The sequence below is a fragment of the Streptomyces sp. NPDC037203 genome, assembly GCF_055605065.1.
This window is the reverse complement of the sequence record NZ_JBVJUC010000009.1, coordinates 120,062-233,290: the sequence shown is the minus strand read 5'-3', so window position 1 is coordinate 233,290 and position 113,229 is coordinate 120,062. Positions and strand designations below refer to the sequence as shown.

Below are 113,229 nucleotides of genomic sequence, written 5' to 3'. Positions count from 1 at the left end.
ACCGCGCCCGCGATGTCGGCCATCTGCTCCATCGTCAGGCCGAGGCCGTCCAGCGCGGTGAACTGCTGCTCCACAAGCGCCAGATGCGCGGGCGTCGGGGCGAACAGGATCCGGCCCGGCACCTCCGTCATCCACGGATGCCGCAGGACCACCTGGCGAAAGCGCAGCGCCGAGTCCCGCAGCACCTCGTGCCAGGATCCGCCCGGCCGCTCCAGGAGCATCTCCGCGCGGACCTTGTCGAGCATCAGCTCGATGATGTCCTCCTTGCCGGAGACATACCGGTAGCAGGTCATGGCGGAGACCCCGAGCTCCGTGGCCAGACGGCGCATGGAGACGGCGTCGAGACCGTCGGTGTCCGCGACGCGGAGCGCGGCCGCCACGATCCGGGCGTGCGTAAGGACCGGGCGCTGGGACGGGGTCGGCTGGGCCAGCCGCTGCCAGACGGACATCGCGGGCTCGGCCGCGGATCCGGCGGCGTCCCGCCCGGCGGCGCGGCTGTGGGCTCGGTCAGCATCCATGTGTACGACGTTACCGTGAATTTACGGCGTAAGCATGCCCGTGTACGGTGTAAGCATGACACCACAGCGCGTCCCCGCGAACGACGCCGGGGCCCTTGATCCCCGCCGCTGGCGAGCACTGGCGGTCTGCCTGATCGCCGGGTTCATGACCCTGCTCGACGTCAGCATCGTCAACGTGGCCCTGCCCTCGATGCAGCGGGGACTCGACGCCTCGCCCGCGGACGTGTCCTGGGTCGTCTCCGGATACACCCTGACCTTCGGGCTCGCGCTCGTCCCGGCGGGCAAGCTCGGCGACCTCCTCGGCCGCAAGACGATGTTCCTGGGCGGGCTCGCCTTCTTCACCGCGGTGAGCGTGCTGTGCGCCCTCTCGCCGAACCCCACCTGGCTGGTCGTCGCGCGGCTGCTCCAAGGGGTGGCGGGCGGACTGCTCAATCCGCAGGTCATCGGCATGGTCCAGCAGCTGTTCCGGGGTCCGGAGCGGGGCCGGGCCTTCGGTCTGTACGGTGCCTCGATCGCGATCTCCACCGCCGTCGGGCCCCTCGCCGGCGGGCTGCTGATCCAGGCGGCCGGGGTGCACAGCGGATGGCGCTGGGTGTTCCTGGTCAACCTGCCCATCGGTCTGCTGGCCGTGGTGCTCGGCGCCCTGTGGCTGCCGCGGACGGCAGCCCGCGGCACCGGTCGCGGCCTGGACCTGGTGGGCGTCCTACTGCTCGGCGGGGGCGTCGCCGCGGTCCTGCTGCCGATGATCGAACAGGAGCAGCGGAGCGCGTCGGTGCGCTGGTGGCTGCTCGGTCTCGCGGCCGTCCTGCTCGCCTGCTTCGTCGGATGGGAGACGCTGTGGCGGCGGGCGGGGCACGATCCGCTGGTCGACCTGTCGCTGCTGCGGGCCCGCTCCTTCGGGGCCGGCAGCGCCGTCGGCTCGGTGTACTTCGCCGGATACACCGGTCTGCTGCTGGTGCTGACGCTCTACCTCCAGCAGGGGCACGGTTATTCCGCCCTCGCGGCCGGCGCCACCGGGCTGCCCTTCGCCCTTGGCTCCGCCGTCACCTCCACCCTGGGCGGCCGTGCCGTCTTCCGGGCCGGCCGCACCATGGTCGTCGCCGGGATCGCCGCCGTCGCCCTCGGTCTCGGCGGCACCGCCGCCGTCATCGGCCATCACCCGCACGGCCAGGTCTGGCTGTACGTACTCGGCCCCCTGCTCGTCGCCGGTCTCGGCAGCGGCCTGGTCATCGGCCCCAACCAGACCCTCGCCCTCGCCGACGTACCCCCCGCCCGCAGCGGCACCGCCGCCGCCGTGCTGCAGACCGGACAGCGCGTCGGCACCTCGCTGGGCACCGCCGTCGCCGCCACCCTCTTCTACAACCGACTGGCCGCCACCCGCAGCGATTTCCCGCGCGCCACCAGCCACAGCCTCTACGGCGCCACAGCCCTCACCTGCGTGGCGCTGCTGATCGCCGGTGTGGACCGCTTTCTTCCGCGGCGCGCCGGAAACGAGACCATGCCTCCCCTTCCCGCCGAGTCGCCGAAAAACCCCCGGTCGGCGGACCCGGTGTGATCGGGAGGCCTCCCCTGGCACAGGGCCGTCCCCCGGGCGGCCCTGTGCCGTTTTCCCCGCGGCTTTCTCTGCGGGTCAGCCCCTGTGCAGTACGGCCTTCAAGGCGTCCCGGCGGGCGGTTTGGGGGTCGGGGAAGGCGCCCTGGGCGCGCCAGGTAACGAAGCCGTCGGGGCGTACGTGCCGACGCCGTGCAGCTCGGCCAGTCGTCGCCCTCTCCCTCGGCCGACCGACGTCATCACCGCCCCTCCGATGCTCTTGGTGAATCCGACGACCTGCAACGGCTGCCCGTTCCTGAAGTCCTCGATGTCCTGAGCAGGCGAGCGCCGACGGATCCACGTCCATCGCAGCAGCACGTCCACCGCGGTCTCGGTGCCCGCGGAACGCCGCGCCGACGGAACCCCTTGCGCCATCTTCTCCTCTTCCCTCGGCCGCGGGCATGCGCATCCGAAGCACAGGCGTGCCACAGCCCTGACCGGTACTCGAACACAGCTCCACACCGGAACTGCGGTGCCGCAGGCTATCTCCCGCTGTAGGTGCGCGTTGCTCGCGGGGCTCCTCCGCGAGGGGCCGCCCTTGGGGGCGGTGATCGAGAGAGCAGCGTGCAGGGGACAGCCTTAGCTCGTGCTACAACCTCCAGCACACTGATGGTCTCGGTCGTGCAGTCCTGCATGCCTCCTGCCCGCGGGACACTGACAAGCGATCGAGGAGGAACCTTGGCGCCTCCCGCCCAGGGACCCGCCAGATATGATCACAGCACATCCGACCCACTGTCCTACTTACTGATCGTTTCAGAATGATCTACGGCGCCGACGAAGGCAGATGATGCTGCACGCGAGCGTCACTCCCGAGCAGCCCACGACCTCACTGGGCACATCTCGCCAGGCCACTCCCTTGCGCAGGACGTAGATGATGCCGGCCAGGGCGACCCCGTCCGACACCGGCAGCCGTCCGGGGTGCCGCTTCCGCCGCGCAGGCCGCTTTGGCAGCAGCGGGGCTATTCGCTCCGACAGTTCATCGGGGACAAGGTCGGTAGCGTAGGAGCCTGTCAGAGAACCTGGTTGAGCCCACTAGGGCATCTCTTTCGGATCTTGCGTGGCCAGGCCGTGCCATTGCGCTGGGGTCCAGGAGCAACTGACGGCTTCGCCGGAGGGGGCCCGAGCAGAACGTCGCCATCAGGCAGCATCTTGAGTGCGGGACCTCAGCCGTCGAGCGCGACGGGTGGCGCCTACGAGGCGCGCGCCGGCCACGGTTATCCAGTGTTGTCAACCCGATCTCGCAGGTCAGCGTGCAGCTCTGCGGTTCTGGTGACCCGCGTTACGTCTGACTGTCATGTCCTGCGTCTTGACCCCTTGGTCCGGCAGTTGCGCCCCGTGGCCTCGGCTCCGTCCATCAGTCGCCCCACGACCTCATCCACCAGCTTCTGCTCGACCGCCTCAGCGATCGGCTTGCCAGACTCCGGACAGCGGTCTTTCAGGCGCGTTCGTCTATCACGTTGCGCAGAGCGCGGAGCAGGCGGTTGTGATCGGAGTCGGCTTGGGTGGGAATCAGGAAGCGGCGGCGCAGGAAGGCGTAGGACAGCTCGTTGCGTGGGTCGACGAGTGCCTGCTGGCCTCCTGCACCGCTGTGTCCGAACGAGCCTGCGGCCAATGACGGGTAGATCTCGGAATAGGTGTGGAAGCCGACGGCCCAGGCTTTCTGGGATCGCAGTACCAGGTCGAAGCCGTTGCTCTGGACTTGGGCGAATGCCGAAGCGGTGTCGGCGCTGAGGAGCGGTTGGTGACGGTCTACTGGGCTGGCCAGCGCGGAGTAGAGCTTGGCTAGGCCTCGGGCTGCGCCTATGCCTCCGAAGGAGGCGGTTCCTTTGGATCGGACGGCAGTGAGGTTGGGGAGTTCCCACACCTCACGATTGCCAGGAGCGTGACGGTTGAACGCCACGCCGCTGATGCTGTCCGGGGCGGTTGCTGTTGCGGCCAGACCGGCGAGTCGTTCGGGCGTATTGATCATCGGTTGCGCGGGAAGGTACCGGTGTTCCTGGTCTGCCGGCAGTCCCAGGTGAAGGTCGAGCCCGAGCGGGTCACGGAGCAGCTCGTTGAAGATCGTTTGCACGCTGGTTCCGGTGGCTCGGCGCACGACTTCGCCGCTGAGGGCGCCCATCACCAGGGCGTGGTAACCAGAGGAGGTGCCGGGTCGCCAGAGCGGGCGTTGCGCGGCGAGCCGCTGGGCAACGACTTGGTCGTCCGCGATGTCGTCCATGGTGAAGCCGTCGGTCGCGCCGGCAAGCCCCGCCTGATGCGAGACCAGCTCGCGCAGCAGGATGCCCTGCTTGCCCTTCGCGGCGAACTCGGGCCAGTAGCGGCTGACCGGTGCGTCGAGGTCGAGGACGCCCTGCTGCACGAGCAGCGCCACGACGATGTGGGTGATGCCCTTGCTCGCGGAGTAGATACCCAGAAGGGAATCCGCCGCGGTCTCGCTGCCCGCCCATAGGTCCACCACCGGCTGTCCGCGGTGGTACGCGGCGACCTGGGCGGACAGGTCGCCGCCCTCGCGGGTCACGATCTCGCGGAACCCCTCGCGCACGGACTCGAACCCGTCGGCGACGCTGCCGTGCACGGCAATCTCAGACATGTCTCCTCCTTGGCTTGTGATCGGGGCCTCGATCCTCGATGGGAGGCGCGCGCCCCACGCTACATGCGTTTGTGTCCAGTGGCCACAAATAGAGGCGGGGTGTGCCGCATGGCGTGAGGCGTCCGCGGAGACGCGGGCTCAGGTACCGTCGCGGTCATGAGCGAAGTCGCCGATACGCCCCGTCGGCCGGGCAGACCGGCACAGATCAGCCGCGAGCAGATCGTGGAAGCCGTGGCCACGTTCGAAAACATCGACGCGATCACGATGCGCCAGCTGGCGGAACGGCTGGAAGTTCGCCATGGTGCGCTCTACCGCTGGGTGAAAAGTCGCGACGAACTGTTCGACCTCGTCAGCGACGTGGTCGTCGACCGGGTACTGAGTGCGGCCGACCTTGAGTCATCGGACTGGCGCGCACAGCTTCGGCAGCTGGCGCTGCTGATCCGTGAGCACTTCCTGGGCCTTCCCGGCTACGCCTCGCACCTTTCGCGGCCGCATGCGCACAACGCGCACTCGGTGGACCGGCTTCGCCGCGCATGCATCGACGTGTTCATCAAGGGCGGCGTTTCGCACCAGAACGCAGAGCAAAGCTGGCTCATCTTCATCACGTCCATGATCAGCTGGCTCGCGGTGGAGGAGCAGCCGGTGACGATCGGCGACATCACGCCACGCTTCGACCTCTTCCTGGGCGTCCTCCTACGGGGACTTCCGACACAGGACAGCGACGCGTCGGCCTAAGCCGTGTCGCTGTTGCCGGTCGCGGTGCCGGGGCGGCCTTCGTTGGGCCGGCGCAGGCTGATCGACGGGATCCGGTGGCGGACGCGGACCGGTGCTCCGTGGCGGGATCTGCCGTCGGAGTACGGGCCATGACAGACCGTCTACGGGCTCTTCCGCCGCTGGCAACGCGACGGCACCTGACCCGAATTGCTGACCCGGCTGCAGGCCCAGGCGGTCGGACGAGAGAAGACAGTTCAGACCCACGTTGTGCGCGCCGATCTGTTCGGCAAGGCGTTCCCCGATTACCACGCCCGCCAGATGAGCGACCTGCTGCTCGTCGGCCTCACCCGGACGGATCCGGCTGCAGGAGAACACCGAGCACACCCGCTCCGACGCATCCCAGGGCCCGACGGCATCCCTCCGACCGGGGCGTGGCGTCGACGAGTTGACATGTTGACAGGTACACAACCCCTCCGTTACAACGTTGCAGAGATCGGGCCACACGGTGGCCGACGAACGCCGCGCCGTGGCCGCCGCCAGCACGACTCCCTTCGAGGTGATGCCATGAGGCGCGTCCTGTCGGTGCTGTCCGTCCTGCTCGCCTTCATCGGCCTGGGGATCGCCGTCCCGGCCGCCCGCGCCGTGCCGGGCGGCGGTACGCAGATGTGGTCCGGGTACTCGTACTACCCGCGGGTGATCCGGCTGGAGCACAACGGCGCGTCGAACGGCATGGCAGTGGCCGCGGTCGTCACCAACCAGAACGGCGACTGGGTCGGCGCCATCTTCCACAGTACCGACAACGGCCGGTCGTACACGCAGGTCGGCGCCGTCGACGATCCCGTCAACTCCACCGGCATGTGCTGCCAGACCCTCTACGAACTCCCCAGCGCCGTGGGCGGCATGCCCGCCGGCACCCTGCTGTGGGCGGCGTCGTTCGGTGCCGACGCGGGCAGCGGCAGACGCATGTCGATCCGGGTGTGGCGCAGTAACGACCTGGGCGTGAGCTGGTCGTACCTGTCCACCGTGACCACGGCGTCGAGCGGTCTCGGCCTGTGGGAGCCGGAGTTGACCGTCGCGTCCGACGGCCGGCTGGTGGTGTTCTACTCCGACGAGACCGATCCCGCGCACAGCCAGAAACTCGAACGGGCGCGTTCCGCCGACGGCGTCACCTGGACCGACTTCAGCGACACCGTCGCGCTCGGCGACTCCTCCGCCCGCCCCGGCATGGCCGTCGTCCGCCGGCTGCCCGGTGGTTCGTACCTCATGAGCTACGAGGTCTGCGGCGGCTCGCACGTCTGCGAGGTGTACGTCCGCAGCTCGCCGGACGGCTGGGACTGGGGCACCCCCTCGGACATCGGCACCCGCGTGCTCACCGCCGACGGCCGCTACCCGGCGAGCACCCCCACCATCACGGTCGCCGGCAACACCGTGCTGCTCACCGCGATGCGCCTGCGCAACCCGGACGGCGGCTTCGCCGCCGGCGACGGCAGAACGGTGCTCGGCAACGCCGCGGGCGGCAAGGGGCCGTGGTTCGACGTCGCCTCGCCGGTGCCGTTGTCCGACGCCGGCGGCGGCCCGGCACCCACCTGCCCCGGCTACTCCTCGCCGCTGCTCGGTTCGGCGGACGGCAAGTCGTTCCTCCAGATCACCACCGACCTCGACGCCTCCGGCCAGTGCCGCGCGTACGTGGGCCAGGCGTCGGCGCTGCCCAGCGGCAGCACCGGCTCCGCCTGGTCCGCCGAGGGCTCACAGGTCTACCTCTCGCCGAACCAGCAGCACTTCACGGACACCAACGCCGGCGGCGCGCTGCGCAACGTCTGGTGGGACAGCTCCACCGGATACGCGGCCAACACCTGGGCGACCGGGGTCACCGGCAAGCCGGTCACCTTCGTCGACGGCACCCAGCAGCACGTGTTCGTCCGCGGTTCGGACGGTTCGCTGCAGCACTACTTCTGGGACTCGGCGACCGGCTCGACCACCCACGACACCTGGGCCGGCAGCGGCCTCGCGGGCGACCCGGCCGCGATGATGATCGGCGACGCGCAGCACGTGTGGTGGGTGGACAGTGCCGGCACGCTGGAGCACTCCTGGTGGGACCCGGCCAGCGGCTCCCATCACGACACCTGGGCCACAGGGGTCGCCGGCCGACCCGGCGCCATGCTCGTCGGCGACGTGCAGCACGTGTTCGTCCGCACGCCGACAGGCGCGATCCGGCACGTGTGGTGGGACGCGGCGCAGGGCTCCCAGAGCGAGACCATTCCGGCCGACGCGGCCAGTGACCTCGCGGTCGCCGAGATCGGGGACGCGCAGCACCTTTGGTTCACCGACAGCGCCGGCCGTCTCCAGCACTGGTGGTGGAGTCCCGCGGCGGGCTGGAGCAACGACACCTGGGGCAGCGGGGACACCGGCCGTCCCACCTTCCTCCAGGACGGCGCCCAGCAGCACGTCTTCGTACGCGGCAGCGGCGGAACGCTCGAGCACTACTTCTGGCAGTCCTCCGACGGCCTGCACCACGACACCTGGGGCACCGGCATCAGCGGCGACCCCACCGCCCTGCTGATCGGGGACGCCCAGCACGTGTGGGCGACCGACCCGAACGGAACCGTGCAGCACTGGTGGTGGGACCAGGCGGACGGGCTGCGCCACGACTCCTGGGGCAGCTGACCGCGGCACCACGGCCCCCGCACCCGCGGTTCGACAGGGGCGGCACGGCCGTGCACGGGGAGAACGCGCCGAGCCGTCCCTGACTCATGGCCGCTCGACGGACAAGACCGCGGCCGCGCCGGCAACGAGTGCCTTCGCCTGTTTCTGGGACACCCGGCCCGACCTGACGAGTACGGCGATGCCCTGAATCGTGGCGATGAGGAGCAGCCCCAGGCGGTCGGGGCCGTCCGGCGGGAGCAGACCCGCGCGCCGCCCCGCCTCGACCAGGCCCCCCACGGTGGCGAACAGCCAGCCGAGGCCCTCGCCGAGGCCGGCCGTTCCACCGTCCGGCTTCGAGGCGAACATGACGTCCAGCACGGCCGCGTCGTGCAGGGCAAAGCGCAGGTACGCGACCGCCGCCGCGCGGAGCTGCTCCTGGTGGTCCTCGCCGGCGCCCGCGACGGCCCCGCGGACCTCGTCGGCCAGGCGCAGCGATCCCGCCTCCGCGAGGGCGTCCAGCAGCGCCTGGCGATCTGGGAAGGGGGGCGGGGCGCGGTATGGCTGACCCCGACCCGCCGCGCCAGTGCGCGCAGCGACAGGCTCTCCACGCCGTCCTCCCGAGGGCGCGCTCGGATTCGGCTGTCGGGGAGGATCACGCCGTTCTACCGCAGCTGACAGGCCAATCAGATCTTTGTTCGAATTTGGGATCCCATCGGACACGCCCGGTCGGCGTCGCGTGTCCTGTTGTCGGCGGAAGTTGATCAGTGCCGTGGGCGTCTGAGCGGCTCAGGTCACGTGCACCGTGGTCTCCGGGGTTGAGGCGGCTGTTGTGGCTGTGATGACCAGGGCGTCGGCGGGAAGGAGGATCCTTAACTTAGGGAGGCTGCGATGGGGCGTGACCGGGTCGGGCTGGCTGAGGTACTGGCAGCAGCGGAGGAGGCCGCGCCGGTGCGCTCCCTCGATGTGGTGGCGCAGAATCTGCGCGAGCGGTTCGGGGCGCGTTACGTGTCGTTCCTGTTCGTCGACGTCGTCGGCCGGCGTTTGCTGCGGGTCAATGACGAGGGGGCGGCGCCACAGGAGCACGGCGCCGATCAGGTTCTCCTGGCCGGCAGTGTCTACGACAGTGTCCTGCGCACTCAGAAAGCGGTGCGCGTGGCGGAGGGCGCGCAGGAGCAGCGCGTGCTCGCCCCGGTGACCAACCGCGGCGACACCATCGGTGTCCTGGAGCTGCACCTCACCCATATCACGCAGGACGTCCTGGAGCAGGTCGAGGAGGCCGCGCACGCGCTCGCGTACATCATCGTCACCGACCGGCGCTTCACCGACCTCTACCACTGGGGCAACCGCACCGCCACAGTCACGCTGGCCGCGGAGATCCAGCGTCAGCTCCTGCCGTCGGCTCCCTCGTGCGAGGCTCCCGAGTTCACCCTCGCCGGCGCCCTTGTTCCGGCCTCCGACATCGCCGGTGACACCTACGACTACAGCCTCGACCACGACACCCTGCACCTGTCCATCACCGATGCCATGGGCCACAACGTCGACGCCTCCCTCATGGCCACCCTCCTGGTCAACGCCTCCCGCGGTGCCCGCCGCGCCGGCACGGACCTCGCCGAACAAGCCCGCCAGACCCACCAGGCCCTCCTCGACCACGGCAGACGGACCTTCGCCACCGGACAACTGATGCGCATCGCTCTGGACGGGAGCAGCGCCCGGCTCGTCAACGCGGGCCACCCGTGGCCCCTACGGCTGCGCGACGGCACCGTCGACGAGATCAAGCTGCACATCAACCTCCCCTTCGGCGTCCCCGTACAGGGCGCCTACCAGGTACAGGACATCGATCTGCGCCCGGGTGACCGCCTCGTCTTCTGCACCGACGGCATGCAGGAGCGCCAAGCAGAAGCCGTCGACCTACCGCGCCTTGTCCGCGACACCGCAGCCGAGCACCCCCGCGAGGTCGTACGCGCCATGGTCACCGCCGTCACCAACGCCTGTCACGGCCACGTAAGAGACGACGCCACCGTCCTGTGCCTGGACTGGCACGGCCCTGCCCCCGCAGACCGAAGGTCGAAACACCGACGCTCTACCTAGCACGCAGCACAGTCACGCGCTCAAGGTTCGCTGTCACAGGACGCCCGCACCGCCCTGGAGGCGATGGGCGACCAGCGCCCGGTGCTGACGCATGCGGTGCACTCCGCACCCGGTGCGCGCCGCTGGGTGAGGTCATCCAGAATCGGCCGCATGGCCTGATTCAACCGTTCGTTTGGTTTCTTGTTCCAGCCGACCCGCCACTGCCCAGCCACCGGCTCAGCTGCCACTCGAGGCAACCCGCTCCATGGCGAGCGAGGCTTCGAGCCGACACCCGCCCGCAGCTCAAGGGCCGTCAAGGGGCAGCGCAGGTGCACCCACCTCGCCGTTCGAAGAGACAGGCCCGCCCGACGCAGGGCGTCGAACGCCGGACCGACAGCTCTGGTCACTGAGACCGGCACCGACTGAGCTACTCAGCTGGTGGCTGAGTGCGTTCGGTCTGCTACTTTCCGCACATGATTTACGAACCGACGCGTCGCCAGGCGCTCCGAGTGACGTTCGCCAGCCTTGCGGCGTCGTGCGTCGCAGGTATCGGGCAGTCCGCGGCGGCCACGCAGGTCCGCGGCAGCCGCAAGAGCCGTCTGGACTACCAGGGCCGCTACCGCGAGCTGTTCAACGCGTGCGGGAAGGACCCCGGGAAGAAGCTGCTGGTCGGGCGGCAGATGCTCGACGATTACGCCCGGGATGCGCGCGTCTATCGCGTACCGGACCGTGCCGCCGTGGTGCGCATGCACGCCGCACTTGTGCGCCAGCAGCACGCTCGCGGGACCAGCGCGAGGCTCTGAGCCCCTCCCCCGGTGGCTTCACCGGCCGGCGCGCCTCCTTTGGCGGCCGGCCGGGCAGGTTCACTTCCGGAAGTGGCTGGGGTAGTCGTTGGCCTCCACCTTGCGCCGGAGTTCCTCGTCGTCGGGGTGCAGGCTCAGGGCCCGATTGATCAGAACCTCCTCGCTCTCCACCCTGTTCGGATCGGGCACACAGCATTCCACCGGGCACACTGCCTGGCAGGCGAGGTGGTCGTAGAACCCCACGCACTCCGTACAGGCGTTGGGGTTGATCACGTAGATCTCGTCACCCTCCGAGATTGCCTCGTTCGGGCACTCCGGCTCGCACGCACCGCAGTTGATGCAGTCCTCGGTGATCTCGATGGCCACGGCCGCTCATTCCTCTTCGTTCGGGCTGGTCCGGTGATCAACGAGCGGGCGACCGAGCAGTACCGCACCCGACGGGCGGTCCGGAGCACCGCTTCGCCAGGCGCGGCAGGTGTGTTCACCAGGTCAGCAGGACGCAGCCGTCACCGCCTTTGCCCCCAGCACTTCCGCCACGGCCGGTGCAGCGTCCCGTCCGGGTTCGCACGCAGGTCGGGGAACCGGCCCTCCCGGCGGGCCTTCGCCGGCTGCACGGACAGACGGCGGTACATCGGCGCCGTGTGCGGCAGCGCCAGGAAACCAGGCGATACATGACCTGGCGCAGCGTGTCCTTCATCGGCGCGTACCCGTTCACGATCTCCCGCATCCGGTCCACCACCGACGGCCACCGCGCCCGCTCAGCCGCCATACCGGTTCGGCGCACCTCTTCGTCAGGGCCGGCGGCGGAACCAGCCGCGGCTCCGGCCCCGCTCCTGGCCGTCCTCCCCCGGCGGCGCGGCGGCCTGGAGGCGGGCGGCTTCGGCGGCGGCTGCGGCGCGGAACGCGGTGTGCGCTGCAGACCAGCAAGCTCAGGTGGGACGAAAGCTCCACCATCGGCAAAGCCACGCTCGTCAACGCCAGCGGGGTGAGCGTCACCGTCTCCGTCGGCGGCGGCAAGGGCGTCAAGACGGCTGTCAAATTCCCCCAGGGCTCAACCCTCGGCCGCGCCCGCACGGGGACCGTCGGCCATCCTCTGGGCGACGACCCGCACATGGCGCCGACCCAAACCGATCACGATCCCCGAGGATCTGGAGGCCACGGCCAAGCTGGCGCGGGAACGCACCCGTCGAGTCGTCATCGGCACTGTGGTCATCGTCGTGGCGGCCACGGCGATGGCCGCACCGCACATGCACCGGTCCGACGGCTACGTCAGCGCCGCAGCCAAGGGACCCGCGTATCTTACCGTCACACCGCCGACCACCCTCGGCAGCTACAGACTGATGACCGGCGAGCAAGCAGACCTGCTCAACGCCCGAACAGCCGGGAAACTGCCCAAACACTACGCCGTCGTGTTCTACACCAACGCAGGAAATCCCACTCAGCCCGTACTGGAAGTCTTCAGCGACACCAGCACCGCTGATCCACAGCTCGCCCAGGAGCTCACCCAGCAGTCGGCAGATACCGAGAACTCCGGGCTCATGGCCGGGGCGCACATCACCGACGCCAAGGTCTTCAACCCTGGCTCGGCCGGCGGGAAGGTGCGGTGCGGAGAGAACAACGCAGAACTGCTCTGTGCCTGGGCCGACTCCGGGAGCGTCGGCGGACTCCTCAGCAACCTGTCCAGCGGCATCAACGTCCAGCAGATCGCCTCCCTCACCCAGAAATTCCGGGCCGCCGCCGAACACTGAAACGTCACCGAGGACCTACGGCGGGCAGCACCTGCTCATATCGCTGCCCCGGCACGCCCTGCACGCCGAGGGCGCCGCCTCACCGTCACCAGCCTCGACCACGGCCCACGCGCCAGCTGCAGATCAGGAGGTCCGTTACCGGCTGGCAGAGCCCCAGCAGAACGTCTAGGGGCCGTGACCACGGTGACCACCGACGTCGCGTTTGATGCACAAGCCGTCGTCCTGGCCGTGACCGGCGAAGGAGATCTCGACTCCGCCCCGCGGCTCCGTATCGCACTCAGGCGGTGCCTGGTGCAGGCTCCGCAGCATGTGCGGATAGACCTCGGTGCGGTGCACTTTTTCGACTGCTCGGGCTTGAACGTGTTGCTGGAAGGCCGCTCGCTTGCAGAGGCCGCCGGTGTTCGTCCCAGCGTGCGGGTGACGGACGGATCGATCGCCGGGCGCGTGTTCCGGCTCACCGGGACCGAAGCACTGCTGGAGCCCAGCCCCCGCGGCGCTGGAGGCATTCGATGCCGCCCGTCCGGAGATCGCTGCGGCTCTCCGCGAGCAGCGGGAAGCCTCCCTGCAGCGCTTCCTGGACACCGATTGACCGCCCGTCCGATTGGGGGTGGGACGCGTCCCGGCGGCTGGGTGCACAGCTCGCCTCGCCGCGGGGCTGGTTAGTTGCCGGAGGCGGTTGAGATGTCGGGAGTGTCGTAGGGCCTGAGCTGGTCGGCCGGGCCACCACGGCACCACCCGGCAAGGCCGCCGGTCGTGGGACCAGCTCAGAACACGTCCCGAGGTCGGCCGAACCGGCAATGCCGCTGAGTAACCGAACGTGGAGCTGGGTGAGGAACTGGAGGGCGCGCCGCGCGGGTTCGGGCCATCTATGACGGTCCGTTCTCACGGGACACCAGGTGCTCTGGCTCCGTCAGACTTCCAGGAGATCTCAGACTTCCAGGAGATCGCAGACGAAGATCAGAGTCTCGCCCGGTTCGATCTTGCTTCCGGCACCCCGGTCAGCTGGCGGCGCCCGCCGACCTTCATGCCCTGAACACCTGCGTCCCATCCAGAGATCACCTGGCCGGCGCCGAGCTTGAACTGCAGCGCCGTGCCCCGGTTCCAACTGGTGTCCAGCTGCTCGCCGATGGAGAGCGAGACGCCGGCATAATCGACCTTCACCATGGCGCCGGCCTTCGCTACGGGCCCGTTCCCCCCGCAGACCCTTGATCTCCACAGCCGCTGTTGAAGCAGAGCGTCGTCGGGACCGAACCTACGGGGCGTTGGGCTGGTCAGGCAGGCTGGGTCTGTGCCGTGGCTGGGGCAGGCGGTTGCGTGCGTCCGCGCAGCCGCACGGCCGCCGCGCACACGCAGCCGGCCAAGACGCCGAAGACGAGGGCCGCCGGCACGCCTGATCCCATGGAGACGTAGTAGAGCAGGGGCCCGGCGGTACTCCCCTGGTAGGAGAGCAGCGAGGTCCAGAGCTCACCCACCACCACGCCGAGGGTGGTGACGGCGGCGCCGCCGAGCGCGCAGGCCGGGTAGGTCACGCGGTCGAGCAGGACGGGCAGCAGCCGCAGCCCCCACCAGACCAGGACGAGCAGCGCCACATCGCCGAGCCGGTACAGCAGCCAGTGCCCGAAGGTGGAGCCGGTGGGCATGGTCCAGGCGCTGAGCTGGATCCACTGCCGTATCAGGTCACCGGGCTCGGAGAGCCGCCCGCCGCCGTCGAACGCGGTCTGGATGTGCCCGGCGACCCGGTCGTTGGAGAGCACGACGAGGGCTAGGGCGACCACGGCGGTGCCCAGGGTGGCGGCGAGCCGTGCGGTGGCCGTGGTCGGCACGGCCGGGCGTGGTTCCGACGCCGCCTCGCGCCGCAGCAGTGCCATGAGACCCGTGGCCGCCACCGCGGCCACCAACGCGGCGCCCACCGGGAGTTCGCGGCCCTGGGACATGAAGCTCGCGAGGTGGGGCAGCAGCCGGAAGGCCGCTGATCCGCCGGAAGCGACCATCCAGGGCGCGGAGACGGCGACGGCGAGCATGGCCGCGACGACGCCCCACCCCCACAGGGCCGCCACGCAGACCGCGGTACGCCCGGCGCCGCGGCCCGAGAGTCGGCGCAGCAGTGGCAGCGCGCCGCACGGGAAGAGGAGGACGAGCGCGGCGTACCGCACCCGCATGGCGGTCTGCCGCAGAGCCGCGTAGTCCCCGCCGTGGCCGACCGCGCCGGCGGGATCGGTGAACTGGTCCGAGGACGGGAGGTCCGTCGACCACGGCATCGTCCACGTCACCAGTCGGTTCGCCTGGTCGGGGCCGAAGAACCGCGTGGCGCCGGGCAGACTGAGTGCGTGAGCGCTGGAGCCCGCCCACCAGAGCAGTCCAGCCAGCAACAGCGATCCGAAGATCGCCGGTCCAAGCACGCGCCGATACGTCATCCTGTGTTCCCACCCTCTACCCGCTCGTGCGGGCCCCCCGCTTCCGCCACCGGTCGACGGAGCATGACAACGGCGACAGATGTATCAGACACAGAAGGCCGGGTCAGCTTGCTACGCGGGATTTGAGTACGGGTACTCACGTGTACTCATGAGTACTCACTGCCGCCGCCACAGGTTCGCTGAGAGTGCGTTCGAGTAGCCGGGGGCGCCACGTGCCCGCCCCCAAAACAGCTTCGTCCGACGCGCGCGGTTCCTCGTCCGGCTGCCGGCTCGTCCCGGCGGGGGACGCGGGCTTCGAGGTCGGCTGGGCCCGTGCCGAAAGAGGAGGTCGGAGCGTGCGGCCTTCAGGCGCTGGTCGAAGCGGGGTTGCCGGCGGCAAGCCGGATGACCTGTTCCACGTCGGCGTCGGTGATCTTCCTGGGGACACCCGGCTTCGGCTTGTCGGACAGACCGCAGGCGAGCAAGCGCCTGCGCCACATGCGGACTGTGTCCGGAGCGACCTGCGGCCGCCTCGACGCCTCCGTGATCGAATGCGCCTGGGCATACTCCGGGCTCGGTCCTGGACCGCAAGGCCTCAGCCTGGGCTGGTGACCGACTGCGTACCCACCCCTCAAGTAAGTGTCGCCGGGCGTTTGTTGCCGATAACGGCGGGATCCTCGCTCCACGACAATTCGCACCAGGTCAACGACGAGCCTCTGACTCAGGTCAAAGAGATCCACCTCGATAGTCTGCACGGCGTGATCTACGTAGACGCGAGTTCCGATTACGCGCCGCATTCCGCGGAGAGGAGAACACGGGAATGGTCTGCGCGGGCAGGTGCACGCCGCGTGCAGGACGGGCAAGACCATCATCGCGGCGGCCTCCGCAAGCGACGGGGTCTCTGCGAGCGATCCTTCTTGAGCATCCTCCCAAGGTCTGTTACCGCTCCCTGGTCCTGATCAAGCAAGCCGACCGGGAAGTCGAGCATTTCCTGCCCGACGCGCTGCCGGAGGACTTCGACCGGATGGTGGTGACCGCCAGTGGTCTCCGGAGGCGTATCGGCTCCAGGTGCCTCCGGCTTCGGAGGCCAGCTTGGCCGTGGTGACCCGGTGGTAGCTCAGAGCCTCCGGGACAACCGGGGCGGGCATGTCCAGCACGTGCCGCCGGATCGCGGAGGTGCGGCCGGCGGTGGTGGTGGCGACGGCGGCTCGCCGAGCCGGAGGAGGGTCTGCTGCTGGGCGCGGGTGTGCGTCCAGCGTGAGGCGGACGACGCGGCTGAGCGGCTGGGCGTAAAGCAGGACGATGCTCCCCGCGGCCGGGGCCGCAGAGGCAGGCCCGAATCAGTGAGAAGGCGGCCGATCGGCTCCAGGCGTTCGGCCTGCGGCATCGGTGCGGCCCGGCTGATCTGCGCTGGAGGCAGCCGGAAGGGCCGGGTGAGTTTGCTGGCCGAACACCGCAGCAGGAAGTTCCTGATGGCGCGGGCGCGCTGGTTGCGTTCGGCGTGCCAGGCGTCGATGCCGGTCTGGCCGCAGGTGGCGCGGGTGTGGTCCCGATCAGCGAGCCAGTCGAGGAACGTGCTGGCCTGCTTGACCTGGTCCGCGACGCGTCTGCGGGCGACTGGTGTGACCGGCTTCTTCTCGGTGCGGGTCCGTAGCCGTGGCCGCACTTCCCAGGTGGCGTACCGGCGGATGATCTGAGCGTGGTCGGGGTCGGGGATGCTGGCGAGGTGCTCGATGAGCCATCGTTCGAACGAGCAGATCCGTTTGTCGATGGCAGGCAGGATGCCGCAGGTCATGAGGAGTTCCCGCAGGTGGGGGGCGGCCCGCCAAGGCTGGAGATGATGGAAGGCCACGTGGGTTAGCTCGATGTCGCCTTGGCCAAACCGCCCGGAGGAGGTCAGCGGTGGAGCCGGGCTTCCCCTTGTTCCTGTTCGGCCAGGCGAGGCCGGACAGCGGGCGGTCCATGGCCAGGAGCGAGTCGGCCAGCGGGAGGAGTTCCTCGACGACTACAAGCCCTACCTGAACGACCGCTGGAAAGCCGGCATCACCAACGCCTGGAAGCTCCTTCGCGACCATGCTGTCCAGGGCGAGCGCCTTGCGGCCTGGCTCGACGCCGTCCGACAGGACGATAGGCCCAGCCTCGACACCCTCGCCGCCGGCATCGACCGCGACACAGACGCCGTCACCGCCGGATTGACCCTGCCCTGGAGCTCGGACGCGGTCGAAGGCCATGTCAACAAGATCAGGATGCTCAAGCGCCAGATGTTCGGCCGTGGAGGGTTCCCACTTCTTCGCAAGCGTGTCCTACTGGCGTGACGGAGTGTGGTCGGGTCCCGGGGCGTTGAGCCAGATTCTTCGCAGTGAACGGAGCCGAGGGGGTCAGATGCTGGCACATTCGTCTACAACGGCGCAGGCGAGGCGGATGCCGCCCAGGTAGCTGGAGATGCTGTCATCGCCGTGCATGTGGGGGGCGTCCTGGAACCACTGCCGCCACAGCCCGCCCTCCTGGAGGAGGTGGCTGGCCCGGTCGCCGTGCAGGACGAACTCCGTGTAGGCCAGGGCGCCCATGGCTGTCGGCTGATCGTAGGCGAGATCGGGCCTACGCAGGTAGCGATCCAGGTAAGCGGCAAGCAGGTCGGCGTCCCGCGCGGTGCCGAAACTCGCCAGTGCCACACAGTAGGCCCCACCCGCGCAGCAGACTTCACTCTCCAGCAGCAGCGCACCCAGACGCTCACGGAAGTGGTCACGGCGCGAGACCGCGGCGAGCCATGCCGCGGTCCGGCGCTCGCGCCAGCTGCCTTCGAAGAGGATGGTGAGCTCGGCGTCGGTGACAGCCCTCGCATCAGCGGCCAGGTGCTGAACGAACGGCTCGTACTCCTCGCGCGACATGCGAAGTACCGCTCCGCCGAGCTTCAGATAGCGGCGCGCGGGGAGGCAATAGCGGCGGTACAGGGCCTGTACCTCGGTGTCGTAGCGGATCACCACCCCATCCTCTCGCGACGAGCACGCAGCTGAGGATGGGGGCGGAATACGCATGCAGTGGCCTGAGACGGGTGGGGCACCATTTGGGCCGGGTCGGGTGCGCAGGGTTACTGCTCCACAGAAGTTGAGCCAGAACCTGAGAACTGGCAGCACCCCAGCAGCAGTCCCGAGGGTTCCCCGCTATCGCTGCGGGGTGATGGTCCTCGGCGACGTGAAGCGGGACGGTCCATTGTGCGCAGTAGCCGCAGGCTCGTTCGGTCGCGTGGAAGGATGAGCGCATGGGCTTGCGACTGCCGTTCGGGGACGAGTTACGGGCCGAGCTGGGATCGCCCAGGCGCTCTCGCAAACTGGGCAGCAGCCCTCGTTCGCGCGTGTGGCGCGTCGAGTTGCCGAAGGCAACGGCAGTGGTGAAGCAGATCGTCGACGGTCCTGATGCCGACGAGCGATACGCCCGCGAGGTGGCCGCCTTGCGGCTCGCCGCCCGAGCCGAAAGTCCCGTGGTGCCCGCGTTATTGGCCATCGATCCCGGCGAGCGGGTGTTGGTGTTGGAGCACCTGGATCACCGACGCCCGGCCAGCGACTGGATCGTCGACTATGCAGCCGCATTGGCACGGCTGCATGCCACCGGCCGCCCGGAGGACGTCGGGGTGCTTACCCGGTGGCAGGGCCCGAACCCGTCTGATATCGAGTCTTTCCTGCGGCTGGCCGAGGCTCTGGAGGTCCCTGTCACCGCCGGTGTGTCCGGCGAACTCAGTGACCTCGTGGGCCGGCTCGACCAGGCACCAGGGCATGCCCTCCTCCATGGAGATCCCTGTCCCGGCAACGATCTCCACACGGCCACGGGGATCAGGTTCATCGACTTCGAGCAAGCATCGCTGGGCAGCGGTTTGATGGAGCTCGCCTACCTCCGTATCGGCTTTCCGACCTGCTGGTGTGTCACTTCAGCATCGGAGCCGCTACTGGAACGGGCGGAGAGCGCATACCGCAATGAGTGGCGCACCCTGACCGGCTCCGAAGCCCAAGACGGGCTCGCTGACGCGTGCACTGGCTGGCTGCTCCGCGGCGATGCGCTGGTTGAGCGGGCACGCCGTGAAAGCACTGATCACCTGGCGCGGATTCCGCACCGGGACTGGAAGTGGGGCACCGCGACCGCCCGACAACGGCTCGTCCACCGGCTCGGGGTCGTTAGCCAGATGACGGCCGGAGACACCTCGCTGAGCGGTGTGAGCAGCCTCAGCACCGCTATGCGGCAACGTATGCTCACTCGCTGGCCCGCGCTTCAGCCCGTCCCGGCAAGGCGACCATAGAGGTCGGCGAGCCCCAGAATCATCGACGAGTCGCTGGCATGCCGACCCATCTCCTTCCCGGCGCCAGTGTTGGTACTGCGAACAGGGCCTTTTTCCCTCTGCGACAACGGCAACACCAATCCCGGCATCACCGAGCACCTCTGGGGTTCCGCTCCAGGCGGCTGCTACGGCTACTCCCACGCCATGGGCGGCTTCGCCGGCAGCCACGCCGAGTACATCCGCGTCCCGTACGCCGACCAAGGCGCCTTCCCCGTACCGGACGGCCGGGACGACACCACGGCGCTTTTCGCCTCGGACTCTGCGCCCACCGGCTGGATAGGTGCCGACCTCGGCGGAGTAAAGCCCGGTGACGTGGTCGCCGTGTGGAGGTGCGGAGCGGTCGGTCAGATGGCCGCCCGCGCCGCGATACCGCTGGGTGCCGACCGGGTCGTCGCCATCGACCGCTTCGAGTACCGGCTGGACATGGCCCGTCGCCACGTCGGCGCGGAGACCCTGAACTACGGGAAGACCGACATCGACGCCGAGCTGCACGAGATGAGCGGCGGTCGTGGCCCGGACGTGTGTATCGAGGCCGTCGGCATGGAGGCACACAGCCCAGGAGCACAGCAGCTCTACGGTCTCGGGGTGGTGCGCGCCGTCGCGGGTGTCGATGACGGCCGCGGAGAGCAGCGGCGGGGCAGGCGGACGTGGTCATGCGTTTCCCGGTGCTCGGGCCGGTACGGTCGTCCGTCCGGTCGGGTGGTCTTCCGCCGTGGCGCTCACGCGGTCACCGCGCGTCCTCGGGAACAGGCGGTGCGCGTTGTGGGTGGTGAGGTGGCGGCGCCGGAGGGCGCGGGCGCGGCGTCGACGGTGGCGACCCGCGCGAGCGCGGCTTCGGCGGGCGTCCAGCAGTAGTCGCTGCCGTAGAGGAGGCGTTCGGTGCCGAAGGCCGCCTCGAAGCCGGGGGTCTGGCGGGGGAAGGGAGTGCCGGCCATGTCGTAGCAGAGGCGGCCGAGCTGTTCGACGACGCTCGGCGCGTCCTCGGGGCCGTTGCCGAAGTGGGTGCGGAAGAGTTCCATCCGGTCGGCGATCAGCGGCAGCGCTCCCCCACCGTGGGTGAGGATCCACCTAGAGGAACTCCAGCATCGGCCGGGGACGGCCCAGGGCGAGTTCGTCGGCGTGCGGCGGCGAGGTGGGGTGCACGAAGACGACGGCGCCGCGCCGGTTCAGTTCCTCCCAGAGCTCTACTCGCCCGCCACAGCTTCACCGCCGACGTCCTGGCACCCTGCGCCCTGCACCTGCTACGCGACCCGGACGGCCCGAGCCGGAGAGGACGACGACAGCGAGGAATGACCGCCCGAGGCCCTGCGGTGGTAGAGGCGGATCCACGCGCGGGTCCTCAGCGGCGGACCGTGAGGCCGTCCAGGGTGAGGTCGAGCAGGCGTTCCGCTTGCTGTCGGTGTTCAGCGCCCGCCGAGGTGAGGGCGATGCCTTCGAGGGCAGCGCCGATGTCGGTGGGCTGGATGTCCGTGCGGATCGCACCGGCGGCCGTGCAAGCGTCCATGAGTGAGGTGATGGCGGCCTGGATCATTTCCCGGCTTTGACCATACGGATTGCCTCCCGTCGCGGCGATGGCGCGCAGGGCGTCGATCATGCCGTACTTGGCGGTGACGTAGTCCAGGAACAGGCGTGTCCACGCGCGCAGGGCCTCTGCCGGCGGCTTCTGCGCAAGCAGAGCGGGGGCGGCATCGCACAGGTGGGCCACCTCGTTGCGGTAGACCGCCTCGATCAGGGCCTCCCGAGTGGGGAAGTTGCGGTACAGGGTCGCACTGCCCACGCCTGCCTCCTTGGCGATGCGCTCCAGGTGCGCATCCAGCCCCTCCGCCGTGAAGACGCGTGCGGCGGTCGTAAGGATCTTCTCCCTGTTCCGCCGTGCGTCGGCCCGCAGCGGCCGAGGCGTTCCGTCGGTCATCAGTGCTCGCCATCCCTCTTCGAAGCCCTCCGACCTTGCTAACCGGATGCGCCCCCACTTAGATTGAGCTAACTGGGGACACCTCCGGTTTAACTGTAGGTCACCGCACTGACCTGCGCGCATCCCACGAAAGGGAGCCGATCATGTCGGGCATCCAGGGCAAAGTCATTGCGATCACAGGTGCCAGCAGCGGCATCGGTGAGGCAACCGCGGCCTACCTCGCCGCGAAGGGCGCCCGACTCGTGCTCGGAGCCCGGCGCGAGGACCGACTGAACGCCGTCGTGGACGGCATCACGGCGAAGGGCGGCACCGCCACCGGCGTCATCGTCGACGTCACGCGCCGCGAAGACCTCCAGCGCCTGACGGACACGGCCCTCGACCAGTACGGTCGGCTCGACGTCCTCGTCTCCAACGCAGGCACGATGGCCGTCTCGCCGTTCGACGACCTGCGCCAGGACGACTGGGACGCCATGGTCTCCACCCACATCACCGGCCTGCTCAACGGCATCGGGGCGGCTCTGCCCATTTTCCGCCGGCAGCGCTTCGGCCAGTTCGTCAACGTCGGCTCCACTGCGGCCTACGTCGTCAAAACCCCCCAGGCGGTCTACGCGGCCACCAAAACGGCGGTGAAGGTGCTGACCGAGGGCCTACGCCAGGAGTCGGGACCCGACCTGCGCGTCACACTCGTCTCCCCCGGCTTCACCCATACCGAAGGCGTCGGCAAGGGAGCCAGCCCGGAAGCCGCGGCCGCGCTGACCCGGCAGCGGGACGAGATCGCCATGCCGCCTTCGGCGATTGCCTCCGCCATCGGCTACGCCATCGAACAACCCGACGGCGTCGATGTCAGCGAGATCGTCGTCCGCCCCACCGCGCAAGCCTGATAACGGCGAGTCGGGCTACTCCGTCGCCGACTTCCTGCCCGATCACACCGCCACTGAGGGGATTCGCCCCTACCCCAGAGCTGCCGATCACCCTCGGCATGCCCGGTAAGGCAGCGTGTGCGTCAGCGCCGTCCCCGCCGTGCGCCGCCAACTCCTCAACCGCTGCCAGCCGCTCGACAGAGCCCAGGGCGTCCCGACGGCCCCGGCCCAGGCCGAGGCCCCGCCCGGTCTTGCGATGTCAGTCCCGTGTCAGGGGCCCGTGCGATTCTCTTTCACGTGAACGACCCTGGCAATCACCGGAGTCGGGAGCGAGGAGAGGTGCCCGGAGTGGTTGATCGGGGACCAGCGAGCACGCCTCGAGGTCGGGTCCTTTCGGGGACCCACGCAGGTTCGAATCCTGCCCTCTCCGCATCACGCTGCACGCCGCTCACCGGGAGGCACCCCGGTGAGCGGCGTGCTCATACCGTGTAGCGCGCGCATCGGGTGCCGTCAGTAGTGCCGTTTCCGGTAGACGCCGTGGTCCTCGTCGGGCAGGTTGTTCACGGCCAGCAGCGGGAATCGCGGAGGCCCCTGGGCCTGATCGTCGGCGATGAGTCGGAGGGTGGTGTCGGGCCAGTCGTCCTCGTCGCGGCTGATCCGCGCCTGGAGCTGGTCCAAGGGCCGCCGGCGGATCTCTAACCAGAGGCCGTAGCGGTAGCCGGCGAGAACGAAGGCGCAGGCGGTGATCAGTGCGGCGGGCAGGGCCACGCCGCACACCTGAGCATCGAGACGTGCTCGGGCATGTCACCAAGTGAACGTCACGATCCGGGGCATCGGCCCCGGACCATGACGTATCGCGCAGGTGACGTGAACTGCTCACAGCACCCCCAAAGCGGCAGGGCCGCGTCGGGGCCGTCAGGCGGCCACCGGCTGCTCCCGGTCGGCCGATCCAGCCCGCGCCGCCTGCTCGTGCTCGTCCTTCTCCCGCTCGCCGTCCGGAGCGCCCGGAGCGGAGCCGCGCAGGGTCTTGAGCGCGACCACCAGGGCCGTCGAGGCGCACACGCCGGCCGCGACGGCGATCAGGTAGAGGAACGGGTTGCCGATCAGCGGGACCACGAAGATGCCACCGTGCGGGGCGCGCAGGGTGGCGCCGAAGGCCATCGAGAGGGCTCCGGTGAGCGCGCCGCCCACCATCGCCGACGGGATGACCCGCAGTGGGTCGGCCGCGGCGAACGGGATCGCGCCCTCGGAGATGAAGGATGCGCCCAGGACCCAGGCGGCCTTGCCGTTCTCCCGCTCGGTCTCGGTGAACAGCCGGCCGCGCACGGTGGTGGCCAGGGCCATCGCCAGCGGCGGCACCATGCCCGCCGCCATGACCGCGGCCATGATCTTCATCGCCGAGTCGCTCGGGTCGGAGACCGCGATCCCGGCGGTGGCGAAGGTGTAGGCGACCTTGTTGACCGGGCCGCCGAGGTCGAAGCACATCATCAGGCCGAGCAGCGCGCCGAGCAGTACGGCGTTGGCGCCGCTGAGTCCGGACAGCCAGTCCGTCATGCCCTTCTGCGCGGTGGCGATGGGCTTGCCGATGACGACGAACATCAGGAACCCGACGACGGCCGAGGAGATCAGCGGGATCACCACCACCGGCATGATGCCGCGCAGCGCCTGCGGTATCCGCACCCGCTGGATCGCCGTCACCACCGCGCCGGAGATCAGTCCCGCCGCCAGGCCGCCGAGGAAGCCGGCGTTGATGGTCAGCGCGATCGAACCGCCGACGAAGCCGGGGACCAGGCCGGGGCGGTCGGCGATGCCGTAGGCGATGTAGCCGGCCAGGACCGGGACGAGGAAGGCGAAGGCCACCCCGCCGATCTGGAACATCAGCGCGGCCCAGCTGTCGGTCTGGGTCCAGACGAAGTGGTCCATGACCGAGGGGGCCTTGTTGACCTTGTAGCCGCCGAGCGCGAAGCCGATCGCGATCAGCAGACCGCCGGCCGCGACGAACGGGACCATGTAACTGACGCCCGACATGAGCCACTTGCGCAGCTTGGTGCCGTAGCCCTCACCGGGTTCGCCGGTGCGTTCGACCGGGGTGCCGGCGGCGGCCGGCGCGGTCGTCTCACCCCGGACGGCCTTCTGCCTCACCTCGGTGATCAGTTCGCCGGGGCGGTTGATGCCGGCCTTCACGCCGACGTCCACGGTCGGCTTCCCGGCGAAGCGGTCCTTGTCCCGTACGGGGACGTCGTGGGCGAGGATCACGCCGTCCGCCGCGGCGATCAGCGCCGGGTCGAGGCGGGTGAAGCCGGCCGAGCCCTGGGTCTCGACGACGAGTTCGACGCCCGCCTCCCGGCCGGCGTTCTCCAGCGACTCGGCGGCCATGTAGGTGTGCGCGATGCCGGTGGGACAGGAGGTGACGGCGACGATCCTGAAGGGGCGCTCGGGGGTGGGATCGGCCGTGGTGGGATCCGCGGTGTCCTTCGGGGCGGGTGCTTCCGAGAGGGCGGGAGCCACGTCCGGCGCGCCTGCCTCCGCCGGGGCCGCGTCGTCGGCCGGGGAGGTCTGCGGGGAGCCCGAGGCCGCCTCGCCCGAGGGTGGGGCCGCCTCCGTCCGCGCCGCGGTGGCCTCCTGCGGAGTCGCGTCCCCCCGGATCAGCGCCGCAGCCGTCGCCGTGTCGGAGACCGAGCGCAGCGCGGCCGTGAACTCGGCGTTCATCAGCTGGCGGGCCAGGGCGGACAGGATCGCCAGGTGGGCGTCGTCCGCGCCCGCCGGTGCGGCGATCAGGAAGACCAGGTCGGCGGGGCCGTCCGCGGCGCCGAAGTCGATCCCGGATGCGCTGCGCCCGAAGGCGAGCGTCGGCTCGGTGACGTGCGCGCTGCGGCAGTGCGGGATGCCGATGCCGCCCTCCAGGCCGGTCGGCATCTGCGCCTCGCGGGTGGCCACGTCGGCGAGGAAGCCCGCCAGGTCGGTCACCCGGCCCAGGGCCGCCATCCGCTCGGCGAGGGCGCGCGCCGCCGCTTCCTTGGTGTCGGCGGACAGGTCGAGGTCGACCAGGTCCGCGGTGATCATCTCGCTCATCGCGGGCTCCTTCGCACGCGTGTCGCCCGGACGGCGGGGGAAGCCGGGGCGGGGGTGGGGACGGGGATGCCGTGGGGGGTGGCGGGGGCTGGGGCCGGGGCCCCGGCACGGGAGCCGTGGGGTGCGGCGGAGGCCGTACGGGCCGCATGGGCCGTGTGGGCCGCATGGGCCGTGTGGGCCGCATGGGCCGTGTGGGCCGCATGGGCCGTGTGGGCCGTGTGGGCCGTGTGGGCCGTGTGGGCCGTGTGGGCCGCGGGCGGAGTGTCCACGGTCGGGCTCCAGGTCCGGGTCCGGGTTCCCCGGAGAGCGGTGGGGGCCGCGGGGCGGGTCATGGCGCGGGGTCCGTCAGGGGGCGGTCGAGGGGGACGTCGGCCGTGACCGTGACCGCCGCCGGGGACAGGTCGGCCGGGGTGGGCATCACGCTGCCGGGCAGCTGGACGGCGGCCGCGCCGTGTGCGACGGCCGAGGCCAGGGCCTCGGGGCCCGCGCCGCCCGCGATGAGGAAACCGGCCAGCGAGGCGTCGCCCGCGCCGACGTTGCTGCGGACGGCGGCCACCGGCGCGCCGCCGTACCAGGCACCCGCGCCGGTCACGAGGAGTTGCCCGTCGGCGCCGAGGCTCGCCAGCACCGCGCCCGCGCCGAGCGAGCGCAGGTCCTCGGCCGCCTTCAGCGCGTCGCCCACCGTCGCCAGGGGGCGCCCGACGGCCTCGGCGAGTTCCTCGGCGTTGGGCTTGACCACGTCCGGGCCCTCGCGCAGCGCCGCCAGGAGGGCGGGCCCGGAGGTGTCCAGCGCGATGCGGACCCCGGCGGCGTGCGCCCGGCCGACGAGGTCGGCGTACCAGGAGGGGGCGAGGCCGCGTGGGAGGCTGCCGCAGCAGGCGATCCAGTCGGCGCCGCGCGCCCGGCGCCGTACGGTCTGCAGGAGGAGTTCCCTCTCCTCGGGGCCGAGTTCCGGGCCGGGTGCGTTGATCTTCGTCAGAACGCCGTCCGCCTCGGCGAGGGCGATGTTGGAACGGGTGGTCCCGGCGACCGGGACCGGTGCGACCTCGATGCCCTGCGCGGCGAGGAGTTCGGCGACGAGGGCGCCCGGCGCGCCGCCCAGGGGCAGGACGGCGACGGTGCGGCGGCCGGCGACGGCCACGGCGCGCGAGACGTTGACGCCCTTGCCGCCGGGGTCCATGCGTTCGCCGGTGGCGCGGACGACCTCGCCGCGGTCGAGGGAGGGGACTTCGTAGGTGCGGTCCAGGGACGGGTTGGGGGTGACGGTGACGATCATGCGCGGACCACCTCCGTGCCGGCGCGCTCGATGGCGGCGGCGTCCTCGGGGCTCAGGGCGCTGTCGGTGATCAGCAGGTCCACGTCGTTCAGGCCGCCGAAGCGGGCGAAGTGCTCCTGGCCGTGCTTGGCGGAGTCGGCGAGCAGCACCACCCGGCGGGCGGCGGCGACGGCGGCCCGCTTCACGGCGGCCTCGGCGAGGTCGGGGGTGGTCAGTCCGTGCGCGGTGGAGAAGCCGTTGGCGGCGACGAACAGCACGTCGGCGCGGATCTCGCCGTACGCGCGCAGCGCCCAGGCGTCCACGGCGGCCCGAGTACGGTGCCGTACGCGGCCGCCGACCAGGTGGAGCTGGAGGCCGGGGTGGTCGGCGAGGCGGGCGGCGATGGGCAGGGAGTGGGTGACGACGGTCAGCTCGCTCTCCAGCGGGAGCGCGGCGGCCAGGCGGGCCACGGTGGTGCCGGCGTCGAGGATCACGGTGCCGTCGACGGGCAGTTCGGCCAGGGCCGCCTTGGCGATGCGGTCCTTCTCGTCGGCCGCCGTGGACTCGCGTTCGGTGAGGTCCGGTTCGAAGTCGAGGCGGCCGGCCGGGATGGCGCCGCCGTGCACCCGGCGCAGCAGTCCGGCCCGGTCGAGGGCCTTGAGGTCGCGGCGGATCGTCTCCGCCGTCACCTGGAACTCCTCGGCGAGCGACATGACGTCCACCCGGCCGCCGTCACGGGCGAGCCGGAGGATCTCCTGCTGCCGCTCCGCTGCGTACATGTCCGTCCGCCTCCGACTGATGCCCGAATCTGTGGCTTACGGAGGAGGCTAACCCTGCATTGCAGGAAAGTAAACAGATTCGGGTGCCGTTCGGACATGAACGGGCATCGGCGGTGGTGAAGACGTAGTCCACTCCCCCGGTGCCACCTCGGCCACCTGTGGGGACGGGGGCTCGCGGTGGTCGACGACATGGGGCACCCCATACGGCGGGCGGACTCGGCGGCGACCGGCAGGGTGCCGGTCATCTCCAGGGCGCCTTCGCGAAGGCCAGGTACTCGAAGAGGCCTTCCCACGCGGTGAGCGATGTCAGGGCTTGCGGCCGGCGATGCGCTCCGTGCTGCGCGGTCGGTTCGCACGGAAGGGTGGTTTCCCGCTGTCGCTATGGCGTGGCGCGACGGGGTCAGGGTCTGCTGAAGCGGGCGGTACGACACGACGGAGGATGCGATGGGGAAGCCTGGACTGCACGCCTCCTCGCTGCCTGACGATGGCGCCGCCGGGGGATCAATGGCGGCCGTGGGGGTTCAATGGCGGCCTTCGAAGAGGCCGCGCCAGGTGCCGGCGCGTTGTTCGGGCCGGTCGCGTCATGAGCCATCGGGCCCCGACCCGTTATCTCCAGCTCCCCGCGCCCGCTGGCTCCTTGCGCCCGGACGACGGCCGGCGAGGACAGATGGTCACGGTGTGCAGTCCCCACTGGGTTCATGCCGAACGGCAAGTGCGGTCCTGGGCGGTGCGACACGGTCTCGTCACCGGCGAGGACGAGCCGCGCCGGCTGGCACGCACAGGACACGGCCGCATGGCCGGATGGCTGGTCCCGGGTGCACCCTTGGCCGAGTTGGAGCTGCTGGCGCAGTGGGGAGCATTCATCGCTGTCGTCGACGCCGTGGGCCGCCTGGTCGCCACCCAGCATGCCGACGGCGGCTGGGGCCAACTCCCCGACGACCCCAGCGACGTACTCTCGACCGCCCAGGCCGTTCCCGTACTCGCCCGGTACGGCGACCCGCTCTCCGTGAGCCGGGCCGTGGCCTACCTGCTCGCCGAGCAGGGCGCGGACGGCGGCTTCACCGCCCCGCCCGACCAGGTCGGACCCCGGCCGCTGCCGTTCGACTACCCGGTCCTCACCGACCTCCACACCCTGTCAGCCCTGCGCGCCGCCCGCCTTCCCTGTACCGCCCGGATGCCCGCCGTCACAGCGCGGCCGCCGGCTTCCAGGGCAGGCGGGACGCACTGGCCGGCGCTTGCGGCCGGACTTCGCGGTGTGCTGCTCACACCGCAACAGGCCGCCTTCGAGCAGGGCCGCCTCCTGGTCAACCAGCGCTTCGACAACATCCGCCCCCAGGCGATCGCCTACCCGGCAGACGCCCAAGACGTCGTCGCCTGCATCAATTTTGCCCGTGCCGAACAGATACCGCTGGCGCTGCGCTCCGGCGGACACAGCTACGCCGGATACTCCACCGGCCCCGGACTCGTCCTGGACACCAGCTCCCTCAACTCCGCGGCCGTGAGCGGCGGGCGGGCCCGCTTCGGAGCCGGCGTCAAAGGCCAGCAGGCTCACCTGGCACTGGCCGCGGCCGGAGCCGGCCTGCCCCTGGGCCGGTGCCCCACCATCGGCCTCGCCGGCGTCACCGTCGGCGGCGGCCTGTCCGCGTTCACCAGGGCCTGGGGACTGGCCTGCGACCACCTGGAAGAAGTCGAGATCGTCACCGCCGACGGCCGCATCCGCCACGTACGCGCGGACTCGCCGCCCCCGGACAACGACCTGTTCTGGGCCCTGTGCGGGGGCGGCGGAGGCAACTACGGCGCGGTCACCGCACTCACGTTCACCACCGAGGACATCCGCGACCTCGGCTACACACGCTTCCTGGTCAGCTGGCCGGCCACGGCGAGCGCGGCCGTCCTGCGCGGCTGGACGACGTGGAACGCCTCCCCCGCCACACCGCGTACGGTGACCTGTGCCTTCGAGCAGCTCAGCGACGCCGGCCTGCCCTCGCAGCCGACCGTGACCGGGACCTTCATCGGCGCACCCGGTGACACCGAGAAGGTGCTTGACCGGCTGACGGCCGCGGTGGGTCTGCCCGAGACCGGCCGGCTGCTCGTACCCTGCGATCACCTCCGGGCGGCTTGCGAGGCGGACCGCTGGGGCAGCGGCACACGGGGCCCCAGGGTCGCCTTCGCCGCCAAATCCCACATCGTGCGCCAACCGCTCACTCCGGCGGCGGCGACCGACATGGCCGCCGCCCTCGAGCAGTTGCACCACTTCACCGGTGTGGGCGGGGCCAGCGGTCTGCTCATCGACGCTCTGGGCGGCGCCGTCGGTGACCGGCCTCCAGACGCGACCGCGTTTCCGCACCGGGCAGCTGTCGGCGTCGTCCAGTACCACTCCTACTGGCACCAGCACACCGACCCCGCACACATCGACCGCAGACTGAACTGGCTGCACGATGTCCATGCCACCATGCAGCACCACCTCGGCACCGGCGGCTACACCAACGGCATGGACCCCGAGCTCACCGACTGGCAGACTGCCTACCACGGCGACAACTACCCCCGCATGCAACGCGTGAAAGCCGCCTGCGACCCGGAGCAGCTGTTCACCTTCCCCCAGGCAGTCACGCCCGCGCGAGGCGCGTGAACGGCGCGGTGGAAGAAGCCTGCGACCATGCGCGGGCCGCTGTTCCGGTCCCGTTCATGGCCGCCGAAGCGGTGGAGGTCATAGCCGGAAAGGCTCAATTGCCGGTCCGGGAGGGTGTCGGCGTGTCACGGGCCGACGGTGATCCGTGCTGCTGCCAGCGCCTTGAGCGCCGCCTCGTTCACCTCGGCCGCGGTGGCGCCGCACAGTACGACGCGGCCGATGCGCTGGAGGTTGTCGGTGGGGTCGGCGAGATGGTCGCCGGGCTGCTTGGTGAGGGTGACGGCGAGGTCGGGGCCGGCGGCGGGGAGGCCGTCGACGGCCAGCAGTGTGCCGGCGCGGGGGGCGGTGAGGAAGCGGACGGCGGCGGCGCCGGCACGGGTCGGGGCGAGGTCGGTTTCGTGGCCGAGGGCGATCTGGACGGCCGTGCGGGCCATGTCGATGCCGGTGGCTTGTTCGACCAGTTCCATGATGCCGTCGCCGGGCGGCCGGGCGCCGGTCTCCAGGACGGACGCCCGGTTCGTGGCGTCGAGCTTGATCTCGGTGTGGGCGAGGCCGTCACGCAGTCCCAGGGCGGACACGGCCCGGCTCGCGGCGTCGAGCAGCATCGTGCGCGCCGGGAGTGCGAGGTCCGCCGGGACGGTGTGGCCGGTTTCGGCGCGTACGGCTCCTCGGGTGGTGAACTTCTCGGTGACGGCGAGGTGGTGGATCGCGCCGCGGGCGACGGCCGTCTCGACGCTGAACTCTGCGCCGTGCGCGTACTCCTGCGCGAGCAGGGTGGGCTCCAGGAGGATGCCGTGCGGCAGTTTGACCGTCTCGGCCCCGGCGAGGGCCACGGCGCCGGGCAGATCGCCGGGCGATGCGACCACTCGTACGCCGATGGAGGCGGCGTTCTCCGCCGGTTTGACCACCAGCGGGTAGGTGAGCCCGGCGGCCGTGACGCGCTGGGCGAGTGTGTCCGCGTCCGGGGCGCTGACGGTGCGCGGGGACGGCACGCCGCAGGCCGTGAACGCCTCGGCCATCAGGCGTTTGTTGCGGCTGGCGGGGGACAGCCCGGCGTCGTGGCCGGGCAGGCCCAGGCGGTCGGCGAGCCGCGCGGCGAGCGGGGTGAGGAACTCCCAGCACGCCAGGACACCGTCGATCGCGGTCCGGCGGCAGAATGCGGTCAACTCCTCCAGCGCGGCGGTGGGATCGGTGAAGTCGGGGCGGACCGTGCCGGCCACCAGTGCTTTCGTCCGCGACGGGTACTGGGCGTACATCTCCTCGTGGGTGGCCACCCAGGCGTCGACGCCCAGGTCGTGGGCGGCGCGCAGCAGGGCCTCTCCGGCGGAGACACCGGCTTCGAGAAGGAGGATCTTCGGCATGGGGGGTCCTTGACCGGGGGGAGGTGGGTGGCAGGCGTGCGAGGGTGCACCGGAGACTTTCAGGGGGCGGCGTTCTGCAACGAAGCGGTCACGTCGACGAGTTGGGCGGTCCGCTTCCTGATGGTCGGCGCCAGGGCGAGTTGGGCCAGCGCGGCGGTCGCGCAGAGGGCGGCGCAGGAGAGCCACAGGACGGTGGCCCCGGCGGCCAGCAGGCGGGTGCCTGCCAGCGGGGCGATGAGGAAGCCGGTGCCCCAGGCCATGCCGAGCAGGCCGTTGTAGCGGCCGCGCAGAGCGTGCGGGGCCAAGTCGGCGACGACGGCGGCGGCGGTGGCGAACACCAGGACCTCGCCCAGGCTCCATACCGCAGCGGCCAGCGCGAAGGCGGGGCTCGCGGACGCGGCGGCGAGCAGGGAGTTGCCCGCGGCGGCGAGCAGGAAGCCGGTGGCCAGCACGCGGCTCTTGTCGAACTGGGCGAGTCGGTGGCCGATCAGCGGCTGGACCAGGATGAGGACGACGCCGTTGACCGCCATGACCGGCCCGTAGACGTCACCGGACAGTCCGTGCCGTGCCATGGCCAGGGGCAGGGTGGCGAAAGCCTGCTGGAAGACGATGGCGTACAGGACGACGACTCCGGCGAAGGCGAGCATCGCCCGGTCGGCGAGGACGGTGCGGTAGCTGCCGCCGGCTCCGCGCTCCGCCGGGGTCGGCCGGGTTTCGGGGACGGCGCACCAGACCAGCAGGCCGAACACCGCGCACGCGGCGGCGTCGATCCAGAACAGGGGGGAGAAGCCGCGGGTCGCGAGGTGGCCGCCGAGGACCATGGCGGCGGAGAAGCCGAGGTTGACCGACCACAGCAGCAGGCTGAAGGCGCGGGTGCGGTCGGCGGCCGGGACGGTGTCGGCGACCAGGGCTTGGGCGGCGGGCCGGAAGAGGTCGAGGGTGACGCCCAGGGCGAAGCCGGCGGCGGTGAGGGCGGGCATCGACTGCGCGTGGCCCAGGGCCAGCAGGGCACCCGCGTTGGCGAGCATCCCGCCGGACAGCGCGACCCGGCGGCCGAACCGGTCGGTGAGGAACCCGCCCAGCGGCTGGGAGATCACCGAGCCGACTCCGACGACGGCGAGGATGACGCCGATGGTGCCGAGCGGCACGTCGCGGACCTGGCTGAGGTAGAGGCTCAGGAACGGGTTCACCATGGCGCCGAGCCGGTTGACCAGGGTGCCGGTCCACAGGACCCAGAACGCGCCGGGCAGACCGCCGGCGCGGACCCTGACGAGGGCGCGGAGACGGCCGGCGGACGGTGCGGTGGTCGGGGTGGGGGGCAACGTGGTCCTCCGGGGGGAGCCGTGCGGGCTCGGGTGGGGTCGTTATCCGGGGCGTCGGGGATGTCTACCTGGTACTGGTGCCGGTGTCGCGGGGGCGGCCGCGCTCCACGAACAGTGAGTGCGGGCCGGGACGGGTCGGGCGCGTGGGGCCGGGCCGGTCAGGCGGGGCCGGTGACACTCGCGGCCAGTGCCTCGCGGTCGACTTTGCCGTTGCCGGTGACCGGCAGTACGTCGATCACCCGCAGCTCGGCGGGGACCATGTACGCGGGCAGGGTGCGGGCGCAGAAGTCCCGCAGGGTGGCGGCGATGTCCTCGTCGGGCGCGGCTTCGACGGCGCCGGGGCGGGAGCCGTCCCGCGCGCCGCCGCTCGGGTCCGCGACCACGAACGCGGCCAGGCAGCCGCCCCCGCCGGGCAGCGGCAGTCGCAGGGCCGCGGCGGCGGTGACGGCGGGGTGGCGGGTCAGGCAGCGTTCGACCTCGCCCAGCTCCACCCGGTTGCCGTTGATCTGAACCTGGGAGTCGGTGCGGCCGAGGAAGTACAGCTCCCCGCTCTCGCCGCGCACCGCCAGATCCCCGGTCCGCAGGACGACCTGGCCCGACTCCGGGCACAGCGGGTCGGGTACGAGAGCGGCGCGGGTGGCTTCCGGGTCGTCCCAGTAGCCGGAGAAGAGGGCCGGGCTGCGCAGCAGCATCTCCCCCGGCGTTCCCGGTGTGTCGACGATTTCGCCGTCGCCGTCCCTGAGGAGCAGTTCGGCGCCCGGATGGGCGTGGCCGATCGAGAGCCGCTCCAGGTCGGCCGGCAGCGGTTCGGGGACGTCCTCGAAGGTGGCGGCCATCGACTCGGTCGCCCCGTAGCAGTTGACGATGCGCATGCCCGGACGCAGTTCCTGGAGGCGGCGCAGTTCCGGCAGCGGGAACTCCTCGCCGCAGAACAACACCCCGCGCAGGTACCGGAGTTCGCTCAGGCGGTCCGCTTCGTGGCGCAGGACCTGTCGCCAGACGGAAGGCACTCCGGTGACCTGGGTGGCTCTCGTGTCGCGCAGGGCACGCAGGAAGTGCCGGGGCCAGCGCACCAGTCGCTGGGGCAGCGGGACCAGCGCCGCGCCACTGCCGAGCGCGAGCCCGATGGTGAGCAGGGAGAAGTCGAAGTGCAGCGGGGAGGTGCCGGCGACGCGGTCGCCGGGGGCGGCGATGCGGTGCGCCAGCATGCCGCGGTAGAAGGCGGTCACGGCGCGGTGGCTCATGACGACGCCCTTGGGGCGGCCGGTCGTTCCGGAGGTGAACACGATGTAGGAGGGATCGGTGACACACGGAATGCGCCGTCGGCGGGTGGTCGCCACAGGGGTTCGTTCGACGGTCAGTCCGCCGTTGCCGAAGCGTGCCGTGCCGAGCGTCGCGGGCAGGTCCGTGCGCTCTTTGGTGGCGGCCTGCACGTGCAGGGCCGGGCGGGCCGTGTCGATGAGCGCGCGCAGCCGGTCCGGCGGTGTCTCCGGGCTCACCGGCACGAAGGTGAGCCCGGCACGGGAGCACGCCAGGAGCACGGCGATCGACTCGGCGCTCACCTCGGCTTCCAGCAGCACACGTGTGCCGGGGGCGAGTTGCAGCGCGTGCAAGGTCGCCGCGTAGGCGCTGACGGTGGCGGTCAGCTCGGCGTAGGTGGTGACGGTGGGCGCGCCGGTGGCGGTGGGTTCGACGACGGCCGGGTGGTCCGGGGTGTGGCGGGTGGGGTCGAGCAGGAAGTCGTGGAGGAACTCACCGGTCGCCGCCGCGGTGTCGTCCGGCCGTGGGCACACTGAGTACGTCCTTTCCGCCGCGGGTGGCGTGTTCGCGGCGCGGTTCCGATGTTCTGCACGCCCCACCTCGAACTTCCGCCTTTCGGAATTAGATTTCCGATTTCATGTCCACGCTCTCACACTCCGCCGGGAGCGCGCCAGCCACCTCCCTCAATGCCTGCCGCCAGGGCGGGAGATGGGCCGGCGGACGAACGCCAAGCGGAATCGCCCGCTCCAGGTGATCACTGGACAGATTCCATGAGCTGTGACAGCTTGTGGCTCGAATCGGAATACAGTTTTCGCATTGCGGAATTTGGAGAGGACGTGCGCTTGACTGCTGCGGGACCCCTTTCCCTGGGCCAGCTCTCGGTCTGGCACGACATCCGCGACCTGCCAGCGACCCGCCGCCACGAGCCCAACAACGCGGCCGTGTGGGACCTGCCGCCCGGAACCGGACCGGAAGCCGTGCGGGCCGCGCTCACCGCGCTCGCCGTCCGGCACCCCTCCCTGCGCACCCGCTACGACCTGCGCGACCCCGACGCGCCCCGGCAGTGGCTGCCGGCCGACGCACGACCGGTCGAACTCACCACGGCCCCGCCCGGCGAGGGCGAGGCCGCGGAACTCTCCCTGCGACTGGCCGCCGAACCCTTCGACCTGGGCCGACAGGACGGCTGGCGGGCCCGGTTGATCGCCGAGAGGCGCACGGCGGACGGCCGGCGGGCGCCCGATCGGCTCGTCTTCGTCAAGCACCACATCCTGGCCGACGCCTGGGCCCAGGAGGTGTTGCGTCGCGACCTCCTGCGCGAGCTCGCCGCGCCCGGCACGCTCGGCGGACCGGCGCCCGGCCCCGCCGACCTGGCCGCCGAGCAGTACGGACCGGACGGACTGCGGCGCCAGAGGGCCGCGCTGCAGTACTGGCGCCGGGTCCTCGACCGGGCCCCGGCCGCCCGGCTGCCTGCGACGGGTGACGCGCCCGGCGAGGTCGTGCAGGCCACGCTCCGCTCGTCGCCCGCGCTCCCCGCGGCGCGGGCGCTCGCCGACCGGGCCGGCGTCTCCGTCGCCAGCGCCGTGCTGGCCGCCTACGTGCGTGCCGTGGGCCGCCGGTGCGGGAGCGACAGGCTGCTGGTGCAGCTGATGAGCGCCAACCGGTTCTCCGGACGCTGGAAGGACCTCGTCACCTCCATGAACGAGTGGGTTCCCGCGCTCGTGGACGGGGTGGACGCGGACCTCACGACGCTCGCCCGTGCCGTGCACTGGGGCAGCCTGCGCGCCGTCCGGCACGGTACGCACGACGTGACGGCCGTCGCCGCGCTGCGCGCCCGCATGCCGGGGGCGCCCCAGGCGGCCTGCGCCTTCAACCACGTGGCCGTCCCACCCGTCGACGCGGGCGAGGCGACGTCACCCCAGGCCGCGCCGGTCGGGCCGACCGTCTCCTTCGAGACGCCGTTCACCACCATCGGACCGCACTGCTACGCCCGCTCCCAGGAGGACGGACACACGCTGACCGTGCGGCTGACCGCGCGGGACACCGGACGCGCCCAGTGCGCCGCCCTGCTGTGGGAGCTGCACGACACACTGCTCGCCGCTGCCTGACACCCCGGCCCCCACTGTCCGCCCCGCCCCAGGAGGTCCCGTGCCCGGCTCCACCCACCCACTCGGCCGGCCCGCCGCTCAGCCCCGCCAGGACGGCACCGCCCTGGGCCACGTCGTCGTCCTGCACCGCTGGAGCGACCGGTACGCCGACTACGCCCGCTACCTGGACCACACCGCCCACCGGGTCAGTTACATCACCACCGAACGGGCCCTGACCCACCTGCCAGCGGCCGTGGCCGCCGGGGTGGAGCTGGTGGACAGCACCGAGAACGCCAAGGCGGTGCGCGCGGCCGTGGACCGGCTGACCGAGCGGCACGGGCCGCCCACACGCATCGTCGCCCTCCAGGAGACGGACCTCGACCTGGCCGCCGTCCTGCGCGACGAGCTGTCCCTGCCGGGTCCCGGCGCGGAGGAACTGCGCCCCGTGCGCGACAAGTTGCTGATGGCCCATCGCCTCGCCGCCCACGCGGTCCCCACCCCGGCGACCGCCGACGCCCCCGACCACGCCGCCGTGACCCGCTTCGCCGCCGCGCACGGCTGGCCCGTCCTGGTCAAACCCCGGCGCGGCACCGCGAGCGCCCACGTCACTCGCCTGGACTCCCCGCGGGCGCTGGCCGCGTACGTCTTCCCCGCCGACACCGACATGATCGTGCAGCCGTGGGCGCCGGACCGGATCCTGCACGTCGACGGCGTCTTCGACGGTCGCTACCTCGGCTTCTGGCGGGCCTCGCGCTATCTGAGCACCTGCCTGCGGTTCACCTCCGGCGAGGTGCTGGGCTCGGTGGAGATCGATGACAGCGCCGCACTGGAGCGCATCGGCGCGCTGACGGCGCGGGCCGCGCGGGCCCTGCTCGCCCGGCCATCCGTCTTCCACCTGGAACTGTTCGAGAGCGAGGCCGGGGCGCTGACCGTGCTTGAACTCGCAGCGCGGCCCGGCGGGGCCGAAGTGCCGTTCGTCTGGCGGGAGGTGCACGGCGTCGACCTGATGGCCGCCGCCTTCGCCCACCAGACGGACACCCCCGACCCGACACCGGCCGCGCCCTTGGGGACGGGCCGGGTCGGCGGCTGGCTGCTGGTGCCGCCGTCCGTCCCCGCGCCGTGCCGGGTGCGGACCGTCACGCTGCCCGAGGACGGGCCGGCGTACGCCAGCAGCGTCCCGTACCGGGGGCAGTTGATGACCGGAGGCGGCTATGAGCACGCCGGAGCGCGTTTCCGCTTCGCGGGCCGCAGCACCGCCGAGGTGGAGGAGGCGCTGCGCCGCACCGCCCGCGGGACGGCGCTGGAGTGCACGCCCCTCGATGCGCGGGCGCCCGCACGGGTGGTCGTGGTGGGCTGCGGCAACCCGCCCTACCGCCGGTACGCGCTCGCCGCTCTGGCCGAACGGGTCGACGCCGCGCTCGTGCAGCCCGGCCCGCCGCAGTGGCAGCGCCCCTACATCGAAGACCGTTTCCGGGCCGCCGACACCTCCGACGCCGACGCCGTCACCGAGGCCGTCGCCGATCTGCTCGCCCCGGCCGACGGCGCGGGCGCGGTCCTCACCTGGGACGAGACACTGCTCGCCACGACCGCGGAGGTTGCCCGGCGGCTGAACTTGCCGCACCTGGGCCCCGAAGCCGTACGCGGCTGCCGGGACAAGCTCACCACCCGGCAGGTCCTCGCCGCGGCCGGGGTGCCCTCCGCCGGCTTCCGCCACGTCCACGGGCGCGCCGAGGCGGTTTCGGCCGCCGGCGACCTGGGCCTGCCCGTGGTGGTCAAACCCCGCGGCCTGGCCGGGTCCATCGGCGTCACGCTCGCCCGCACGCCCGACGAGGTCGGCCGGGCCTACGAGACGGCCACCACCTCCGCCTTCCCCGGCATCGACCGGCTGGCCGGCGCCATCGTGGAGGAGTACCTGACCGGACCCGAGATCAGCGTGGACTGTGCGGTCGACGGCGGCCGGGTGCACATCGTCAATGTGGCCCGCAAGCGCCTCGGCTTCGCCCCGTACTTCGAGGAGATCGGCCACCTGGTGGCGCCCTGGCGGGACGAACCCTGGGCCGACGAAGTGGAATGGGTGGTCGCGGCCGCGCACGCCGCGCTCGGCCTGCGCACCGGCGTCACCCACAGCGAGCTGCGGCTGACCCCGTCCGGGCCCCGTGTGGTCGAGGTCAACGGGCGGCTCGGCGGCGACTTCATCCCGCTGCTCGGCCGCCTGGCCACCGGCGTCGACCAGGTGGCCGCCGCCGCCGACCTCGCCCTGGGCCGCACCCCCGACGTGTCACCGCGCCTTGAGCGCTGCGCCGAGGTCCGCTTCGTCTACCCCGCGCACGACGCCGTCGTCCGCGAACTCGACGTCACCGACGCGGCGGCCGTGCCCGGCATCGCGGACGCCGTCGCGCTCGCGCCGCCGGGCACGGTGCTGCGGCTGCCGCCGCACGGCATCGTCCCCCGCCTGGCCGCGCTGATCGCCACGGGCGACAGCCCCGAGGAGTGCGGCACGGCCCTGGACGCCGCCGAGCGGGCCGTGCGCCACCGTCTTGCGCCGCTCCCCCACTGACCTCGTACCAGAGCGCTGACCTCTCACCCTCAAAAGGAAGCAAGGAGCTGTCCGACCATGTGGATCCTGGGCGTCAACGCACCTCCGGCCGGCTGGCACGACACCGCGGCCTGTCTGATCGACGGCGACGGCCGGATCGTCGCCTTCTCCGAGGAGGAACGCCTCAGCCGGCGGCGCCACTCGCTGTACCGCAAACCCGCCGGCGCCGCCCGGCTGTGCCTGGAGCAGGCAGGCATCGGCCCCGCCGAGATCGACGTCGTCGCGCTGGGCTGGGACGACGAACAGCTCTACCCCGGCCGGTTCGCCGACGACGCCGCGTTCCTCGCCTACGCGGTCGGCCTCGACTTCGGCGAGCGGTTGCCGGAGGTGGTGCGCGTCGGCCACCACCAGGCGCACGCCGCGTCCTCCTTCTACGCCTCGCCCTTCCGCAAGGCGGGCGTCCTGGTGGTCGACGGACACGGTGAGAACGAGTCCTCCAGCATCTGGACCTACGAGGAGGGCCGCGCGCCGCGCCTGGAACGCTCCTGGCAGCGCACCGCCTCCCTCGGCTACGCCTACGACGCGGCGTCCACCTGGCTGGGCTTCTCCTTCCTCAACGCCGGCAAGACGATGGGCCTGGCCGCCTACGGCCGCGCCCGGAGCGTGCGCACCGAGACCCTCGTGGACGTGCACGGCGACGACTTCACCCTCGCCGTCCAGCCGCTGGCCGAGCGCACCGGACGGGCCACCGCCGAGGAGATCAAGGAGCAGTACGACCACACGGTCGCCCGGTGGCGCGAGCGCTACACCCGGATCGCGGGCGCCGACGGGCCGCGGGCCGCGGAGGACCGGCTCGCCGACGACCCCGCCGCGGTCCTGGTCGCCTACACCGCCCAGCGCGTCGTGGAGGAGGCCGTCAGCCACCTCGCCGCGCAGACCCGTAAGGCGGCGGGGGTCGAAGAGTTGTGCCTGAGCGGCGGCGTCGCCCTGAACTGCTCCACCAACGGCACCCTGCCCGGACCCCTGTACGTACCGCCGGTCCCGCACGACGCGGGCGTGGCCCTCGGCGCCGCCTGGACGGTGTGCCCGCCCCGCTCCCGTACGGTGCCGCTCTCCCCGTACCTCGGCAGCGACATCGGCGCGGCGGCGATCACCGCCGCGGACACCGAGGATCTGTGGCGCTGTCCGCTGGACATCGACGAGCTGACCGGGCTGCTGCTGGACGGGCGGGTCGGCGCGGTCGCGCAGGGGCGCGCCGAGGTGGGGCCGCGCGCCCTGTGCCACCGCTCGATCATCGCCGTGCCGGACACCGCCTCGGTGAACACACGGGTGAACACGGTGAAGAACCGCGAGCAGTGGCGTCCGTTCGCCGGTGTCACCCGGCCCGGCTACGGTGCCCGGCTGTGGGAGCAGCAGGAGCACCTCAGCCGCTACATGCTGGGCGCCGCCCGCGCCACCGAGCTGGGCCGGCGGGTCGCGCCCGGTGTCGTCCACGTCGACGGCACCACCCGCCCGCAGGTGCTCGACGGCGACGCGGCGCCCGCGGTCGGCGCGGCCCTGGACGCCCTGGAGGCCGAGGGGGCGCCGCCGGTGCTCCTCAACACCTCCTTCAACGACCGGGGCGAGCCCGTCGTGGACAGCGCGTGCGACGCGCTGGCCGCGTTCCGCTCCATGGACCTGGACTTCCTCGTCCTGGGGGACGCGCTGTACCGGAAGAAGAGTCCGTCGAAGGGGGGCTCCCGATGACGGCCGGCCCGACCGTGCCCGAGCGCTTCCGGGCGTACGGCCCCAAGCACCTTGACGACATCGCCGCCCGCTTCGGCCTGTGCGAGGAGGTCCGCGAGACGGTGCGGCGGGTGTCGCTGGTGCTTCCGTTCCGGGTCAACGAATACGTCCTGAGCCGGCTGATCGACTGGGACCGCGTACCGGACGACCCGGTGTTCCAGTTGACCTTTCCCCAGCGGGGCATGCTGGCGGCCGACGACGAGCAGCAGCTCGCCAAGCTCTCCGCCGACCCCGGCGACAAGCTGCTGCTGCGCGAGCTGGTCGGTGACATCCGGGCGCGGCTGAACCCGCACCCCTCGGGCCAGCAGCAGTACAACGTGCCGCACCTGGACGGGCGGCCCGTGCCGGGTCTCCAGCACAAGTACCGCGAGACCGTCCTGTATTTCCCCGGCCAGGGGCAGACCTGCCACGCGTACTGCACCTACTGCTTCCGCTGGGCGCAGTTCGTCGGCGACGCCGATCTGCGTTTCGCCGCCCCGGACCCGACCGGGCTGCTCGCCTATCTGGCCGCGCGTCCCGAGGTCAGCGACGTGCTGGTCACCGGCGGCGACCCGATGGTGATGACCACCGAGCGGTTGCGCCGCCATGTGGAGCCGCTGCTGGCCGTGGAGTCGGTCGACACCGTGCGCATCGGCACCAAGTCGGTGGCGTACTGGCCGCACCGCTTCACCACCGACCACGACGCCGACGACGTGCTGCGCCTGTTCGAGCAGGTCGTGGCGGCGGGGAAGCAGCTCGCCGTGATGGCGCACTTCAGCCACCCGCGGGAACTGGAGACCGCGCCGGCACAGGAGGCGTTGCGGCGCATCCGCGCGACGGGCGCCGTCGTGTACTGCCAGGCGCCGCTGATCGCCCGTGTCAATGACGACGCGGCGACCTGGAGTGCGCTGTGGAAGGCGGAACTGGCCGCGGGAGCCGTTCCGTACTACCTGTTCGTGGAACGCGACACCGGCCCGCACGCCTACTTCCAGGTGCCGCTGGCCCGCGCGACGGAGATCTTCCAGGCCGCCTACCGCACGCTGCCTGGCCTGGCACGCACCGTGCGCGGCCCGGTCATGTCCGCGACGCCCGGCAAGGTCGTCGTGGACGGGGTGCAGGAGACGCCCGAGGGCTCGTACTTCCAGCTGCGCATGCTCCAGGCCCGCGACCCCGCCCTGGTCGGCCGGCCCTTCCGGGCCCGCTACTGCCCCGAGGCGGCCTGGCTGGACGACCTGGAGATCGCGCCGGACTGCCCGCCGGATCTGGCGGCCGCGCTGCGCGGCGCGCCGCCGGTGTCCGGGGTGACCGCGTGAAGCCCCGCACCCTCTCCTCCCCCGCCCCCGCGTCGCCGCCCGCCCGTGGAACCCTCCCCGCAAGCGGTCCGGCCACCCGTGAAAGGACCTCGCACGTGCCCGGCCTCCCGCAGTTCCCGCCCTCGCCCAACCTGGCCTTGGACCAATCGGTGCACGAGCGCCGGGCAGCCGGGGAGTCCCTGGTGCACCTGGCGTTCGGCGAGGCCCGTCTGCCTCTGCTGCCCGGTCTCGCGCAGGCCCTCGCCGACGGGGCGGGCCAGACGTCGTACGGCCCGGTGGCGGGGCGCACCGACGCGCGCGAGGCCGTCGCCGGCTACTTCGCGCGCCGCGGTCTGCCCACCGGGGCCGAGCAGATCGTGCTGGCGCCGGGCAGCAAGCCGCTGCTCATGGCCCTCCAGCTCACCGTCCCCGGCGACGTCCTGCTGCCCGCCCCCGCTTGGAACACCTACGCTCCGCAGGCCGTGTACGCCGGCAAGCGGGCCATCGCGGTCCCGGTGCCCGAGGACTGCGGGGGCGTCCCCGGACCCGCCGCGCTGCGCGCCGCGCTCGCCCGGTCCCGCGCCGCCGGCCGAACGCCCGCGTCGCTGGTCCTGACCCTGCCCGACAACCCGACCGGCACGCTCGCCCCGCCGCGACTGGTGCGGGAGATCTGCGAGGTGGCGCGCGCCGAGGACCTCGTCGTCGTCTCCGACGAGATCTACCGTGACGTGCTGCACGACCCGGCGGGCGGCTTCCTCAGTCCGGCCGAGGTCGTGCCCGAGCGCACGGTCGTCACCACCGGTCTGTCGAAAAGCCTGGGCCTGGGCGGCTGGCGCATCGGCGCGGCCCGCTTCCCCGCCGGCGATCTGGGCCGGCGGTTGCGGGAGGGCGTGGTGGCGGCTGCCAGCGAGCTGTGGTCGACGCTGGCAGGCCCGATGCAGCACGTCGCCGCCTACGCCTTCGCCGAACCTCCCGAGGTGGCCGGGAGGTTGCGCGCCGCCGCCCGGCTGCACGGCGCCGTGGCTCGCGCGGTGCACCGGATCGCGCTCGACGCGGGCGCCGTATGCAGACCGCCCACCGGCGCCTTCTACGTCTACCCCGACTTCGGCCCGCTCCGCGCGGAACTGGCCGCCCGCGGCGTCACCGACTCCGCCTCCCTCGCCCGGCGGCTGCTCGACGAGTCCGGCATCGTCGTCCTGGCCGGGCACCTGCTGGGCGACGCCCCGGACGCGCTGCGCTTCAAGGCGGCGACCAGCCTCCTGTACGGCGACGAGCGCGGGCAGGCCGAGGCCCTGGCGGCCGACGATCCGGTACGCCTGCCGCACATCGCCGGCCAACTCACCCGCATAGCGGAGGCGTTCGCCAAGCTCACCGGCCGCCGCCCCGCGCCCGTACCCGACCTCCTGGAGCCGAGCCGGTGAAGGAACTCGAACCCACCACCACGGTCTTCCGCGAACTCGACCGTGCCGCCGGGCGGCTCCTCACCGCCGCCGCCCCGCTGAGCGACACGGCCGTCACCGGACCGTCCCGGCTGCCCGGCTGGAGCCGCGCCCACGTCCTGAGCCACCTCGCCGCCCAGGCCCCGGCGCTGGAACGCCTGCTGACCTGGGCGCGCACCGGCGTCAGGACCGACCAGTACGCCGACCGCGAGGCCCGCGACGCGGAGATCGAGGCCGGGGCCCTGCTGCCCGCCGCCGCTCTCGTGGCGCGGGTCCGCGAGAGCGCCCGGAGCTGGCAGCGCGCGGTCGAGACGCTGCCCGGACCCGCGTGGGACGCCACGATCGTGCCGTTCACCGGCGAGATCTGCACCCCGCGCCGCATCCTCGTCATCCGGCTGCGCGAACTCGTCCTGCACCTGGTCGACCTGGACGTCGGTCACGAGATCGCCGACATCCCGGCGACCGCACGCGACATCGTCCTGGCCGACGTGATCGGCTACTACGCCGAGGCCGAGAAGGTGCCCGCCTTCACCCTGAGCGACGCCGCCGGAGTGGAGCTGGCCCGGTTCGCGGGCGGTGGGCCCGTGGTGTCGGGAACACGGGCCGAACTCCTCGCGTGGCTCAGCGGCCGAGGCGACGGCGCCCGCCTCGACGCGCCCGGCGGCCTGCCGGCACTGCCCCCATGGATCTGACCCGCGCCCCTCTCCGAGCGACCGAGGATTCCACCGACATGCCCATCCCCCTGCCCCCGACAGCCCCCGCCGCTCTGCCTGTGGAGGGCGTCGACAGCGGTGTGCTCGACTGCGTCCAGGTGAACCTGGCCGTGCTCGCGGACCACTTCCACGGCCCCGGCACCCACCTGCGCCTGGGCGCCCGCCTGGACCTTCCGCTGCGCACCCTGCCGGACGGGCTGCCCACCGCCGACCCCACCCTCGACGCGCGCCTCACGGCCGACGCGCCCCTGGTGGGGCTGCGCCCGGTGGGCAGACGCCGCCTGGCCGCCGCCGCGCTCCTCGCGGAGGCGGCCCGGCGGCCCGAGGTGCACTACGTCGTCGCCGACAGCTACCACCTGCCCTGGCTGCCCTACCACGGCCGTGCCCACCTGGACCACAGCTTCCTGCTCACCGCCGGCCCGGACGGCTGGCACGTCACCGACGGCTACCGCATCGAGACCCGGTGGGGCGCCGCAGAACCCGGTGAACACGTGCTGGACGAGCGGGAGTTGGCGGACATCGGGACGGCCGAGGTCGTCACCTTCGCACCGGCCCCGCCCGAGCCCGCGGAACCGAGCGTGGCCGACTTCGACCCCGAGCCCTATGTCACCGCGTACGCGACGTGGCCGGACCGGCTCCGCGCCCTCGAACAGCTCTCGGCGGAGACGTGGCTGCTGGCACGGGCCCGCAAACTCCACGCCGCGCACCGCGCGCGGTGCGCCGGACGCACCGGGCCGACCGAGGGCGAACGCGCCCATCTCGCGTCCTGGGACAAGCTGGTCGAGCAGACCTACGTCGCTCAGCGCAGGGTGGCCCGCGGCCGGCCCGAACCGGCGGGGGCCGTAGACCGGCTGGCCGAACTCCTCGCCGCCGACCGCGCGGTCTTCGCCGCCGGCGCGCCCGCGGCCGGCGGTGCCGGCGACGAGCTGCGCTCCGCCGTCGCCCGCATGGTCGCCGACGTACTCGGCGTGCCGGCGGCCGACCTGCTGGACGGCGCCCCGCTGGACTCCTTCCCTTCCTTCACCTCCTTCCGGCTCGTCGAGATCATCGACCGGATCGAGAGCGATCTCGGTCTCGAACTGGTCGCCGACGAGCTGATCCCGGAGAAGTTGCGCCGCGTGGACGACTTCTGCCGCATCGCCCACCGCTGACCGCCTCCGCCGCGCAGCCGCACGCCCGTACCGAAAGGACACGTCCCCGTGGACCCCCGCTTCACCGACCTGCTCCGGCCCTTCCTCAAGCACGCTGGTCCCGACGACCTCGCCATCACCCCCGAGACGGATCTGCGTCGGCTCGGCGTCGACTCCATGCAGGCCATCGAGCTCCTCTTCCAGTTGGAGGACGGCTTCGGCATCCAACTGCCCGACGAGGACATGAACGACGCCACCTTCGCGACCGCGGGCAGCCTGTGGCGCGCCGTCGCCGCGCAGCTGCCCGAGGAGGAGTCCAGCGGGGTGACCGGGTGAGCGCCGGCGCCGCACCCGCTCTCGCCGCCCGGCTCGCGGAGGTCGTCGAGGTGACCGAGGCGCACCTCGCGGACGCGGACCGCGACGCGGCCTTCCCCGTCGAGGCGCTGGCCGCGCTGCGCCGTTCGCGTCTGCTCGGGCTGCTGGTGCCCGTCGCCCACGGCGGGCTCGGCGGGTCCGTGCGCGACCTGGTGCGGGCCGCCGAAATCCTCGGACGCGCCGACATGTCCGTGGCCATGATTTTCGCCATGCACTGCCAGCAGTCGGCCGCGCTGGTCCGCCATGCCGACGAACGGCTCGCCGAGGCGGTGCTGCCGCGCGTCGCGGCCGGCGAGGTCTACCTCGCCTCGGTCACCACCGAGGCGGGCAAAGGCGGCCACCTGACGACCGCTGAGGCGCAGTTGGTCGACGCCGACGGTCTGCTGGAGATCGACCGGTTCGCGCCGGTCGTCACCGGTGGCGCACACGCGGACGGCTTCCTCATCACCATGCGCGCGGCGGGCGACGCCACCGTGCACGACGTGTCCCTGGTCTACGCCGAGCGCGACCAGCTGACCGTCCAGGCGTCCGGTGACTGGCAGCCGATGGGCATGCGGGCGAGCCACAGTGCGCCCCTGCGCCTGTCCGGCCGTGTCCCGGCCCGCCAAGTGGTGGGCAGGCCGGGTCAGTTCCACGAGATCGCCACGAACGTCTTCGGCCCGCTCGCTCATCTGGGCTGGTCGGCCGCCTGGCTCGGCACCGCGGCGGGCGCGCTCTCCCGCGTTCTGCGGCTGGTGCGCGGCCCGGCGGGGCGCGCACGCTTCGACATCGGCTCCGAGCTGCTGCTCACCCGTCTGTCCCGCGCCCGCCAACGCCTGGACGCCGTCCACGCGCTGCTGCAACAGGCCCTGTCCCTAGTGGAGTCGGGCGAGGACCTGTCCCGTGCGCCGCGGCAGCTCCTGCTCAACTCCCTCAAGATCACGGCCTCCGAGCAGTGTCTCGCCGCCGTGGACGAACTGGTCGAGGCGGTCGGGCTGCGCGACGGCTACCTCAAGGACTCGCCCACCCGGCTCGAACTCGCCGTACGCGACCTGCGGTCCGCCGCGCTCAACTACCACAACGACCGCCTGCACCTGGCGGACGGCCGTCTGGCCCTGCGCGACCAGGGAGTCACCTTTGCCTGAGCTACCCGCCATCCACCCGGCCGGGACCCCGGTGGCCGACGGCGCCGCCCCACGCGACACCGCCATGAGCGGATCGGCCGCGTGGGCGGCCCTCGGCGCGGCCGGGCACCTGGCCCGCGTCTACCGGGGCGGCGACGTCCGCCGGGGAATCGACGTCGGCGGCCTCGCCGACGTACTGGCCACGGCCGACGCCCGCTGGGCCGTCCCCGCGACGCTGTCCGCCAGTGTGCAGCTCGCCACGGCCCTGCCCGTCCTGGCCACCGGAACCGGTCCCGCCGTCGAGCGCGCCCTGGCCCGCGGCCTGAGCGGGACAGCCACCCTGGCCCTGGCCGCGACGGACACCACGGCCGGCACCGACCTGACCGCGCTGCGCACCGAGGCGGCCGTCGACGCCACGGGCGTCATGGTGACCGGCGGCAAGGAGTGGATCACGAACGCCACCACCGCCGAGTCGTTCCTCGTCCTGGCCCGGCACCGCCCCGGCCGGCACTTCGCGAACTTCACCTGGGTCCTGGTCCCGGCCGATGCGCCCGGCGTGGCGGTCCGGTCGGCGCGCTCGACGCTCTACGCGGGCTCGGGCGCCGGCCATGTGTCGTTCGACGCGGTGCGCCTGAACCGGGAGCACCTGGTGGGCAGGGTCGGGTTCGGACTGCCGGTGTTCGCGCGGCACATCGCCGTCGAGCGGCTGGCGGGGGCGCTGTGGGGCGTGGCGCTGTGCCGCCGGGTGCTGGCCGACACGCGGCGCCGGCTGACCGGGCGGGCGCACCAGGAGGGCACGCTGTGGAGCCGCGGCCACGTCCGGCAGCGTTTCGCCGCCGCCCTGGTGCGCGTCCGGGAGCTGCACGCTCTCACCGAGCGGTCGGCTCCCGTCGTGGCGGGGAACTACGACCTCCAGGCCGCCGCCACGCTGAAGGCCGCCGCCGGTACCACCGTGCCGTACGTCCTCGGGGAGTGCGCCCACCTGTGGGGAGCGGCCGGGTTCGCCGACGGCGGCATGCAGGAGATCCGGGCGCAGGCCGCGCTTTTCGGCATCGGGGGCGGGACGACGGAGGTGGTCCTGGAGGCGGTCGCCGAAGGGGCCGAGCGCGTGCTCGCCGACCTGGGCCGCGAGGTCCTCCCGCTGTGAGTCCCGGACCGGTGGTGGGGCCCCTGGCGGTCGCCGAGGGCGTGTGGGTGGTGGCCGGCTCCGGCGCTCCGAGCACCCACCGTGACGACCGGCGCCGCGCTGCCGCCCTGCCCGAGTGGCGGGCCCGTCGCTTCCTCCACGGGCGCGGCATGCTGCGGGAGTTGCTGCACACGGTGGCGCCGCCGCTGGCCGGCGCCGACATCACGCCCGACGGGCGCGGGCAGCCCCACCTGGTCGGGCACGCCGGGGCCGCGGTCAGCGTCTCGCACAGCGAGTCCATGGTGGCCTGCGCCTTCGCCGCCGAGGGACGCGTCGGGGTGGACCTCCAGCACCCGGCGGACTCCGTCGGAGCCACCCTGGCCCGCCGGTTGCTGCGCTCTCACGCGCCCGGTGTCCTCGCGCTGGCGCCGGCGCGGGCGGCGGAGGAGGTGGCCTGGGTGTGGACGGCCCAGGAGGCGTGCGTGAAAGCGGCCGGGGTCGGGCTTGCGGGGCGGCCGTGGGAGATCGACGTGCCGCCGGGAAGCCACGGCGGTCGCTGGGGACCGTACCGCTGGATCTGTCTGCGAGGCGCCTCCGCGACGCCGTTGAGTTGCGCGGTGGGCCCGGTCCGGACGGACGGCGCGGACGGCTCGCACCTCAGCGGGATCCGGGGACCCGCCGGTCGAGTCTCCTCCCCCCCTCCCCTTCTCCCGCGAAAGGCGTGAACGACACGTGACCGAGATCCTGCGAACCGAACGTCGGACGCTGCACGACTGGTTCACGCGGACGGCCGCCGCCTTCCCCGCCGCGACGGCACTGGAAATCGGCGACACCCGGCTCACCTACACCGAACTCGCCGCCCAGGCCGACCACGTGGCCCACAGACTGCTGGAGCGCGGCGGCGCCGGTGCCGCTCCCCTCCGCGTCGGGCTGCTCACCGGGCGCACTCCCGTCGCGTACGCCGGCTATCTGGCGGTCCACCGCATCGGCGGGACCGTGGTGCCCCTCGGACCCGCGTTCCCGCTCACGCGCAACGCCCGCGTGACCGCCGCCGCGCAGCTCGACGTGATCCTCACGGACGGTTCCTGCGACCACGCGGCCGCATTGCCGGCGCCGGCCCTCACACTCACCGCCGAGGACCTGCTCGCTCTGACCGCCACCGCACCGCCCGACCTGCCCGAGCCGACCACCGCCCCCGACGACCTCGCCTACCTGCTGTTCACCTCCGGCTCGACCGGCGCGCCCAAAGGCGTCCCGATCCGGCACGCCAACGTGTGCGCCTACCTGGAGCAGGCGGTGCCGCACTACGGGCCCAGTCCCGGCGACCGGGTGTCGCAGACGTTCGACCTGACCTTCGACCCGTCCGTGCTGGACCTGTACGCGGCGTGGGGCACCGGCGCGACCCTGGTCGCGGCGACCCGCGGGGACCTGCTGCGCCCCGTCCGCTTCGCCGCGGCCCGCGCCCTGACCCACTGGAACTCCGTGCCCTCGGTGATCTCCCTGGCCGAACGGCTGCGGGCGCTGAAGCCGGGCAGCCTGCCCAGCCTGCGCCGCAGCATGTTCTGCGGCGAGCCGCTCACCCTCCGCCAGGCGCGGGCGTGGGCGCGAGCCGCCGGGAACAGCACGGTGGACAACGCCTACGGCCCCACGGAACTCACCGTCACCTGCACCGGCCACCGACTCCCCCGCGACCTCGGCGCCTGGCCCGGCACACCGAACGACACCGTGCCGATCGGCCCCCTGCACCCCGCTCTGGAGGGCCGGCTCCTGGACGGCGAACTGTGCGTGCGCGGCCCCCAGCGTTTCGCCGGCTACCTCGATCCGGCAGACAACACGGGGCGTTTCCTCACGCCCGACGGCAACCTGTACGACCCGAGTACACCCCTCACGGAGGCGCACTGGTACCGAACGGGCGACCGCGTGACCGCGCTGTCCCACGCCACCGTCGACGACGGCCCGCTGCCTCCCGGCACGCCCCTGATCCACCTCGGCCGGGTCGACCAGCAAGTCCAGGTGCACGGCTACCGGGTCGAACTGGGCGAGGTGGAGGCGGCGCTACGGCACCTGCCGGGCATCCTTGACGCGGTGGTGGTGGCGCTGCCGACGCCGGACGGCAGCGTCGAACTCGCCGCGGCGCACACCGGCGCTCCCGGCAACGGCACCGGGAACCACCGCGCGGAACTGCGCCGCCGCCTGCCCCCGTACATGGTCCCGGCCCGGATCACCGCGGTCGCCTCGCTCCCGCTGAATGCCAACGGGAAGGTGGACCGGGCGGCGGTCGAACGGCTTCTGCGCACGTCGGAGGCGTCCTGAGCCCGGCCGGACGAGCGTCAGGCGTGGTGCGGCGCGAGCTGCGGGTCCCCTCCGCCGCGACGACGGGTCGGCGTAGCCGGGGCCCGACTTCGAGACGGCAGACCACGAGGAGCTGCGCACCACCCACCCCGCCCCCGGACACCTCGCCCCGAACTGGCCGGACGGCACGGCACCTCCCAGCAGATGCATCCCGACTTCGGCGCCGGCGACCTGGCCTGCGCTCGGCCTGAGCCGATCGCAGGGATCGAGGACCCGAGCGCCGGGGAACGCCGACGTCGGGCAACCCGGCGGAAGGAACCTCGAGTGGCAGGGGATCGAGAGGTGGTGGCGACGAGGTGCGGATACCGAGACGGCGCCGGACGCCGTCGCCGCGGCGCTGAGCGTGCGCACGGTGGTGATGCGGATGTGCGGGTCGAGGAGGGCGAGGGCGTCCGCGATGGAGCCGCCCGCGCGAACACGCGACGGGGTGGTGGAAGCGGCGACTCGTCCACACGTCGAGGGTGCGGTGGCGGTCGTCGGCCCGGCGACCCTGGATCTTGAGCTGCACACTTCTCGGCGCTGGGTGCCCCGCGTGGGGCTCCCGGCCGGCATCCCCGGGCGGCCGGCTCCGCGCGCGGACGCGGGTCGGAGGAGACGAGCAGCGTGGGCGCGCCGCAGCTCTTGGAGTGGATCTCCACGGACTTGTCGCCCGGCGGGTAGGGCGGGCGGCTGGTGCGGGAACAGTAGATCAAGGGCCCTCGGGCGGGCGGGCGGCCCCGGCCGGGCATACGGGGATCGACGAGGGAGACCAGGACCATGGTGGGACCGGAGAGGCCGCAGGCCGGGCGGAAGCAGTCCGCGGGGGTGTCCTCTGCCCACCTCGCCCCGGCGCTGAACGCCATCGGGGCGGGAGGCTACGTCGTGGACGAGCAGGGTTGCATTCTCGCCGCGAACAGCCGCGCCGCGGAGTTGCTGGGCCGTACCGCCGGCGAACTCGTCGGGCGGGACGCGCACGACCTGCTGCACCGCGGGCCGCAGGGCCAGCAGCTGCCCGCGACGCAGTGCCGCATGCGGCAGGCGTTCCTGGCCGGTTGCCCGGCCCAGGGCGGCGACGAGCACTTCGAGCACGCCGACGGCTCCCTGCTCCCGGTCTCCTGGACGATCACGCCGTACGACGTCGGCGACGGGGGCCCCGGCACGCTGGTCGTCTTCTACCCCCGCCGACCGGCCGCCGGTACCGATGCGCCCCGTGAGCAGTCCGCCGGAACGCTGACCGACTTCGAGCGGCTGGCCCTGCTGGCCGAGACCACGACGCAGCTGACGTCCACGTTCGACGTCGAGGAGGCGCTGCGCCGACTGGTGGGGCTGGTCCTGCCGCGCCTCGCGGACTGGGCCGTCATCGACCTGATCACCGAACGCGATGAGGTGTGGCGCACCGTCGTGGCCCAGGCCGACGGCGACACCGTGATCCGTCACGAGGACTTCGAAGGGCCGATGCCGCCGGTCCCGGAGGAGTCGCTGATGCCCCTGTCGAAGGCGCTGCGGGGCGTCTCCTCCGCCCTCGCCGGCCCCGACACCTACCAGGGCACGCCGGACTCGGGCATCACGGCCGAACAGCGTCGTCTCTTCGAGAGCGCCGGCATGCACTCCGCGGCCATGGTGCCCCTGCGCAGTACACGGGACGTGCTGGGGGCTCTCACCCTCGGCCGTGCCGGCAAGCCGGACAGTTTCACCGTCTCCGATCTGCCCCTGCTGGAGGACATCGCGCGCCGGGCCGGGCTGGCCCTGGACAACGCCCGCCTCTACCAGCGCCAGCGCAAGGTCGCCGAGACCATGCAGAATCATCTGCTGCCCCAGATGCCGCACGTACCCGGGCTCCAGATGGCCGTGCGCTACCTGCCCGCCCCCGACGCCTCGCAGGTCGGCGGCGACTGGTACGACGCCTTCACCCTGCCCGACGGTGCCACCGCGCTCGCCGTCGGCGACGTCGTCGGCCACGGCTTGGAGGCCGCGGCGGGCATGGCCCAGCTGCGCAACATGCTGCGCGCCTACGCCTGGGCCCAGCAGGGACCGCCCAGCCGGATCGTCGACCGCCTGGACGAGGCGATCATGCCGATCACCGACGTCACCATGGCGACCCTCGTCCTCGCCCGCGTTACCCGGACCGGCGACGGCCACTGGCAGCTGTCCTGGACCAACGCCGGTCACCCCCCTCCCCTGCTCATCACGCGGGACGGTCTGGCCGAGTACCTCACCGACGGCCACGGGCTCCTGCTGGGCACCGGAGTGCGGACCCCGCGTCCCGACGCCACCGTCCTCCTGCCGCCGGGCGCCACCCTCGTGCTGTACACCGACGGGCTCGTCGAGAAACCGGGCCAGGCCCTCGACGAGGGGCTGAACCTGCTGCGCCGGCACGCCGCCGCCCTCGCCCACCGCCCGCTGCCGTCCTTCACCGATCAGCTTCTGCGCCGGGTCCAGCCGCCGGGCCTCGACGACGTCGCCCTGCTCGCCGTGCGCACCCCCGCGTGAAGGTGCGGCGGCAGGGCCCCGTCCGGGGACGTGGTCCGACGGCATCGAGCGGATGTACCCGGTGGGTACGCGGAACGAGGCGCACGAGTTCTCCCTTACGGTGCTCTGCGGGAGGCAGCCCAGCGGTTTGTCACTCCGGTCGTCCCGCGAAGAAGTCCGTAAGGGAGGATGCGAGCGCGTCCGGGGCTTCTTCGGCCACGTGATGCCCGGCGTCGATGCCGTGGCCGCGTACGTCCGGTGCCCACTGCCGCCAGATCTTCACCGGGTCCCCGTACAGGTCCTCGAGGTCGTCCCGGAGCGACCAGAGGATCAGCGCCGGGCACTGGATCCGTGTCCCGGCCGCGCGGTCGTCCTCCTCGTGCCGCCGGTCGATGGTGAGACCGGCCCGGTAGTCCTCCAGCATCGCCCGCACCACGTCGGGGTTTCTCGTGGCCGCGCGCCACTCGTCATGGTTTTCCTGACCCATGGTCTGGGGGTCGCCGTGGTACCAGCTGTCCGGATCGGCATTGATGACCCGCTCGGGGACGTCCGGCTGGGCGAAGAAGAACCAGTGCCACCACTGCGTGGCGAACTCGGTCGTGATGCGGGACAGATGCTCGGTGAGGGGCAGACAGTCGAGCAGCGCCACCCGCGAGACCGCGTCGGGGTGATCGAGTGCAAGACGCAGCGCGACAGCGCCTCCTCGATCGTGCCCGGCGAGCGCGAACCGGTCATGGCCGAGGGAGCGCATCACCCCGACCACGTCACCGGCGACGGCCCGCTTGGAGTAATTCGCGTGGTCTGCGGTTGGCGCCGGGCCGGTGGACCGGCCGTATCCCCGGAGGTCGGGGCAGACCACGGTGAACCCGTGTCGGACGAGGAGCGGGGCGACGCGATGCCAGGTCGCGGATGTCCGGGGGTGGCCGTGCAGCAGCACCACCGGCGGCCCTTCCCCGCCGTAGCGAACGAAAATCGATGCTTCCCCGACCTGAACCCGCCTGGTTTCAAAACCCTCGAACAAGGCCCGAGCCTCCCGCCCTCGTCGATACATCGCCACTGCGCCCGCTTCGGCGACGAGTGCCGAACCGACACAGCTCTCCTCATGCCCCGCAGATGCCGTGGACACAACTGCCCGATGCGCCAGCGGTGTCGCCGCGATGCCGAAGACGAGGTGTTCCCCAGGGCGCCGGCTGCCGCGTCCAGGACATCCGTCGTGACCAGTGGACGGGTGTCAGTCGTCGTCGCCGATGAAGTCTGCTACCGCGGCCGCGATGGCTTCGGGCTGTTCGTCGGGGATGAAGTGGCCGGCGTCGGGCACGACGATCCCCGTGGTGTTGTCGGCCCAGGGGCTGAGCGAGGCGGCCATGTCCGGAACGGAGCCGTGGCTGCTGGAGATTCCGAGGACGGGCACGGTCAGGTGCCGCCGTTCCAGCGCCTCGCCGTTCGCGCGAGCTGACTTTGCCGCGTCCCGGTAGTACGCGAGGGAAGCGCGCAGGCCGCCTTCGGCGGCGACGGCCGCCGCGTAGTGGTCGAGCTCGGCGTCGTCGAACGTGTCAGGCGACAGGGCCTTCTTCTTCAGGAACCAGCCGACGTACTCGCGTTCGCGGCCGGTGAGCAGCGTCTCGGGCAGGTCGGGCACGACGTGGAACGCGAAATGCCAGGTCTTCCAGGCACGGTCCGGGTCGGTGGGGATCGTCTCCGGGAGGGTGATGCCGGGAATTCCGGCGTCGAGCAGAACGACCTTGCGCAGGTGACTCTCGAAGTCGAGGGCGAGGGAGAACGCGACCCAGGCGCCGATGTCGTGGGCGACCAGGGAGTAAGCCGACACTCCGAGAGCCTTCACGGCGGTGTGGACGTGCGCGGCGACCGCATGCGTTTCGTAGCTGCCGTCCGGACGCTCGGAGTGGCCCTGCCCCGGCAGGTCGACGGCGATGACGCGGAACCGGCCCGCGAGCTCGGGCATCACCCTCCGCCAGGCCCACCAGGTCTGCGGGAAGCCGGCGAGCAGGACGACTGTCGGCCCGTTCGGGCGTCCGCCCTCGACGGCGTGAAGGCGGACGCCGTCCGCGTCGATCCAGCGGTGAGTGAATCCGGCCAGATGGTGCAGGGGCAGGTCGCGGACGGGGTTGCTTTCGGAGACATGCGGAGTGCTGGTTGCTGGGCCCGTCATGGGAGTCCTCCGGCGGTGTCAGGGATGCGGATGGGGGGTGCAGCCGACGTGCGGCGGCCGGGAGCACACGGTGTGTTTCTCGCGCGATCGCGGTGGGCGCGGCATGCGTGGCCATGGCTACGCTCGAACGCTAGCACATCTTGAACCGATCAGTTCAAGATAAGATGGTGCGAAAATCGGTCCGCACCAACGATGTATCGGCAAGGAAGTGCCGCGTGGCAGGCAAGAAGCAGTTCGACATGGACGCGGCGCTCGACGCCGCGATGATCCAGTTCTGGCGGGACGGCTACGCCGACACCTCGTTGGACGATCTGTGCCGGGCGACCGGCCTGAACCGCAGCTCCATCTACTCCTCCCTCGGCGACAAGGACACGCTTTTCCTGCGCTGCCTGGACCTCTACGCCGCGCGCTACGGCGAGAGGTATGACGCCGCCCTGTCGGGCGCGGCCTCGGATCCCGTTGCCGCTGTTCGTGCGTTCTTCGACGTCACCCTTGACCGCATCACCGATCCCGGACTGCCTGACGGATGCCTGATCGCCCAGTCGACCATGGCGGTCCCGGTGCTGAGCCCGCGCGTCGCAGCGCAGGCCAAGAAGGCGCTCGGTCTCCAGCACATGCGCCTGCGCACCGCACTGAAGGCCGGCCGGCTGACCGACCAGGACGCCGAGGCCTTCGCCGTACACATGGCGGCGGTGAACCAGTCGCTCGCCGTCATGAGCAGGGCCGGGGCGAGCCGCCAGCAGCTCCTGGCCATCGTGGGCGTGACCGTCGACGCGTTGTCACAGGCGTTGCGCGCGTAACGAATTGCCGGTTCGGCCCGGAATCCGGGTTCTCAGGAGTCGGCGAGCCGGCGCATGATCCGAGAGGCTCGCAGGAGCGTCAGCCGCTCCTCTTCGGACAGTCGGGCAAGCTCGCCCTCCAGCCAGTCCTGACGTACCGCCAGTGCTTCGCGGGCGACCTCGGTGCCGGACGGGGTGAGGCAGAAGAGGACGCGACGCCCGTCTTCCGGGTCCTTGTGCCGCGTCGCGTGTCCGCCGGAGACGAGACGGTTGACGGTCTGACTCATGGAGCTCGGCGTGACGCGGGCGCGCCGGCTGAGTTCGGTCAGACTCTGCGGGCCGCGGTTGTAGAGCGCGGTGAGCACGATGACGGCCGCCTCGGCCATCTCGCCGTCGCCGCGTTCGGAGCGGAAGCGGCTGTAGACCCTGGCCACCGACACCCGCAGCTCGGTGCCGAGGGTCGAGGTGTCCTCGTCCGGGAGGCCTTCGGGGATTGCGTTCGCACTCACGGTTTCTTAGTATAACGAAGAAAGATGCTTCGTAGTAAGAAAGAAATGCCTTCGGTACGCCGTCTCCGGCGCCCTGGATTCGCCCACGACCGACGAGGCCCCATGTCTCCCACATCGCCCCCGCGCCCCGATACGTGCCCGAAACCGGCAGCATCCGCCAGTAACGCCTTCGGCCTGCGGTTCACGTTCCCACTGATGTTGGGCACGACGATGAACCCGGTGAACAGTTCCATGATCGCCACCGGTCTCGCCGGGATCGCCGCCGACTTCCACCTGGGCCCCGGCCCGGCCGCGTCCCTGGTGTCCGTGCTGTACCTGTGCAGCGCGGTCATGCAACCCACCATGGGAAAGCTCGCCGCGATCTTCGGCCCCAGGAAGATCTTCCTCACCGGCGTGGCCATCCTCCTGGCCGGCGGCGCGATCGGCACCCTCGCGCCCGGCTTCCAGATCCTGCTGCTCTCCCGCGCACTGATCGGCATCGGCTCCTCGGCCTGCTACCCCGCCTCCATGGCGCTCGTGCGCCGCAGGGCCGAACAGCTGAAGACCGGCGTGCCCAGCACCGTACTGGGCAACTTCTCCATCGCCTCACAGATCGTGGCCGTACTCGGCCTGCCGCTCGGCGGTGTACTGGCCAGCGCCTTCGGTTGGCGCGCCCTGTTCCTTGTCAACGTCCCCCTGGCCGCATTCGCCCTGGTCTTCGCCGCCAAGAACGTGGAGAAGGACCCGCCCGCCGAATCCGGCGGTGTCAGGGAGTCGCTCGCGGCCGTCGATCCGCTCGGGATCGTCCTGTTCGCCCTGTCCGTGGTGTGCCTGCTGCAGTTCCTCAACGACCTCCACCACCCCGCCTGGCCACTGAGCGCCGTCGCGCTCGTCACGCTCGCCGCGCTCATCTGGTGGGAACGGCGCACCGCCTCACCGCTGATCGACGTCCGATCCCTCGCCCGCAACCCGGCGCTGCGCCGGACCTACATACGCCAACTGCTCGTGGGCCTGGGGATGTACGCATCGATGTACTCCGTCACCCAGTGGCTGGAGGGCAGCGCCGGATACTCCTCCTTCCAGACCGGCTTGATCATGCTGCCGATGTCCGCGGTCAGCATGGTCCTGGCGCGCTTCGTCTCCACCCGCGGCTGGGTGCGCTGGCCGCTGCTGACCGGGACCCTCGCGCTGGTCGCGGGCGGACTGCTCATGCTCACAGCGCACGAGGGAAGCCCCCTGGCCCTGATCCTGCTGACGACCGGCATCCTCGGCTTCCCCAACGGCCTGTGCAACTTCGCGAACCAGACCACCCTGTTCGTCCAGACCTCCGTCGGCGAAGTCAGTGTCGCGGCAGGGCTGTTCCGCACCTTCGGCTACATCGGCGCAATCTTCTCCTCCAGCGTGATCTCCCTCAGCTTCGGCGACCACGTCACCGACGCCGGCTTCCACCGCATGGGCTGGATCGTCCTCGCCCTGGGAGCCCTCACCCTTCTGGCCACCCTCTTCGACCGCACCATCCCCGCCACCGTGGCCCGGGACAACGACTCCGACACCGCAACGGAAGGAACCCGGCGATGAGACTGCTCGCCATCCTCCTGTACCCGATCGGCCTGCTGCTGCGCCGCAAGCGCGCGGGCACCACGCACAGCATCCGCAACGCCCCCGAACTGGCCGCCGCCCGAACCGGCACGCTCAACCTCGCCTCGCCCGCCTTCACCCACGGCACGGCGATCCCGCCACGACACGCGACCATGGACCTCGGCCCCAACATCTCCCCGGCCCTGGTCTGGGAAGATCCGCCCGCAGGTACCCGGCAGATGCTTCTCGTGATGGAAGACACCGACACCCCCACGGCCAGTCCGGGAAGGCACATGGTCGCCTTCTTCGCACCCGACCCGCCCCGCATCGCCGAGGGCGAACTCACTGCGGACAACCGGCGATTCACCTATCTGCCCGACCACCGGGGACGTAGCGGCTACCAAGGACCCCGGCCGCTGCCCGGCCACGGCACCCACCACTACCACTTCCACCTCTACGCACTGGACACGGAGGCCGACCCCTCCACGGCGAACGACCTCGATGCCCTGCTGCCGCGGCTGGCCGGACACGTCCTGGCATCAGGCCACCTCGAAGGCACACTACGCGGATAGCCAGAAACGACGGCTATCGCCATGCCCCTCCGGCTATCCACGGCAGATGCCTGCTGGTCGACCGAGTACGGGCTGAGGCCAGGGGCCGCGAACCCGTGCGCCGGCCGCCGTTGGGCCGGACCACCGCGCCGTCGACCGCCAGTCGTCGGGAGAGGGTGGAGCGTGGTCTCCACCCCGAGGGCCCGGATATCCACCCGACGACCGACCCGGGGGCCGATGGCGGGGCCGGGCGTTGCGGCGAGGGTGGGTGCATGACAGCGAACATCGTGATCATGCAGTTGGCGATCCTGGCCGTGGTGCTGGAGTCGGATCTCGGCCGCCGTAAAATCGGCTGGTTCAGGGTGGGACGACCGGTCGTCGGCATCAGTCTCATCGTGCCGTTCTTCTTCACCTCGCTGCCCACCGGCGGCAACGACCTACTGCTGCAGGGGGCCAGCGCCCTTGCCGGGGCGACGCTGGGATTGTTCTCGGTCTGCCCGCTGCTGGTGTCCGTCGACTACCACCCGCAGTGGCGCCGCCGTTGGCCGCGCACCTCGTCAGCCCCGGCCAGGCCCGCTGCGGTCAGTACCTCGGGGGCCGGTTACGCGGCGGTCTGGATCGCTGTGACGGTCGCGCGGTTCGCCTTCGCCTACGGCGCCCAGCACATCTTCCCGGTGGGGCTGGGCATGTTCCTGGTACACCATCACCTGAGCGAGGCCGCCTTGACGAACGGCTTCATCTTCCTGTCCGTGAGCATGAGCCTGTTCCGCAGTCTGGGGCTGTGGACGCGGGGCCGCGCGCGCTTGGCCCGCGCCGGCACGGTTGCCGCCCCGGAACCGGTCGTGGGCGGTGCGGGTGCGACGGGCAGTGCACGATGATCCTCATATCACTGCGCACCGGGATCGTCCGGGGCGCTGGCGCACTGTGGGCGCCTTCTTCTGGCACACCGCAATGGAGTCCTTCCTGTCAATGAACACCGTCGACAGATTCAGACCGGCCGCGGACCATCCTGGCATCGGACTGAGCGGCATGATCCCCGACCCGCGGGCGCGCGCCGTGGGGATGCTGGCGGGACTGGGCGTGTCGCTTTGGGTCAATGTGGCTACGCTCCCCACCGGCTCGGGGGTCGTGACGGCTTTTGCCCTGGCTGTCGCCGCGTTGGCATGGCTCGTCCTGATCGCCGGCATCCGAGGTGCGCGGGTGGCCCCCGTCGTCGCGGTGATGTGCGCGGCCGGGGCGGTGATCGCTCTCACCGATACCAATGGGCTGATCTTCACCGGTGTCGCGGCGAGTACAGCCGCCGTCGCCTTCGATCCCGTCGCCGCCCTTGTGCTGGCAGCCGTCGGCCCTGTCGCCTCCTGCCTCGCGTCGATTCCCCAAGCGCCTTCCCCCGGCCGCCTGCTGACCACCGGCGCCGTGGCCCTGGCCGGGCTGGTTGCCGGTGCGAGCAGACGTGAGATCGCCCAGCGTGCCCGGCACAGCACACTGGTCGCCACTGAACGCAGGCGTACCGAACTCGCCCGTGCCGAGGCGGAACTGGCGGGCGAACGCAACCGCCTCGGCCGCGAGTTGCACGACGTGCTCGCCCACACGCTCGGCGCCCTCTCGATCCAGCTCACCGTGATCGACACCCTCGCCCGCAGCGACGTACCGAGGGAGAAGCTCATCACACAGATCGAGCTCGGTCACGAACTGGTCAGCACGGGTCTGGACGAGGCACGCCAAGCCGTCCACGCGCTGCGCGGCGGGAGCGAACCGCTGGCCGCGCAGCTCGACCGACTCTGTGCACTCCACCAGGCGGAATTCAAGCTGGACGGCACCCCGCAGGAGCTCGATGCCGACACCACGCTCGCGCTCTACCGGCTCACCCAGGAAGCATTGACCAACGCCGCCAGACACGCTCCCGGCACGCGCGTGAGCGTGCGCATCCGCTTCGGCGCCAGGGACGTGACCATAGAGGTGGGCAACACCAGACCCGCGCCAGGCACGGGCACGCCCGCGGCCTTGCCTGCCAGTGGCGGCGGGTTCGGCCTTCGAGGTATGAGGGAACGCGTCGAGCGGGCGGGGGGCGATCTTCGGGCCGGCTCCACTCCCGACGGCGGATGGCGCGTCGCCGCACGCGTCCCCCACCGGAGGGACAATCCTGGTAACAGCAGCGATGGGAGTGACCGATGACCCCCGCACCTGTCTCCGTCGTCATCGCGGACGATCACAGGGTCGTCCGCGAGGGCCTGGCCACCATCCTCGGCGCCGTCGACCAGGTCCGCGTCGTCGGGCTGGCCGCGGACGGTGCGCAGGCCGTCGATCTCGCCGCCCGGCACGAGGCCGACGTGGTGCTGATGGACCTTCACATGCCCGGCATGGACGGCGTCGAGGCCACACACCGGCTCAGGAGCGAGCGTCCGGCCACGGCCGTCGTGGTTCTCACCACCTATACCGACGACGACTCCATCCTCGCCGCTCTCGAAGCCGGCGCCACCGGCTACCTGACCAAGAACGCCTCTGCCGCGGACATCCACCGCGCCATCGAGGCCGCCGCCAGTGGTCACGCCATGCTCGACCCGATCGCCGCAGCCCGCCTGATCCACGCAAGCCGCCGCAACGACCCCGGCCACACCGCGAAGAGCTCCGCCCTCCCCGACGGCCTCACCGAACGCGAGGCCCAGGTACTGGGCCTGATCGCGCAGGGCCTGTCCAACTCGGAGATCGCCGCCAGGCTGTACCTGAGTCGCTCCACGGTGAAGACCCACGTCCATCAGATCTTCAGCAAGACCGGTAGCCGTGACCGCTCGCAGGCCATCGTGTACGCGCACCAGCACGGGCTCCATACCGAGGAGGATCCAGCCTGGCGCAGCGGTTGACAGGCGACGGCCGCCTCAGTCGGCCTCCTGCCGCGACAGCCGGGCCCGGTCGGTCTTTCCGTTGGAGGTGAGCGGAAACCGGTCGAAGACCCGGCACCGATCGGGCACGCGTGCCGGGTCCAGCAGCGTGCCGAGGTGACGCAGCACCTCGGTCGGCGTGAGCGTCGTGACCACGCAGAGCACCATGTCCCGGCGGTCGGTGGGGGGCAGCAGCACGGCATGGTCCACCCCTGGTATGTCGCGGGCGGCGGACTCGATCTCGGCGGCGCTGGTGCGCACACCGTGCCGCTTGAACATGTCGTCGCCACGACCGTGGAAGTAGAGGTAGCCGTCGCCGTCGAGGTGACCGAAGTCCCCGGTGTGCAGCCGCACCTCGCCGGTGTGCGGATCGGTCCGGAAGCGCGCGGCGGTCAGCTCGGGCGCCCGCCAGTACCCGGCCATCACGTGCGGTCCGCTGACCACGATCTCGCCCGCCTCGCCGGGTGCGGCGGGAACACCGTCCGCCGTCAGGATGCGGATGCGTGTGCCGTCGAGCGCCCGGCCCACCGAACCGGGCCTGCGCAGGTCGCCGTCGACCTCCAGTACGGAGATCCGCTTGCACTCGGTGGCTCCGTACATCAACTGGATGCCGGCGCCGGGAAAGTGCTCGCGTAGCCGGGCACGCACCGCCTGGGAGAGATCTTCACCGGTGTTGGTGAAGAGGCGGATCCGGCTCGGTCCGGCGTCGCGCCGGGCGCTGTGCAGGAGCATGGTCGCGAGTGAGGGCACCAACGGCACGACGGTGGCGCCGCGCTCCCGCGCGACGGCGGCCAGCCGCAGGTCCGCCGTCTGGGAGAGCAGCACCAGACGGGCCCCGGCCAGGGCGCACAGGAAGACCTGGTAGAGGCCGTAGTCGAAGGAGAGGGGTAAGCGGCACAGGACGATGTCGTCCGCCTGGTAACGCAGCCGCGCCGCGACGGCACGGGCCGCCCACAGCACCCTCTCGTGTGGCGAGACGACCCCTTTGGGTGCGGCGGTGCTGCCGGAGGTGTAGATCAGCAACGCGGTGTCCGCCGGGGCGACTTCGGCGCGCGGGTGCGTCATCGGGCCGCCCGGTCGCGTCGCCTCCGCCCAGACCTCCCGCAGGCTGCACGCCGTATCCGATGTCTCGTCGCTCCGGTCGCTGACGACCAGGCGGGGCTGGGCGTCCGCGACGACCTGGCCCAGTTGGTACGCCGTCGTCGCGGGGCCGAGCGGCACGAAGACCGCTCCCGCCCGCAGACAGCCGTAGAGCATGGCGACGAACTCGCGGCTCGCGCTCGCGCGCACCACCACACGGTCCCCGGCGGACACCCCCCGGCGGTGCAGCCACTGTGCGAACTGGCCGCTGTGGTAGGCGAGTTCGGCGTAGCTCCAGTCGCCGTGGTCATCGGTCACGGCGAGCTCGCCGCCGTGGGCGGCCGCCGCGTGGTCCAGCACGTCGACGACATGGCGCAGGGCCCGCCCCTGCCGTGTCCCGACGGTCACGGTGTCGGCTCCTGGGAGAGCTGTCGGCTCAGGACCGACCACAGGGTGCCGGCGGTGCGGAAGGTCTCGCGGTGGAGGCTGTCGTCGGGGAAGCGCACGTCGTATGCCTGTTCCAAGGTGCTCAGCAGCTCGACCGCGGCCATGGAGTCGATACCGAGGTCGACGAGCTCGGCATCGGGCGGCAGCGGCTCGTCGGGGGCGAGATAGGGCAGCGCAGCGCGCAGCAGTGCCTCGAACCGGTCATCCCAGGGCATCGTCTTCCCACTCCCTCTCGACGGGCACGCGTTTCAGTTCCAGGCGGGACGCGGAGACGACGCTCCTGCCGCGTACCACCAGCTCGGTCGGGGCGGGCCTGCTGAGGAAGCCGAGCAGGCCCGTGGTCAGGCCGTAGGCGCCGACGTTCGGGATGGCGATCCGGTCGCCCGGCCGCAGTCGCGGTACCGGCACCTCCCGGCCGAGCAGGTCGGCCGGAGTGCACAGCGGCCCGACGATACGGGCTGACGTCACGGCCGGGCCGGAGCCCTGGGCCGCGTCGCAGGCGTCGGCCGCCCGCGGGATGTCGACGGGCTCCACGGACAGGGGAAGCAACCTCCCCGTCCCGGAGAGCCCGCCGAGCGCGTTGACCCCCGCGTCGAGCACCACGAACTGCTTTCCCTTGCTGTTCTTGACCTCGGTGACGGTGCAGATCAGCGTGCCGCAGTCGGCGACGAGATGTCTGCCGGACTCGAAGGCGATCACGGGGGCTCCCGTGCGCCACGCCGGGAACAGCCGGTCGAGGTCCTGCCGGAGCGCCTGTGCCAGCCCGGAGTAGCCGGGCCGCCGGCCGGACTGCGTGTAGGGAGCGGCGAAGCCGCCGCCGAGGTCCAGCGTCCGCGGTGCCAACCCGTACTGGTCGCATACCGCGGCGGCGGTGCCGATGCTGCGACGGAGTTCCTGGATCAGGCTCGGTTCGTCGACGGCGTTGGTCATCGAGAACAGGTGGAGGCCGGTGAGGTCGAGCCGCGGACACCGCGCGGCCGTCGCGAGCGCGGGGCCGAGGAGTTCCAGGTCGATTCCGAACTGCGAGGGTGTACCGGTCATGTGCAGGCCGCCGGCCGGGGCCGCGCGCGCCCCGTTCACGCGCAGCAGCACACGCGGCCGGTGGTCGTCGACGGCCGCGATCCGGTCGAGTCGCCGCAGCTCGTGCGCCGATTCCACGGAGAAGTCGAGGACCCCGTGCCGCAGGGCGTGCGCGATCTCGCCGTCCGTCTTTCCGGGCCCCGTGTACAGGCATTCGGCGCCGCGGAACCCGGCACCGAGCGCGCAGGCCAGCTCTCCCACCGAGCTGATCTCCGCGCGGCAGCCGGCGGTCCGCAGTGCTCGTACGAGGTCCTCGTGCGGGTTGGCCTTGAGGGAGTAGTAGAGGAGGCTCGGTGCCGGAAGCGCCGCGCGCAGGTCGTCCACGGCGGCCGTCACCCGATCCAGGTCGTACACGTACAGCGGGCCGGGGTAGCACTGGGCCAGCCGCGCTTCCCATGCCGCGGCGTCGAGGTCAGCCATGCGCGTCGAAGCGGTCGCGCAGGGCCGACAGGAACGCCCAGTAGGGCGCGCTGCCGGGCTGCCGCCCGTCGAGGAGGTCCGCGAGCATGATGCGGTGCCGGGGCTCGGCCCGGCTCACCCGGACGCTGTTGGTGGCATCCGGTGCCGGGCAGGTCACCAGATGGCTGGTGCGGATGCCGTCGGCGTCGTTGAGGGACCGGGCCCAGGCAACGCACTTGATCTGCTGCACGTTCTCGACCACCAGTACATGGGCGGTGTCGACGCCCGCCAACGCCTCGATGACGGGATGGCGGTAGTGCGAGATGTTGGACCGGTAGTAGTCGTAGAGGTAGGTGAAACGGGTCCCCCGCGGATACGGGTTGTCGTCGACGAGGCGGTGCAGGCCGTCGAGGCCCGCCTGGGGAACGCGGTCGTGGTCCGCCGCGGTCTGCGCCTTGATGGTGGCCCATGCGGCCGGCTCACCGGTGCGTACGAAGGTCGCGTCGACGCGGCCCCGTGCCCAACGGGCCCCGAGGCCGGCGACGTACTCGGCGACCCGTTGCCAGTCCGCGGACCGCTCCTCGCCGCTGGGCACCAGGTGCGTTTCCTCGCCACTGCCGAGGAAGCTGACCATCGGCAGTCCGAGTGCCTCCGCCACCCGGAGCCCGATCAGGAGATCTGCCGCGACGGAGGCGGTGAGCCCGGATATCCGCCCTGACGAGTGGTCGATGCACGGCGAGGACAGCACACAGGTCGCGGCGCGCCAGTCGGCCGCTCCGAGGAGACCGACCACGGGCAGCCGTGTGCTGATCTCGTCGTCCGCCGGCCGCAGCCCGAGCCGTCTCAGGTGGCGCTCGCGGTCCGGGTACATGCCGTGCATCGCGTCGGAGACCCAGGCGAGTGGGCCGTAGGAACCCTGCACAGGGGGGTGGTTCATCCGGAAAGACCTCCGCCTCTCAGCTGCCGTAGGTCGCGGCGACATGGCGCGCGCCCCGTCCACGCTCGGACGCGGCCGTCCTGTGGCGGTCGAACCTGAGCCGCTCCCCGAGCAGGTCCCTGGTCGCCGCGCACACCGGCCAGGCCACGTCGACACGCGGGATCGCGCGCGAGGCCAGGGCGTCCTTGAGCGGCCCGCTGCCGCCGAGCAGGTCGTAGGTCGCGATACCGCTGCCGTGCCACCGGCGGTGCAGACCGATGGTGGTCAGGAACGCGCCGGGAGACAGCCTGGCGAAGGTCTCGGCGTAGGAACTCTGCATGCCGTAGACCACGTCGCCGACGCGCATCTCCAGGAAGTACGCGGCCGGTACGCCCCCGGCTGTCGCGAGGGTGAGCAGGCACTCGTCCCGTCTCAGCAGCGCGCGGTAGAACGCCAGCTCCCCTTCGTCGAGATGCGTGCCCGAGCGCGCTTTCCAGGATCGTCTCTCGATGTTCTCCACCACGTCGATCGCGGCGTCTTCACGCACCGTCGTCACCTCGAACTCCCGGTCCCAGCGCCGGACCCGGCGCCAGAACGTCCGGCCGAAATGCCGTTGCGCCCCGGTCAGCATGTCCGCACCGTCGTCATGCCAGTCGATGACCGGATTCGGCAGGCGCACCACCACTGCGGTGTCCGGTTGCTCTGCCAGGCGCTCGACGACGGGGGCGTCTCGTTCCGTCTCGTGCAGGTGGAAGGCCCTGGCGCCGATTCTCTCCACGGACCGGAGCAGCTGCGTGCGCAACATGTCCGCGTCACCGAAAGGCCCGCTGGCCAGAAAGGGCTCGCGCGGGATGAGCGTGCTGATGACACCGTTTCGCCGCTGCCGGAGGACGCCGACGGCCATACCGCCGTCCCCTTCGATGACCAACAGCGCCACCTCGTGCCGCCCGAGGGCTTCGATGCGCGCGGCGAGGGCGGCCGGCTGCCAGTACGGCAGGTGCGCGCCGCCCGACCACAGGTCGTTCACCGCGGACGAGCTCAACAGGCCGAGGATCTCCTCCTCGGTCACGAGCAGGCTCACTTTCATCGCATGCTCCCGCGGTCGTGTCAGGACAGCCAGCCGCTCAGGTCGACGATTTCGCGGGCGATCTCGTCGAGTTCGCGGTCCGCGTCGATCAGATGGTCCCCGATCGCGTTCCGGGCCATGATGTCGGTGAGTTCCTTCGCCCTGGCGAGATTGCGGGCGAGTCCCCGGCCGCGTTCCCTTTGGCGCATGCGGTCTTCCAGCGTTGCCTCGTCCACGTGCAGCCGGTAGACCGTGATGTCGGCGCCCGGCACCGCTTGTTCGATGAGCCGGGTGTCCTCGCGGTCTTCCACGATTCCGCTCAGGACGAGCCGGTCGGCGCCGGCCTCGCGGAAGTTGGCCCACACGGCTGCGAGGTTCTTGGCGCCGAGTGCCCGGTTGAAACGGTCGCGGGAGTCGGGAACGTAGCACCAACGGATGTTGTCCATGTCGATCAGGGCGTGGGCGACCTTGCGTTCCCGCAGGATTTCGCGGATCTCCCAGCAGGTGACGGTCTTGCCGGTGCCGGAAGGCCCGGTCACCACGATGACGGGCACATGTGCCATAGCGCTGCAGTTCCAATCGTCAATGCCATGAGGGGGGTGCCGTGACCTGCCCCGGCGGCTTAGGGGCACCTGTTGGTTCCGGCAACTGTGCGGTGTTCAGGGCCATTGCCGTCGCCAGTGTCAGGTTTTCGTCCACTTCCAGCAGGTGGAAGCGTCCTTGATCGTGCCGGAAGACCCGGTTGCGCTCCAGGGGCACGCCGAGCAGATGGCACAGCAACCAGCTGGACGGGCCGCCGTGCGAGACGACGAGCACCCGCTCGGCGCCGAGCGCCGCGGCTTCCCGCGCCACCGATCTCATCGCCGCGATCAAGCGCCGACTCGCCGCGCGTACCGACTCCTCTCCGGGAGGATCGACCAGATCGGTCGAGACGCGTGCCAGTGCCGTCTGCGCCGGCCCGATCCGCGCCGCGATCTGCGGCAGCGTGAGGCCCGCCAGGGAGGGGAACGAGCGCTCCCCCAGGTCCGTGTGCAGACGGGCGTCGAGACCGAGTCCGGCGCCCGCGAGGGTCCAGGTCTCCACCGCGCGGCGCAGCGGGGAACACCAGACGGCGTCGGGCGCGAAACGGCGCAGGACGGGACGCAGGGCGACGGCGTGCGTCCGCCCGCGCTCGGTCAGGACCCGGCGGTCGTCGGGCAGGTAGACCTCCGAGGAGCTGATCGCCGCGGTGTGCCGGAGGAAGGCGAGGATCACCCGGCCTCCTGGCGCACCGGCACGGACTGCTCCGCGAACACTTCGGTGAGGCACTGCACCACCTGGTGTGCTCCGCGGCTGCCCGTCCGGCCGAGCAGACCGCCCCAGTCCCGTACCGCACGGGAATGCTCGATGGCGGTGGCGATGTCCCGCTGCAGTCGGTGCCGCACCCAGGGGTGTGCCTGGCGTGCGGCGCGCTCGATCGCCCCGTAGACGACGGACAGGGCCGCGTGTTCACCCCGTGCGCGTACGGCGTCGACCTGCCGCGGATCGAGGACTTCCGACGGCCACGGCACCCGGCAGGCCGCCTCGACCGCCGCGGCGAAGCGGTCCCCGTTGAGGATCTGGCTGACGTTCTGCGGTGGGACGCAGACGGTGGGCAGGCGGCGCTGGCCGGCCTCCAGCAACGTGGTCAGGCCCGGCGAGGTCACCAGCAGCTGTGCCTGGTCGAGGAGGTCCAGGAACTCCTCGTGGGAGCGCGGGCCTGCGTTCACCGCGATACCGGTGGGGATGTCCCGCTCCGGAAGCACGGTGGTGTCGATGTTGCCGCAGATCTCCAGGGTGCGGAACCCGGCGTCGGACAGTGCCCGGACGGCCGGTTCCGCCACCAGCCCGGAGTAGGCGTTGGCACTGCCTTGGCTGAGGGGCGAGTGCAGCCCGCCGAAGTTGAGCACGGCCAGGCCGGGCGTACTCGCCCGGTGGGTGGGTGCCGGGGCGCTGAGGATCGCCTCGGTCCACGTCAGCCGCTCCACTGTGCGCAACTGCTCCCAGCAGGTCCGGGGAAGGGACTCGCACAGTTGGGCGCAGTAGCGGGCCACGCCGTGGGGAATCGTGTCGTGGTCGGTCCACAGGTAGGGCAGGCTGTCCACGAAGACCGTGGGGCAGCCCGCGGCGAGCAGGGCCGCGGCGAACTCCGCGTCCAGTACGACCAGGGCGGCGGTCACCTGGTGCCGTCGCAGCAGGTTCCGGAGTTCGCCGGTGCTGCTCGGCTGGTCGTACCACGTGTCCACGGGCAGCTTCGCGAGCAGGGATCGGCCGAGCACCGTGCCGACCCCGATGAGCCGCGGCGGGGGTGCGGTGCGGGCCGTGAGCTCGGTCAGGACGGCGTGCAGCTTTCCGGCGCTCCCCCAGCCGAAGTCGTGCCCGCAGAAGACGAGCGTGGGCCGGGGGGCGCCGGCCGGTGCCGGGACGTCCCGCCACGGCGCGGGGGCCGGCCTGTCTTCACCGGCCATGGTCAGGAACCTTCCGTGCCGGGTGCGGACGGCGCGGGTGTACGTCCGACGCACAGCATCATGTCCCCCCGGTCCAGCAGACGGGCGGGGGTGCGCAGATGGCGCAGGAGCGGATAGGTGGCTTTGGCCCAGCCGGGAGCGTCCGGGCACTCCGCGAGCGTCTCCGACAGCTCACGGGCCCGGTAGGCGGCGTCGCGTTCCTGGTGGCCGAAGGCGACGGTGGCGAATCCGGCGCGATGGAGCATGGCGCGCAGCGAGCGCCGGCCGAAGTAGGTGAGGTGGCTGGGGGGCGCGAGGAACTCCCAGGCGTGCAGTACGGGGGCGAATACTCTCCGGCTCACGGTGTGGACGAGTCCGTCGGCCCTCGGGGTCGAGATGAGCAGTACTCCGCCGGGGCGCAGGGCCCGCGCCGCCGCCCGGACGACGTGGAAGGGATTCACCATGTGTTCGAGGGAGCTGAGGATGGTCACCGCGTCGAATCGCCGGCCGAAGTCGATGTCGGGCAGGTCCCCTTGGTAGACCGTCAGCCCGTAGTGCTCGGTGGCGTAGGTGAGGGCGAGCCCGTCGATGTCCGACCCGGCGGCGTCGTATCCGCGGTCGCGCAGGAGTGCCGCGAAGTGCCCGTGGTCGCATCCGACGTCGAGGACGGACTGTCCGGGCGGGACGTGGGCAAGTACCGCTGCGACCGATGGTGCGTACTTGCTGCGGATCACCTCGGGCGAGTAGGGCTTCCATGTTCGTTTGTTGTAGTAGGCCCACATGTCCTGTGCGGTCGGCATGGGATCGACCCAGAGGAAGCCGCAGGCCAGGCACTCGGCGATGCGGAAGCCGCGCCGCCAGGTGGCCGGCCGGGTGCTCGCGGACCCGCATGCCTCACACGGGCGCACGTCCGAGTGCGCGGGATGGGCGGCGCGGACGAGCGCAGAGGCCTGCTCTCGGGTCAGGGGCGCCTCTCCGTTCCGCAGGCCGAGGTGCAGAGCGCCCGCGGAAGCCTTGTCGTCACCAGGGGTGCCGGCCGTGGGGTCGTCGACGGTCACGTGGCCTCCTGGTCGAAGATGGCGACCACTTTCCGGATGGCCTTGATCGTGTAGTCGATGTCCTCGTCGTCCAGCCCCGGCCCCATCTCGATGCAGATCTGCCGGGACAGCACGTCCCGCGCGACGGGCGCGGTGTTCCTGCCGTAGTCGGGACGGTGCTCCGCGGGCAGCGCCCGGTAGAGGGAGGGGCGCTGCTCACGGATCCAGTCGATGTCGAGCAGGTGCGGGTGGGAGGGGTCGCAGCCCACGTTCTCGGCGCGGACGGCGTCCACGATGGCGTTCCGGTGCGGAGCGAGCCGGGCCGGCAGCAAGGCGTTCTGCTTGAAGTACGCATGGGTGCTGCCGGGCGCCACCTCGGGGAACCGCAGTCCGAGGTCGTCGAGGCCCGCGCGCAGCAGCTCGGCGAGTGTGGTTCTGGTCCGCAATTCGGTGTCCAGTCTGGACAGTTGCCAGCGGCCGAGCACCGCCTGGATCTCCGTCATGTTGTAGCTGAAGCCCATTTCCCGGTAGTCGAACCAACCGGTGCCCTTACCCTTGTGCGCCAGTGCCCGCGCGGTGTCGGCGAACTGCTCGTCGTCGGTGATGACGATGCCGCCCTCGCCGACGGCGATGTGTTTGCGGCAGCAGAGGCTGAAGGCGGCGGCGAGACCGAACGTGCCGGTTTTCGTGCCGTCCCAGAGGGCGCCGTGCGCCTGGCCGCAGTCTTCGACGAGGGTGAGCCCATGCCGCCGTGCCAGAGTGGCCAGTTCGGTCATCGGGCAGGGCTGTCCGTACATGTGCACCGGCACGATCGCGCTCGTGCGGTCATTGATCTTGCGGGCGCAGTCGGCCGGATCCATCGCCCAGCAGACCGGGTCGATGTCGACGATCACGGGGACCAGACCGGCCTGGATCAGTGCGGACAGCGCCGATACGTAGGCGTTGGCGGGGACCAGTACTTCGCTGTGCTCGGGCAGTCGGGCGGCAAGGTAGGAGACGTGCAGGGCAGCGGTCCCCGAACTGACGGCGACGGCATGGCGCCTGCCGAACCACTCGGCGTAGGCCGCCTCGAATTCGGCGACTTTCGTGCCGCCGTAGAACCGGGCGAGCTGACCGCTGTCCAGGACGCGGAGGGCCTCTTCCTTGGCTGCCTCCCCGATGACCGGATCCGCCGCCTTCTTCGTCGCGCGGACCGGGGTGCCACCGTTGATGGCGAGCGTGCCGGAGTCCGGCCTGGTGTTCGTGGTCACAGTGATTCCTCGGGTGCGGCGGAAGCGGCCAATTCCCTCAGGACGTGGTTCATCGCTTTGGAACTCGGGTCGCACCGGGAGCAGGACCTGTTCGTGCCGGTGGCGCAGCGGTCCCGCAGGCTGTGGGCGTCCAGGCTGTTCCAGGCGTCCTGCGCGCGCCACCGCAGGACGTTTCCGAGCGGTGGATCGGCGTAGACGAGCATGTTGCACCCGAAGATGTCGCCGGTGTCGGCGCGCACGTACGCGGTGAAGGTCGGCACCGTGCAGGGCTCGGGCCCGGCGTCGAGGAAGGGGTCGTCGGCCGCGACCACTCGGGTCCCCGCCGAGGACATCCGTTCCCTCAGCCTCGGGATGAGTTCCTGCATGCGGGCCCGCTGCACCGCGCTGGGCCGGAGTGCGTCGTCGCCCCGGACGGGGATGAGGTGCCACCACGACGGCGGGTTGGGCTGCGTCCGGAGCGTTTCGCCCAGCGATGCGAGATCGTCCGCCCCCAGCGCCTGCAGCACCGTATTGACGCCGTAGGCCATCTTCGCTTCGTGGAGGTCCCCGATGGCCTCCATACAGCGGTCGAACAGACCTGGAGTGCCGCGTATCCGGTCGTGATTCTCTCGCAGCGCGTCGATGCTCAGCACCATTTCCCGGCATCCGCTGTCGATCAGGGCGCGGATTTTTCCGGGTCCGAGAATGCGCCCGTTGGAGATGACCGATACCCGGACGCCGTCCGCGGCAGCCTGGTGTACGAGTTCCGGCAGCTCGGCGAAGATCAGTGGTTCACCGCCGGTGAAGCGCACGGCGCGCGGCCGGAGAGACAGCACCGCCGACAGCACATTCCGGTAATGGGCGAGCGGCAGATCGGCTCTCGGTGCCAGCCAGCACTCACACATATTGCACCGGGCATTGCAGTTGTCGAACAGGCCGAAGTAGACCAGTTCCATGGAGGGTGGTGTGCCTAACGGAATTTGTGCGTCCACGTCTCGGCCCCCTGGCGCGAAGATCCTCTCAGCAGCGGGAAGAATTCTTTGCCGAACTCATCGGTCGCCGCTGCCGAATAGACACCGAGCCGACCGTAACATCGATTTCCGATCACCCGCAACGTCTCTTACTGGCCAACATCATCCGAGCCGTGGCCTTGACACGGACTTCGGTTCACTCGAAGCTTGCAGTCGACCCGTCATTTGCTGCAATGACGAGGAAAACTCGGGGGAACGCACGTGCGAAATTCATCACTCACTCTTCCGTGCCGAGCAGGACGCCGGGTATCGCGAGGCGGGACGCTGCCCCGGAAGGGGCCACGGCGCTCGCCACGCAGACGCCGTGAAGTCGCAGCACATGGGAGTGTCACGTTCCAGCCATAGGAGAAAACCTCCTGTCGCGGGTGTCGGAATCCGCGGGCGCCGGAATCGCCGGCGAACTGACGTCATGTGTACCGGACGGGGTCGTCGACGCCCGTGACACCGGAGAATCCGCCTCTGCCCCACCACCAAAAACCTCTACAACGGAGGGAACCTCTCGGTGAGCCACCCCGAATCGCTTCCCCGGTCCGCCGACGAACCACTGCACCCGGACGGGAGCAAGCCGCTGGTCTTCGTCGGTGGCCCCTTCAAAGGGCTGCTCGACCCGGAAACGGGGCTTCTTCCGGACCGGCATCGCGGCAACTACCGCGCTCTCATCGACCACTTCACCGGGCTGGGGTTCGAGGTGGACAACGCCCACCGCCGGGAATCCTGGGGGGCCGAGGTCATGGCCCCGGACGTGTGCACCCGGCTGGACTATCTCGCACTGCGCAAGGCCGTACTCTTCGTAGCGTATGCCGGAGACCCGCCCTCGCCGGGCACGATGGTGGAGATCGGCTGGATGTCGGCCATGGCCAAGCCCATGATCCTCCTCATCGAGCGAGGTCAGGAAGTGCCGCCACTCGTCGCGGGGGTGCACACCATCGCTCCGGTCCGATACGTCGACGTCGAGGATGGGGGCTTCGATCCGGACGAACTCGACCGCGTCACCACCGAGTTGCTCGGCCCGGTCATTCCGGCCGGCGGCCGAGCCGAGCTCGTGATGCCCCGCACCTGAGACCGGTAGCCGAACCGACGTACGCAGGGGTGTGGTTGTGCCGAGAGTTCTTCCCATGCTGGTGAAGTGGATCGAAAAGCAGATGGTCCACCACTCCCGCTTCGATGACAGCCCGTTCATCCCGGAATCGGCGTTCCCGTGGAGCCGTGGACTCGAAGGGAACTGGCGCGACGTCAGAGCCGAACTCGACGCCCTGCTGGAGCACCGTGAAGCGCTGCCCAACTTCCAGGACATCTCGACCGACCAACGCCGCATCACCGACGACGACCAGTGGAAGACCTATTTCTTCTACGGTTACGGGTTCCGGTTCGACGCCAACTGCGCACGGTGCCCGCGGACAGCTGAACTGCTGGCCCGGATACCCGGTCTGAAAACGGCCTTCTTCTCTATCCTCGGCCCGCACAAACACGTGCCACCGCACCGCGGCCCCTACAAGGGCGTGGTCCGCTATCATCTCGCGCTGAAGATCCCGTCGCCCGAGAACGCCTGCGGTATTCGCGTCGGCGGACAAGAGGCGCACTGGAGTGAGGGGACCGGGATGTTCTTCGACGACACCTACGTGCATGAAGCCTGGAACGGGACCGACGAGGACCGTGCCGTGCTGTTCATGGACGTCGTGCGGCCGATGGCCTTTCCGTACTCCCTGGTCAACAACATGGTGATCCAAGGGATCGCCCGGAGCCGGTTCGTCCAGGAGGCCAAGGGAAATCAGGACGCCTGGGAGCGGCGCTTCGCTCAGTTGCTGGAACGCAAGTAGCGGCCCCGCCCGGCCCGAGGAGAGGACGGTTCGTGGTGACACCAGGAAAGCAGGTTGCCCTACGCGCCCTGGAACCCGAGGACGCCGACGTGCTCTACACATGGTTCCAGGAGGAGTACTTCCGCGACATGTTCGGCTACCGCTACCCGGTGGGCCGCGGCGGCTGGCGGGACTGGATCGACAGGCACGGAAAACCCTCGTACCACGACGCGACCTTCATCCTCTGCTCGCCCGAGGACGGCGCCGCTCTCGGGCTCGGTGCGCTGCGCAATCCCGGCGCCGAGGACAGGTCGGCCGAGGTCTCACTGGCACTCGGCGACATCAGCAACCGAGGGCGTGGACTCGGCCGCGAAGCCGCCCTGCTGATGGCCGAATTCGGCTTCAACGTCATGGGACTGCGCCGCATCTACGCCTGGGTCCTCGCACAGAACCTGCCCGCGGCCGCCGCGTGTCAGGCGGCCGGCGCCGTCCAGGAAGGGATCGCGCGCAAGGCCAGGCTGGTCAACGGCACTCCGGTCGACGCAGTCCTCTACGGCGTCCTCGCCGAGGAGTTCGCCGAGCGGATGAGGGAGCTCCACCGGCAGTCGGACACCTCCCGGATCTGACCGTCGCGATGAGTGAGAACCCAGCCCCGGTGTCCGGCCCGGCCCAGGCTGGTACCCGTCCGGTCCGGACCCGGTTCGGCCGCGACTTCTGGCTGCTGTGGTTCGGGCAGGGAGTCTCCAGCGTGGGCTCGGCGGCCAGCGATCTGGCCTACCCCCTGCTCGTGCTGCAGCTCGGCGGGACCCCGTTCAAGGCGGGCCTCGTCGGGCTGGTGAGCACGGGTTCGCGACTGCTGCTGCGCCTGGTGGCAGGACTGGTGGTCGACGTCTGCTCCAGGAAGCGTGTTCTGATCTGGTGCGACGTCGGCCGGGCCGCCACGGCCGGCGGCCTTGCCGCGGCGGTCCTGACCGGAACGGCCGGCTACCCCCTTGTCCTGGGGGCGGCCTTCCTCGAAGGAGCGTTCTCGGTGTTCTTCTTCTCGGCGGAACGCGCGGTGCTCCCGTACCTCGTCCCCCGCGCGCGGCTGAGCGAGGCGATCGCGCACAACCAGGTCTACCTCCAGGCCGCGACCATCGCCGGAGCGCCCGTCGGCGGGTTTCTGTTCTCGCTGGGAGCGCCGGTGCCGTTCCTCGTCGACACCGGGTCCTACCTCGTGTCGCTCACCACCGTGCTGGGCATCACCACTCCCCTCTCCGGCGCGGAGCAGAAGGTGCGGCTGGCCACGTCGGAACTGTTCCAGGGCATGCGCTGGGTCTGGCGCGACCGGCCGGGCCGGGCGAGTCTGCTCTATCTCTGCGGCGTCAACGCGATCGTCGCGGCGATGCCGTTGGTCGTCATCGTCGGTCTGCGTACGGCCGGCGTCGCACCGGCGGTCATCGGGACACTGCTTGCATGCGGGGGTATCGGCGGGGCCGCCGGGGCGCTGGCCGTGCCGCGGCTGCGCGCGAAGTACCGTGACGGCACCCTGCTGGTCGCCCTGGGGTGGCTGTGGCCCGCGATGCTCGCGGTCCTCGCCGTCAGCTCGGCACCCTGGGCCGTGGCCATCGTGATCTTCTTACTTGCCACGACCATCGCCCCGACACAGAGCATCATCTTCGGCTATCAGACGGCGCACGCACCGGACGAGTTGCAGGGCCGCGTGCACTCGGCGGTGAATCTGCTCAGCAATGCCGTCACGCCGTTGGCGCCGGCGGCCGTGGGCGCACTGGTGACCTGGGGCGGCTACCCCGCGACCGGTGCGGCACTGGCCGTGGGCGCGCTCACGATGATGGCGTGCGCCACCGCGTCCCGTTCCATCCGACAGTTCTCCAACCGCTGAGGAGCACAGATGCCCCCCTACGACACGTTCGCACAAGCCTATGCCGGAGAGCTGGAGCACATACTGTCCCAGGGCGCCAAGGTCCCGTCCGTGCGGGACCCGCTGTCCAAGGCTTCCGGCTTCGGCGCTCAGGACAGGCCCTACCGTGAGCTGCTCGCCCACACCTTACGCATCGGCTCACCGCGGTCCTGCCTGGCCTTCACCCCCCTGCTGCCGGTCCACCTCCCCTACTGCTTCGGCCTGGCGGCATGGTCGCTGGACGGCAGGGACGATGTCGGCACACCCGCCTATTACCGCCGCGGTGCCTACGAATACTCCGACGACCAGCACACGTTGAGCGGGGCGTTCGGCCGGCGACTGCTCGCCTCGGCGTCGGGGAACCAGCTGGAAGCGATCATCGAGCGGATCCGGCGGGACCCGGCGCACCGCCGGACGTTCGCCGTCATCCTCGATCCCGCGGACCACTTCACACAGTCCCGCGAGCACCCCTGTGCCGCCGGTGTCCAACTCTTCCTGCGCGACGGCGCGCTCACCTGGATCACCGTGATGCGGGCGCAGCAGGCCCTGACCGTGCTGCCCTACGACGCCTTCTTGTTCATGGTGATGCACCAGGTCGCCGCGGCCCGGCTGGATGTCGCCTGCGGCCCCTACATCCACCAGTCCGGCACCTTTCATGTGTACGAGAACGAGATCGAGTTGGTCGGCAAGCTGATCTCACAACCGGTGACGCCGGTGGAGCTGCCCGCCCTGCCCAGCGGCCCGGACGACGTACGCGCCGCCGTACGCGAACTCGTGGACCTCGAACGCGGACTGCGTACGGCGGCCGACGCGGGTGACAGCGCGGCCGTGGACCGCTTCGCCGCCATGGAAGCGTCCTTCGCCTTCACCGAGGTCGCCAGGGCCTGCCTCACCACCTTCGCCTACCGCAAACTCGGCGACGCCGAGACCGTCGTCGACAGCCCCGCCGTCACCCCTGCGGTCACCGATCTCATGGCAGCGATCTGACGCGCGGAAGGAACGGAGGAGAGCAGTGGCCAGTCAACAAGGTCCCCCGCCGCACGGCTTCGTCACCGGTTCCGGCCGCTGCGGTACGACATCTCTCGCCGCGGCCCTCGACCGCACGGCCGTCTCCCCCGCGGGCACCCGCGTCCGGGCACGGCACGAGACACACGCGAGAGAGCTGGTCCGCCGTCTGCTCGCCGGTGACCAGGAAGGCGCCGTCGCCCTGCTGCACGGCATCGGACCCGGAATAGAGGTCTCGCCGTACCTGGTGTTCCTTGAGGACCGGCCGCTGCCCGGAGTGCCACTCGTCGCACTGTGCCGGGACGGCCGCAGAACCGTGGCCTCCGGGATGAACGACGGGTGGTACTACTGGACCGTGCGGCCACGCGACGCCCACTGGTCACGGCTGCAACCCGCCTTCCCCGGCGACCGTTTCGAGAAGTGCTGCCGCTTCTGGTCGTGGACCTACCGCAGGCTGCTGGACTGGGAAGCGCCGATCGTCCGCATGGAGGACATCCTCGCCCCCGGCCCGGAGCGGAACCGGCTGTGCGAAATGCTCGGGCTGGCGCCGCTGCCCGGTTCGCTGCCACGCAAGAACCACGATCGGTTCGGCAAGGCGAAGTTCGCCGTGCTCAACAGGCGGCGGGCGACCGGCCCGCAGGACTGGACACCGGCCATGCGCGCGACCTTCGAGACGCACTGCGGCGAGATGATGGACCTGCTCTATCCGGGCTGGCGCCACACCGGACGGGGCGGTGGTGCATGAGGACGCGGCCGGGTACCGGCCCCTGCGGGTAGACTCCCGGCATGTCGGGAGCCGCGGAGCACAGGGACGTCATCTCCGAGGACGAAGCGCGCAATCTCAACCGGCGCAGCTGGGACGAGCGCGCACTGCTCCATGGGCAGGACGCGTCGTACTACGACACGGAGAGGTTTCTCGCCGGCGGGAGCACGCTCCGGGCCCTGGACGTCGAACTGGCCGGGGACGTCGACGGACGTGACCTCCTCCATCTCCAGTGCCACTTCGGACTCGACAGCCTGAGCTGGTCCCGGCAAGGGGCCCGCGTCACCGGAGTGGACTTCTCACCGGTGGCGATCGGACGCGCACGGGAACTCGCCCGGCGCACCGGCCTGGCTGCCGACTTCGTCACCGCGGACGTTCTCGACCTGCCCGCGGACCTGACGGGGAGCTTCGACGTCGTATGGGCCTCCTACGGAGTGTTCGCCTGGATCGGAGACCTCCGGGCGTGGGCACGCAGCGCCGCACGGGCCCTGCGGCCGGGCGGCCGACTCGCCGTCGTCGATCTTCATCCGCTCGCGCGCATGATCGACCAACTAAGTCCCCTCGTGGTCGACTGCCCGTACGCCGACGACGGGCCGCACCACTACTCCAGCGCGACGAGCTACGCCGCCCCCGACAGGCCGCTGGAGAACCGGGAGACCGTCCAGTGGTCCCACTCCCTCGGCGAGGTGGTGTCCGCGTGCGCAGCCGCCGGTCTGCGGATCGACGCCGTGGAGGAACACCTGACGAGTGAACGCAACGACCGGGACGGCGTCCTCACCCGGGGGGCCGACGGGCTCTGGCGGCTGCAACTCTGGGAGTACCCCCTTCCGGTCCTCTTCAGCATGCGCGCCACGAAGCCGTAGGTGTCGCACCCGGCCGTTCGCCAGGACCCCGCCGGGTCCGCAGCCTCGCTCGCCGCCTTCATCGTCAGGTGCTTCGCGGCTCCGCAGGACCGCCCCTGCGCACGGGGCTTTACGGGGCCGGCAGTTCGTCCCGTTGTGTGGCCACCAATCCTCGGCGCGCGCGGCCCCGGATTACACGGGGCTGTTCCGCTCCGCCGCGCCCATGGGAGAACCATTGTGAAGGAATCTGTATACATCGGCAGCCATCCAGCTGCCAAACCTGATCTGCAACAGTTGCTGCACGAGGTGGCGCTGGGCGATCAGGAGGCTTTCGCCGCGGTCTACGACGCCGTGGCCGGATCCGTCCTGGGGGTCGCGCGGGCCGTTCTGCGTGATCAGGCGCAGTCGGAGGAAGTGGCGCAGGAGGTCCTGGTGGAGGTGTGGCGCACCGCTCCGCGCTACCGGCCGGAGCGCGGCACGGCCGTCAACTGGATCCTCACCCTCGCCCACCGGCGGGCCGTGGACCGGGTCCGCTCGGCGGAGGCCGCCGCCGCCCGCGATACCAAGGCCGCGCTGCTGGAGCATCAGCCCGCCTACGACGAGGTGACCGAGCAGGTCGAGACCCGGCTGGAGCGGGAGCAGGTGAGGCGCTGCCTGCGTACCCTGACCCAGTTGCAGCGCCAGTCGGTCACTCTCGCCTACTACCGGGGCCTGACCTACCGTGAGGTCGCCGAAGCACTGGCTCTGCCGCTCGGTACGGTGAAGACACGGCTGCGTGACGGGCTCATCCGGCTCCGCGACTGCCTGGGGGTGACCGCGTGACCACGACCGATCTGCACGCGCTGACCGGCGCGTACGCCGTGCACGCGCTGGACGGTGAGGAGCGTGCCGTCTTCGAGGGTCACCTGGCCGACTGCGATGCCTGCCGGCAGGAGGTCGCCGGGTTCACGGCCGCGGCCGGGCGCCTGGCCCTGGCCTCCACGGTGCGCGCGAGCCCCGTCATGCGCGAGGAGGTACTGCGGCGGATCACCACCGTGCGGCAGGTGCCGCCCGGTGCCGCGCCGCTGGAGCGGGTACGCCGTGGCGCGCTGCGCGGAGGGGGCCTGGCCCGGTGGGCGCTGGCCGCGAGTGTGGCCGCCGCCGTGTTCGGCGGAACCGCGGTGTGGCAGTACGAACGCGCCCAGAGCGCCGCGCACGAGGCCGCACGGGCGCAGCAGCGCGTCGAGGACCTGGCGGGGGTGCTGGCCGCGCCTGATGCCAGATCGCGTTCGGCGAAGGTGGCGGGCGGCGCGGGCACGCTGGTGGTCTCCGCCAGCCGGCACCGGGCCGTGTTCGTGGCCTCTCACATGGCCGCCCCTCCGCGGGGCAAGGTGTATCAGCTGTGGTTCGCCGACGGCGGGAAGATGCGCTCGGCCGGCCTGATGAACCCCGACCGCAGCGACCAGGCGGTCCTCATGCAGGGCTCGGTCGACGGCGCGTCCGGGGTCGGCATCACGGTGGAGCCGGCCGGTGGATCGGAACAGCCGACCTCGGCACCGGTCGCCCTGCTCGGCCTGCCGACATGAGGATGCGTGTGGGGAGCCCGCCCGCGGGACGGGCTCCCCACACGGATACGACCGGCCTTGGCGCGGTGGCCGGCCTTTCGACGAGGGGCATCCGCCAGGCCCTGCCGGTGGGGTGGCCGGCGGATGCCCCCGATGGGAGAACGCGCGCCGTCCGACTCGTTCCCGTCGAGGCGAGCGGGCGGGCGTGCGTCCTCGGCCCGTGGTGGGGTCAGCTCTTGGGCATCAGGACGGTGTCGATGATGTAGACGTTGGCGTTGGCGGTCTTGACGTTGCCGCAGACGACCTTGGCGGAGTCGTTGACGGCGAAGGACTCACCCGAGCCGGAGGTCACGACCTTCGACTTCTCCAGCGTGTCGAAGGAGCCGTTCTCCAGGTCATCGGGGGTGAGCTTCCGGCCGACGACGTGGTAGGTGAGGATCTTCGTCAGCTGGGCCTTGTCGTTCAGGACCTTGTCCAGGGTGGCCTTCGGGATCTTGTCGAAGGCGTCGTTGGTCGGCGCGAACACGGTGATGTTCCGCGCGTTGTTCAGGGTGTCGACCAGACCGGCCTTCTTCACCGCGGTCACCAGGGTCGACAGGGCCGGGTTGTTGGAGGCGGCGGTGGCGACGGGGTCCTCGGCCATGCCGTCGAACGAGCCGGCACCGTTCTTCGGCACGGAGGCGCAGGCCGGGCCGAACGGCTGGTCCATGCTGCTCGATGCCGTCGAGCCGCCCATGTCGTCGCTGCTTTGCGTGGTCCGAGCCGATGCCTTGGCCGAGGCATCGGACGTGCCCGAGTCGCTGCTGCCGTTGGAGCAGGCGGTCAGGGCCAGGGGAAGCACGGCGGCCGCGGCGAAGAGACCGGCGCTACGACGGATACGGGTGTTCATGAGGTTCTCCTGTTTGACGGTGCAGCGGGAGGCCGCTGCGCTTGTGGTGGTGCGGAACGGTGGTTCAGGAAGGGCACGAGGGGCCCTTGGAGGGGGAGGGTGATCACTCGACGGTCACGACGACGGAGTGCCATCCGGCGGCGCCGTCGGGGATCGTGCGGGTGCGCTTGTCGGTCTGCACCGTGCCGGTCCGGTCGGTGGCGCGGACGACGAGGGTGTGGCCGCCCTTCGTGGCCTGCCAGGGAAGCGACCACTGGCGCCAGGTGTCGCGCGTGTCCTCGGCGGCCAGATCGGCTTCTTGCCAGGAGCCGTCGTCGATGCGGACCTCGACCTTGTCGATGCCCCGGTGCTGGGCCCAGGCGACTCCGGCGATCATCACCGTGCCGGCCTTGGGCCGGGCGAACGGCTTGGGGGTGTCGATCCGCGAGGCGGTCTTGATCGGGGCCCTGCGGGCCCAGCCTCGCTTGACCCAGTAAGGATCGTAGGAGTCGAAGGTGGTGAGCTCGATGTCCTCGATCCACTTACAGGCCGAGACGAACCCGTACAGGCCCGGCACGACCATCCGGACGGGGAAACCGTGGTCGAAGGGAAGCGGCTCGCCGTTCATGCCGAGGGCCAGCATCGCGTCGCGGCCGTCCATGACGTCCTCGACCGGGCTGCCGATCGTCATGCCGTCCACCGACCGGGACACCAGCTGATCCGCCGGGCCTCCCCTGGACGGGGGCCTGATGCCGCACTCGGCCAGCAGGTCGGCCAGCCGTACCCCGATCCACCGGGCGTTGCCGACATACGGGCCGCCGACCTCGTTGGAGACACAGGTCAGGGTGATGTCCCGCTCGATCAGTTCACGGTGCAACAGGTCGTCGAAGGAGTAAGTGGTGGGGCGGCGAACGCCCTTGCCCTGGATACGCAGCCGCCAGTTGGTGGCGTCCACCCTGGGCACCACCAGCGCCGTGTCCACCCGGTAGAAATCCGCGTTGGGGGTGACGAAGGCACTGACGCCGGGGATTCGCAGTCCGGCCCTCTTGGGGATTGCCTGCGCCGGTGACCGGGGAGAAGGCAGCACGAGCTTGTTGCGGGAGGCGATCGCGCCCTGGCCACGCGAGGCGTTCAGTGACCGGCCGACCGCGCCGACCGCGGCAGAAGCCGCCGCGGCGGAGGCGGCAGCCAGGACGAATCCCCGCCGGTCCCAGCCGGCGGACGCGGACACGCCGTCACCGGCTTCCCCGGTCCCAGCCCCGGAAGCCGACGCTGGTGTCCGCACCATGGTCAGGCGCCCGGCGAGGACGTACAGCAGCAGTGCTCCAGCGAGGGCACCCGCGAGGGAGGGAAGCGCATCGGCGAGGCTGGTGGAGTCGGGCCGGCTGACGGCAGCCGCCACCCCGATACCCCCGAAGAGAAGGACCCCGGCGGATCCGGCCCGCCGAAACCGCACCGCCAGCGCGCCCAGTGCCAGAGCCAGCACGGCGAGCACAGCGAGGATGCCGAGCCGCAGCATGAGCTTGTCGTTGCTGCCGAAGTGACGGATCGCCCAGTCCTTGACCGCAGCGGGTGTCGCGTCGATGGCCGCCCCGCCCACCGCGATGACCGGGCTGGACTGCGGGCGCACCACCGCGGCGGCGAGTTCGGCCACCGCCAGCGCGGCGAAGCCGGCCAGCGCCCCGCTCAGCGCACCCAGCGCCACACGGGGCCGACCCGGCCGCCCTCGCTGATCCTTCTCTTCGTCCCTCACGGGGGGAATCCGGTTCTGCCCGCAGCGCGGATTGGTCCCGGACCTGATCAGGTGAGAAAAGATCCCGGACCAATCCGCCCTCGTATTCCGCTACGAATTACCGAGTTGGGCGTTGACGGTCTCCGCGGTCACTGCGGCGCGGGGGGCCGGGGACATGAGGCGGCCAAGGCGTGCGTGAAGATGATCAGGGGGTGCGCTCAGTGCGGTCGTCGTACTCTTCGCGGGCGGTGATGACTTCTTCGATGTGCAGCACGGACCACTCCGTGAGCGCTTTCAACGGTTCCCGCAGTGTCTGGCCGAGCGCGGTCAGCTCGTACTCCACGTGCGGCGGCACCTCTGGGTAGACGGTCCGGCTGACCAGTCCGTCGCGTTCCAGGGTGCGCAGCGTCTGGGTGAGCATCTTCTCGCTCACGCCCGCCAGCGCCTGCCGGAGCCGGCCGAACCGGGAGGTCCCGTTCCGGCCGAGTTCGCCCAGCACGAGGACCGCCCACTTGCTGCCGATCTGGTCGAGCAGGTCTCGCGACGGACAACCACGTTCGTACGGATCGAACGACGGTATGGGCCCGGTCACGCTATCGACAGAAGCCAAGCCGCTCACCTCGATGCTATCGGTCGGGTAAGTACCCTACCAAGAAGTGGCTACTCCCCATCGGAGAGTGTCCAGGTCATTCTGAGTTCCACCCCGCCGCGGACGGACCGCGGCTGGCGCGCGGGGCACGCGCGGAAGGAAGGAATGACCATCATGCCGATCGTCGTCACCGGAGCCACCGGCCAGCTGGGCAGGCTCACCATCGAGGCACTGCTGCGGCGCGGGATCCCGGCCGCGGACATCGTCGCGACCGGCCGGGACATCGCCCGGATCAAGGACCTGGCCGACCGAGGCATCACCGTACGCCGCGCCGACTTCGCGGACACCGACAGCCTGGCCGAGGCATTCGCGGGGGCGGACAGGCTGCTGCTGATCTCGGCCTCGGTCCCCGTGGGCGAGCGGGTCGCCAACCACCGCCGCGTGATCGACGCCGCGGCGTCCGCAGGCGTGTCGCTGGTGGCGTACACGAGCACGACGCACGCGGACACGGCCACGACCGTCATCGGTGCCACGCACGGCGAGACCGAGGAGTACCTGCGGGACCGCGGAATCCCCAGCGTGCTGCTGCGCAACGGCTGGTACCTGGAGAACTACACGAGCCAACTGCCGCAGATCCTGCAGAACGGCACCGTCGTCGGCGCCGCGGGCGAGGGGCGGATCAGCGCCGCGTCGCGCGCCGACTACGCCGAGGCCGCGGCGGTCGTCCTCACCACTGAGGGTCACACCGGCTCCGTGTACGAGCTCGGTGGCGACGAATCCTTCACCCTCACCGAACTCGCCGCCGCCATCTCCGCTGCGGCCGGAAAGCAGGTCACCTACGCCGACCTCCCGGTGCCCGACTTCGCCCGGATACTGGCCGGCGCGGGCCTGCCCGCCGAGCTGGCGGAGGTCCTCGCCGACGCCGACCGCGGCATGAGCCGCGGCGAGATGTACACCGACTCCGGCGACTTGCGCCGCCTGATCGGCCGCCCGCCCGTGACCCTGGCCGAGGCACTCGCGGTCGCCCTGCATCGCTGAGGTCGAACCTCTGGCCGCACTGCGCCAGGGCCCCCGGTCTTGTGCGCCAGACGGCGGTGTGCGAGGGTCCGTTCGCCGAAGGGGCCCTCATCCGCCCGTACGCCGGAAACTCCAGGGCCTGACGACGGGTGCGGGCGCGCACATCGATTGCGAGCCGATCACCCAGCTTCGCCGTTGCCTCGGTGCGTGCACCGGCGCGTTCCGCACCGGCGACGTCGTCTGCGTGCTGGCACCGCATCAGGCGACGTTCGCCCTGGGGTAGCGTTGCTGCTGGGTGGCGATCTCCTACCGGCGCTTGGGGCTATGCATGAGCCAGCAGTTGAACCTGGTGACACTGGGTGTCGGGGACTTGGAAGTCAGCCGCCAGTTCTACAGCCACGGCCTGGGCTGGACACCGCTGCTCGATCTGGACGAGATCGTCTTCTACCAGATCGGCAAGGGACTGGCCCTGGCCCTCTTTCCTCTGGCTGAACTCGGTGCCGACACCGGGCATCCGGCAACGGCCGGCACGTCCTTCACCCTCGCCCAGAACCTCGGCTCACCCGCCGAAGTCGACGAGGCCGTGCAGCGGGCCCGTGCGGCAGGAGCGACTGTCCTCAAAGAGCCGCAGCGCGCGGCGTTCGGCGGCTACCACGGCTACTTTGCCGACCTTGATGGCCACCGCTGGGAGGTGTGCCACAACCCCGGCTGGTCGGTCGCGGACGACGGCACCGTGACACTGACGGCCGTCGAGGCAGCCGACGCGGAGGATTGACCTCATCGAGCGCGACCCACACACCAGACCCGGCGACGGCCACGGCCCCGACATGATCCCGTCTCCCTGGTCCACCCCGCGCGCCGGAGCCCACCGCACGGTCGGGGTTGGACCAATACCTCGGCGGTAGGACGATCACGTCGTAGGCGTCGACGATTTCGGCCACCGCCGCGGCGAGCGGACGCGTCGGGTGGGGTGTACGGTCAGCCGCCCTGGCCGGCGCTGCCGACCGGGCCGACCGTCACCTTGGAGGTGGTTTCGTCCGTGACGGGCAGCGTGGCGGCGCCGGGCCACTTGAGGGTGACCGTCTTGGTCTCGTTCGGCGGCGTCACCAGCAGTCCGGTGATGCGGACGCCGGAGCCGCCCGTGTCGTTGGCCGGGTAGTGGATGCCGAAGGCGATCGACTGCCCGTTCTTCAGGATGGTCGAAGTGGCCTTCTCCCCCGTGCGCTTCGCGGACAGCGAGCCTTCCCTGAGCTGCAGGTCGACGCCGGCGTAGCCCGAGATCGTGCAGTCCCGGCCACCGTGGTTCTTCATCGTCACCGCGACGGTGCGATCCGGGTCGCCGTCGATGGTGTTGTCCGCCGCCGTGATCTCCAAGTCGTCGGTACGGCACCATGCGGTCTTGCCGGTGCCTGCCGCTCCGGATCCGCTGCCGGCGGCCGTGCCCTGCGCGGAGGAACCCTTGCCCGCCGAGCCGGCGCCGTCGGAGTCGTGCGTGCCACCGCCCTGACCGGAGCCGCTGCTCGCTCCCGCACCACCGTCCTGGGAAGAAGCGGTGGCCGCGGCCGACGGGTCGCTCTGCCCCGTCGTACCGCCGCCGTCGTTCTGACAGGCGGTGAGCGAGAGGCCCGCGGCGACAGCCAGAGCGGCGAAGGTGAGCTTGTGAACGCGCATCGTTTTTCCTCTGATCGGTTGGGGTCATCGGCCGCTCGGAACCGTCCCGCACACCTCCTCGTGAGTCGGCGGGAATCGGTACCGGCAAGCGCTTCTGATCAACAGGACCGCTCGTTCAGGACGAGCCGTTCCCCCGAACGCCCCTCGGATACAAGCCTGTTACGCACGCCGTGGCGCAACGCATGCCACCACTGGCCGCGCCGGCCCCTGCCGCCTGCCGGAAACCAGCTCCGACTGGGACAGACCCGTGACCCGGTGGATCTTGACCAGTGCCCCGAGCGCGGTGGCCACGACCAGCCTGCCAGGACGGACGCTCCGTGCTGGACACGACCGGTTCAGTGCGGTTCCGGCAGTCGTGCCATGCCGGTTCACCGGGTTCGCCCCGCTTCGCGCAAGGGGATGTCACGGGCCGTCAACTGGTCTGTCACAGCGGCACCTTGATTCGACTCGTATCGCAACGGCCGTCCGGAAGCAGGCATCCCCAAAGACGAACGACAGCGGCTCGCCAGTTCGAGCGGGCCGCACAAGACCACTTCGCAGGAGTGCACATGCGTGTCAAGAAGATCTCCGCCCTCGCCGTGATCGTCGCCGCGGCCGGCCTCTCGCTGACCGCGTGCGGCGGCAGCGACGGCTCGAACACGGCCGCACCGGACCGCACGCATGCTTCCGCGAGCAGTTCCACGGGCGGCCAGGACACCGCCGGCGCTTCCTCCGGCACTTCCAGCGACACCAGCGGCGGCAGGGGAACCACCGCCGGCGGGCTGAGCGATAACGGCACCGGCGCCGGCGGCGGCACAGGGAAGAAGGCCGCCGCCCGGACCGGGACCACCGCGTCGGGCGCCCCGTGCAAGACCGAGCACCTCGGCTTCAGCGCCGCCTCCGCAGGGATCAAGAACGAGATCGTCGTCAACCTGAAGAACAGCGGCTCCGCCACCTGCAGCATGCACGGTTTCCCCGGCGTCCAGCTCCTCGGTGCCGACGGTCTGGGCGACAAAGGCCCCGACGCCGCCCGCACCGACACCACCGCACCCACCGTCACCATCGCCCCCGGTGAGGAGACCCGCTTCCTCCTCCACTACATCCCCGACACCAGCGGCTCCGGCAAGACCTACACCAAGCTCGCCGTCACCCCGCCCAACGAAACCGTCCTCGACGTCATGGACCTCGACGGCCAAAACATCACCATCCCCGCCACCACCGGCAACGCCCCCGACGTCTACGTCGACCCCATCGGCTACCACACCGGCACCGGCAAGTGACTTCGCGGGGTGCGTCGGCCGGGAGCAGTTGGACGTCGCGCCGGCTGGCACGCGGGCTGGTGGTGGAGGTCGGCGTCGATGTCGCTCGCAGCGCCTCCGGCCGGCGGCGTCACCCCCACTCGCGGGCACCGCGCCCGGCCCGACCTGCTCCCCGCCGACGTCTCCCCCGTCTGACCACGCCGCTGCCCTGACGGCAGCGCGGCGGCGTCCGACTCGCGACCAGCTCAGCGACGCGCGCGAGCGTGGCGGCGGCGACCCGCATCGTGCATCCCGCCCCGTCTCGCGGCATCGATACCGCTGACCGAACCGGGTCTCCGCGGCCCGGTCGCCATCGGCGATGTCCGAGCCCGGCTTTCACCGCCGCAGAGGCAGGATCTCCGCGCCGAACACGCGGGCCACCGCGGCCTCCGGGACCGTGCGGTTGGTCGGCCGCGGGCTCTGCCGCCCGATGCGGACGGGGGTGGCGACCACGACCGCGACCGGCAGCGTCTCGTGCCGCTTGGCGGGGCGACCAGCGGCTCGCTCACCGACCGAGTGACATCGGTGGCGTCGACGATCTGACGTCCGGCTCCGATGGTGCTCCCCCGCGCCGGCCGGCGCGTACGGCGATGCCGTTCGGCTGCCCGTGCGTACTTGCGCCGCCATCCGAGTGGCCACCCGTGGCAGCTTCCGCAGCGCCCCGAGGACGAGCGGGTGCACTGAACGGCGTCCGCAGAGGGGGGCACAGTCGAGGAGACATCGCATGCGCGTTTCGCGCAGAATCGCAGAGAGCGCCGCGCTCTCGCTCCTGCTGGTGGGCATCTCGCCCGCCACCCCCAGGCCGCAGCGGCCGAGAACCGGAACGGCGTCACCTGCCCGACCCAGCACCGGGACACCGCGACGAGCAAGGCGCCGTCCCCGCAACTGCAGCCCTACCACGGCAATGACTGGCGCCTCGGCCCCAAGGTACTCCCCCGGACCGGCCCCATCGCGAGGATGCTGCGGGGCTACCGCCCGGAGGGACCCACCTCGCGGTACTGGTTCCTCGGGTGCTACTGGCAGACGAACCCGCAGAACGACCCGCAGGTCGGCGGCTGGTGGTACCCGGACAACAACGGGTTCGTGCTCCGCAACGGCCGCCCCGTGGAGCGGGCGCTGACGCTCCGGAAGGGGCAGTTGCTCGACCTCTTCGGCAGGGGGGACACGGGTCACTTCCTCGCACCGAAGGGCACGCCGTACGCCAAGCGCGCGATCCCTCCGAGCAACCTCGACGAGTACAACGCCTCCGACCCTTCGTTCAACTACCACCTCTACCAGGTCACCGCGGACTTCACGGTCGAGGCCGGTCCGGTGAGGCCCTGGTTCAACCAGCCCGGACTCGGCACCCAGTACTACACGAGCACCGTCGTCGGGGACCTGAAGGCCCAGGGGAAGCTGAAGGAGATCGCCGGCACATGACCGTGTGCCGGGAACCTCACCGGTGCCGGTGGTGACGGAACTCGGGACGCGACACGGGGCAGGCCGGGCCTGACGCCGGGCGTGGCCTGCCCTACGGGGACGACGGCCCCGGCTCACGACGCAGGACTGCGACGCCGGCCTGGCCCGGACGTCCCAGGAGCGGTCGGCCGTGAAGAGGACGGGCGTGGCGGGCCCGCGGGAGGCTCGGTGCAAGGTTGCGCAGGCGACATGCGGCGGGAGATGGTTGCAGTAAGACAATATTGACCAGCGCAGAGAGGCGGTTGGGTGCGCACGGTGCGCTCCCCTGCTTGTGATTCCTTCACCCGTCCCTCCCGCGCACGCGAGCGGCTCCGCCGCGCTCTCCGAAGCCGCGTGGCGCAGGGCCCCGTACCCGGCCCTGGTGATGGACCGGGCCGGCACGGTCATCGACGTCAACGACCGCGCCCGCCGTCTGCTCGACCACGACCGGGACGCGGCCCCATCGAGTCTCGTGGTGCCCATCTGGCTCGCGCGGGCGCATCAGGCGAGGACGGGCGCGGACCCCGGTTCCGGCGGCGCTCCTCCTGTCTCAGGGGTGATCGCCGAGCGCACTTTCGAGGCGCATTGCACCGTCGTCGGCGGCGCGGGGGAAGTCGTGTGGTCGCTCGTGGACAGCACCGACCTGCACCTGGCGCAGCGGGCCCTGGCTCAAGAGCGGGAGCGCGCGAACCTGCTCGCGCAGATCTCCAGCACGCTGCTGTCGTCATTGAACGTCGAGCGCTGCATGGAAGTGACCGCGCGGATGGCCGCTGATCACCTCGCGGACGCGGCCGTCATCGTCTCTCCCGCGCAGGGGCGACGGCACCCGCTCACCTACGCCCAGGCCGGAGGCGAGGTCACGCAGAGCACCGGCGCGATCGACCCGGCGGCCGTGCCGGGGCTGGCCGAGGCACTGCAGGGCTTCCCACCGGTACCGACCCGCTGGATCAGCCCCGCCGACATTCCCGGCTGGGCCATCCCGCCCGGTTTCACCGGCCCCATCGGTTCCGCGATCGTCACGCCACTGCCCGGCCACGGCGTCCCCGCCGGCGTGCTGATCCTGCTGCGCGCGAGTTCGCACACGGCGTTCAGTGACGGCGAGGAGGTCTTCGCACGGTTGTTCGCCGCCCGAGCGGGTACCGCGCTGTCCGCCGCCCGCCTCTACAGCGAGCAGGCCACCATCACCGCGGCGCTGATGCGTGATCTGCTGCCGCCGATGCTGGAGCGCGTGCACGGCGTCGACTACGCCGGCCGCTACCGGGCCGCCAACGACCACGAGCGCATCGGCGGCGACTTCTACGACGTCCACCCCGGAGCGGACCCCGCCCAGGAGACCTTCGTCGTACTCGGCGACGTGGCGGGCAAGGGCCTGGAGGCCGCTGTGCTGACGGGCAAGATCCGCAGCGTGCTGCAGGCTCTGCTGTCGCTGTCGGGGGACCACCAGCACATCCTCGCCCTGCTCAACGACGCGCTGCTCGCCTCGCACCACTCGCGGTTCGCCACGCTGGTCCTGGCCTCGGCACGGCGGCGGGCGGATCGGGTGCACCTGCGGCTGACCAGCGCCGGGCACATGCCCCCGCTGATCATCCGCAACGACGGGCGGGTGGAGGAGGCCGCCACTTCGGGGCGGCTGGTCGGAGCCCTGCCGCAGGTCGCTTCCACCACGGCGCACGCCGTTCTCGCTCCCGGCGAGACCTGCCTCCTCTACACCGACGGCATCACCGAAGCCCGCGGCGGACCGCTGCAGGACGAGTTCTTCGGCGAGCAACGCCTGAGACGGGCACTGGCCGAATGTGCCGGGATGCCCGCGGAAGCGGTCGTGGAGCGGGTGCAGATGCTGGCCGCCCAGTGGCTGGGCCACGCACGCCACGACGACATGGCCACTCTCGCCATCAGCGCGCCCAGGACCGGCCCCCTCACGCTCGTGCGCGGCGACGAGGACCGACAGCGGCATCGCGGCAGGAGCAACCCGTGAGCATCCCCCACCCCGCATGGGTGAGCGAACTGGGCGACCGGCTGTGGGCGGCTGCCTCCGCCGGCGACGAGTACACAGCCGTCGGCGTCATCGACGACGCTCTCGCCGCCGGCCGCGACAGGGAGACACTGCTGCTGGAGGTGATCGGCGCGGTCCAGGAGAAGGTCGGCGTCGAATGGGCCGCCAACCGCATGACCGTGGCGCAGGAACACGCGGCCACCGCCATCAACGAACGCGTCATCGGCGCCCTCGTCCACCGCGGCCGGACCTCGTCCAGCACCGCGCGCGGCCGGGTCACCGTCAGCTGCGTGGACGGCGAATGGCACGCCCTGCCCGCCCGCCTGGTGGCCGAAGTGCTGCGGCTGCGCGGCTGGCAGGTCGACTACCTCGGCGCGCAGACGCCCACCGCGCACCTGATCTCCCACCTGCACGCCACGAACCCGGACGCAGTGCTGTTGTCCAGTTCCCTGCCCACCCGCCTGCCCACCGCGCACACCGCCATCGCCGCGTGCCAGGCCGTAGGCGTCCCCGTGCTGGCCGGTGGACGCGCCTTCGGTACCGACGGCCGCTACGCCCGGTCCCTGGGCGCCGACCGCTGGGCGGCCGACGCCCGAGGCGCCGCCGCCGTGCTCGAAACGGGACTGAGGCGGCCTGATGCGACCGCCGCCCGTCAGACGGTGGACGACCTGCCGCACCTGGCCGACCAGGAGTACACGATGATTGCCCGCTCTCGCGGGCAGCTGATCGGACAGACCCTCGTCGACCTCGAAGACCGCTACCCTGCGATGCGCTCCTACCGCCACGACCAGCGCGAGCGCACCGCCGAGGACATCGCCCACATCGTCGACTTCCTCACCAGCACCCTCTACGTCGACGACTCCGAGCTGTTCACCTCGTTCGTGACGTGGACCGCCGACGTCCTGAACGCACGCGCCGTCCCCACCCGTTCACTGAGCACCGCACTGGCCGTCCTCAGCGAGCAGTTGCACGACTTCCCCCGCGCCACCGCCCAGCTCGAAGCCGCCCTCGTCCGCCTCGCCGACCCCGCGCCCGGACCAGGCACCCACGCATAGACTCCCGCGGCTCCTTCCGTATCGCCCTCGACCGCCGAACCGCCGCTTGGATCAGCCGGTCTTGTCAGCGAGCCGGTGGGGTGAGGGCGGTGCGGTCGAACGGGCCGCCATGTGAGGCGGCGTACGTGACCGCGTCGTTGACGGCGTCGAGGCCGAACGACCGGACCCGTTCGGGGGCGAGGTCCAGGGCGCTCGAGGCGAGGAGCCGGATGATGCCGACGTTCGCCGTGCGCGGGTACATCCACTGGCCGCGCACGGTGATCGAGTTGCGCATCATCCATCGGTACGGGAGTGCGAGGTCGTCGCCGCCGAGCATGCCGACGCCGCCCATGAGGACGACGCGGCCGTATTCGCGCACGGTCATGGCTGCCGTGCGCGCTGCCGAGCCGGGTGCGCTCGGTGGCAGCAGGTCGATCACCATGTCGATCGGGCCGTCGGCTGCCGCGGACATCGCCGCGCGGTCGCCGGCCTCGTCCCCGGTGAGCGGGACCGGGCGCACGAGCGGACCGAACCGGTCGGCGAGGAGGTCGAGCGCGGTCCGGTTGCGGCCCGGAGCGACCACGCGGCCCGCCCCCATGGCGAGTGCGACCGCGACCGCGCTGCTGCCGAGGTTGCCGGTGGCCCCGCTGACGAGCAGCGTCTCACCGGCCGCGAGCCCGCCGGCCAGCAGCCCGCCGTAGGGGATGACGTGCACGCCGAGCGCGGCCCAGCGGGCCGGGTCGTCCCCCGCCGCCGCGGGCAGCGGAAAGACGTTCTCCGTCGGGACCCGCATGAGCTCGGCGAACGAACCGTCGTGCAGGTACTCGGCGAGGCGCGCGCCGCCCTCCCCGCGGGAGCTCCAGCCCTGGAGCGTGATGTCGGGCGTCAGCGCGTCGTCCCGCGAGCGCACCGTCGAGTCGCACCACACCAGATCACCGGGGCGCAGCCGGGTGGCGTCCGGGCCCACGTGGACGATCCGTCCCACGCCGCCGATGCCGGGCACGACGGGAGGGACCAGGGGGTAGTTCCGCTCGCCGCTGAAGACCTCGGCTGCGTACGGGGCCACGCCGGCGGCGAGGACCTCGACCACCACCTCGCCGCCCCCGGCCTCGGGATCGGGAACCTCCCGCACCGTGAGCGGGGCACCGAACTGCGTCAGAACTGCTGCTCGCACGTGATGACCTCCGTGTTCGTCCGTGTTCACCGCACCCGAGACTAGGAACCCGGCGGGCATGCGGGAAGCGACGATCAGGCATCTGTGGTATGCACATTCCGCATGGACATCTCCAGCACAGGACTACGGGTCCTGCGGCAGATCGCCGAGTCCGGCAGCTTCACCGCGGCGGCCACCCGGCTCGGCTACACCCAGTCGGCGGTCTCACGCCAGGCCGCCTCCCTCGAACGAAGCGCCGGCACCGCCCTGTTCGAACGCCGCCCCGACGGAGTGCGGCTCACCCCCGCGGGTCTGGCTCTGCTGCGCCACGCTCGCACGATCCTGGACTGCCTGACGGCGGCCGAGCGCGACCTCACCGGCACCGTCCCGCAGACCGAACCGGTGCGGCTCGGACTGTTCCCGAGCGCGGGCACGGCCATCCTGCCTCTCTCACTCACCCGCCTCGCGGCGACCGACCCGCAGATCACGGTCACGACCACCGAGGGCACCACGCCCTCCCTGATCCGGGCGCTGCGCGCGGGCTCGATCGACCTCGCCGTGCTGACGTCCCGCCCGCCCCACCGACCCCTGGACGGCGAGTCCCCGCGCCTGCACGTCGAGACCATTGCCGACACCGAACTGGTCGTGGCGGTGCCCTCGACCGGAAAGTTCGCCGGCCGCACCGCGGTCCACGTCGACGAACTGGTCGACGCCCCGTGGATCGCCGCCCCGGCGTCGAGCGCCGAGCCACTGCTCGGCGTCTGGCCCGGCCTGCCCGGACGGGCGGACATCGTCCACTGCGCGCGCGACTGGCTGACGAAGCTTCAGCTGGTCGCCGGCGGCTTCGGGGTGACAACGGTGCCCTTGCGGCTCTCGCCCGTACTGCCGCCCGGAGTGAGCCTGCTGCACGTCGAAGGCGCGCCTCCCGAGATCCGCAGGGTTCTCGTGGCGCGCCTCCCCGGCCGCCCCACCCCAGCGATCGCGGCCGTCACCCGAGCAGTTGCCTCGACCACCTGACACGTCCTGGAGGCAGGCCGGTTCTTTCCCGGTATCGAGGAAAATCCGAGCCTCGGAGCGCTGCCCCGCGGGATCGACGACGATCGCAGGCAGTCGGATCAGGCCCGCTGCCAGGGTCGTTCGGCGAGCAGGACGCGGAACGCTCGGCCGGAGGAATCCGGCCGAGCGCCCCGCGGTGCCCCGGTGGGAGACGCTCGCTCAGGCGGGCACCGCTCCGGTCAGCAGTTGACGATGCTGTGGACCGAGGACCAGTTCCCGGTGGCGTCCCAGCTCGGCGCCGGGGGCGTCTTGTACACGAAGGCCCCGGTGGGCCCGTACATGTAGGCCACGGTGCCGTCACTCTGCTCGTTGTCCCACGACCCCGGCCCGGACCAGGTGCTGACGTAGTAGCGCTTGCAGCTGTACATGTCGAGTTCGGAGCCGGTGTAGTACGTCTTGCTGTACGCGCACATGTGCAGGTGGTCGGCCCCACCGCCGGCGCAGGGGTCGGAGAACGGGGCCGCCCCGGTCCCGGCCGTCAGGTCGCGCGGGTGCGCCTCGCCCGGCACCGCGAGGTAGAGCGTCGCGCCGTCCAGCTGGATCCGGTTGGGCGCCACCTGCTTCCCGCCCAGGGAGGCCAGGTCGCGGTTCACCTCGTCCTGGAGCGCGCCGGCCTGGGCCGCGGTCAGCCCCGCGGCCCGCGCCTGCGCCGTGAAACCGGCGGCCGAGTGGGGAGCCGCGGAGGCCGGGCTCCCCGCCAAGAGGGCCGAGAGCATCAGCAGCAGGCCCGTGGCCAGTAACGTCGTGATCTTCGTTCGCATCAGGGATCCCATCCTGTCGTCGGCTGTGAGGACGATGGGGCCGGCCCGCCTGGCGCGACTCGCACCGCCGGTGAGCTCGCACCCCACGACCACGGGTCTACCGGCGACGTCGTTGTCCTGTGTCGGACCCGAGGCGCAGGACAACAACCGCCTGACAACGGCCGCAGGGGGTGCGGGCGGGACCGGTGGCGGCCCGGAATCTCGCGGACGGGCGTCCGCGTCAGCGGCACACCTTCGGCAAGGGGGACGAGGGCACGAAGCGGTGCCATACCCGTGCGGTCAGGACACCGGTCGTGGCGGCGCAGACCCGGTGGACGGCGGCGTCCGGGTTCAGGGACGTCAGCTGAACGGTGTGGTCGTCGCCCGCGCTCGCGATGGTGCGGCCGTCGGGGCTCAGCACCGCCTGGTCGACCGGTCCGGTGTGGCCGCCGACAGGGCCGCCCGAAGCGGTGGGCGCGGTCGGGTCGGCGACGTCCCACAGCCGGATGGTGCCGTCGTCCCCGCTGCTGACGACGGTTCGCCCGTCGGGGCTGAACGCCACGGACAGCACGAAGCTGGTGTGCCCGGCCAGCGGTGCGGACAGGGCCGCGGGGTGGCGGCGGTCGCTGACGTCCCACAGGCGTACGGTGTGGTCGTCGTTGGCGGTGGCGACGGTGCGGCCGTCGGGGCTGAAGGCCACTGATCCGACGCCTCCGGTGTGCGCGGACAGCGGCGGGCACCACGAACGGGGGTGGGTGGGGTCGGTCACGTTCCACAGGCGGGTGGTGTCGTCGGCGCCGGCGCTTGCGAGGGTGTGGCCGTCGGGGCTGAAGGCCAGCGCTCGTACGGTGTTGCCGTGCGCGGTGATCGGGACGCCGAGCCGACGGGGGCGGGTGGGGTCGGTGACGTCCCACAGCCGCACCTCGTGGTCGTAGCCGGCGCTGGCCAGGATACGGCCGTCGGGGCTGAAGGCGACCGTGGTGACGGCGGCGTGGCCCGGATCGGTGGTCCGCTCGCTCAGCTCGTGCGCGCGGGCCGGGTCGGTGACGTCCCACAGTCGCAGCGTGCCATCGCGGCCGGCGCTGGCCAAGAGGCGGCCGTCGCGTTGGAAGGCGAGCTGGTTCACGGCGTTGGCGTTGCCGAGCAGCGGGGTGCCGATGGAGGTTGGCCGGCCGGGTGCGGCGGTGTTCCACAGCCGGATCGCGCCGTCGGTGGCGCCTGCCGCCAGGACGCGGCCGTCGGGGCTGAAGGCGACGGTGTTCTCGTAGCTGGGGGTGGGCAGTACGGTCCGGGGCAGGTCCCACAGCCGGACCGTGCTGTCGGCGCCGGCGCTGGCCAGAGAGTGGCCGTCGGGGCTGAAGGCGAGCCACCACACGTATCCGGTGTGGCCGGTCAGCGGCGGGCACAGCGCGATCGGGGCCGAGGGGTCGGTCACGTTCCAGAGGCGGACCGTCTGGTCGGCGCCCGCGGTGGCCACCACCCTCCCGTCAGGGCTGAAGGCCACCGCGTAGATCGTGTTCGTCGCCGCGCCGGGGACCTTGCCCAGGGCGACTGGCTCTGCCGGGTCGGAGACGTTCCAGAGCCGCAGGCTGAAGTCGTTCCCGGCGCTCGCCATGACATGGCCGTCCTTGCTGAAGGCGACCGCGTACACGGTGTCCGTATGGCCGTGCAGCGGCGAACCCCAGGGTTTCGGGTCCGCGGGGTCGGTGACGTTCCACAGCTGGATGGTGTGGTCGTGGCCGGCACTGGCCAGGGTGCGGCCGTCGGGGCTGAAGGTGGCTGAGGCGATGGGTCCCTTCTGGGCGCGGAGGGGCTTGCCGAGTTCGCTCGCGTGGGCGGGGTCGGTGATGTTCCACAGTCGCACGGTGCCGTCGTCGCCCGCGCTGGCCAGGGTGCGGCCGTCCGGGGCGTAGGAGACCGAGAAGACGATGCCCGCGTGTCCGCGCAATGCGGGCAACGCCGTCGGGTGGTCCGGGTCGGTGAGGTTCCACAGGCGTACGGTGTGGTCACGGCCCGCTCCGGCGAGGGTGTGGCCGTCGGGGCTGAAGGACAGCCACATGATGCCGCCGGCGCGCGCGTGGATCGGGTCGCCGAGCGACGCGGGGTGAGCGCGGTCGGTGACGTTCCACAGCCTGACGGTGTCGTCTTTGCCCGCGGTGGCCATCACATGGCCCAGCGGGCTGAAGGCGACGGCGTAGATCGTGGCGGTGTGCCCGGTCAGCGGGGTCGACAGCGGTGCGCTCTGGGTGCCCAGCAGGTCGGTCGACAGGCGGCTGGTGGGGTGGACGCGGTATCCGGCTGCGTCGAGGCGGGCGGCGAGCGACTGATCGGTGCCGTGTAACTGCTCGGCCTCGGCCTGCACTTCGCCCGAGACGGCGATGTCGCGTTCCGTCCGGGCGGTCGATCGCTGCTGGAAGGCGATTCCGGCCGCGACGACGGCGAGCACGGTCAGTAGGGAGAGCGCGGCCACTGCCGCGCGGCGGCGTCGAATCCCCCGGCCTTGGTGCCGGGCGGAGGCGGCCAGGAATTCCGTCGCTCGCCGGCTCAACCGCCCGCCGTGCGCGTGCGCTTGGGCCCACTCCTGAGCGACGGAGAGCCGGGAGCCGCGGTAAAGCGCGCTCGTGTCGCGGTTTTCGCGCTCCCAGGCCGTGGCGGCGTCGGTGAGCTGTTGCTGGATGAGCAAGCCGGCCCGGTCTTCGCTGATCCATCCGCTCAGTCTCGGCCATGCCTGGAGCAGTGCCTCGTGGGTGATTTCGACGCTGTCCGTGTCGAGGGTGACGAGTCTGGCGCGGGCCAGTGCGTCGACGACGGCTTCCGCACCGGGATCGATTTCATCCCTGGGCAGGCGGCGCTTGGAATCCTCGGTGCCGTCGTTGAGGGACACCAGGCGCAGGAAAATGCCTTGCACGAGGCGTTGCTCCGGCCCGGTGAAGCCGTTGTAGACGGTCTCGGCGGTGTTGGCCAGGGCGTGGGTGATGCCGCCGGCCGACTCGTAACCGCTCAGGGTCAGGGTATTGCCGCGTCTTCGCCGCCAGGTCTCACGCATCGCGTGGGAGACCAGGGGCAGGACGCCGGCCTGCCCCGTTGCCTCGGCCACCACGCGGGCGAGCAAGGGTCCTTCCACCGTGGACTCGGCCTGGACTGCGGGCTGGGTGATGGCCCGGCGCAGCTCATCCGTGGTCATCGGGCCGACAAGCAGGTGCGAGTCCTGGAGCGCATCCACGAGATCGGCGTGCTGTGAGCAAGCGGCGTAGAAATCCGCCCGCACGCCGAGGACGACGCGCGTCCGGCTGTTGGCCGCACCGGCAGCCGTGAGCAGCGAGGCGATGAAGGCGTTCCGTTCGTCCGCGTCCGCGCAGAGGGTGAAGATCTCCTCGAACTGGTCGACCACAAGGAGGAATTCGGTCTTCGGCGGCTGCTGTGCAAGAAGCTGGAGCACGGTCAGATGCAGCGCGCGGGGGTTGGTCCGCAGATCGTCGTGGAGGGCGACGGCGGAGGAGCCGGAGAGCGTGGCGAGCCGTGCCGCGCATTCCTCGAAGGGGTGCGGGCCAGGGGTGAGAACCAGTGCGGTCCACGGTGTCTCGCCGGCGGACACTCTCGGGATCAGGCCGGCCCGCAGGAGCGAGGACTTCCCGGAGCCCGAGGCGCCGAACACCGCGACGAACCTGTGGCCGCGGACGCGGCCTTCCAGGTCGTCGGTGAGCCGTTCGCGTCCGAAGAACCGGTCGGCGTCTGCGGCTTCGAAGGGGCTGAGTCCCGCGTAGGGGCAGTCGTCGTTCCCGTCAGCCGCGTCCGGGAGTTCATCGGCGCGGGCCAGATCGGCCGACAGGCGGTGCCAGCGCTGCTCCCATTCCGCCGTGTCGCCGCCGCACGCGCGGACGTAGGCGAGGGTGACCGGCAGGCTCGGCAGCTTACGGCCGGAGGCGGCGTCGGCGAGGGTGGTCGAGGAGTAGTGCGCGGCGCGGGCGAGCTTGCGGTACGGCGGGGCGCCTGCCTTGTCCCTCAGTTTCCTCAAGTCCGCGGCGAACCTGACCAGATGGGTGTCCTCGTCGTCCAACGGCCGCTCGCTGCGGGGCACGGTCGCCTCCTGCCTGTCCTCGCGGAGTGCTCATTGTGCGGAGCGTGTTGTCCGGCGTCCAGCGGCCGACAGCGGACAACGTCTCGTCCCTTACAAACGAGCCACCACCGCAGACGCGGCGGCGAAGGTCACACGGGGAAAAGGGACGCGCGACTATGAGCAACGACATGAAGCATTCCGCACGACTGCGGACGAGAAGGGCCGTACTCGGAGCCCTCGCGGCGGTACTCGTCTCCGGCGCGGTGCTGGCGGGCCCCACTGCGGCGTCGGCGGATTCGGCCGATATCAGGCTGGGGCAGTCCGACCTGAACGGGCTGGCGTACAACGCCGGCACCGTCGACGGAGTCAGCGGACCGCAGACCGAGGCAGCGGCCGAGTCCTTCCAGTCCGACCGGTGCCTGAGCGTCGACGGGATCATCGGCAGCCAGACGCTCGGCGAACTGGAGACCGTCGTCAAGGAGGTCCAGGGCAAGGCCGGGGTCAGCCAGGACGGCGACTACGGCAGCGGCACCGCCGCCGCGGTCAAGAACTACCAGAGCGCGCACCAGCTCACCGCCGACGGCATCGCCGGCCCGGACACCATGAAGTCGATGGGCATCACGCGGCTCGTCGCGAGCTGCCACACCGGCAGCGCCCAGCGCGACAAGATCGTCAGCGTGGCCAAGAGCCAGCTCGGCGTCCGCGCCGACTCCGGCAACTGCGTTCCCGGCAAGCCGTACAGCATCTGCGCGGACTGGTGCGCGGCCTTCGCCACCTGGGTCTGGCGGGACGCCGGAGAGAACATCCCGTTCATGACCTACGTGCCGAACGTGTACGACTGGGCGGTCAGCCACAACCGCTGGTACGGCACCAGCCTGCTGCACGACGCGCTTCCGGGCGACATGATCATTTTCGGTACCGCCACCAACCGCTACCACATCGGGATCGTCGACCACGTCAGCGGATCGACCGTCTACGTGATCTCGGGCAACACCTCCAACCCGAGCGACTCCAGCCAGATCGGCGTCTACGACAAGAGCTACCCGCTGTCCAGCTCCGTCTTCTACGGGCTGGTCCGGGCCTAGTACGACCAGCGTCGCCGGCATCACCGGCCTCACCGACGTCTCCACTCGCCTGCCGCCGGCGCCGCAGAGGCACACGACGTGCCTCCGCGGTGCCGGTCGACCCTGCGCCGACCTCCGAAACGGAGAACCACTGATGAACAGAACCCTGGCCGCCGCCGTCACACTCGGCCTCACCGTGCTGGTCGCATCGGCCGGTCTGCCGCACGACGTAGCCCGTGCCGCAGCGATCCCGGCACCGGCCCGTCCCTGGCACGAGGACGCCGACCACATGGGCTCCGGACTCATCGCCCGCATGCCGGCCAGGACCGTTCACGAGTCGGTCACCGCACCCGCGATCCCCGACGCCGCAGGAACGCTGAAGGGCCTGGACGTCAGCGCGTTCCAGGAGAACATCGACTGGGCGTCGGCGGCATCGAAAGGCGCGTCCTTCGCCTACGTCAAGGCGACCGAGGGCACCGACTACACCAGCGGCCAGTTCTCCCAGCAGTACAACGGATCCGCGGCGGCGGGCCTGATCCGCGGCGCCTACCACTTCGCCCTGCCCAACACCTCCGGCGGCAGCGCCCAAGCCGACTACTTCATCGCCCACGGCGGAGGCTGGTCCGACGACGGCAAGACCCTCCCCGGCGCGCTCGACATCGAGTACAACCCCTACGGAGCCACCTGCTACGGTCTCAGCCCAAGCGCGATGGTCTCCTGGATCACCGCCTTCAGCAACGAGTACCACACCAGGACCGGCCGCTACCCGATCGTCTACTCCACGCGGGACTGGTGGTCGACCTGCACCGGCGACTCCGCCACGCCCGGCCAGCACGACCCCCTGTGGATCGCCGACTACAGCGGATCGCCCACCCCGCTCCCCGGCGGCTGGAGCACCTACACCATCTGGCAGAACGCCGCCAGCGGCACCTTCCCCGGCGACCAGGACGTCTTCAACGGCACCACCACGGACCTCGAAACCTTCGCCCACGGCCCCTACACTCCGCCCCCGCCACCCCCTGGCAGCGGCTGGCCCATCGTCTCCCAGGGCGCCACCGGCCACAGCACGACAACCATCCAGTACCTGCTCGACGCCCACGGCTACACCCTCACCGTCGACGGCGACTTCGGTCCGGCGACGCGAAGTGCGGTCATCGCCTTCCAGACCGGCAAGGGCCTCACTGCCGACGGCATCGTCGGCCCCGACACCTGGGCGGCACTCGTCGTCACAGTGCGGGAGGGCGACAGCGGGCCGGCCGTGAAGGCCGTGCAGGACGAACTGACCGCACATGGCCACCCCGTCGACGTGGACGGCGACTTCGGCCCGGCGACGCGAAGTGCGGTCATCGCCTTCCAGACCAGCAGGAGCCTCACCGGCGACGGCATCGTCGGCCCCCACACCTGGGCAGCACTCGTCTCCTGACGGCAGGAGGCGCAGCCTCGGATGGTGCAGCCGCAGCCGCGCATCGGTAGTCGTCATGTCCTTCATACCCGCCCCGGCGATCACCGGCTCGTGACAGTCACTCCGATGAGCCCACAGCGATCGGCTCCGCGGTTTGTCAGGACGAGCACGGCGTCCCGGAGGCGGTCGACGGGCGGAATGCCCGTGGCGCCGGCAGGGCACGGCGGGCGACAGCCGAGTGGCGTCGATCAGCCCAGCGACGCAGTCGCCGCACGCAGGTCTTCCAAGGCCGCCAGTGCGTGTGGCGCGAGCCCTTCGGTGTCATCACGATCGCCTTCGGACCACTGGGCGTATCCCCGTTTGAACGCGAGGACTCCCAGCTCGGCCGCGAGGTGCGCGGTCGGGTCGGGGACGCCGCGGGCGACGAGCGCGGCGGTCATGGCGGCCGCGAGGCCGACGCTCTTGAGGGCGTCGCGCTCTTGCAGTTCGGTGCTGGCTGCCACGGCTGCCCTGAGGCGGGGGCCGAGTTCGCGGTTCGCCGGTCCCATGGCGCTCGACGCGCGCTCGAGACCGGCTGCCACCGCCTGGAGCGGGCTGGCGCTCGCGGGGGCCTCGGCGATGCCGTCGGCGAGCAGCCTGCTCAGCGTCTCCTGGCCGGCGACCAACAGCTCGCGCTTGTCGGAGAAGTGCCGGAAGAAGGTGCTCTTGGTGACGCCCGCGCGCTCGGCGATCTGCGTCACCGTGGTGGCGTCGTAGCCCTGCTCCGTGAACAGGTCGACGGCCGCAGCGACGAGTCGCTCGGGCGCCCCTGGTTGCCATCTAGCCATGAGACCAGGATAGGTGATGGGACACCTGTCCCATCACCATGTAGAGTCAGTGATGGGACAAGAGTCCCATCACTTTCAGGGAGAGCTCATGCATGTCTTCGTCACCGGCGGTACCGGCACCATCGGCTCCGCCGTCGTCGCCGAACTGCTCGGCAACGGCCACACCGTTCTCGCACTGGCTCGTTCGGACGGCTCCGCACACACCCTTGAGAGCGCCGGCGCCAAGGTGCTGCGCGGAGAACTGGCGGACCTCGACGTCCTGCGGTCGGGCGCGGCGCAGTGCGACGGTGTGATCAGTCTGGCGTTCGGACGCGACTACGGCAGTCCGGACGCGCTCGCGCGGGCCATCGCCGAGGAGAGCGCCGCTCTCACCGCGCTGGGGCAGGAACTCGTCGGCAGCGACCGCCCGATCGTCGCGGTCTCGGGCACACCCTGGGTGCCGGGACGCGCCTCTGTCGAGGCCGATCCGCTGCCGACCGACGGACCGGTGGGCGGTCGGGGCCGTTCGGTCAACGCGCTGCTGGACCTCGCCCCGCGCGGTGTGCGCAGCACGGCCGTCCGTATGCCGCGCACGGTCCACAACGAGGGCAAGGGGGGATTCGCCGGCCTGTTGGCCGATCGGGCGCACCGCACCGGGGTGGTCGGCTATCCGGGCGACGGCACCCAGCGCTGGCCGGCCGTGCACGCGCTCGACGCAGCGGTCCTGTTCCGCCTGGCCCTTGAGTCCGCGCCGGCCGGGACGGCCTGGCACGCCGTCGACGACGAGGGCGACGCGGTGCGGGACATCGCGACCGTCATCGGTCGGCGACTGGGCCTTCCGGTCGAGGAGGTCCCGCAGGACGACTTCGGCCCGTTCGGCCCGATTTTCGCCATGGACCAGCCGGCGTCCAGCGCCCACACCCGCGATGCCCTCGGGTGGCAGCCGACCCATCCCGGCCTCCTCGAGGACCTGGAGAACATCCAGCCCTGACGCACACCGGTTCGAGGGGACCGTCTGCGCTCAGCCGGCCGCCCGCAGCGGGCATCCGGTGCCGACTCGTTCGGCGAGCTCGGCCCGCAGGGCGGCAAGCTGCGCCATACGCGCGTCGATGACCTTGATCTTCTCCTTGAACAGCGCGGACAACGCCCCAGCGGTGTCGGGCGCGTTCCGCAGTTCCTCGCCGGTCCGCGCGATCTCGGCCAGGGAGAAGCCGAGCGCCTGTGCGGTGCGGACGTACTGCAGCCAGGGCACCGCCTCCGGCGGGAAATCGCGATAGCCGTTGGCCAGACGCCGCCCCGTGACGAGACCGATCTTCTCGTAGAAGCGGATGGTGTCCCTGGTCAGTCCCGCTTGCGCGGCCAGCTCCCCGATGCGCACGGCTCTCCTACGTCCTGGTGCACGACGCGCTGTCGAAGACCGGTGACGCGCTCGGGCTGGGCACGCTGCCCGCCCTCGACCCGATCGAGATCCTCTACGCGAATCTGATGGGCTCGGTGGTGGTCGTCTGGGCGCTGCTCCGGATCATCGGCCCGCTGCCGGTGCACGGACTGCTCGACGGCATCGCGCGCACGCTTTTCGCCGCGTGGCAGGCGTATGCGCTGGCACACGGTGCCCCGCGCTGGCTGTGGCTGTTCTTCGCCGCCGAGGCGGCCTTCGGCGTCGTCCAGCTTGTGCCGTGGTGGCGGGCTCGACGGACCGACCTCGTGGGCCCCTCTGCCGGACAACCGCTCGGCGACGCGGGCCGGTGATACCCGGACGAGTCTCGTGGCCGCCGACCCATTCGCCGGTGGTCTCGGCACTCCGCTTCAGGGCGTGTCCCCCGGCGCCGCCGCTCCCAGTGCGCTCAGGAGCAGTTCCAGTGCCGTCTCGAACGAGCTGCCCGCCATCAGGGGCAACTCCGCGCGTGCCGCGGCCAGGTGCGGGTGGTCGGTGTCGGGCAGTTCGGCGTAGGCGCCGGTCCAGGCACGGTCGTCGGCCTCGCGGCGCTCCGGCGGGAGCGCCAGGTGGGCGGCGTCGAGGGCCGCGTGGCCCAACACGGTGTCCACGAACGCCGAGTAGTGGCGCACGGCGTCGGCGTCGCCGAACCCGGCCCGGCGCAGCAGCCCGATCCCCGCGTCCACGGCCCTGATCTCGTGGGGCCGCCGCGTCACCCGGTACGCGGCGAGGGCGGCCACCCGCGGCTGCTCCCGGTAGCCGCGGTGGATCCGCAGCGCCATCTCGCGCAGCGCGTCCCGCCATGGCATGCGGTCGGGCTCGAACCCGGCCATCGCGTCGCCGATGATCCGGTCGGCGACGGCCAGCAGCAGATCGTCGGTGTCGTGGAAGTACCGGTACAGCGCGCTCGGATCGCAGCCGAGCGCGGCGCCCAGCCGCCGCACGCTCAGCGCGTCCGGGCCGTGCTGCCCGACGAGCCGCAGCGCGCAGTCGACGATCACGTCCTCGGACAGCAGCACCCCCGACCTGGTCGGTCTGCGCCGTCGCCGCTCCGCCGGAATCCGCCCATCCGTCACCGTACGCGCCCCTTCCCCGCCTCTGAACCGTGCCGTGAACGCCTTATGTCAACACCATTGACGCAACGTTGACAAGGCCGGTTTGATCGCAGCCTCCTCCCGCACCTCCCGTCCCCCGGTTCCAGGAGTCTGTCCATGAGAAGTGAACCTCCCGGCCTGCGGCGTTCCCTGGGTGTCCTCGACGGCATCGCCATCGCGGCCTCCAGCACGGCCGCCACCACGAGTATCGGCATCGGCATGGGCTCGCTCGCCGCGACCGTGGGCCTTCAGGCGCCGGCGATCCTGCTGGTGGCGTTCGTCCCGATCCTCGGCATCGCGACGGCGTACGCCCGGCTCAACCGGCAGGAGCGGAACATGGGCAGCGGCTACGTCTGGGTCGGTCGCTCGCTCGGTCCCTGGCTCGGCTTCCTCACCGGCTGGGTCACGCTGGTCGGCACCCTGATCTTCATGGCGTACACGAGCGCGGTGACCGGCTCGGTGTTCCTCCAGTTCGCGAACAAGGCCCACCTGCACTCGGTCGGCGGGCTGCGCCTCGACCCGAACTCGACGGCGCTGTCCACCGTGGCCGGCCTGGTGGTGCTGGCGGCCGTCACGGTCACCGCCGTCACCGGGGTGCGCAAGGCGACCCGGCTCCAGGCGTGGCTGCTGGGCTTCGAGTACGCGGTGCTGCTCGGCTTCTGCGGCTGGGCGCTGGCCACCGGCGCGCACGGTTTCTCCTGGTCGTGGCTGAACCCGTTCGCCGTGCACGACGGCACCGGCTTCGCCCGTGGGCTGGTCCTCGCGGTGTTCTTCTTCTGGGGCTGGGACGCGGCGTTCAGCGTCACCGAGGAGACCCACGACGTACGGGACGCGGGCCGCGGCGGATTCATCGCGCTGTTCACCATGCTGGCACTGTTCCTGTACGGGTCCGTGGCCTTCCAGCGCGAGATGTCGCTGCCCGAGCTCCTGGAGCAGGGACCGCAGGCGCTCACCTACCTCGGCGCGAAGCTCGCGGACGAGCCGTGGGCGAGCCTGCCGCTGCTGGCGCTGCTGTTCTCGGCGGTGGCGTCGCTGCAGTCCAGCGTGATCCCGACGGCGCGCGGGCTGCTGGCGATGGGCCGGGACCGCACGATGGGCCAGGTGTGGACGCGGGTCAGCCCGCGCTACGGCTCCCCGGCGGCCGGCACCGTCCTCGTCACGTCGATCTCTGCGGCCGTGGCGCTGCTGGCGCTCGCCATCCCCAGGCTGAACGAGATGATCCTCGCGGCCGTCAACTCGATCGGTCTCGTGGTCGCCCTGTACTACGGCCTGACCGCGCTCGCCTGCGCGGTGCGCTTCCGGGGCATGCTGCGCACCGCGCCCCGCGAGGCGCTGCGCGCGGTCGTCGCGCCCGGCGTGAGCGGGCTCGCGCTGCTGGGCATCGGCTGCTACCTCGGCCGGGACTACGCGACGATGAGCGACCACTTCGAACTCAGCCCGGACAACGGCTGGTTCATGCTGGCGGTGCCCGCCGCGATCGTGCTGTCGGGGCTCGTCATGGCGGCCGTCGCCAAATACCGCCGCCGCTCGCCGTACTTCGTCGCCGGACACGGCACCGATGCCGGCACCGACGCCGTCCCGCTGGTCGCGACCGAACCTTCATGACGCCCGTGGAGCCCGTGGAATTCGTAGCAGCCGGCACACCGGCAGCATCCGTAACAGCCATACTTAAGCCAGGAGTTGTCCTCATGTCCGACACCACTGCCGCCGATCTGGTCTTCACCGGTGGTCCGGTCCACACCGGTTCGCCGGCCCGGTCCCGTGCGACCACCGTGGCCGTGCGCGGCGAGCGGATCGTCGCCGTCGGGCACGACGACGTACGCGAGCTGATCGGGCCGCGCACCGAGGTCGTGGACCTGGCCGGCCGGCTGCTGGTGCCGGGCTTCCAGGACGCGCACGCGCACCCCGTCGGCGGCGGCCTGGAGATGGGCCAGTGCGACCTGAGCGGGGCGGCGACCCGAGCCGAGTACCGGGAGCGGATCGCCGCGTACGCCCGGACGCACGCCGCCGCCGAGTGGATCACCGGCGGCGGCTGGGCGATGGAGGCGTTCCCCGGCGGCCTGCCGACGGCGGCCGAACTGGACGACCTCGTGTCCGACCGGCCGGTCTACCTGGTCAACCGCGACCATCACGGCGCCTGGGTCAACTCCCGCGCCCTGGAGCGGGCGGGACTCGACGCCCGTACCCCCGACCCGTCCGACGGGCGGATCGAGCGGCACCCGGACGGCACCCCGACGGGCATGCTCCAGGAGGGAGCCGCCAACCTGGTGGGCCGTCTGGTCCCGCGGGTCACCCGCGAGGAACGGGTGGCAGGGCTGCTGCGCGCCCAGCAGCTGCTGCACTCGCTCGGCATCACCGCCTGGCAGGACGCCCTCCTCGGCGAGCACGCCAACCTCACCGACCCCACCGACGCGTACCTGGCCTGCGCCGAGGACGGATCCCTCACCGCGCGGGTCGTCGGCGCGCTGTGGTGGGACCGCGCGCGGGGCACCGAGCAGATCGAGGAGCTGCTGGCGCGGCGCGCGGCGGGCACCCGCGGCCGATTCCGCTCGACGACGGTGAAGATCATGCAGGACGGGGTCGCCGAGAACGGCACGGCGGCGCTGCTCGGTCCGTACCTGGACGGCTGCGGGTGCGTGTCCGACAACAGCGGGATCAGCTTCGTGCCGCCCGAGGACCTGAAGACGTACGTGACCGAGCTGGACGCCCACGGTTTCCAGGTGCACTTCCACGCGCTGGGCGACCGCGCGGTGCGGGAGGCGCTGGACGCGGTGGAGGCGGCCCGGCGGGCCAACGGCCGTACGGACACCCGGCCGCACCTGGCCCATCTCCAAGTGGTGCACCCGGACGACATCGGCCGGTTCCGTGAGCTGGGCGCGACGGCCAACCTCCAGCCGCTGTGGGCGGCGCACGAGCCGCAGATGGACGAGCTGACCATCCCGTTCCTGGGCGCTGAGCGGGCGTCGTGGCAGTACCCGTTCGGGGCGCTTATGCGGTCGGGGGCGACGCTCGCGGCGGGCAGCGACTGGCCGGTGAGCAGCCCGGATCCGCTCCAGGGCATGCACGTGGCGGTGAATCGGGTGGCACCGGAGGCGCCCGCGGGGACGCCGGTCTTCCTGCCCGGTGAGCGCATCGGACTGCACGACGCTCTGACCGCGTACACGGCCGGCAGCGCCTACGTGAACCACCTCGACCACGAGACGGGCACGGTCGCCGAGGGGTACCTGGCGGATCTGGTGGTGCTCGACCGCGATCCGTTCGCCGGGCCGCCCGAGGAGATCGGTGCGACGCGGGTGGAGCAGACCTTCGTGGGCGGCCGCCGGGTGTTCGGCTGAGTCAGGCGTCCATGGCACGGCGGAAGCCGCAGTTCCTGTCCGCGGTCGACGCGCGGCCACGCTCCGGGGCCGCCGCGCGGTGAGGCGGGAGGGGTACGGCGTTCCGTCACGCAGGCCGACGTGCCCGCGCCGGGTGTCCAGGCCGGCCGGGGCGTGGTCCGTCAGCCGGGAGTGAACCGCACCGGTGTCCCGGCCGGGGCCTGGGCGGCGGATGCCAGGCCGGGTTCCGTGACGACCCCGACCACCGGATACCCGCCGGTCGTCGGATGGTCGTTCAGGAAGACGACCGGGCGTCCGTCCGGGGGGACCTGCACCGACCCGAGCACCATGCCCTCGCTGGGCAGTTCACCGGGCCTCGCCCGCTCCAGCGGGGGCCCCTCGGTGCGCAGGCCGACGCGGTTGCTGTGCGGGGAGACGCGGTACGTCGCCGAGAAGAGGGTGCGCAGCGCGGCCGCGGTGAACCAGTCGGCGCGGGGTCCGGGGCACAGGGGCAGGACGAGTTCGGCGGGCGGGGCCGGCCAGGGTGCCGCGCCGGGCAGCGCCGTCCGCCCGGTGGGGGCGCCCAGGGGGAGGACGTCGCCGGCGCGCAGCGGCTGCGGGCCGAGCCCGGAGAGCAGGTCGGTCGAGCGGCTGCCGAGGACCGGTGCGACGGCGACACCGCCGGCGACGGCCACGTACGAGCGCACTCCCGCCGTCGCGGTTCCGGCGTCGAGGACCGCGCCCGCGGGGACGTGCACCGGCGTGCCCCAGGCGGCGGGGCGGCCGTCGACCGTCACAGGGCAGGGCGCGCCACCGACCACGACGGTGACGGCCCGGCCGGGACGCAGGGCGCAGCCGGTCACCGTGGTCTCCAGGGCGGCGGCGTCGGGGGCGTTGCCCAGCAGGCGGTTGGCGAGGCGCAGGGCGGGCGCGTCCAGCGCTCCGGAGCGGGGGACGCCCAGGTGGGCGTGGCCGGGCCGGCCCGCGTCCTGGACCGTGGTGAGGGCGCCGGGGCGTACGACGGTGAGGTCGGGGCTCATGCCGTCCCGTCCTCGGCGACGAACCGCACGCGGGTGCCGGGAGTGAGCAGCGCCGGTTCGTCCCGTGTGAGGTCCCACAGGCGGCCGGGGTCGGGCATCGTGCCGATCAGCTGCCAGCCGCCGGGGGTGGCGCGCGGGTACACGGCGGTGTAGGGGCCCGCGAGGCCGACCGCACCGGCCGGTACCCGAGTGCGGGGGGTGCTGCGGCGCGGCACGTGCAGGGTCTCGGGCAGGCCGGTGAGGTAGCCGAATCCGGGGGCGAATCCGCAGAAGCCGACGCGGTAGGTGTACGCGCGGTGCCGGGCTGCGACCTCCTGGACGCCGATCCCCCACAGGGCGGCCACCTCGGCCAGGTCGGGCCCGTCGTAGCGGACGGGTATCTCGGCCACTCCCCCGGTGTCGGCGGCCCGCGCGGGGACGTCCCAGTGGGCGAGGCGGCGGGCCAGCGCCGCGGGGTCGGATACGCCGTCGAGGAGAACGGTCCGCGCGCCGGGCACGATCTCCTCGACCGGCGGCAGGGTTCCGGCCGCGCGACGGCGCAGGAGTTCGGCGTGGAAGGCGGCGGTGCGCTCGGCGTCGGGCAGGTCGACGAGCAGGGCGTGCCGACCGGCGGTGCGCACGGTCAGGGGCTGCTCGCCGGTCATGCGAAGGCTCCGACCTCGACGCCCGCGCTCTCCAGCGCGGCGCGGACACGGGCCGCGATGAGGGCGGCGCCCGGAGTGTCGCCGTGCACGCACAGGGAGCGTGCGGTGACCGTGACACTCGTGCCGTCCACGGCCTCGACGACGCCGTCGACCGCGAAGGCGACCGCACGGCGCACCACGGCGTCCTCGTCGGTGATGACGGCGTTCTCCCGGCGGCGCGGCACGAGGGTGCCCTCCGGCGTGTAGGCACGGTCGGCGAACGCCTCGGACACGGCGGTGAGACCCGCCTCTTCCACGGCGGCGAGCAGGCGCGAGCCGGGCAGGCCGACCACGGGCAGGCCGCCTCCCGCGAGGACCACCCCGGCGACGACGGCGCCGGCTTGCTCGGCGTCGTGGACGGTGCGGTTGTAGAGGGCGCCGTGCGGTTTGACGTAGGCGACGTCGGTGCCTGCCGCCTGGGCGAAGACGCGCAGGGCACCGATCTGGTACGCCGTCTCCGCCGCCAGTTCGTCGCCGGGCACGTCCATGGCGCGCCGTCCGAAGCCGGCGAGGTCCCGGTAGGAGACCTGGGCCCCGATCCGCACTCCGCGCTCGGCGGCGAGGTCGCAGACGCGGCGCATCACCGAGGGGTCGCCGGCATGGAATCCGCAGGCGACGTTGGCGCTGGTGACGACCGACAGGAGGGCGTCGTCGTCGGTGAGGGCCCAGCGTCCGAAGCCTTCACCGAGGTCCGCGTTGAGATCGATCACGCATTGAACGTAGACGATTGTTGAACGATCCGACAAGGGGTTCCGCGGCCATTCGAACGCGGCGACGTGAGTTCACCCCTTGTTCGATCGTTCAACGATCACCTAGGGTCCGTGCATCCCCCCGGAACCGGAAACCCGGCTCCGCCCCTGCGGGGCACCCTGTCCCCAACGCCTGAAGAAGGCCGCGCATGATCGTTCTCCTCGGTGTGGTCGTGGTGATCCTCGGATTCGTCACACGCCGCAATCCCGTCCTGGTGGTGGGCGTCGCCGGTATCGTCACCGGGCTGCTCGGCAGGATGAGCCCGCTGGAGGTCCTCGCGGCCTTCGGCCGGTCCTTCGCCGACAGCCGCTCGGTCACCGTCTTCGCCGTCGTACTCCCCGTGATCGGCCTCCTGGAGCGCTACGGCCTCCGCGAGCAGGCCCGCAACCTGATAGGCCGTCTCGGCGGTCTCAGCGCCGGCCGCTTCCTCACCGTCTATCTGCTGGTCCGGCAGGTCACGGCGGCCTTCGGCCTCAACAGCATCGGCGGTCCCGCGCAGACCGTGCGGCCGCTCGTGGCGCCCATGGCCGAGGCGGCGGCCGAACGGACCACGGGCGCGGCGCTGCCCGAGCGGCTGCGCGAGAAGGTGCGCTCCTACGCGGCCTCGGCGGACACCGTCGGTGTCTTCTTCGGCGAGGACTGCTTCATCGCGATCGGCTCGATCCTCCTGATCACCGGCTTCGTCAACTCGACGTACCACCAAGAACTCGAACCGACCCAGCTGGCGCTGTGGGCGATTCCGCTCGCCGTCTGCGCCTTCCTCATCCACGGCGCCCGTCTGCTGCTCCTGGACCGGCGACTGGAGCGCGAGATGGCGCTCGCCGCCGCGGAGCACGACCTGCCGCTGCCGAAGGGAACCACCAAGTGATCAAGGTCGAATGGCTCTACTGGCTGGTGGGCCTCGTCTTCGTCGTCATGGCCGTGCAGATGGCGGCCGACCGCAGCAATCCGAAGCGGTGGACGTCCGCGGCGTTCTGGGGGCTGCTCGGCCTCACCTTCCCCTACGGCACCGGCGTCGCCAACGGTGAGGCGCACAACGGCGGCTGGACCCTGCCCGCCGAACCGCTCGGCGTGGCGGTCCTGGTGCTGATCGTGCTCGCCGGGTTCAACTTCCTCGGCAAGGGCGTCCCGGTGACCACCACCGCCGAGCAGCGCGAGGCCTCCGCGGCCCGGCTGGGCAGCCGGATCTTCATCCCGGCCCTGACGATCCCGCTGGTCGCGATCGTGTGCGCCTCCGTGCTCGACGACTCCGGGCTGTTCGAGACGGGCAAGGCCACGCTGATCGGTCTCGGCGTCGGATGCGTCGTCGCCCTCGTCGTCGCCATGCTCGTCACGGGTGAGAAGAAGCTCTCCGTGCCGCTGCACGCCGGCCGCTCGATGCTGGAGGCGATGGGCTCCGCGCTGCTGCTGCCCCAACTCCTCGCCGTCCTCGGGTCGATCTTCGCGCTGGCCGGTGTCGGCACCCAGGTCGGCAAGATCGTCCACGACGTGCTGCCGGACGACTCGAAGTACGTCGCGGTCGTCGCGTACTGCGTCGGCATGTTCCTGTTCACGGTGATCATGGGCAACGCGTTCGCCGCCTTCCCCGTGATGACCGCGGCGATCGGCTGGCCCGTCCTGATCGAGCAGATGCACGGAAACGAGGCCGCCGTCCTCGCCATCGGCATGCTGGCCGGTTTCGCCGGCACGCTGTGCACGCCGATGGCCGCCAACTTCAACATCGTCCCGGCCACCCTGCTCGAACTGAAGGACCAGTACGGGCCGATCAAGGCGCAGATCCCCACGGCACTGCCGCTCCTGGTCTGCTGCACCGTGATCATGGCGGTCTTCGCCTTCTGAGCCGCCCGGCCGGCACCGCCCCCGGCATGCTCGCGCCCGGCCCGTCCCACCGTCGCCCCCCCGTGAAGGAAGTCCCATGACCCGTGTGCTCGTCACCGGCTTCGCCCCCTTCGGCGGCGAGACAGTGAACCCCTCCTGGCAGGCGGCCTCCCTGCTGGCCGCCGAGCCGCCCGCCGGGCTCACGGTCACCGCCGCCGAACTCCCCTGCGCCTTCGCCACCTCCCTCGGCGCGCTGCGGGACGCCGTCCGCGCCAGCGCCCCCGACCTGGTCCTCTGCCTGGGCCAGGCGGGCGGCCGGCCGGCCGTCACCGTCGAACGCGTCGGCATCAACCTCGACGACGCCCGCATCCCCGACAACGACGGCGCGCGGCCGGTGGACGAACCGGTCGTGCCCGGCGGCCCCGCCGCCTACTTCTCCTCGCTGCCCGTCAAGGCCTGCGTCGCCGCCGTGCGCGCGGCCGGGGTCCCGGCCGCCGTGTCCCACACCGCCGGAACCTTCGTCTGCAACCACGTCGCCTACGGCCTCGGCCACCTGATCGCCACCGAGTTCCCGCACGTCCGCGGCGGTTTCGTGCACGTGCCCTGGGCACCCGAGCAGGTCACCGACGGCACCGCACCGGCCCTGGAGCCCGCCACCGTCGCCCGCGGCCTGCGCGCCCTGCTGGTCGCCGCCGCCACCACCCCGGCGGACCAGGACCTGAAGACCAGCGAGGGGGCCACCCACTGATGCCGCTCGCCTCCTACGCGGCACCCTTCGCCCGGCTCGCCCTCGCCAACATCACCCGCGAGTACCCCAACTCCCCCGCCCACCTGGTCACCTCGGCCGACGAGGACGTGCGGCCGAGCACCCTGCACCCCGCCTTCTACGGTGCCTACGACTGGCACTCGTCGGTCCACATGCACTGGCTGCTCGTACGCGTGCTGCGCCGCCACGGCGCGACGCCCGCGCTCGCCCGGACGGCGGCGTTCACCGAGGTGCTCGACCGGCACCTCGCCCCGGACGCCCTCGCCGTCGAAGCCGCCTACCTCCTGGAGCGGCCCTCCTTCGAGCGGCCGTACGGCTGGGCGTGGCTGGTCGCACTCGCCGCCGAATGCCGGGCGTACGGGGGCGCCGCCGGCGCACGCTGGAGCGAGGCGCTGGCACCCGCCGTCGCCGCCGTCGACCGGCTGCTGGCCGGCTGGCTGCCGAAGGCCACCTACCCGGTGCGCCATGGCAACCACCCCAACAGCGCCTTCGCGCTCGGTCTTCTCCTGGACGCCGGGGAACTGTCCGCCACGACGACCGAGGCCGTACGGGCACGCCTGCTGGCCTGGTTCGCCGAGGACCACGACGCTCCCGCGCACTGGGAGCCCTCGGGCCAGGACTTCCTGTCGCCCGCGCTGAGCGAGGCCGACGCGATGCGCCGGGTGCTCGGCGGGGAGCGGTTCGCGCAGTGGCTCGACCGTTTCCTGCCCGCGCTGCGGTCCGGCGCGCCCTGCCCGCTCCTGGACGTGCCCGTCGTCTCCGACCACGCCGATCCGCAGATCGGTCACCTGCTGGGCCTCGCCCTGAGCAGGGCCGCCGCGCTGCGGTCGATCGCCGGGGCGCTGCCGGCCGGTCCGGTCCGCAGCCGCCTGGCCGAGGCGGCCGACGCACACCTCGCCGTCGGCCTGCCCGCCGTGGAACGCGGCGACTTCACCACCGATCACTGGCTGGCCACCTTCGCCGTGCTCGCGCTGGACGTGCCGGACCCCGTCGAGCTCTGAAGGCGGCCAAACGGTCCGGGTGACCGCGTCCGGGGTGCCCCCGAGACCACACCCGTCGAACCTGAACCGATTCGGACCCGCAGCGGGTGAGGGCGGGCGGGGCGGCCCGGCGCGGTCCGCGCCGGGCCGCCCCCCCCACGCGGTGTTCACGTGCGACAGGAACGGGGGGGTTGGTTTCGGAT

Annotated in this window: 103 protein-coding genes and 2 pseudogenes (1 of these 105 running past the window's edge); 60 read left to right on the top strand and 45 right to left on the bottom strand. The window is 71.5% G+C overall.

Features of this window, described 5'->3' with window-relative positions; genetic code table 11:
• Positions 1–518, bottom strand: partial view of a TetR/AcrR family transcriptional regulator gene (locus ACZ7EC_RS24375; protein ID WP_471065652.1) — the 5' portion only. The gene continues 271 nt to the left of window position 1, outside the view; only the first 518 of its 789 coding nucleotides appear in the window; it begins with the start codon at positions 516–518; its stop codon lies off the left edge, out of view.
• Positions 519–573: 55 nt separating this feature from the next.
• On the opposite strand from ACZ7EC_RS24375, the gene ACZ7EC_RS24370 reads away from it, so the two are divergent.
• The gene (locus ACZ7EC_RS24370) at positions 574–2,073 is read left to right on the top strand and encodes an MFS transporter (protein ID WP_471065650.1); all 1,500 of its coding nucleotides are present in this window, start codon (positions 574–576) and stop codon (positions 2,071–2,073) included.
• Positions 2,074–2,861: 788 nt separating this feature from the next.
• Here the strand turns inward: ACZ7EC_RS24370 and ACZ7EC_RS24365 are convergent.
• Together ACZ7EC_RS24365 and ACZ7EC_RS24360 are read right to left on the bottom strand one after the other, a co-directional pair.
• Positions 2,862–3,083: a transposase gene (locus ACZ7EC_RS24365; protein ID WP_471065772.1), complete on the bottom strand. Its 222-nt coding sequence runs from the start codon at positions 3,081–3,083 to the stop codon at positions 2,862–2,864.
• Between the two features lie 460 nt (positions 3,084–3,543).
• A complete protein-coding gene (locus ACZ7EC_RS24360; RefSeq protein ID WP_471065648.1) occupies positions 3,544–4,698 on the bottom strand; it encodes a serine hydrolase domain-containing protein in 1,155 nt (384 codons plus the stop codon).
• 156 nt (positions 4,699–4,854) lie between these two features.
• Between ACZ7EC_RS24360 and ACZ7EC_RS24355 the strand changes: the two genes are divergently transcribed.
• The 3 genes from ACZ7EC_RS24355 to ACZ7EC_RS24345 all read left to right on the top strand — a co-directional run bounded on the left by ACZ7EC_RS24355 (position 4,855) and on the right by ACZ7EC_RS24345 (position 8,076).
• Positions 4,855–5,433 (top strand): TetR/AcrR family transcriptional regulator, encoded by a 579-nt coding sequence (locus ACZ7EC_RS24355; protein ID WP_471065647.1) that lies wholly within the window; start codon positions 4,855–4,857, stop codon positions 5,431–5,433.
• Between the two features lie 3 nt (positions 5,434–5,436).
• Complete coding sequence (locus ACZ7EC_RS24350) at positions 5,437–5,565, top strand: transposase (protein WP_471065645.1); 129 nt, start codon at positions 5,437–5,439, stop codon at positions 5,563–5,565.
• 411 nt (positions 5,566–5,976) lie between these two features.
• Positions 5,977–8,076 carry an RICIN domain-containing protein gene (locus ACZ7EC_RS24345; protein WP_471065644.1) on the top strand — a complete coding sequence of 700 codons (2,100 nt, stop codon included), beginning with the start codon at positions 5,977–5,979 and terminating at the stop codon, positions 8,074–8,076.
• Between the two features lie 84 nt (positions 8,077–8,160).
• Here the strand turns inward: ACZ7EC_RS24345 and ACZ7EC_RS24340 are convergent, their stop codons facing one another.
• Positions 8,161–8,433 (bottom strand): hypothetical protein, encoded by a 273-nt coding sequence (locus ACZ7EC_RS24340; protein ID WP_471065642.1) that lies wholly within the window; start codon positions 8,431–8,433, stop codon positions 8,161–8,163.
• Positions 8,434–8,442: 9 nt separating this feature from the next.
• On the opposite strand from ACZ7EC_RS24340, the gene ACZ7EC_RS24335 reads away from it, so the two are divergent.
• The 3 genes from ACZ7EC_RS24335 to ACZ7EC_RS24325 all read left to right on the top strand — a co-directional run bounded on the left by ACZ7EC_RS24335 (position 8,443) and on the right by ACZ7EC_RS24325 (position 10,925).
• A complete protein-coding gene (locus ACZ7EC_RS24335) occupies positions 8,443–8,730 on the top strand; it encodes a hypothetical protein (RefSeq protein ID WP_471065640.1) in 288 nt (95 codons plus the stop codon).
• 213 nt (positions 8,731–8,943) lie between these two features.
• On the top strand, positions 8,944–10,143 hold the full coding sequence (locus ACZ7EC_RS24330) for a PP2C family protein-serine/threonine phosphatase (RefSeq protein WP_471065638.1): 1,200 nt from the start codon (positions 8,944–8,946) through the stop codon (positions 10,141–10,143).
• 452 nt (positions 10,144–10,595) lie between these two features.
• Positions 10,596–10,925 (top strand): hypothetical protein, encoded by a 330-nt coding sequence (locus ACZ7EC_RS24325; protein WP_471065636.1) that lies wholly within the window; start codon positions 10,596–10,598, stop codon positions 10,923–10,925.
• 60 nt (positions 10,926–10,985) lie between these two features.
• Here ACZ7EC_RS24325 and ACZ7EC_RS24320 read toward each other — a convergent pair whose 3' ends face one another.
• The gene (locus ACZ7EC_RS24320; protein WP_471065635.1) at positions 10,986–11,291 is read right to left on the bottom strand and encodes a YfhL family 4Fe-4S dicluster ferredoxin; all 306 of its coding nucleotides are present in this window, start codon (positions 11,289–11,291) and stop codon (positions 10,986–10,988) included.
• Between the two features lie 839 nt (positions 11,292–12,130).
• Between ACZ7EC_RS24320 and ACZ7EC_RS24315 the strand changes: the two genes are divergently transcribed.
• Together ACZ7EC_RS24315 and ACZ7EC_RS24310 are read left to right on the top strand one after the other, a co-directional pair.
• Positions 12,131–12,673 (top strand): hypothetical protein, encoded by a 543-nt coding sequence (locus tag ACZ7EC_RS24315; protein ID WP_471065633.1) that lies wholly within the window; start codon positions 12,131–12,133, stop codon positions 12,671–12,673.
• A gap of 174 nt (positions 12,674–12,847) precedes the next feature.
• The gene (locus tag ACZ7EC_RS24310; protein WP_471065632.1) at positions 12,848–13,336 is read left to right on the top strand and encodes an STAS domain-containing protein; all 489 of its coding nucleotides are present in this window, start codon (positions 12,848–12,850) and stop codon (positions 13,334–13,336) included.
• A gap of 265 nt (positions 13,337–13,601) precedes the next feature.
• Here the strand turns inward: ACZ7EC_RS24310 and ACZ7EC_RS24305 are convergent.
• The 4 genes and pseudogenes from ACZ7EC_RS24305 to ACZ7EC_RS24290 form a co-directional block, all read right to left on the bottom strand.
• Positions 13,602–13,906 (bottom strand): annotated as a pseudogene (locus tag ACZ7EC_RS24305) (FKBP-type peptidyl-prolyl cis-trans isomerase).
• Between the two features lie 38 nt (positions 13,907–13,944).
• Positions 13,945–15,087 carry a hypothetical protein gene (locus ACZ7EC_RS24300; RefSeq protein WP_471065630.1) on the bottom strand — a complete coding sequence of 381 codons (1,143 nt, stop codon included), beginning with the start codon at positions 15,085–15,087 and terminating at the stop codon, positions 13,945–13,947.
• A 344-nt stretch (positions 15,088–15,431) separates the two neighbouring features.
• Positions 15,432–15,566: a helix-turn-helix domain-containing protein gene (locus ACZ7EC_RS24295; RefSeq protein WP_471065628.1), complete on the bottom strand. Its 135-nt coding sequence runs from the start codon at positions 15,564–15,566 to the stop codon at positions 15,432–15,434.
• Positions 15,567–16,183: 617 nt separating this feature from the next.
• Positions 16,184–16,861: a hypothetical protein gene (locus tag ACZ7EC_RS24290; RefSeq protein WP_471065626.1), complete on the bottom strand. Its 678-nt coding sequence runs from the start codon at positions 16,859–16,861 to the stop codon at positions 16,184–16,186.
• A 70-nt stretch (positions 16,862–16,931) separates the two neighbouring features.
• Between ACZ7EC_RS24290 and ACZ7EC_RS24285 the strand changes: the two genes are divergently transcribed.
• On the top strand, positions 16,932–17,381 hold the full coding sequence (locus ACZ7EC_RS24285) for a hypothetical protein (RefSeq protein ID WP_471065780.1): 450 nt from the start codon (positions 16,932–16,934) through the stop codon (positions 17,379–17,381).
• 63 nt (positions 17,382–17,444) lie between these two features.
• Here ACZ7EC_RS24285 and ACZ7EC_RS24280 read toward each other — a convergent pair whose 3' ends face one another.
• On the bottom strand, positions 17,445–18,047 hold the full coding sequence (locus ACZ7EC_RS24280) for a DUF6000 family protein (protein WP_471065624.1): 603 nt from the start codon (positions 18,045–18,047) through the stop codon (positions 17,445–17,447).
• Positions 18,048–18,325: 278 nt separating this feature from the next.
• Between ACZ7EC_RS24280 and ACZ7EC_RS24275 the strand changes: the two genes are divergently transcribed.
• Positions 18,326–19,354: a phosphotransferase gene (locus ACZ7EC_RS24275; protein WP_471065622.1), complete on the top strand. Its 1,029-nt coding sequence runs from the start codon at positions 18,326–18,328 to the stop codon at positions 19,352–19,354.
• Positions 19,355–19,420: 66 nt separating this feature from the next.
• Positions 19,421–20,248 (top strand): zinc-binding dehydrogenase, encoded by an 828-nt coding sequence (locus ACZ7EC_RS24270; RefSeq protein WP_471065620.1) that lies wholly within the window; start codon positions 19,421–19,423, stop codon positions 20,246–20,248.
• Between the two features lie 484 nt (positions 20,249–20,732).
• Here the strand turns inward: ACZ7EC_RS24270 and ACZ7EC_RS24265 are convergent, their stop codons facing one another.
• Positions 20,733–21,305, bottom strand: a complete 573-nt coding sequence (locus ACZ7EC_RS24265; protein ID WP_471065618.1) for a TetR/AcrR family transcriptional regulator — start codon at positions 21,303–21,305, stop codon at positions 20,733–20,735.
• A 143-nt stretch (positions 21,306–21,448) separates the two neighbouring features.
• Here ACZ7EC_RS24265 and ACZ7EC_RS24260 point away from each other — a divergent pair, with 143 nt between their 5' ends.
• Complete coding sequence (locus ACZ7EC_RS24260; protein WP_471065616.1) at positions 21,449–22,186, top strand: SDR family oxidoreductase; 738 nt, start codon at positions 21,449–21,451, stop codon at positions 22,184–22,186.
• Positions 22,187–22,498: 312 nt separating this feature from the next.
• Positions 22,499–22,595: pseudogene (locus tag ACZ7EC_RS24255) on the top strand.
• A gap of 80 nt (positions 22,596–22,675) precedes the next feature.
• On the opposite strand, the gene ACZ7EC_RS24250 reads toward ACZ7EC_RS24255, so the two are convergent.
• The 4 genes from ACZ7EC_RS24250 to ACZ7EC_RS24235 form a co-directional block, all read right to left on the bottom strand.
• A complete protein-coding gene (locus ACZ7EC_RS24250) occupies positions 22,676–22,933 on the bottom strand; it encodes a hypothetical protein (protein ID WP_471065614.1) in 258 nt (85 codons plus the stop codon).
• Between the two features lie 147 nt (positions 22,934–23,080).
• Positions 23,081–25,237 (bottom strand): PTS fructose transporter subunit IIABC, encoded by a 2,157-nt coding sequence (locus ACZ7EC_RS24245; protein WP_471065613.1) that lies wholly within the window; start codon positions 25,235–25,237, stop codon positions 23,081–23,083.
• A 328-nt stretch (positions 25,238–25,565) separates the two neighbouring features.
• Entirely contained in the window at positions 25,566–26,513 is a 948-nt protein-coding gene (pfkB, locus tag ACZ7EC_RS24240; protein ID WP_471065612.1) for a 1-phosphofructokinase, read from the bottom strand.
• Positions 26,510–27,271 carry a DeoR/GlpR family DNA-binding transcription regulator gene (locus tag ACZ7EC_RS24235; RefSeq protein ID WP_471065610.1) on the bottom strand — a complete coding sequence of 254 codons (762 nt, stop codon included), beginning with the start codon at positions 27,269–27,271 and terminating at the stop codon, positions 26,510–26,512. Before ACZ7EC_RS24235 ends, pfkB begins: the two co-directional genes overlap by 4 nt.
• An 823-nt stretch (positions 27,272–28,094) precedes the next feature.
• Here ACZ7EC_RS24235 and ACZ7EC_RS24230 point away from each other — a divergent pair.
• Entirely contained in the window at positions 28,095–29,900 is a 1,806-nt protein-coding gene (locus ACZ7EC_RS24230; RefSeq protein WP_471065609.1) for an FAD-binding oxidoreductase, read from the top strand.
• A 125-nt stretch (positions 29,901–30,025) separates the two neighbouring features.
• Here the strand turns inward: ACZ7EC_RS24230 and ACZ7EC_RS24225 are convergent, their stop codons facing one another.
• The 3 genes from ACZ7EC_RS24225 to ACZ7EC_RS24215 all read right to left on the bottom strand — a co-directional run bounded on the left by ACZ7EC_RS24225 (position 30,026) and on the right by ACZ7EC_RS24215 (position 34,376).
• Positions 30,026–31,261 (bottom strand): ATP-grasp domain-containing protein, encoded by a 1,236-nt coding sequence (locus ACZ7EC_RS24225; protein WP_471065608.1) that lies wholly within the window; start codon positions 31,259–31,261, stop codon positions 30,026–30,028.
• Positions 31,262–31,320: 59 nt separating this feature from the next.
• Positions 31,321–32,583, bottom strand: a complete 1,263-nt coding sequence (locus tag ACZ7EC_RS24220) for an MFS transporter (RefSeq protein ID WP_471065607.1) — start codon at positions 32,581–32,583, stop codon at positions 31,321–31,323.
• Positions 32,584–32,741: 158 nt separating this feature from the next.
• Positions 32,742–34,376: an AMP-binding protein gene (locus tag ACZ7EC_RS24215; RefSeq protein ID WP_471065605.1), complete on the bottom strand. Its 1,635-nt coding sequence runs from the start codon at positions 34,374–34,376 to the stop codon at positions 32,742–32,744.
• A gap of 309 nt (positions 34,377–34,685) precedes the next feature.
• Between ACZ7EC_RS24215 and ACZ7EC_RS24210 the strand changes: the two genes are divergently transcribed.
• From ACZ7EC_RS24210 to ACZ7EC_RS24150, 13 genes are all read left to right on the top strand, one after another.
• Positions 34,686–35,948, top strand: a complete 1,263-nt coding sequence (locus tag ACZ7EC_RS24210; protein ID WP_471065604.1) for a condensation domain-containing protein — start codon at positions 34,686–34,688, stop codon at positions 35,946–35,948.
• A 40-nt stretch (positions 35,949–35,988) separates the two neighbouring features.
• The gene (locus tag ACZ7EC_RS24205; RefSeq protein ID WP_471065602.1) at positions 35,989–38,484 is read left to right on the top strand and encodes an ATP-grasp domain-containing protein; all 2,496 of its coding nucleotides are present in this window, start codon (positions 35,989–35,991) and stop codon (positions 38,482–38,484) included.
• Positions 38,485–38,541: 57 nt separating this feature from the next.
• Positions 38,542–40,209: a carbamoyltransferase C-terminal domain-containing protein gene (locus tag ACZ7EC_RS24200; RefSeq protein WP_471065601.1), complete on the top strand. Its 1,668-nt coding sequence runs from the start codon at positions 38,542–38,544 to the stop codon at positions 40,207–40,209.
• Positions 40,206–41,540 carry a KamA family radical SAM protein gene (locus ACZ7EC_RS24195; protein WP_471065599.1) on the top strand — a complete coding sequence of 445 codons (1,335 nt, stop codon included), beginning with the start codon at positions 40,206–40,208 and terminating at the stop codon, positions 41,538–41,540. Before ACZ7EC_RS24200 ends, ACZ7EC_RS24195 begins: the two co-directional genes overlap by 4 nt.
• Positions 41,541–41,635: 95 nt before the next feature.
• Positions 41,636–42,940, top strand: coding sequence for a pyridoxal phosphate-dependent aminotransferase (locus ACZ7EC_RS24190; protein WP_471065597.1), 1,305 nt, complete (start codon positions 41,636–41,638; stop codon positions 42,938–42,940).
• The gene (locus ACZ7EC_RS24185; RefSeq protein WP_471065596.1) at positions 42,937–43,650 is read left to right on the top strand and encodes a maleylpyruvate isomerase N-terminal domain-containing protein; all 714 of its coding nucleotides are present in this window, start codon (positions 42,937–42,939) and stop codon (positions 43,648–43,650) included. The genes ACZ7EC_RS24190 and ACZ7EC_RS24185 overlap by 4 nt, the downstream gene beginning before the upstream one ends.
• Positions 43,651–43,688: 38 nt before the next feature.
• Complete coding sequence (locus ACZ7EC_RS24180) at positions 43,689–44,822, top strand: acyl carrier protein (RefSeq protein WP_471065594.1); 1,134 nt, start codon at positions 43,689–43,691, stop codon at positions 44,820–44,822.
• Positions 44,823–44,870: 48 nt separating this feature from the next.
• Entirely contained in the window at positions 44,871–45,137 is a 267-nt protein-coding gene (locus tag ACZ7EC_RS24175) for an acyl carrier protein (RefSeq protein WP_471065593.1), read from the top strand.
• Positions 45,134–46,300, top strand: coding sequence for an acyl-CoA dehydrogenase family protein (locus tag ACZ7EC_RS24170; RefSeq protein ID WP_471065591.1), 1,167 nt, complete (start codon positions 45,134–45,136; stop codon positions 46,298–46,300). Before ACZ7EC_RS24175 ends, ACZ7EC_RS24170 begins: the two co-directional genes overlap by 4 nt.
• Positions 46,293–47,426 (top strand): acyl-CoA dehydrogenase family protein, encoded by a 1,134-nt coding sequence (locus tag ACZ7EC_RS24165; protein WP_471065590.1) that lies wholly within the window; start codon positions 46,293–46,295, stop codon positions 47,424–47,426. Before ACZ7EC_RS24170 ends, ACZ7EC_RS24165 begins: the two co-directional genes overlap by 8 nt.
• Positions 47,423–48,130 (top strand): 4'-phosphopantetheinyl transferase family protein, encoded by a 708-nt coding sequence (locus tag ACZ7EC_RS24160; protein ID WP_471065588.1) that lies wholly within the window; start codon positions 47,423–47,425, stop codon positions 48,128–48,130. The genes ACZ7EC_RS24165 and ACZ7EC_RS24160 overlap by 4 nt, the downstream gene beginning before the upstream one ends.
• Positions 48,131–48,137: 7 nt before the next feature.
• Positions 48,138–49,718 (top strand): AMP-binding protein, encoded by a 1,581-nt coding sequence (locus ACZ7EC_RS24155; protein WP_471065586.1) that lies wholly within the window; start codon positions 48,138–48,140, stop codon positions 49,716–49,718.
• Between the two features lie 795 nt (positions 49,719–50,513).
• Positions 50,514–52,226: a PP2C family protein-serine/threonine phosphatase gene (locus ACZ7EC_RS24150; RefSeq protein WP_471065584.1), complete on the top strand. Its 1,713-nt coding sequence runs from the start codon at positions 50,514–50,516 to the stop codon at positions 52,224–52,226.
• Positions 52,227–52,356: 130 nt separating this feature from the next.
• Here the strand turns inward: ACZ7EC_RS24150 and ACZ7EC_RS24145 are convergent, their stop codons facing one another.
• The gene (locus ACZ7EC_RS24145; RefSeq protein WP_471065770.1) at positions 52,357–53,226 is read right to left on the bottom strand and encodes an alpha/beta fold hydrolase; all 870 of its coding nucleotides are present in this window, start codon (positions 53,224–53,226) and stop codon (positions 52,357–52,359) included.
• A 210-nt stretch (positions 53,227–53,436) separates the two neighbouring features.
• Positions 53,437–54,375 carry an alpha/beta fold hydrolase gene (locus ACZ7EC_RS24140; protein WP_471065582.1) on the bottom strand — a complete coding sequence of 313 codons (939 nt, stop codon included), beginning with the start codon at positions 54,373–54,375 and terminating at the stop codon, positions 53,437–53,439.
• A gap of 215 nt (positions 54,376–54,590) precedes the next feature.
• On the opposite strand from ACZ7EC_RS24140, the gene ACZ7EC_RS24135 reads away from it, so the two are divergent.
• The gene (locus ACZ7EC_RS24135; protein ID WP_471065581.1) at positions 54,591–55,175 is read left to right on the top strand and encodes a TetR/AcrR family transcriptional regulator; all 585 of its coding nucleotides are present in this window, start codon (positions 54,591–54,593) and stop codon (positions 55,173–55,175) included.
• 32 nt (positions 55,176–55,207) lie between these two features.
• Here the strand turns inward: ACZ7EC_RS24135 and ACZ7EC_RS24130 are convergent, their stop codons facing one another.
• Positions 55,208–55,663, bottom strand: coding sequence for a MarR family winged helix-turn-helix transcriptional regulator (locus ACZ7EC_RS24130; protein ID WP_471065579.1), 456 nt, complete (start codon positions 55,661–55,663; stop codon positions 55,208–55,210).
• 24 nt (positions 55,664–55,687) lie between these two features.
• On the opposite strand from ACZ7EC_RS24130, the gene ACZ7EC_RS24125 reads away from it, so the two are divergent.
• The 5 genes from ACZ7EC_RS24125 (at position 55,688) to ACZ7EC_RS24105 (ending at position 60,632) form a co-directional block, all read left to right on the top strand.
• The gene (locus ACZ7EC_RS24125) at positions 55,688–57,220 is read left to right on the top strand and encodes an MFS transporter (RefSeq protein ID WP_471065578.1); all 1,533 of its coding nucleotides are present in this window, start codon (positions 55,688–55,690) and stop codon (positions 57,218–57,220) included.
• Positions 57,217–57,792: a YbhB/YbcL family Raf kinase inhibitor-like protein gene (locus ACZ7EC_RS24120; RefSeq protein WP_471065577.1), complete on the top strand. Its 576-nt coding sequence runs from the start codon at positions 57,217–57,219 to the stop codon at positions 57,790–57,792. Before ACZ7EC_RS24125 ends, ACZ7EC_RS24120 begins: the two co-directional genes overlap by 4 nt.
• A 251-nt stretch (positions 57,793–58,043) precedes the next feature.
• Positions 58,044–58,649: a hypothetical protein gene (locus ACZ7EC_RS24115; RefSeq protein ID WP_471065576.1), complete on the top strand. Its 606-nt coding sequence runs from the start codon at positions 58,044–58,046 to the stop codon at positions 58,647–58,649.
• A gap of 91 nt (positions 58,650–58,740) precedes the next feature.
• Complete coding sequence (locus tag ACZ7EC_RS24110) at positions 58,741–59,946, top strand: sensor histidine kinase (RefSeq protein WP_471065574.1); 1,206 nt, start codon at positions 58,741–58,743, stop codon at positions 59,944–59,946.
• Positions 59,943–60,632, top strand: coding sequence for a response regulator (locus tag ACZ7EC_RS24105; protein WP_471065572.1), 690 nt, complete (start codon positions 59,943–59,945; stop codon positions 60,630–60,632). Before ACZ7EC_RS24110 ends, ACZ7EC_RS24105 begins: the two co-directional genes overlap by 4 nt.
• 15 nt (positions 60,633–60,647) lie before the next feature.
• On the opposite strand, the gene ACZ7EC_RS24100 is transcribed toward ACZ7EC_RS24105, so the two are convergent.
• Genes ACZ7EC_RS24100 through ACZ7EC_RS24050 form a run of 11 tightly spaced genes read right to left on the bottom strand, consistent with a single transcriptional unit; the run spans position 60,648 to position 71,325 of the window.
• On the bottom strand, positions 60,648–62,138 hold the full coding sequence (locus ACZ7EC_RS24100; protein WP_471065570.1) for a class I adenylate-forming enzyme family protein: 1,491 nt from the start codon (positions 62,136–62,138) through the stop codon (positions 60,648–60,650).
• Positions 62,135–62,392 (bottom strand): acyl carrier protein, encoded by a 258-nt coding sequence (locus tag ACZ7EC_RS24095; RefSeq protein WP_471065568.1) that lies wholly within the window; start codon positions 62,390–62,392, stop codon positions 62,135–62,137. The genes ACZ7EC_RS24100 and ACZ7EC_RS24095 overlap by 4 nt, the downstream gene beginning before the upstream one ends.
• The gene (locus tag ACZ7EC_RS24090) at positions 62,379–63,677 is read right to left on the bottom strand and encodes a type III PLP-dependent enzyme domain-containing protein (protein ID WP_471065566.1); all 1,299 of its coding nucleotides are present in this window, start codon (positions 63,675–63,677) and stop codon (positions 62,379–62,381) included. Before ACZ7EC_RS24090 ends, ACZ7EC_RS24095 begins: the two co-directional genes overlap by 14 nt.
• Complete coding sequence (locus ACZ7EC_RS24085; RefSeq protein WP_471065565.1) at positions 63,670–64,593, bottom strand: hypothetical protein; 924 nt, start codon at positions 64,591–64,593, stop codon at positions 63,670–63,672. Before ACZ7EC_RS24085 ends, ACZ7EC_RS24090 begins: the two co-directional genes overlap by 8 nt.
• A 19-nt stretch (positions 64,594–64,612) precedes the next feature.
• Complete coding sequence (locus tag ACZ7EC_RS24080; protein ID WP_471065563.1) at positions 64,613–65,659, bottom strand: GNAT family N-acetyltransferase; 1,047 nt, start codon at positions 65,657–65,659, stop codon at positions 64,613–64,615.
• Between the two features lie 20 nt (positions 65,660–65,679).
• Positions 65,680–66,201 carry an AAA family ATPase gene (locus tag ACZ7EC_RS24075; RefSeq protein WP_471065561.1) on the bottom strand — a complete coding sequence of 174 codons (522 nt, stop codon included), beginning with the start codon at positions 66,199–66,201 and terminating at the stop codon, positions 65,680–65,682.
• Positions 66,202–66,220: 19 nt separating this feature from the next.
• Entirely contained in the window at positions 66,221–66,892 is a 672-nt protein-coding gene (locus tag ACZ7EC_RS24070; protein ID WP_471065559.1) for a histidine phosphatase family protein, read from the bottom strand.
• Entirely contained in the window at positions 66,889–68,124 is a 1,236-nt protein-coding gene (locus tag ACZ7EC_RS24065; RefSeq protein ID WP_471065557.1) for a hydroxymethylcytosylglucuronate/cytosylglucuronate synthase, read from the bottom strand. Before ACZ7EC_RS24065 ends, ACZ7EC_RS24070 begins: the two co-directional genes overlap by 4 nt.
• Positions 68,125–68,126: 2 nt before the next feature.
• A complete protein-coding gene (locus ACZ7EC_RS24060) occupies positions 68,127–69,161 on the bottom strand; it encodes a class I SAM-dependent methyltransferase (RefSeq protein WP_471065556.1) in 1,035 nt (344 codons plus the stop codon).
• The gene (locus tag ACZ7EC_RS24055) at positions 69,158–70,390 is read right to left on the bottom strand and encodes a DegT/DnrJ/EryC1/StrS family aminotransferase (RefSeq protein WP_471065554.1); all 1,233 of its coding nucleotides are present in this window, start codon (positions 70,388–70,390) and stop codon (positions 69,158–69,160) included. Before ACZ7EC_RS24055 ends, ACZ7EC_RS24060 begins: the two co-directional genes overlap by 4 nt.
• The gene (locus ACZ7EC_RS24050; protein WP_471065553.1) at positions 70,387–71,325 is read right to left on the bottom strand and encodes a radical SAM protein; all 939 of its coding nucleotides are present in this window, start codon (positions 71,323–71,325) and stop codon (positions 70,387–70,389) included. The genes ACZ7EC_RS24055 and ACZ7EC_RS24050 overlap by 4 nt, the downstream gene beginning before the upstream one ends.
• A gap of 577 nt (positions 71,326–71,902) precedes the next feature.
• Between ACZ7EC_RS24050 and ACZ7EC_RS24045 the strand changes: the two genes are divergently transcribed.
• The 9 genes from ACZ7EC_RS24045 to ACZ7EC_RS24005 all read left to right on the top strand — a co-directional run bounded on the left by ACZ7EC_RS24045 (position 71,903) and on the right by ACZ7EC_RS24005 (position 79,271).
• Positions 71,903–72,460 (top strand): nucleoside 2-deoxyribosyltransferase, encoded by a 558-nt coding sequence (locus ACZ7EC_RS24045; protein WP_471065551.1) that lies wholly within the window; start codon positions 71,903–71,905, stop codon positions 72,458–72,460.
• Between the two features lie 55 nt (positions 72,461–72,515).
• On the top strand, positions 72,516–73,217 hold the full coding sequence (locus ACZ7EC_RS24040) for an aspartyl/asparaginyl beta-hydroxylase domain-containing protein (RefSeq protein ID WP_471065549.1): 702 nt from the start codon (positions 72,516–72,518) through the stop codon (positions 73,215–73,217).
• A 32-nt stretch (positions 73,218–73,249) separates the two neighbouring features.
• The gene (locus ACZ7EC_RS24035) at positions 73,250–73,822 is read left to right on the top strand and encodes a GNAT family N-acetyltransferase (RefSeq protein ID WP_471065547.1); all 573 of its coding nucleotides are present in this window, start codon (positions 73,250–73,252) and stop codon (positions 73,820–73,822) included.
• An 8-nt stretch (positions 73,823–73,830) separates the two neighbouring features.
• Positions 73,831–75,078 (top strand): MFS transporter, encoded by a 1,248-nt coding sequence (locus ACZ7EC_RS24030; protein WP_471065545.1) that lies wholly within the window; start codon positions 73,831–73,833, stop codon positions 75,076–75,078.
• A 9-nt stretch (positions 75,079–75,087) separates the two neighbouring features.
• Entirely contained in the window at positions 75,088–76,083 is a 996-nt protein-coding gene (locus ACZ7EC_RS24025) for a thymidylate synthase (protein ID WP_471065544.1), read from the top strand.
• A 25-nt stretch (positions 76,084–76,108) separates the two neighbouring features.
• Positions 76,109–76,846, top strand: coding sequence for a hypothetical protein (locus ACZ7EC_RS24020; protein ID WP_471065542.1), 738 nt, complete (start codon positions 76,109–76,111; stop codon positions 76,844–76,846).
• 41 nt (positions 76,847–76,887) lie between these two features.
• The gene (locus ACZ7EC_RS24015; protein WP_471065540.1) at positions 76,888–77,727 is read left to right on the top strand and encodes a class I SAM-dependent methyltransferase; all 840 of its coding nucleotides are present in this window, start codon (positions 76,888–76,890) and stop codon (positions 77,725–77,727) included.
• Positions 77,728–77,943: 216 nt separating this feature from the next.
• Positions 77,944–78,528 (top strand): sigma-70 family RNA polymerase sigma factor, encoded by a 585-nt coding sequence (locus ACZ7EC_RS24010; RefSeq protein ID WP_471065538.1) that lies wholly within the window; start codon positions 77,944–77,946, stop codon positions 78,526–78,528.
• On the top strand, positions 78,525–79,271 hold the full coding sequence (locus tag ACZ7EC_RS24005; RefSeq protein ID WP_471065536.1) for an anti-sigma factor: 747 nt from the start codon (positions 78,525–78,527) through the stop codon (positions 79,269–79,271). Before ACZ7EC_RS24010 ends, ACZ7EC_RS24005 begins: the two co-directional genes overlap by 4 nt.
• Positions 79,272–79,479: 208 nt before the next feature.
• On the opposite strand, the gene ACZ7EC_RS24000 is transcribed toward ACZ7EC_RS24005, so the two are convergent.
• The 3 genes from ACZ7EC_RS24000 to ACZ7EC_RS23990 form a co-directional block, all read right to left on the bottom strand.
• The gene (locus ACZ7EC_RS24000; RefSeq protein WP_471065534.1) at positions 79,480–80,139 is read right to left on the bottom strand and encodes a fasciclin domain-containing protein; all 660 of its coding nucleotides are present in this window, start codon (positions 80,137–80,139) and stop codon (positions 79,480–79,482) included.
• 103 nt (positions 80,140–80,242) lie between these two features.
• Positions 80,243–81,871 carry a sulfite oxidase gene (locus ACZ7EC_RS23995; RefSeq protein ID WP_471065532.1) on the bottom strand — a complete coding sequence of 543 codons (1,629 nt, stop codon included), beginning with the start codon at positions 81,869–81,871 and terminating at the stop codon, positions 80,243–80,245.
• A gap of 184 nt (positions 81,872–82,055) precedes the next feature.
• On the bottom strand, positions 82,056–82,442 hold the full coding sequence (locus ACZ7EC_RS23990) for a winged helix-turn-helix transcriptional regulator (protein WP_471065530.1): 387 nt from the start codon (positions 82,440–82,442) through the stop codon (positions 82,056–82,058).
• 162 nt (positions 82,443–82,604) lie between these two features.
• On the opposite strand from ACZ7EC_RS23990, the gene ACZ7EC_RS23985 reads away from it, so the two are divergent.
• Both ACZ7EC_RS23985 and ACZ7EC_RS23980 read left to right on the top strand, forming a co-directional pair.
• Positions 82,605–83,477 carry an SDR family oxidoreductase gene (locus ACZ7EC_RS23985; RefSeq protein WP_471065528.1) on the top strand — a complete coding sequence of 291 codons (873 nt, stop codon included), beginning with the start codon at positions 82,605–82,607 and terminating at the stop codon, positions 83,475–83,477.
• Positions 83,478–83,784: 307 nt separating this feature from the next.
• Positions 83,785–84,231, top strand: a complete 447-nt coding sequence (locus ACZ7EC_RS23980) for a VOC family protein (RefSeq protein WP_471065526.1) — start codon at positions 83,785–83,787, stop codon at positions 84,229–84,231.
• 203 nt (positions 84,232–84,434) lie between these two features.
• On the opposite strand, the gene ACZ7EC_RS23975 is transcribed toward ACZ7EC_RS23980, so the two are convergent.
• Positions 84,435–85,127 carry a DUF4232 domain-containing protein gene (locus ACZ7EC_RS23975; RefSeq protein WP_471065525.1) on the bottom strand — a complete coding sequence of 231 codons (693 nt, stop codon included), beginning with the start codon at positions 85,125–85,127 and terminating at the stop codon, positions 84,435–84,437.
• A gap of 548 nt (positions 85,128–85,675) precedes the next feature.
• Between ACZ7EC_RS23975 and ACZ7EC_RS23970 the strand changes: the two genes are divergently transcribed.
• The 4 genes from ACZ7EC_RS23970 to ACZ7EC_RS23955 all read left to right on the top strand — a co-directional run bounded on the left by ACZ7EC_RS23970 (position 85,676) and on the right by ACZ7EC_RS23955 (position 90,889).
• Positions 85,676–86,386 carry a DUF4232 domain-containing protein gene (locus tag ACZ7EC_RS23970; RefSeq protein ID WP_471065523.1) on the top strand — a complete coding sequence of 237 codons (711 nt, stop codon included), beginning with the start codon at positions 85,676–85,678 and terminating at the stop codon, positions 86,384–86,386.
• Between the two features lie 975 nt (positions 86,387–87,361).
• Positions 87,362–87,823, top strand: a complete 462-nt coding sequence (locus tag ACZ7EC_RS23965; RefSeq protein ID WP_471065521.1) for a TNT domain-containing protein — start codon at positions 87,362–87,364, stop codon at positions 87,821–87,823.
• A 403-nt stretch (positions 87,824–88,226) separates the two neighbouring features.
• Positions 88,227–89,816 carry a PP2C family protein-serine/threonine phosphatase gene (locus ACZ7EC_RS23960; RefSeq protein ID WP_471065769.1) on the top strand — a complete coding sequence of 530 codons (1,590 nt, stop codon included), beginning with the start codon at positions 88,227–88,229 and terminating at the stop codon, positions 89,814–89,816.
• The gene (locus ACZ7EC_RS23955) at positions 89,813–90,889 is read left to right on the top strand and encodes a cobalamin B12-binding domain-containing protein (protein ID WP_471065519.1); all 1,077 of its coding nucleotides are present in this window, start codon (positions 89,813–89,815) and stop codon (positions 90,887–90,889) included. The genes ACZ7EC_RS23960 and ACZ7EC_RS23955 overlap by 4 nt, the downstream gene beginning before the upstream one ends.
• A gap of 64 nt (positions 90,890–90,953) precedes the next feature.
• Here the strand turns inward: ACZ7EC_RS23955 and ACZ7EC_RS23950 are convergent, their stop codons facing one another.
• Entirely contained in the window at positions 90,954–92,042 is a 1,089-nt protein-coding gene (locus ACZ7EC_RS23950; protein ID WP_471065517.1) for an alcohol dehydrogenase catalytic domain-containing protein, read from the bottom strand.
• Between the two features lie 102 nt (positions 92,043–92,144).
• Here ACZ7EC_RS23950 and ACZ7EC_RS23945 point away from each other — a divergent pair, with 102 nt between their 5' ends.
• Complete coding sequence (locus ACZ7EC_RS23945; protein WP_471065516.1) at positions 92,145–93,038, top strand: LysR family transcriptional regulator; 894 nt, start codon at positions 92,145–92,147, stop codon at positions 93,036–93,038.
• Between the two features lie 218 nt (positions 93,039–93,256).
• Here ACZ7EC_RS23945 and ACZ7EC_RS23940 read toward each other — a convergent pair whose 3' ends face one another.
• Both ACZ7EC_RS23940 and ACZ7EC_RS23935 read right to left on the bottom strand, forming a co-directional pair.
• Positions 93,257–93,838, bottom strand: coding sequence for a peptidase inhibitor family I36 protein (locus ACZ7EC_RS23940; RefSeq protein WP_471065514.1), 582 nt, complete (start codon positions 93,836–93,838; stop codon positions 93,257–93,259).
• Between the two features lie 220 nt (positions 93,839–94,058).
• Entirely contained in the window at positions 94,059–97,895 is a 3,837-nt protein-coding gene (locus ACZ7EC_RS23935; RefSeq protein WP_471065512.1) for an nSTAND1 domain-containing NTPase, read from the bottom strand.
• A gap of 167 nt (positions 97,896–98,062) precedes the next feature.
• Between ACZ7EC_RS23935 and ACZ7EC_RS23930 the strand changes: the two genes are divergently transcribed.
• A complete protein-coding gene (locus tag ACZ7EC_RS23930; protein ID WP_471065510.1) occupies positions 98,063–98,959 on the top strand; it encodes a peptidoglycan-binding protein in 897 nt (298 codons plus the stop codon).
• A 133-nt stretch (positions 98,960–99,092) separates the two neighbouring features.
• Positions 99,093–100,361 (top strand): GH25 family lysozyme, encoded by a 1,269-nt coding sequence (locus ACZ7EC_RS23925; RefSeq protein ID WP_471065508.1) that lies wholly within the window; start codon positions 99,093–99,095, stop codon positions 100,359–100,361.
• 227 nt (positions 100,362–100,588) lie between these two features.
• Here the strand turns inward: ACZ7EC_RS23925 and ACZ7EC_RS23920 are convergent, their stop codons facing one another.
• On the bottom strand, positions 100,589–101,167 hold the full coding sequence (locus ACZ7EC_RS23920) for a TetR/AcrR family transcriptional regulator (RefSeq protein ID WP_471065506.1): 579 nt from the start codon (positions 101,165–101,167) through the stop codon (positions 100,589–100,591).
• A gap of 88 nt (positions 101,168–101,255) precedes the next feature.
• Here ACZ7EC_RS23920 and ACZ7EC_RS23915 point away from each other — a divergent pair, with 88 nt between their 5' ends.
• The gene (locus tag ACZ7EC_RS23915; RefSeq protein WP_471065504.1) at positions 101,256–102,137 is read left to right on the top strand and encodes an SDR family oxidoreductase; all 882 of its coding nucleotides are present in this window, start codon (positions 101,256–101,258) and stop codon (positions 102,135–102,137) included.
• A 30-nt stretch (positions 102,138–102,167) separates the two neighbouring features.
• On the opposite strand, the gene ACZ7EC_RS23910 is transcribed toward ACZ7EC_RS23915, so the two are convergent.
• The gene (locus ACZ7EC_RS23910; protein WP_471065502.1) at positions 102,168–102,524 is read right to left on the bottom strand and encodes a MerR family transcriptional regulator; all 357 of its coding nucleotides are present in this window, start codon (positions 102,522–102,524) and stop codon (positions 102,168–102,170) included.
• Between the two features lie 14 nt (positions 102,525–102,538).
• Between ACZ7EC_RS23910 and ACZ7EC_RS23905 the strand changes: the two genes are divergently transcribed.
• Positions 102,539–102,895 carry a hypothetical protein gene (locus tag ACZ7EC_RS23905; protein ID WP_471065768.1) on the top strand — a complete coding sequence of 119 codons (357 nt, stop codon included), beginning with the start codon at positions 102,539–102,541 and terminating at the stop codon, positions 102,893–102,895.
• Between the two features lie 57 nt (positions 102,896–102,952).
• Here ACZ7EC_RS23905 and ACZ7EC_RS23900 read toward each other — a convergent pair whose 3' ends face one another.
• Positions 102,953–103,657, bottom strand: a complete 705-nt coding sequence (locus ACZ7EC_RS23900; protein ID WP_471065500.1) for a TetR/AcrR family transcriptional regulator — start codon at positions 103,655–103,657, stop codon at positions 102,953–102,955.
• Positions 103,658–103,792: 135 nt separating this feature from the next.
• Here ACZ7EC_RS23900 and ACZ7EC_RS23895 point away from each other — a divergent pair, with 135 nt between their 5' ends.
• Positions 103,793–105,280 carry an APC family permease gene (locus ACZ7EC_RS23895; protein ID WP_471065498.1) on the top strand — a complete coding sequence of 496 codons (1,488 nt, stop codon included), beginning with the start codon at positions 103,793–103,795 and terminating at the stop codon, positions 105,278–105,280.
• Positions 105,281–105,363: 83 nt separating this feature from the next.
• Entirely contained in the window at positions 105,364–107,010 is a 1,647-nt protein-coding gene (locus tag ACZ7EC_RS23890) for an amidohydrolase (protein WP_471065496.1), read from the top strand.
• A 161-nt stretch (positions 107,011–107,171) separates the two neighbouring features.
• Here ACZ7EC_RS23890 and ACZ7EC_RS23885 read toward each other — a convergent pair whose 3' ends face one another.
• From ACZ7EC_RS23885 to ACZ7EC_RS23875, 3 genes are read right to left on the bottom strand one after another with little or no spacing between them, the layout of a single operon-like run.
• Complete coding sequence (locus tag ACZ7EC_RS23885; protein WP_471065494.1) at positions 107,172–108,029, bottom strand: 5-oxoprolinase subunit C family protein; 858 nt, start codon at positions 108,027–108,029, stop codon at positions 107,172–107,174.
• Positions 108,026–108,673: a 5-oxoprolinase subunit B family protein gene (locus tag ACZ7EC_RS23880; protein ID WP_471065492.1), complete on the bottom strand. Its 648-nt coding sequence runs from the start codon at positions 108,671–108,673 to the stop codon at positions 108,026–108,028. The genes ACZ7EC_RS23885 and ACZ7EC_RS23880 overlap by 4 nt, the downstream gene beginning before the upstream one ends.
• The gene (locus tag ACZ7EC_RS23875; RefSeq protein ID WP_471065490.1) at positions 108,670–109,422 is read right to left on the bottom strand and encodes a LamB/YcsF family protein; all 753 of its coding nucleotides are present in this window, start codon (positions 109,420–109,422) and stop codon (positions 108,670–108,672) included. The genes ACZ7EC_RS23880 and ACZ7EC_RS23875 overlap by 4 nt, the downstream gene beginning before the upstream one ends.
• A gap of 188 nt (positions 109,423–109,610) precedes the next feature.
• Here ACZ7EC_RS23875 and ACZ7EC_RS23870 point away from each other — a divergent pair, with 188 nt between their 5' ends.
• The 4 genes from ACZ7EC_RS23870 to ACZ7EC_RS23855 all read left to right on the top strand — a co-directional run bounded on the left by ACZ7EC_RS23870 (position 109,611) and on the right by ACZ7EC_RS23855 (position 113,047).
• Entirely contained in the window at positions 109,611–110,330 is a 720-nt protein-coding gene (locus ACZ7EC_RS23870) for a DUF969 domain-containing protein (RefSeq protein ID WP_471065488.1), read from the top strand.
• Positions 110,327–111,301, top strand: coding sequence for a DUF979 domain-containing protein (locus ACZ7EC_RS23865; protein WP_471065486.1), 975 nt, complete (start codon positions 110,327–110,329; stop codon positions 111,299–111,301). The genes ACZ7EC_RS23870 and ACZ7EC_RS23865 overlap by 4 nt, the downstream gene beginning before the upstream one ends.
• A gap of 76 nt (positions 111,302–111,377) precedes the next feature.
• A complete protein-coding gene (gene pcp / locus ACZ7EC_RS23860; protein ID WP_471065484.1) occupies positions 111,378–112,028 on the top strand; it encodes a pyroglutamyl-peptidase I in 651 nt (216 codons plus the stop codon).
• Positions 112,028–113,047 (top strand): DUF2891 domain-containing protein, encoded by a 1,020-nt coding sequence (locus ACZ7EC_RS23855; protein ID WP_471065482.1) that lies wholly within the window; start codon positions 112,028–112,030, stop codon positions 113,045–113,047. The genes pcp and ACZ7EC_RS23855 overlap by 1 nt, the downstream gene beginning before the upstream one ends.
• Positions 113,048–113,229: the final 182 nt, after the last annotated feature.

Excerpts from the sequence above, each read along its gene's own strand:
- ACZ7EC_RS23985 (WP_471065528.1), top strand. The coding sequence starts at position 82,605 with ATGACCATCATGCCGATCGTCGTCACCGGAGCCACCGGCCAGCTGGGC.
- ACZ7EC_RS24330 (WP_471065638.1), top strand. The coding sequence starts at position 8,944 with ATGGGGCGTGACCGGGTCGGGCTGGCTGAGGTACTGGCAGCAGCGGAG.
- ACZ7EC_RS24285 (WP_471065780.1), top strand. The coding sequence starts at position 16,932 with ATGTCGCCTTGGCCAAACCGCCCGGAGGAGGTCAGCGGTGGAGCCGGG.
- ACZ7EC_RS23855 (WP_471065482.1), top strand. The coding sequence starts at position 112,028 with ATGCCGCTCGCCTCCTACGCGGCACCCTTCGCCCGGCTCGCCCTCGCC.
- ACZ7EC_RS24095 (WP_471065568.1), bottom strand. The coding sequence starts at position 62,392 with ATGCCCTGGGATGACCGGTTCGAGGCACTGCTGCGCGCTGCGCTGCCC.
- ACZ7EC_RS24300 (WP_471065630.1), bottom strand. The coding sequence starts at position 15,087 with ATGACGTATCGGCGCGTGCTTGGACCGGCGATCTTCGGATCGCTGTTG.
- ACZ7EC_RS24140 (WP_471065582.1), bottom strand. The coding sequence starts at position 54,375 with ATGACGGGCCCAGCAACCAGCACTCCGCATGTCTCCGAAAGCAACCCC.
- ACZ7EC_RS23925 (WP_471065508.1), top strand. The coding sequence starts at position 99,093 with ATGAACAGAACCCTGGCCGCCGCCGTCACACTCGGCCTCACCGTGCTG.
- ACZ7EC_RS24195 (WP_471065599.1), top strand. The coding sequence starts at position 40,206 with ATGACGGCCGGCCCGACCGTGCCCGAGCGCTTCCGGGCGTACGGCCCC.
- ACZ7EC_RS24050 (WP_471065553.1), bottom strand. The coding sequence starts at position 71,325 with ATGGAACTGGTCTACTTCGGCCTGTTCGACAACTGCAATGCCCGGTGC.
- ACZ7EC_RS23920 (WP_471065506.1), bottom strand. The coding sequence starts at position 101,167 with ATGGCTAGATGGCAACCAGGGGCGCCCGAGCGACTCGTCGCTGCGGCC.
- ACZ7EC_RS24025 (WP_471065544.1), top strand. The coding sequence starts at position 75,088 with ATGCCCCCCTACGACACGTTCGCACAAGCCTATGCCGGAGAGCTGGAG.
- ACZ7EC_RS23965 (WP_471065521.1), top strand. The coding sequence starts at position 87,362 with ATGCTGCGGGGCTACCGCCCGGAGGGACCCACCTCGCGGTACTGGTTC.
- ACZ7EC_RS24090 (WP_471065566.1), bottom strand. The coding sequence starts at position 63,677 with ATGGCTGACCTCGACGCCGCGGCATGGGAAGCGCGGCTGGCCCAGTGC.
- ACZ7EC_RS23895 (WP_471065498.1), top strand. The coding sequence starts at position 103,793 with ATGAGAAGTGAACCTCCCGGCCTGCGGCGTTCCCTGGGTGTCCTCGAC.
- ACZ7EC_RS24105 (WP_471065572.1), top strand. The coding sequence starts at position 59,943 with ATGACCCCCGCACCTGTCTCCGTCGTCATCGCGGACGATCACAGGGTC.
- ACZ7EC_RS24360 (WP_471065648.1), bottom strand. The coding sequence starts at position 4,698 with ATGTCTGAGATTGCCGTGCACGGCAGCGTCGCCGACGGGTTCGAGTCC.
- ACZ7EC_RS24225 (WP_471065608.1), bottom strand. The coding sequence starts at position 31,261 with ATGCCGAAGATCCTCCTTCTCGAAGCCGGTGTCTCCGCCGGAGAGGCC.
- ACZ7EC_RS24040 (WP_471065549.1), top strand. The coding sequence starts at position 72,516 with ATGCTGGTGAAGTGGATCGAAAAGCAGATGGTCCACCACTCCCGCTTC.
- ACZ7EC_RS24290 (WP_471065626.1), bottom strand. The coding sequence starts at position 16,861 with ATGACCTGCGGCATCCTGCCTGCCATCGACAAACGGATCTGCTCGTTC.
- ACZ7EC_RS24065 (WP_471065557.1), bottom strand. The coding sequence starts at position 68,124 with ATGGCCGGTGAAGACAGGCCGGCCCCCGCGCCGTGGCGGGACGTCCCG.
- ACZ7EC_RS24275 (WP_471065622.1), top strand. The coding sequence starts at position 18,326 with ATGGGCTTGCGACTGCCGTTCGGGGACGAGTTACGGGCCGAGCTGGGA.
- ACZ7EC_RS24015 (WP_471065540.1), top strand. The coding sequence starts at position 76,888 with ATGTCGGGAGCCGCGGAGCACAGGGACGTCATCTCCGAGGACGAAGCG.
- ACZ7EC_RS24110 (WP_471065574.1), top strand. The coding sequence starts at position 58,741 with ATGAACACCGTCGACAGATTCAGACCGGCCGCGGACCATCCTGGCATC.
- ACZ7EC_RS24080 (WP_471065563.1), bottom strand. The coding sequence starts at position 65,659 with ATGAAAGTGAGCCTGCTCGTGACCGAGGAGGAGATCCTCGGCCTGTTG.
- ACZ7EC_RS24085 (WP_471065565.1), bottom strand. The coding sequence starts at position 64,593 with ATGAACCACCCCCCTGTGCAGGGTTCCTACGGCCCACTCGCCTGGGTC.
- ACZ7EC_RS23930 (WP_471065510.1), top strand. The coding sequence starts at position 98,063 with ATGAAGCATTCCGCACGACTGCGGACGAGAAGGGCCGTACTCGGAGCC.
- ACZ7EC_RS23870 (WP_471065488.1), top strand. The coding sequence starts at position 109,611 with ATGATCGTTCTCCTCGGTGTGGTCGTGGTGATCCTCGGATTCGTCACA.
- ACZ7EC_RS23970 (WP_471065523.1), top strand. The coding sequence starts at position 85,676 with ATGCGTGTCAAGAAGATCTCCGCCCTCGCCGTGATCGTCGCCGCGGCC.
- ACZ7EC_RS23975 (WP_471065525.1), bottom strand. The coding sequence starts at position 85,127 with ATGCGCGTTCACAAGCTCACCTTCGCCGCTCTGGCTGTCGCCGCGGGC.
- ACZ7EC_RS24265 (WP_471065618.1), bottom strand. The coding sequence starts at position 21,305 with ATGACCGACGGAACGCCTCGGCCGCTGCGGGCCGACGCACGGCGGAAC.
- ACZ7EC_RS24030 (WP_471065545.1), top strand. The coding sequence starts at position 73,831 with ATGAGTGAGAACCCAGCCCCGGTGTCCGGCCCGGCCCAGGCTGGTACC.
- ACZ7EC_RS23980 (WP_471065526.1), top strand. The coding sequence starts at position 83,785 with ATGAGCCAGCAGTTGAACCTGGTGACACTGGGTGTCGGGGACTTGGAA.
- ACZ7EC_RS23890 (WP_471065496.1), top strand. The coding sequence starts at position 105,364 with ATGTCCGACACCACTGCCGCCGATCTGGTCTTCACCGGTGGTCCGGTC.
- ACZ7EC_RS24125 (WP_471065578.1), top strand. The coding sequence starts at position 55,688 with ATGCTTCGTAGTAAGAAAGAAATGCCTTCGGTACGCCGTCTCCGGCGC.
- ACZ7EC_RS24295 (WP_471065628.1), bottom strand. The coding sequence starts at position 15,566 with ATGTGGCGCAGGCGCTTGCTCGCCTGCGGTCTGTCCGACAAGCCGAAG.
- ACZ7EC_RS23915 (WP_471065504.1), top strand. The coding sequence starts at position 101,256 with ATGCATGTCTTCGTCACCGGCGGTACCGGCACCATCGGCTCCGCCGTC.
- ACZ7EC_RS24180 (WP_471065594.1), top strand. The coding sequence starts at position 43,689 with ATGCCCATCCCCCTGCCCCCGACAGCCCCCGCCGCTCTGCCTGTGGAG.
- ACZ7EC_RS24260 (WP_471065616.1), top strand. The coding sequence starts at position 21,449 with ATGTCGGGCATCCAGGGCAAAGTCATTGCGATCACAGGTGCCAGCAGC.
- ACZ7EC_RS23945 (WP_471065516.1), top strand. The coding sequence starts at position 92,145 with ATGGACATCTCCAGCACAGGACTACGGGTCCTGCGGCAGATCGCCGAG.
- ACZ7EC_RS24200 (WP_471065601.1), top strand. The coding sequence starts at position 38,542 with ATGTGGATCCTGGGCGTCAACGCACCTCCGGCCGGCTGGCACGACACC.
- ACZ7EC_RS23885 (WP_471065494.1), bottom strand. The coding sequence starts at position 108,029 with ATGAGCCCCGACCTCACCGTCGTACGCCCCGGCGCCCTCACCACGGTC.
- ACZ7EC_RS23960 (WP_471065769.1), top strand. The coding sequence starts at position 88,227 with ATGGACCGGGCCGGCACGGTCATCGACGTCAACGACCGCGCCCGCCGT.
- ACZ7EC_RS24345 (WP_471065644.1), top strand. The coding sequence starts at position 5,977 with ATGAGGCGCGTCCTGTCGGTGCTGTCCGTCCTGCTCGCCTTCATCGGC.
- ACZ7EC_RS24000 (WP_471065534.1), bottom strand. The coding sequence starts at position 80,139 with ATGAACACCCGTATCCGTCGTAGCGCCGGTCTCTTCGCCGCGGCCGCC.
- ACZ7EC_RS24120 (WP_471065577.1), top strand. The coding sequence starts at position 57,217 with ATGAGACTGCTCGCCATCCTCCTGTACCCGATCGGCCTGCTGCTGCGC.
- pfkB (WP_471065612.1), bottom strand. The coding sequence starts at position 26,513 with ATGATCGTCACCGTCACCCCCAACCCGTCCCTGGACCGCACCTACGAA.
- ACZ7EC_RS24370 (WP_471065650.1), top strand. The coding sequence starts at position 574 with ATGACACCACAGCGCGTCCCCGCGAACGACGCCGGGGCCCTTGATCCC.
- ACZ7EC_RS24355 (WP_471065647.1), top strand. The coding sequence starts at position 4,855 with ATGAGCGAAGTCGCCGATACGCCCCGTCGGCCGGGCAGACCGGCACAG.
- ACZ7EC_RS24245 (WP_471065613.1), bottom strand. The coding sequence starts at position 25,237 with ATGAGCGAGATGATCACCGCGGACCTGGTCGACCTCGACCTGTCCGCC.
- ACZ7EC_RS23940 (WP_471065514.1), bottom strand. The coding sequence starts at position 93,838 with ATGCGAACGAAGATCACGACGTTACTGGCCACGGGCCTGCTGCTGATG.
- ACZ7EC_RS23880 (WP_471065492.1), bottom strand. The coding sequence starts at position 108,673 with ATGACCGGCGAGCAGCCCCTGACCGTGCGCACCGCCGGTCGGCACGCC.
- pcp (WP_471065484.1), top strand. The coding sequence starts at position 111,378 with ATGACCCGTGTGCTCGTCACCGGCTTCGCCCCCTTCGGCGGCGAGACA.
- ACZ7EC_RS24235 (WP_471065610.1), bottom strand. The coding sequence starts at position 27,271 with ATGTACGCAGCGGAGCGGCAGCAGGAGATCCTCCGGCTCGCCCGTGAC.
- ACZ7EC_RS24150 (WP_471065584.1), top strand. The coding sequence starts at position 50,514 with ATGGTGGGACCGGAGAGGCCGCAGGCCGGGCGGAAGCAGTCCGCGGGG.
- ACZ7EC_RS24325 (WP_471065636.1), top strand. The coding sequence starts at position 10,596 with ATGATTTACGAACCGACGCGTCGCCAGGCGCTCCGAGTGACGTTCGCC.
- ACZ7EC_RS24115 (WP_471065576.1), top strand. The coding sequence starts at position 58,044 with ATGACAGCGAACATCGTGATCATGCAGTTGGCGATCCTGGCCGTGGTG.
- ACZ7EC_RS24075 (WP_471065561.1), bottom strand. The coding sequence starts at position 66,201 with ATGGCACATGTGCCCGTCATCGTGGTGACCGGGCCTTCCGGCACCGGC.